Source organism: Sphingobacterium chuzhouense (assembly GCF_014692525.1).
In the GTDB taxonomy this organism is placed as follows: Bacteria; Bacteroidota; Bacteroidia; order Sphingobacteriales; family Sphingobacteriaceae; genus Sphingobacterium; species Sphingobacterium chuzhouense.
On the sequence record NZ_JACNYL010000006.1, the window covers coordinates 1 to 115,343 of the forward strand.

A 115,343-nucleotide genomic window follows, 5' to 3' on the forward strand; every position below is an offset into this window, starting at 1 on the left:
ACAGCAACTCACAACCGCTTTATGTCATTGTAGACGCAGAAGGCAACGTGCTGATACAGCCCAGCGGCGCGGACTACAACGTAAACAGCTATGCAGCCTACCTAAAAAGTGGTATTGATGCGTTTAATAGCAAGGAATAGAGATAAAAAGAATAAACAATCAATCTAACATGAGAACTATAAAAAATATTGCAGTTTTGACATCCGGAGGAGATTCTCCGGGAATGAATGCAGGTATCCGTGCAGTAGTACGTACGGGGATATACAACGACTTAAATGTATTCGGCGTACGTAGAGGCTATGATGGCCTGGTAAAAGGCGAAATTGTCCCTATGGACGCTAAATCGGTTGCCAATATCATCCAACGTGGCGGAACCATTCTCAAAACTGCTAGAAGTGAAGAATTTAAAACTTACGAGGGACGTAAACAGGCGTATGAGAATATTAAAACGTTAGGAATTGACGCTTTAATTGTGATCGGTGGGGATGGAACGTTTACAGGAGCGTCTAAATTTATAGAAGAATTTGATATTCCTATCATTGGGATGCCGGGCACTATCGACAACGATTTAGCCGGAACAGATTTCACCATCGGATATGACACCGCTATCAATACCGTAGTAGATGCTGTGGACAAGATAAGAGACACAGCTGAGTCTCATGACCGTGTATTTGTTATCGAAGTTATGGGACGTGACTCCGGCCTGATTGCATTGCGTTCCGGTATCAGCACAGGCGCTGAAGCCGTATTAATCCCTGAACTGAACGTAGACTATGATGCTATTATGAAACGTCTGGACAAATCGCGTAAAAATAAATCTTCCCGTATCATCATTGTAGCGGAAGGCGATAAAGAGGGCGGTGAAGTAGTTGCGGATAAAATCAAAGAGAATTTTCCGCATTACGATGTTCGTCTTTCTATATTAGGGCATATCCAACGTGGCGGCAGACCAAGCTGTATGGATAGAGTTTTGGCAAGTAGATTAGGCGTAGCTTCAGTCGAAGGTCTATTAGAAGGAAGAAGAGGAGAAATGGCGGGACTTATCTGCGGGCAGGTGCAATTTACTCCGTTTAACAAAGCGATTAAACATATTGATAAGATAAACGAGAACTTAACTAGAATCGTGGAAATTCTATCATTATAAAATAAGGGGGCGCAGTTGATGCGCCCCTTCTAACTTACCAGTAATTTATATCCTTTTCCGTGTACATTGACAATCTCCACGTTAGGATCTTCCTTAAGATATTTACGTAATTTGCTCAAAAACACATCCATACTACGACCAGTAAAGTAATTGTCGTCGTGCCATATTTTCACTAATGCTTCCTCGCGCGTAAGCACATCGTTTTTGTTCAGGCACAATAACCGCAACAATTCAGCTTCTTTAGTGGACAACTTTTGCTGTTGACCTTTAAAGGAGATAATCTGGCTCGTGTAATCGAAGAAATAATCCCCAATTTCAAATTTATCTGCCAATTCTTCCTCTTTATCCTTGGATACACGCTTCAACAATGCATTTATGCGAAGTAATAATTCTTCTACACGGAATGGTTTCGTAATGTAGTCATCTCCTCCCAATTCGAATGCCTGTGTTTTGTCTTCCATCATACCTTTCGCCGTAGCGTAGATAATAGGTATAGTTTTGTCCATTTTACGAACGTCTTTGCCCAAAGAAAAACCATCTTTTTTCGGCATCATTACATCAAAAATACACAGGTCATATTTGTCTTTACGAAAAGCTGTAAGCGCTTCATCGCCATCTTGGGCTAATGTAACATCAAATTTTCCTTTTAATTCTAAGTAGTCTTTTAGAAGTTCGCCTAAGTTCGGGTCGTCTTCAGCCAGTAATATTTTTTGCATACGAATGTCAGTTTTTTATGCTTCTCGATCAGGTGTAATACCTTTCAAAGGAAAAGTTAACTCAAAGATTGTGCCTTTGTCTTTTTCACTTTTCACCTGAATTTCACCGTTAAGCCGTTTTACAATATCATTAACATAACTTAGTCCTAACCCAAATCCCTTGACATTATGTACATTCCCTGTCGGAATTCGGTAGAACTGGTCAAATATCTTTTCCTTCTGATCTTTCGTCATCCCCATCCCTTTATCCGCGATCGTAACGATAACATGATGTTTCGTGGTATACGTTTTTACAGTAATCTCGGGAGCATCTTTGCTATATTTGATCGCGTTGTCCACTAAGTTAAAAAATACATTGGATAAATGGAGTTCATCTCCAATGACCAAATCGTTCGGAGCAGATATATCTGTATGGAGTACACCATTTGCACGTTGGAGTTGTAGGTTCATACTGTCCAAAACACCGGAAACAACTGCATTGATATGGACATCCACCTTCTCTATTTTTAAGTTCTCCTTTTCTAAACGAGCAATATTTAATACCCGTTCGATATGATTACCAAGCCGAACATTTTCATCATAAATAATATTGGCCAATCTATTTACACGCTTCCCATCCGCAGCGATTTCAGGATCACGGAGGGATTCACTGGCTATCATAATCGTTGCCACGGGTGTTTTAAATTCATGGGTCATGTTATTCATGAAATCCGTTTTCATCTCCGAAATCTTCTTTTGCTTAAAGATAATACTTAGTGTATAAGCGAAAGCACCGATGAGCAACGCTAACAATGCAATCATAGGCAACAGCATATAACTCATGGTGTCCCGGATAACCGAGGATTTATTTGGAAAATAAATGGACAAAAGACCCGGCGAACTGTTTAAATCATTTTCAAATAACTTTGTACTGTATTTCGCGAATTGTTTTTTTGCATTCGGATTGTTGCTTTGTAGGGTCTCATAAATAATATAACTTTGATCATCCCTCACTTCGATATTAAAAGGCACATAAATATCACGTTTATTTAATTCCGTATCCAGCTCCTTTTTTAAATATTTGATGTTCAATCGTTCACGAAAGGGTTTTTTCGCAAGTAATATACTCGACTCTATATCTTTTAAAATGTGTTCGCTTTTGCCCCCTATAATAGCTAGCGTATCAAAAAGCGTGGTTGCTTGCTGCAGTTTCTTTGCGTTCAGTACGAGTAGCTCGTTCTCCAATTCCTGCAATTGGTCCGCGATTTCCCGATTTATTCGCGGGATCAACGTAGCCGTCTGCATAGCCTCTACCCTATTATTTCTGAAATACGGAATAATAAAACGCGTACTATCGTCTTTCGCCGGAACTAAAGGCACTTCACGCTTCGCAGATAATTGTATATCGGTATCAATATACCCCTCACCCAAGTATTTATTGACGACATTAAAGTCTATATAGGTCTGGTATCGCTTCCTTCTTATATATGTTTCGAAAAACGCATTGTTAACATAGATCGCATTCGGAACAAGAGCTTTTAGATTCTCCTCCTCTTCCCGGTAGCGCTGCTGATAATCAAATTGCTGTCGTTGCAGTTTTTTTATCCTCTCTTGAATTTGCAATTGGCTTGCCAGAAGCTGCTCATTACGCTCCCGCATAGCTTGGTCGGCCTTAAACTTCTCTTGATTAATACGATCCTGCTCGCGAGCAAATTCAAAGATTTCTTGCTTTTCAATCTTACCGGCAACCGAAGCAAGTGCCGCGCTAACCGCTTCATCAAAAAGTTGGGATTTTTGTTTAAAGGACTCCCTAATAAAATAATATTGCATAGCCATTACCCCTATAAGGGCAACAGACATTAGCCATATAATCAGTGTGATACTTCGCTTCTTCATCCTTACTGTCTACAAAAATAGGCAGGGCTTTGCGTTAAAGCTCAGCCTTTAACACTATTTAACAGCAAATAGCCTATAAATCAACTTTTTTACGTAACTTTAGTCTTATAAAGAAGCATAAAAAACATGAAATTGTTGCTAACCATGTTCTTCTTAAAATAAAATCTTATACATACGCTCAGACAAGTAAAAGCAATTTTATCTACATTTGGTTATGGCATTGGTATACCTTCGGGAATTAGATAGCGATACAAAATTTGCTATATGGAAAATAGAGGAAACAGCGGAAGAACTATTAGACCGTTTGCAGCTTGATGAACAAGAGAAATCTGTATTGGAACGTTTCAGCAAAGGGAAACGAACATTACACTGGTTGGCATCACGCGTCCTCCTCCGTTACCTCCTTAAAACGGACGAGTTTATTTTCTGTCCATCTGATGAAAACGGAAAGCCCTATCTACCAAATTACCCATATGAAATATCGTTTACGCATTCCTACGACTATGCCGGGCTGATCATGAGCCAAAAGGGCCCTTGCGGCATCGATCTCGAAATTGTTAAAGACAAAGTATTGCGTATCAAAGAAAAATTCATGAAACCTAATGAATTGGCTTTTATACAAAACGATAATATCGAACAATTATACGCCTGTTGGTGCGCCAAAGAAGCGGTGTATAAACTTCAAGGCAACAAAGGCATCTCTTTTCTCGAAAACATGACTATTCTACCTTTCCAATATAAACCGCAGGGTGTCATGACAGTTATGCTCCGTAAAGGTAGATTAGTGAAGTCTTTTCAAGTCTACTACGAAAAATTTCAAGACTATATGCTCGGTTACGTGGTTGAACCCAAATTGTGAACGGCATGAAGAGAAGAATTTGATAATTTGTTAATTCTCAGCACATCTTAGGTTAACAAAAAAAGGTTTTCTTTGGAAAAACGAATATGAAGCGAAATGTTGAATTAGTCGTTATTTCCGATGTCCATCTAGGAACGTACGGTTGTCGAGCAAAAGAGTTGCTGAGATATCTGTCCTCTATAGCACCCAAAAAGCTCATTCTCAATGGAGATATCATAGACATCTGGCAATTTAGAAAAAGTTATTTCCCCGAATCCCATTTACAAGTATTAAAATACATCTTAGACTTGGCCTATACCGACTGTGAGGTCGTGTACATCACCGGCAATCACGATGAGATGTTGAGAAAGTTCGGAAAGATGCAGTTCGGGCGAATTGAACTGACCAACCGAAAACTCTTGAATATCGACAACAAAAAAGTTTGGGTTTTTCATGGAGACGTTTTCGACGCTTCCATCCAACACACAAAATGGCTTGCCAAACTCGGTGGCTGGGGATACGATCGCTTAATCCAACTAAATAATATTATCAATTTAATCCTGGTTAAACTCGGTTATGAAAAATACTCCCTTTCCAAGAAAATCAAAAACTCGGTAAAAAAAGCGGTAAAGTTCATATCTGATTTCGAAGAAACGGCCTCCCATTTAGCCATTGAAAATCATTACGACTATGTCGTCTGCGGGCACATTCATCATCCACAGATTCGGCAGGTAGAAACAAAACGCGGGAGCTGCACCTACATGAATTCCGGTGATTGGATCGAGAATCTCACCGCTTTAGAGTATAATCAAGGTAGCTGGGAACTATTTAATTACGAAAATCACAAAAATATACTTGAACAGCAACCTATGGAAACTACACCATTTAATAACAATGTAGAGGAGCTGTTAAATAGTATTGTTAACGGGCCTATCTAAAAACGTGCGATTTCATCAATCTGCTCCTGCACAAACTTCGTTGTCAACTCATCAATGAGCTGATCGTCACCTCCTAATTCATCGTGAACTTTTGACAGATGGATTTTTAGCGGCAATACATGCATCCGCATGTAGTTACACACTCCCGTGAAATGGTCAACACCACGTATATTCCCATATTTCCCAGTAGAAACACCTACAAGCGCCGCTTTTTTATGAAAAAAAGAAGCAGGAAAAGAACAGGCATCTATAAACACCTTTAATATCCCCGGAAAACTCCCGTTGTATTCGGGAATAATAAAGACAAATTTATGTGCTGCAGACACTAACGCCTGTATAGGTTTAAAAGCTTCACTACGTTTCCCATATAGATCCGTAACCGTGATATCACTTGGTAAGTCCGACAGCGAGAGCAATTCCCACGATTCCCCTTTCCGCTGTAGCTCCTGTTGATAATATTTAGCTATTTTTAAAGAGTTACTCCGTTCGCGATTTGTTCCCGATATAATTAAGTTCATATTATAAAATAGTGCTGTTATAAAAAGCCCTCATTCTATATAAAAGGGTAATGCTATTTTTTTGTATCTTAGCAACCTTAGCCGTTGGGTAAGAGCTTTTGCCAAAAATACGATTTTTAACATCATTTAAGCATTTGCTTTATCGTAGGAATGTAAATTTGGCAGTAACTTTGGGAAAGTTTTATTCGGTCGGTGTTTAGATAAAAAAGGGGTTGAATCTCATGGGAAAAATAATAGCAATAGCCAATCAGAAAGGCGGTGTAGGAAAAACAACAACTTCCATCAATTTGGCGGCAAGTTTGGCTGTTTTGGAGCATAAGACATTGTTGGTAGATGCCGATCCTCAAGCAAATTCCACTTCGGGAATTGGTTTTGACCCTCGGGTGATCAAGGCGAGTGTATATGAATGTTTAGTAAACGACCTGCCTCCACGCGAGGCTATCCAGCAAACAGATACGCCTAACCTTGACTTACTACCGGCACATATTGATCTCGTAGGTGCAGAAATCGAAATGATCAACATGCATGAACGAGAGTTCAAAATGAAGAAAATGTTAGATGAAGTGAAAGACGACTACGACTTCATCATTATAGACTGTTCACCTTCACTGGGACTAATTACTATAAATGCACTGACCGCATCCGATTCGGTTATCATCCCAGTACAATGCGAATACTTTGCATTAGAAGGCTTGGGGAAACTATTGAACACCATTAAAATCGTTCAAACGCGGTTGAATACCAGTTTAGAAATCGAAGGTATCCTCTTAACGATGTACGATGTACGTTTACGCCTGTCGAACCAAGTAGTGGAAGAGGTTCGTACGCATTTCAGCGATCTAGTTTTTGACACCATCATTCAACGAAATACACGGTTAAGCGAAGCGCCTAGCTTTGGTATTTCCGTTATTATGCACGATGCATCGTGTAAAGGTGCTATCAACTACCTAAATCTTGCGCGTGAAATATTACAAAAAAACGGTTTAGTTACAGAGAATTCGCAAACAGCAACAGTATAGTATGGCATTACAAAGAAAAACAGGATTAGGAAAGGGATTGGGTGCACTATTGCAAGGTGACGATGTGCAAGTAACAAAGAACGCGGGTAAAGCAGATTCTGTAGCGAAAGAAAATACAAATACGGCTGCCGGCAGTATCAATTTCATCAAGGTTAGCCAGGTCGCCGTTAACCCCTTCCAACCCCGTACGGATTTCGATGAACAGGCTTTGCAGGAACTTTCCGAATCTATTAAAGTACAAGGACTAATCCAGCCCATCACCGTACGCCAGGTAGGAAAAAATGAATATCAATTAATTAGTGGAGAGCGTCGCTTACGGGCAGCGAAATTAGCGGGTATTGATGACATCCCCGCATACGTGCGTACAGCCAATGATCAGCAGATGCTGGAAATGGCACTTATCGAGAATATCCAGCGTGAGAACCTCAACGCCATTGAAGTCGCATTGAGTTTCCAGCGCATGATTGAAGAGTGTAACCTTAAACAGGAAGAACTTGGCGAACGGGTAAGTAAAAACCGCTCTACCGTAACAAACTATCTTCGTTTGTTGAAATTACCTCCTGTTATTCAAGCAGGTATCCGTGACGGACAAATTTCTATGGGTCATGCACGCGCGCTAATCAATGTAGGCGAAGTAGAAAAACAGCTGTATGTCTATCAGGAAATTATCGATAAAGGACTTTCTGTACGGATGGCTGAAATTTTAGTACGTAATATACAGCAACAGAACAAACCGAAGAAAGCTCCAGTAGGAAAGCAACTGGACTTCCAATACCAAAAAATTGAAGATGATCTGGCTTCCCGATTCTCTACCCGCGTAAAGTTAAACATGAAAAACAGCAGAGGTAAAGGAGCTATTGAGATTCCTTTTGAGAGTGAAGACGACCTAAGTCGTATCTTGGAATTATTGGACTGGTAATGCGCTATATATCGATACTGTTCTTAATTATTTCTGCGACGTTAAACATATATGCGCAGGAGCGGGACACGACAATTAAAACCATAGATACTACGGTAACAGATACCGTTAAAACGAAGATTGCGCTTCAAGATACGGTAGATATGCCTCCAGATACTCTCGGAGCTGTACAGGACAGCGTGAGAAAGGAAACCCGGAAAGAGAGAAGAGAAAGAGAGAAGGCAGAGAAAGAACGGGAAAAATACTATTATAAGGACATCAAAAAAGATTCTACCCGACTAGAAATCGAATACCTATCAAGGGTAGCTTGGAAACGTTCTTTGATTTTACCCGGCTGGGGACAATACACCAATAAAGGCTTATGGTGGGTCAAAGTACCTATTATATATGGTGGTTTGGTCACAGGATATGTAGTGTTTGATTACTGGCAGTGGTATTATAAAAAATTCTTGGATGAATTGGATTATCGAATTACAACTAATGGCGATAAACAGGATCCCGACCTGATATACTGGGAAACGGAGGGTTTAGTTCGACAAAAAGACTACGGACGGCGGAATCGAGATCTAACCGTTCTGATTACAGCCGGTTTCTGGGGGCTGAACGTTGTCGAAGCCTACGTGGATTCTATGTTAAAATACAGATGGAATATCGGTTCCGACATGACGATGCGAATTCGTCCTACGCTTATGCCCAATGTGAATACAGGGTTAGCAAGTTCGCACGCTTTAGGAGGCTTTGGCGTAGCACCGGGCATAAAACTTACAATGAATTTAAAATAAATTAACCGGTTATTAGATATGAAAGTAGTGATTTTAGGTTACGGAAAAATGGGTCAGCTTATCGAGAAATTTGCGACGAAGCGTGGTCATGAAATTTTTCTCATTGTTGATAAAGACAACCGTGAATCGATCTCAGCAAGTGATATCGCTGACGCAGATGTCGCCATAGATTTCAGTGAACCGGCAGCAGCACTGGACAATATTCATTTATGCTTTGAAGCAAATTTACCTATCGTCGTCGGCACCACAGGTTGGTATGCTCATTTGGATGAAGTAAAATCGATATGTGAAGATGAAAATCAAACAATGCTCTATGGTTCTAACTTCAGCATCGGCGTAAACGTTTTTTTCCATATTAATAAACTGCTGGCAAAAGCAATGAGTCCTTACAAGCAATATGATGTACAGGTAGAAGAAATCCACCATATCCACAAGCTTGATGCTCCAAGCGGGACCGCGATTACCATTGCGGAAGGAATTTTAGAAAACACAGTAAGTAAAACAAAGTGGGTCAATGATGTTATCGGCGAGGGAGAGGAAGTGATTCCGAAACCAGACGAATTACTGATTGAAAGCCACCGTATCGAAGAAGTTCCGGGCACACACACTGTTTTATACAGCTCTGAAGTTGATCAAATCGAATTTAAACACACAGCACATAGCCGTGCTGGTTTCGCTTTGGGCGCCGTGGTTGCTGCCGAATGGGTAGAAGATAAAAAAGGGTTTTATCAGGTAACAGAGATGTTTGATTTTATTTAACGACAAATATGTATTATATCATTTTCGCTATATTAACTATCGCCACTTTATACGGCTTATGGTTGCTATTTAGAAAGGCCGGAAAACAGGGTTGGGAAGCTATTATTCCTTTTTATAGAGAATATATCATGGCACAGCTAACTGCTCGTCCTACATGGTGGGTCTTCCTTCTCCTCGTGCCTATCGTCAATATATTTATCTTTTACGCCTTGTATCTCGACTTTCTAAAAAGTTTCGGGAAGCGCCGGTTTTGGGAAACGGTTGTGGCTGTATTATTACCTTTTATATTTTTGCCTTTGTGGGGAAGAGACCCGAATGTAAAATACTTAGGGCAATCCAATACGGAGGAATTCAATAAAAAATATCCTTACAAGAAATCCGTTGCACGAGAGTGGGCAGATGCTATTATTTTTGCAACCGTAGCAGCGTCGTTGATCAGAGGTTTTCTCATTGAGGCCTACATGATTCCGACAGGATCGATGGAGCGCAGCCTATTGGTTGGAGACTTCTTATTTGTGAGTAAGCTCAATTATGGTCCTCGTATACCGATGACGCCCATCGCTTTTCCGTTTGCACACCACACGATGCCTATAACCGGTGGTAAAGCTTATTCTGAAGTGATAAAGTTACCGTATAAGCGGTTGCCTGGCTTTCAAGAAATTAAACGAAATGATGTCGTCGTGTTCAATTTTCCTGCGGGAGATACTGTAGCTTTGGAATATCAAGAAACTACGTATGCAGATCTTGTTCGCAGTATGGGCAAAGACGTAGTGCACAATCAATTTACGATCGTAACCCGTCCTATCGACAAGCGCGAAAACTATATCAAGCGCTGTGTCGGAATGCCCGGTGATGTGGTGTCCCTTGAACGAGCAAAACTGATGATTAACGGGGAACCTGCCTTTACTCCGCCGGAGATGCAAACTAACTATTTGGTTTATACGGATGGGTCTGGGCTTAATAGAGAAAGGATGCATGATTTGCGAATCGACTTCCGACAAATACCCGAAGATCCCAGCATTTTTGAGATGCACATGACTGTAAAACAAGCAGAGATGATTAAGTCGTGGGGAAATGTAAGGGACGTGGAAATGATCATTTACGAAGACGATATAGCGTATCCTCAGGATAAACATTACAATTGGAGTATTGATAACTTCGGTCCACTCACCATTCCTGCCGAAGGTTGGACCGTAACACTAGATTCTCTGACAATCCCATTATACGGGCGTGCCATACGCGATTACGAAGGTAATACATTAGAGAAAAAAGCTGACAGCTATTACATCAACGGAGAAAAAGCCACAAGCTATACGTTCAAACAAAACTATTATTGGATGATGGGAGATAACAGACATAACTCGTTAGACTCCCGCTCATGGGGTTTTGTACCAGAAGACCATATTGTCGGCAAGGCCCTGTTTACATGGATGAGCTGGGATAAAAAAGGAACGTTCCTTTCTAAAATACGATGGAACAGAATATTTAAAGGGATTAATTAATGATGAGTGACCAGTAATGATTACTGGTCACTGATTACTCTCCTACGCTTTCAAACAAGCCAAATAGCGTTTTATTGTTTCTTCTAATCCTAGATACAATGCATCGGCAATAAGTGCATGGCCAATACTTACCTCGAGGAGTCCCGGTATACGTTCATTAAAATATTTTAGGTTATGAAGATCCAGATCGTGGCCGGCATTTACCCCAAGCCCCACTTCCTGTGCCTTTCGGGCCGCCTTTATATACGGCGCTATAGCTTTTTGATCATCGTAACCAAATTCGGCTGCATATGCTTCGGTGTAAAGTTCTATTCTATCCGTACCGGTCTCTGCCGCCCCCTCAACCATCTCCTCATCGGGATCAACAAAAATAGACACCCGGATTCCACTATCTTGAAATAGTTTCACCATATCTTTTAAATAATCTCGATGTTTGACGGTATCCCACCCGTGGTTGGAGGTAATCTGATTAAGCGCATCCGGAACCAATGTCACCTGCGTCGGCTTGTTTGCTAACACCAGATCTACAAATTTTTGTTCCTGACAATTTCCCTCTATATTGAATTCTGTCGTAATCTCCGCTTTAAGATCATAGACATCCTGGTAACGGATATGTCTTTCATCCGGGCGCGGATGTACCGTTATCCCTTGTGCCCCAAAACGTTCACACGCTAATGCGGCAGCCACTACATTAGGAACATTCCCTCCTCTGGAGTTTCGCAGTGTAGCAATCTTATTAATATTTACAGATAGTTTTGTCATGGTATTTACTTTTCAGACAGATAAAATTAGGCTTGAAGATTCGGAAGGGAAGAAGCCGCTCCATTATCTAATACAAATTCAACATGTTCCGTAGTCTTCAAAAAGGTGGCAGGTATTTCTTCGGTAATTTCACTTTCCAAGGTCTTTTTAACAATTTCCGCTTTCCCTTTGCCCCAAGCCATCAGAATAATTTTTCTCGCGGCCAATATGGTATCAATTCCCATGGTAATGGCCTCTGTTGGCACATATTCTTTCCCTCCAAAGGTTGCTGCAGCATCCCTAAGCGTCAGATCATTTAGTTCAACCAAACGCGTTTTGGAATCGCGTGTCGCACCAGGCTCATTAAAGCCTATATGTCCGGTACGGCCGATACCCAGAAGCTGGATATCAATCCCTCCTAACGTCGCGATCTTATTTTCGTACGCTAAACAATAACTCTCTATATTTTCCTTCGGCAAGGTACCATCCGGGATATGGACATTCTCAGGGTCGATATCGATGTGGTCAAATAAATGTTCCTTCATGAAAGCAACATAACTCTGCCGTGAATCCGGTTGCATTGGAAAATATTCATCCAGATTAAAAGAAACAACATTCCGAAAGCTAAGCCCTTCTTCTCGATGCAAACGTACAAGTTCTTCATATACGTAAATAGGTGTCGATCCGGTGGCAAGTCCCAATACGACCTGTCCACCTTCTCGCTGCTTTGCCCTAATTAAAGACGCAATACGCTGTGCAACATCAACAGATGCTATTTTAGCATCTGGATAAACAGAAATGACCGGCTGTTCAGGATTGGATTCCTCTAAAGGAAATGTGTGTGACATAATAAATACGTTGATTAAATTCTCTTTCTAAAGATAAGAAGCAAAGTAACAGAAAACAAACTAACAACATATAAATGCACGTGTGACGTTTCTAAGAAAATCCAAAAAAAACCTTAAATTGCAAACAGATAATGAATAATCTTGACCCAAATATTCTCAGCGGCTTCCGCCTATTGGACATCATTGACATTTTACTGGTGGCCATTATCATTTATTACATCTATAGTTTGATAAAAGGTACTATTGCCGTTAATATCTTGATAGGAGTAGGCCTTTTCTATGGTATCTATCTGGTCGTGAAGCAAATGGAAATGCGCCTACTTACCGAGATTTTCGGAGGGTTCATATCCGTTGGTTCCATCGCATTAATCGTCGTTTTCCAACAGGAGATACGACGATTTTTAATCCACATTGGAAAGAATATTTCGCTACGGCGGAAAAAGTTCTTTTGGTCTTTCCTGAATAATAAAAAAACATCCCAGATTGACAATGGTGAACAGCTAAAGCCTATTATTGATGCCTGTCGTAGCATGTCTCGCTCCCGCACCGGAGCCTTACTTGTATTCTCCCGCTATTTTGACGAAGAGTACTATCAATCGAGCGGCGAATACATCGATGCCCCGGTATCCAAGCGTCTATTGGAAAGCATTTTTTTCAAAAACAGCCCGCTACATGATGGTGCTGTCGTTATTGTCGACTTTCGCGTCATGACGGCGAGCTGTGTATTACCGTTATCTGATAGTGAGGATCTGCCACCGCAGTTTGGCTTACGCCACCGAGCAGCCATTGGCGTTACCGAAGTGTCAGAAGCCGTTGCGGTTATTGTTTCAGAAGAAACAGGTGAAATATCTTTTGCCAAAGATGGAAATATCAATATGAACCTCAGTCCCGAGGAACTCGAAAAAATCTTGAGGGAGGAGCTATAGCTCTCCTACTGCCACCCTCCTCCAAGCGCCTTATATATGACGATTTCGTTTAACAATTCTTCTTTCTGTATCTCCACCTCATCCAGTTCGGCGGCTACCGCATCTTTTTGTGCCGTAATAATATCCAGATAGGAAACCCGACCGGCAATAAACAACTCATTCGCGGCGTCCACAGCGCCTTTGAGCGCTTCTACCTCCTCTTGGATATATTGCTGTCGCTGTTCGATATGATCCTGGGTTTTCACCGCGTTTGATACCTCATTATAAGCATTAAGTACCCGTTTTTCATACTCCAAAAAGCTCAACCCATACATCGCCTTATACGTCTCGTACTGGCTTTTTAGCTGACGTTGATTGAAAATCGGCGCTGTCAGCCCGCCGGCTAAACCATAAGTCAACGATTTGTCGATATTGACAAGCTTGTTAAAGCTAAATGCCTGCAAGCCCATAAAAGGAGACAATACAACGCTAGGTAGGAAAGCAGCTTTAGCAAATTTTACATCTTGCTCGGCGCCGATAAGCTGGAAAGAAGCCTCCCGAATATCAGGTCGCAGGGCCAACATTTGAAAAGGTGCTCCTATATCCAGCTTTTCGAACAGAGGATGGTCACCAAATCCGGCTTCCGCTCGTTGAACTTGGGTATCGAAACTTCCGGTCAAGTAGTTAATATGATGCTCTAACAATGTGATTTCCTGTTTGGTTCGTTCCCGTTCCGCCCTCGAGTTAGCCAAAAAAGCCTTAAATTGTTGTACACCAAGCTGTGTAGCACGACCCGCTTCTTTCTGCAATTCCGTGATTTCCAAAGCTTGCTCATTCAACACGATGTTGTTGTCAAAAACCCTAATTTTTGCGTCTAAGCTGAGCAATTCATAATATGCAGAAGCGATATTAGTCACCAGTTCCGTCTCCACCAGTCGTCTCGCCTCATTCTCTGCCAGCAAACTATTAAACGCCGCATTTTTCTGTGCGCGTAGCTTGCCCCATAAATCCAATTCCCAAGAGGCTCGGACGCCTACAAAATAGTCTGGAATGGCCGGCTCAGGTATCTTTTCATCATCTTTCAAATTTTCCGAAAAATTAGAATCGTAGTTGCCAATACCCTCTTCAGTATAGAAACCATATTTCCTTAAACCAGCTTCCGCCGCTACATCCAAACTAGGCAATAAGGCTGCTTTTCGCTGTTTAAAACTCGCCTGCGCGATTTCTATACGCTGAACAGCTTGCTGCAAATCGTAATTATAGACCAACGCGGAATCGATCAATTCTTTCAGATAAGGATCTGTAAACACCTCCTTCCAAGGTCGGTAAGCGATATTTGTCGTATCGGCATTTACCGATGCCAAACTATCTTCATCAAACTGTGTCGGTAATGCTGCATGGCTTTCTTTTTCCAGTTGCTTCGGTACACTACACGATACTATTAATCCCGTAGCGACCAGTAATGTCACGACTTTGGGTATCATTTTATTCTTCTTTTCTTTCTTTTCCTTTTTCTTACGCGAACAAATCACATATAATCCTGGAATAATAATCACGCCGAACAAAGTTCCGATAAGCATACCGCCAACGGAAGCTGTACCTATCGTCCGGTTTCCGATCGCTCCTGCACCTGTTGCCAGCATCAACGGTATTAATCCCGCGATGATCGCAAACGATGTCATTAATATTGGGCGTAACCTAACATAAGCGCCTTCGATCGCTGCCTGTAATACACTCATTCCTTGTTTTTGTTTCAACACGGCATATTCAACGATCAAAATCGCGTTCTTTCCGAGAAGACCGATCAACATGACCAATGCTACCTGTGCATAAATATCATTTTCAAGTCCCAGCAACTTCAAGAATAAGAAAGAGCCAAAAATACCCGGCGGCAATCCGAGAATAACCGGTAGCGGTAACAAGAAGCTCTCGTATTGTGCCGACAGTAATAAATACACAAACACCAGACACAAGGCAAAAATATAAATGGCTTGGTTTCCGGAAATAACTTGCTCCCGTGTCATACCTGCCCATTCTATAGCATATCCCTGTGGTAGTTGCTCCGCGAGCTGTTGAACAGTTTCAATAGCCTGTCCTGTACTGAAGCCTGGTGCTGGTTGTCCGTTTAACATGGCAGATGTAAACATATTATACCGGGTTATCTGCTCTGGCCCATATATACGTTTCATTTGGATGAACGAAGAATAGCGCACCATTTCTCCATCTGCTGTTTTTACAAACAATTCCAATACATCCTCCGGACGTTGACGGTAATGTGGGTCGGCTTGTACCATCACCTTATACATCTGTCCATAACGGATGAAGTTGGTTGCGTAAAAACTTCCCATCAATGTTTGCAAAGTCGTCATCGCATTTTCGACAGAAATTCCTCGCTTGGCTGCCATATCATAATCTACCTCCAACATATATTGTGGAAAGTTTACATCAAAACTTGAAGAGACCCCTTCAATAGCTTCCGAATTGTTGAGCGCAGTTATAAACTCCTCGACGACTTCTGCTGTTTGATTTAAGTCTTCATTTCCACTACGATCCAACAGGCGCAATTCAAAACCTGAAGCATTACCAAATCCTGGAACTGTGGGTGGCGGAAAAAACTCAATCTCTGCATCTGCGATGTGGGCGGTCTTTTCCTGCAATTCCCGCATTACGTCATCTACTGTCACATCCCGATCGTCCCAGGATTTAAGATTGATCATGCCCATACCATAGGAAGCGCCCGAAACCTCCGTTAACAAGCTGTACCCAGCAAGCGTGGATACCGTCTCCACTGATTCCAAATTCCGCGCTATTTCATCTACCTCATTCAATACCCTTTCCGTACGATCCACGGTAGCTCCCGGTGGCGTCGTCACATTGACATACACCATGCCTTGGTCTTCCGTTGGAATAAAGCCAGACGGCAATATGCTACTCGCTCCCCATGTCGCAACGAAAAAGAAAATAAGCATGCCCACCGTCACCATTCTGCGTCCGGCAATACGGGTCAACAAGCTTCGGTAACCATTCGCTGTTTTATCATACGATGAATTGAATTTCTTGAAGAATTTATTTAGCCAGCCTTTGGATTCTTTCTTTTCATGCGGTGATTTCAAAATCAGCGCACATAATGCCGGTGTTAACGTTAATGCGTTAATTCCCGAAATTACGATCGCAGCAGCCAGTGTCAGCGAAAATTGACGATAGAAAATACCTACAGGACCGGAAAGAAAGGCCACGGGTATAAATACAGCTGACATCACTAACGTGATGGCAATAACAGCAGATCCTACTTCCTTCATTGCCGCTAGCGTAGCTTCCATTGGTGGTAAATGTTCTTCCTCCATCTTGGCATACACCGCTTCGACCACGACTATCCCGTTATCCACAACAATACCGATTGCTAGGACGAGGGCAAATAACGTCAGCAAGTTGATCGAAAACCCCATCATCAGCATAAAAAACAACGCTCCGATCAAACTTACCGGAACAGCAAGAATAGGAATAATCGTTGCCCTAATATCCTGTAAAAAGATAAAGACGACTAAAAACACCAATATAAAGGCTTCCAAGAGTGTTTTTATTACGCTGGACATAGAAGCATCAAGGAATCGCGAAACATCATACCCCATACTGTACTCCATTCCCGGAGGGAAGGTCATGACTTTCAGTTCCTCCATACGCTCTTTAACGCTTTGAATAACATCCTGCGCATTCGATCCTGGAAGTTGCTTCATCATAATGGATGCCGATGGCCGACCATCCGTTTTAGAAGCCATTTCATATTCCAGTGAACCAAACTCCACCTCCGCTATATCGCGAATCCGGATAATAGAACCATCTGCCCTTGCACGAATAGGGACGTTAGCGTACTCCTCCGGTTCAGAGAATTTACCTGGATAGCGTAATACATATTGCTGCATGTTCACCGTTTTATCCGATCCAATACCCGTTTGTCCTGGAGCCGCCTCAATATTCTGGCGGCGAAGCGATTCGATAACCTCCTCCGTCGAAATTTGGTAAGCAGCCAGGCGGTCGGGCTTCAACCACACCCGCATCGCGTAATCCTTAAAGCCCATGATTTCGGCAAAACCGACCCCGTCAATCCGCTTTAACTCTTTCAGAATATTGATATCCGTAAAGTTATAGATAAACCGTTCGTCTGCCGTTTCATCCGTTGTATAGATGTTGAGGTACATCAACATACTGTTTACCTCTTTTTCGGTGGTTACCCCCGCACGGATAACTTCCTCCGGAAGCTCATCCAGTACCGTGGTCACCCTATTTTGGACGTTGACGGCGGCGATATCCGGATCCACGCCGACATTAAAAGAAACTTGTATAAGTGTTGTACCGTTATTTGTACTGACGGTATTCATCGAGGTCATACCTGCTACACCATTAATGGCGCGCTCAAGCGGAATTGCAACCGCATCGGTACTCACCTCAGCATTCGCTCCCATATAGTTAGCCGTGACGACTACTGATGGAGGAACGATATCGGGAAATTGTGTAATCGGCAATGTAAATAAGGCCAATAATCCCAATAAGGTAATAAATATGGATATTACCAACGAAAGAACAGGCCGTTTTATGTAGGTTTCAAACATGAATTTATTTGCTAAAATTTAATATCTATCGATCTCCTTATTGCTGATGTGTTATTGCATTTACTTTCATACCATTACGAAGTCCTTGCACACCTTCAAAGACAATTTTCTGATCCTCATCGAGGCCACTTTCCACGATATAATAATGCCCTACACGCTGTCCTGCCTCAAAAGGTTGCATTTTGACGGTCGAGTCGTCATTCAACACGTAGACATATGCTTTATCTTGAATTTCGACAACAGATTTCTGATGTACAAATGGTGTATTTCCAGTAGATACAGGCACAGCAATTTTCCCCGATGCGCCGTGTTTAAGCAATCCCTCCGCATTTGGAAATTTGGCCCGTAAAGAAATAGAGCCCGTATTCCGCTCGAATTCACTTTCCACAATTTGTGCCTTGCCTGTATGTGGATATTCCAGCCCATTCGCCAAGATAAGCTTAACCTCTTTATTGAACGTATTGCTGCTAAAATTAGAATCAGTCGCCAAATCTAAATACTCCGATTCCGAAATATCGAAATAGACATTTAAAGAATTCAAATCAGAGATATTCGTAATCAAGGAACCTTCTTCCAATAACGATCCTTCCTTTAAGAGTATGCGGTCAATACGACCGTTGAAAGGCGCCCTGATTAACGTTTGGCCTAATTTGGTCCGTGCCTGGCTTAACACTGCTTTAGCTTCCTCTACTTTGGAAAGTGCCGCTTTATATTGTACGGTAATCAAGTCCGCTTCTGTCGTCGAAACGATGTTCTTTTCAACAAGTTTCTTCGTTCTTTCTTTTTCCAACTCTACTTTTTTGGCTTCAGAGATCGCGATATTAAGTGCTGCCTCGGCTTTTGCATAAGCTGATTTATACTCTTCGTTATTCATTTGGAATAGAACCTGACCGGCTTTGACAACCGCTCCTTCGTCTACATAAATCTTCTCCAGAAAGCCGCTTAAGCGCGATCGCAACTCCACATTTTTGGTCGCCTGGATGTCCGCGATATACTCTTTGTAAACCGTGGTATCCATTACGGTAAGACTTACCACAGGTACCTGTTTCGTCGCCTCGACCTTATTTTCTGTACTCTTAACCGTGCAACTAGCAGCGAAAAACGCCAACCCCACTACCGGGAATACCAATGAAAGTGTCTTCATATAAAGTTTTTATTATTAAAAAAATGAATAAGTACATGACATTATTAATGCAATATATCGCAATTGTCACAACATCCTCGTTGTAAACGAGCATGAAATAGGGAATTTCGCCCACTTTTTGAATATCCTCTGCCGCGAAAATATTCAAAGAATTAGGAAACTATTGGGAAAGAAAAAAGCTAAAAGGGTTGTAACCTATATAAGTGTGTGTAGTAGCCCGGTACAATCCGCCGTTTCTTGTTGTCGTATACCGGATGTTTTATGTACGATGCCAGTTGTTTAAAAGAAAACAAAACCGCCAGCACCAATACAAAGAGTGATAATGATAGGGCTTGGTGTTCATGGGCCCTATATTCGTCGTAGAGGATTTCCACATCAGCAGCATCTTTGTCGATCGGAAGCGCCAATACGTCGTCCAAAACAATCTCCAGAAGTGACTCACCATTCAGAAGTGAATCATCATGCCGTATAGTGAAACCTGTCTCCGGCTGATAAGCCAGAATATTCAAGTAACACAACAACACTAAGGAGTGAACGATCTTAAACCACATGCTCTGCAAAATTACTAAGCTTAGGCCAAGCAATCTACATGCCATTGTAAAAAATCTGTTAATTATCTATGAACAAAACAACACGGCCCGAAGAATTCTTCGGACCGCATCTACTTTTATAATACTAATTACCGTAAATATTATTCTGCGCGTAATATTTTGGCTGCTTCCACCATAGATTCCAACGCCGCCTTCGTTTCCGGCCATGCACGCGTTTTCAAGCCACAGTCAGGGTTTACCCATAACTGTTCAGCAGGCACAACTGCTTTCGCTTTGCGAAGCAAGTGCACCATCTCCTCGGTGCTAGGCACACGTGGCGAGTGAATATCGTACACACCCGGACCAATATCATTTGGATATTTGAAATCTCCGGCAAACGCGTCAAGCAATTCCATTTGTGAGCGCGATGTTTCTATCGTGATTACATCAGCATCCATTGCCGCGATGTCTTCAATGATATCATTGAATTCAGAGTAACACATGTGTGTATGGATTTGTGTATCATCTTCCACATTGGACGAAGAAACACGAAACGCACGAACAGCCCAGTTCAAATAATCTTGCTGATCTGCCTTACGTAACGGAAGTCCTTCACGGATAGCCGGCTCATCGATCTGAATGATTTTGATACCCGCTTTTTCCAATGCCTGTACCTCATCCAAAATCGCCAAAGCAATTTGGTAAGTCGTTGTTGACCGTGGTTGGTCGTTACGTACAAATGACCATTGTAAAATTGTAACCGGACCCGTCAACATCCCTTTTACCGGGCGGTTTGTCAAGGATTGTGCATAAGCAGACCAACGAACCGTCATGTCTGCAGGACGATAAACATCACCATAGATAATTGGAGGTTTTACGCAACGGGATCCATAAGACTGTACCCATCCGTTTTTAGTGAACGCGTAACCTGCCAATTGCTCGCCGAAGTATTCCACCATGTCATTGCGCTCAAACTCGCCGTGCACCAACACATCGATATCCAACTCCTCTTGCAAACGGATAGTTCTTTCGGTTTCTTCCGCAATCTCTTTGTCGTATTGCTCCTGTGTAATCGTACCTTTTTTCAAGTCTGCTCTCCACTTACGGACATCTTTCGTTTGTGGGAAAGAACCGATCGTGGTCGTAGCAAAAGCCGGCAAATTAAATTTCGCCTGTTGTGCCTCTTTACGAGCGGAGAACGGAGAAGTACGTGTTGCATCGTCATCCGTAATATTTGCCGTACGCTCTTTTACTTCCGGTCTGTGGATCAATGGTGATGTACGACGGCTTTCCGCAGCCGCTTTGTTCGCTTCAAAACGTTCAGCCGTTTCTGCATCCACCTCACCATCAGCCAATACCGCCAAGTCCTTCACTTCTGCTAACTTTTGTTTAGCAAAAGCCAACCAGTTTTTCACCTCAGCCGGCAAAGATTCTTCATTATCTTCGTTGTCCAAATCAAACGGAACATGTAGCAACGATGAAGAAGGAGCAACCCACACACGGTCAGCACCTAGTGCATCCACTGCCTGTTTGATTTTTACCAATGATTTCTCATAGTCGTTTTTCCAAATGTTTCGACCTTCGACCACCCCTAAAGAAAGTGTCAAAGAGGCAGGAACTTTTGTTAAAACAGTATCCAGTTGATTTTCTCCACGAACAAGATCAAGATGAAGCGCGTGAACCGGCAAGTTCACCGCTGTTTCCTCATTGTCACGGAGAGCTTCGAAATAAGTTGCAACAATCAATTTGATGCCTTTTGCCGCAGCAGCCAGTTTGTCAAACACCTGGCCGTATAGCGCACGTGTAACATCATCAATATCCAACGCTAAGAACGGCTCATCAATCTGCACGTATTGTGCACCTGCATCAGCCAATTTCGCTAAGATCTCTTCATAAACAGGCAATAATCTATCGATTAAATCAATACGATTAAAGCCCTCTTCTTTTTCTTTACCTATTAAAAGATAAGTTATCGGGCCAATCAATACAGGCTTCGTTTCTATACCCAATGATTTAGCCTCGTTGTATTCGTTCAAGAATTTCTCCGACGTCAATTTAAATGCTTGATCTTTCGTAAATTCTGGAACAAGATAGTGATAGTTCGTGTCGAACCATTTAGTCATTTCCATTGCCGTGACATCCACACCCTCCTCTTGGAATCCGCGTGCCATCGCAAAATATAGGTCCAAATTATATTGGCGATCAATTTTGTTTAACAGCGAGCTGTAACGAGCTGGAATAGCTCCTACTGTTAAAGATAAATCCAATACTTGATCATAAAAAGAAAAGTCATTGGATGGAATCAAGTCGATACCTGCTTCTTTCTGTGTCTTCCAGTTGCCTTCACGGATTTTAAGTCCAGCTTGCAATAACTCTTCCGCGCTGATTTTCTTAGCCCAATACGCTTCATTGGCCTTTTTCAATTCGCGGAACGCACCCACCCTCGGGTATCCTAAATTGTTTGTTAATAACATAAATATGTACGTGTTGTGTTAAAATTTCTTTTTACCATTTGCTTTTGGAGAAAAGGACACCAGAACGAGTGTGCTCAGCTTATCTTTCTCCCGAAGGAGTAGAATGTAGCACCTTGTCAAGAGACAGGTTGCTAAGGCTTCACCGGGTCTACTCCCTCGGCCTTTCTCTATAAGCGGGGCTAAGATAAGAATAAAACGGGATTTAACAAAATTTTATTATGTTCCTTTTCTTAAGAGCGACACACAGCAGGACAGTAAGTAATAAAATAGTGTGTATATTCGCTCCGCTATAATTTAAACATTATTTCAATGAGCAAAAAGATTGTATACCGATATAACCCGAAATATCCGTCCATTGCTGATTTAAGGGCAAAAGCGAAATCCAGGATTCCCAAATTCGCATTTGACTACCTTGAAGGTGGCTGCAACGAAGAATGGAACCTGGCAAAAAATGAAAGCGACTTCGACGACATTGTGCTGAAGCCTCAATACCTTCGTGTATCTGGCGATATCGATATGTCCGTAGAGCTTTTTGGAAGACGGTACAGCGCACCTTTCGGCATTTCACCTATTGGGCTCCAAGGACTGATGTGGCCCAATGCACCGGAAATTTTAGCCAAAGCGGCGGCCAAAAATGACATTCCATATACGTTAAGCACAGTATCCACGAGTAGCATCGAACGTATAGCAGAGGTTTCCGAAGGTAAAGCATGGTTTCAACTTTATCATCCAACCGAAAACCGGCTTCGCGATGACATTTTACGCCGTTTATCAGCAGTAGAATGCCCTGTACTGGTTGTTTTGGTCGATGTTCCGTCCTTTGGTCTTCGCTATCGCGAAATCAAAGCCGGATTGTCCATGCCACCCAAAATGAATATAGCCAATATCACCCAAGCCATGATGCGTCCGCTATGGGGTATCAAAACCCTGCAACACGGCATACCTTCTTTCGCTACACTAAAACCTTATATGGAAAAGGGGCTCGACCTTGCGCAGTTAGGTAAGTTTATGGACCGTACTTTTACTGGTAAGGTCGATATCGAAAAAGTAAAAGCTATCCGCGATATTTGGAAAGGCGCACTCGTTGTAAAAGGTATTACAAGCGATGAAGATATGGAAGCTGTTATCGGTATCGGTGCTGACGGTGTAATTGTATCCAACCACGGCGGGCGCCAAATAGATGCGGGGGAGTCTTCCATCAATTCGCTGATACACCTTGCGAGCAACCCCACTTATAAGGAGAAAATAAAAATTATGCTGGACGGCGGTATACGCTCCGGTGTCGATCTCGCCCGCGCACATGCTGTAGGTTCTGAATTTAATTTTATGGGGCGACCGTTTATGTACGGTGTAGGCGCTTTAGGCGACGAAGGTGGAGAGCATACCATTAGTTTGTTCAAAGCACAACTATATCAGGTGATGCAACAGCTCACGTTAGAAAATGTGAGTCAATTCCCCGAAAGGCTATTGAAAAGATAAAAGAATAAAAACAACCCGCCATTTGCGGGTTGTTTTTATTCTTTTTTTCCTTCCAGTTGTTCCTGTTGTAACGATAGTCGTTTATTCGCTTTATATACCCGCACTGCGATTAAGAAATAAGCCAACAATAAAGGACCATATACCAGCCCGATAAGTCCAAACAGTGGAAGTCCAATAATGACACCAATAACCGTAATCAGCGGATGGATATTCCCAACTTTTTTATTAATAATAAAGCGAAGCACATTATCAATATTAATCACCAGACCAAAACCCCAGATAAGCAATCCTATTCCTTGCCATGTTTGTCCTTGAGAAAGTAATATCAGTGCGGCCGGCACAAAAATCAATGGCGGGCCCAACAGTGGAATAAAGGACAGAATTGCACAGATAACACCCCAGAATAAAGCGTCGTTAACACCGAACAACAAAAAACCAATAGACAGACATCCCCCTTGTACCACAGCAATAATCGTTTGTCCCACAATATTGGAATAGGTAATATTTTTCAATTCTGACCCAAATACAATTGCCTGCTCCTCGTCGAAAGGTAAATAAAATAATATCCCATTTTCAAACGCTCGGTAGTTGACGAATAAAAAATATAAAATAAAATACATCACCGTTATTTCCAGAAATACATTTGCCGCGCCTCCTAAAACCGCGGTCAGCAATCTTCCAAAGTATGCGGCACTCGCTTCGAGTTGTTCCTGTAACAAATCAGGATTACCTAGCTTATCCCCGGCAAATTGGTTTATGGCATCCAGCATCTGTTTTATCCAAGCCGGGTTTTCTTGTAGCTCCAACGCTTTACGAACCAGCATACTCCCTATTCCCACGAATGGAAGAACAATAATAAAAATAGAAACGATGATAATAACCACCGCAGATAATGGCTTTGGCCATCGCCATTTCTCGATCAAGAAAATATTTAATGTACGGAAGAGTGTATACATGATTAATGTGCCGAGGAAAGCACCAAAAATACCACTCGTTGCGTACAAGAGTATACCGCCCAAAGCCAGGACGATCAAGAGAATAATAATGTTTCTCTCTTTTTGGGAAAAAACAGGATTGTTCATACAGTTAATAGTGTCTATAACTGATGAACAACGATATTAAAAGTTTGGTTTTCGCTTTTCCAAGAAAGCCGCTACCCCCTCTTTAAAATCCGGCGTATCAAAAGCATCTGCAAACCCATCCATTTCTTCTTCATAGCCTTTTTCTGGCTGCATAAGCCCTATATTCACGACACGGATAGCGGCGGCGATTGCCGTTTGCGAACGTAGATACATTTTCTCCAAAAGTTTTTCACAAGTAGAAATCAATTTCTCTGGGGGCACTACGTGATTAACCAGACCCCATTGCAACGCATCTTGTGCGTCGATCATATCGCCTGTCATAATCATTTCTAACGCTTTTCCACGTCCTACAAGCTGCGGCAGCCGCTGTGTACCGCCGTATCCCGGAATAATACCCAAAGAGACTTCAGGAAGCCCCATTTTCGCCTGCTCACTCGCTACACGGATGTGGCACGCCATAGCTAGTTCCAATCCTCCTCCAAGCGCAAATCCATTAATAGCCGCAATCACTGGTTTCGGAAATGTATACAATTCATCCATTACATCTTCCTGTCCAGATTTTGATAACTGCCAAGCATCATCAGGTGAAAACTCCTGAAATTCTTTAATATCGGCACCGGCCACAAAAGCTTTATCTCCCGCACCCGTTAAGATGATACCCCGCACATCATCATTCGCTTCAAGTGTCGCCAATATTTCCGCAAGTTCTTTTAAGACAAGCGTATTCAGCGCGTTCAACTTATCCGGTCTATTTACCGTGATATATGCCGTTTTTTCTTTGATGTCCAACAGAAAATAAGTAGGTGTCTCTTGTTGCATAGCATTAGAAATTTAAATGAAGGCTTACCCGATATCTGTCCTTGTCGACGTTTGGTAGCCCCGTATAATTTAACCGACGTATATACTCAACGCGCAGTAGACGGAAAATATTATCAATACCTACTTTTCCCTCCCAATATGGAATCTTATTATCGAGAACGTGTGTCATGATATGGCCATCGGCATCTCTGTCAAAATGAACCACATCTTTACTGATATACGGGTTATTAGCATCGCTCAGCCGTCCATAAAACATTTTACCCCCCCAAATCTCCCGTAATTTAAGCTTCTTGATTAACGGAATCTTATTCAATATAAATCCTTCCAGTTGATGTTCAAATGCGAAACGGATATATTCGTCTGCTACAAACTCCATACTGCGCATCATCGAGAAGTCTATTTCATGGCGTGTGTCCTCATCCCGGAATATATTCGGCATTTCTAACAATGGATAAGGTAATGTGCCCCAGATTTTTCCTCCGCTCAACGTGGCATCGGCGAACCCCAATTGATTCAAAAAGAAGCGTTTTGACACAGAAGCACGTACAGCGTCAAATGCATAATCACCGTTCCAAAAACCTTTTAAGCCTCGGTTATATTGAAGATTAAACACCGGATATTTCTCTATAATCGTATTTCGTGTCAAATTACGGTAGTAGAATTTTTCCTTCGGAGCCCATCGTAGTACAAATTCCACTTCATTGGTATTTATATTGGAAATATTGTAGGGGTCATCACCAGACGAAATAAACTCCAAGTCACCTATTGCTCTCCTACGATGGTGGATAAAAGAACTTTGCAAGCTCACATGGTTGCCGAATTCTATTAAATGTTTAAGTTGATAGGCGTATGCATCCATCCACTTGGTCGGACGATTGCTTCGTATAGACTGAAAAAAGCTATCTCCCTTTTTAAAGCCAAGCGATCTACCCGGATCAAAAATATCATGCTGCACAGCCACTTGCAGGTAGTGGGCTGGAAAAGTAGCGACAGATTCACCATTTAACGAAAATGTCGGTCGGACAAAATATTTCATTTCGCCATCTTGCGTTCCATACGCCAAATAACCCTCAATAAACAATTTCTCCGAAAAACCAAGCGTCGTCCGTCCGCTAAGACGTATGCGATTGCCCTCTATATTATTCCGTGAATACAAATATTCCAATGGTCCAAATTCAACAGGCCCAGCCGGATAGAATCCTTGTGCCAATAGATAGCCGACAGCGAGCATTGTCCTAAATGTACGGTTGTTGTTCAGTGAATCGACATTTGCATACACCCTATTTTCAACGGGCGACAACTGCACCGGGCGTTGTTGATGGACAAGTTTTTCATTTTCTTTTGCCGACGTCAATATCTCAGTAGGCGCTCCTTTAAAAACATCATCCGAAAAAGAAGGAGAAAAATCGTAATCGTAATTGTGTGTAGTCTTACGGCCATATACCGCATCGTTTCGGTTGGTACCAAACATGATGTCGACATCGCTACGAACCAAAAACATGTATTGTTCATCGTTGGGCCGGAATTGCAAATCAATCGTTATGTCATTGACCCAGTTTAAATTTGCCTCCTTGTTTGCGCGCAAGGTAGCACCTTGTACCGCAAACCGGCCATCTGTTGTAATCCGAAGCTTTCCACTAAGTAGGAGGTCCGTCTTGTTCCTCGGCTCAAAATTCAATTCTATTAAACGGCCGTCTTCCGTATCAATAGTGTCCGCGATATAATACTTATAAAAAACTGGTGCGTTGTTGGCTATCGGACTTAGGAATAATTTATTGATCAGAAAGATGTTTTCATCATAGATCTCGATATCCTGAAAGAGATAGGATAGATACGATTGAATATTATGGTTATTTACATATCGGTCATCAAAATCCGTTTGTTTGATAGATTTTACTCTTTTTTTAAAGCTTTTGGGATCATTCTTCGAATAGACATCACTAAGCTGCTCCTGCATAAATATCGTTAGCAATTTATTTCCAGGTGATGTTAATGTGTCTACATTATCGAAGAAAAACCTCAAGCTTCCCATCCGTTTATTATACTGCTCCGATGGATTTACGAGGCCAAATTGGAGTTTGTCATACTGCTGGAAGGATAGTCTAGGTTGGTTTTCCAAGCGGTTGGAGCGCTTATTCTTGATCACCTGATGAATAAGATCTACTGCTGGATTACGATTTCGATATTTCTGTCGGCGGGAGATTTCCACCGCGTCAATAACATGTTTATCGTTTTCCAGCGCAATTTGCAAATGCTCCTGTGCAGAATCAACGTGCACAAGCATTTCTCTATAGCCAACAGCCGACACGACGAGTCGCAGCGGAAGCTGACTCGTTGTCGTTAGGAGAAATTGCCCTGAAGCATCACAGGATGTACCGTCGGATGTACCACGCACCTGTATACTCGCCTGCGGAATGCCTTTCCCTGTTGCATCATCTATAACTGTTCCACTGATTTTTTGCTGAGCCACGCCTTGCTGTACAGCAACGCTAAGGGTAAATATCAACATCAACAATTTCAGCAAGCTTATTCTACTCATATCCAAAATGGCACTGCCATAAAGATACAATTTGCTTTTATTTTTGATAAAGGTTTTCTCTTCATTTTTTTCCTTGATGAAAAAAACGAAGCAAAAAAAATCAAGGCTGAATATGGTTTTGCTATTTTTCTTTGTCTATTCCTAAACAGCATGGAACTCGCTTCGCTCAAACAACATGCTGTTTGTAACGGAATAGCCTGCATAAAAATGGTCGCAAAACAATATAAGGCCGTTGGAACTCGCATAACCGAAAGACATTATTGACCACTTTTACTTCATTGACCACTTTTACTTCCGCAATTGTACTGCCCTCTATTAACATTGAATGTCACATCCGGATATTTGAGGTCTGTAGAAACTCATATTAGCACTACCCTCTTTCTCAAATATCCGAAGTGACGATTTTTTGCATTCTTTTTTCTAAAAAAAGAATTTCAAAATACTATCCGGATAAACACCGATAATCAGCGTCAGTACGGCGGCAACAACCAATACTACCTTATAACTAGTTGGCACATGTTGCTCTGTTACTTCCTCTTCCGGTTTACGGAAATACATATTGACGACTACATGCAAATAATAGTATACCCCAATTGCAGCATTAATAACAGCTAAAATTAACAACGTGATGTTATATGTTCCCATCACATTATTGAACATCATAAATTTACCCATAAAACCGGCCGTCAACGGTATACCAGCAAGCGAAAGCATGGCTAGGGTAAGTATCAGGGCCAACATCGGTTGCTTTTTCGCTAAGCCGTTGAACGACTCAAAGTTCTCTGAGCCAGTGCTACGTTTCACCAGAATAAGCACACCAAAAGCAATCACTGAAGCCAACGAATACGCCGTTGCGTATACCAGCATACCTGACGCAGAAGTTGCGCCGACAGATACGATGGCAAACAGCATATACCCTGCATGCGAAATACTCGAATAAGCCATCATTCGCTTAAAGCTAGACTGTAGCAATGCGGTGATATTTCCTACAAAGAGGGTAATAATGATAATCGTAAGCAATACCGGTGTCCAAAAGTCATGCAACGGAATCAATACTGTGCTGAACAGCCGTAAGAACCCGACAAAAGAAGCGACTTTTACAACCGTACTCATAAAGCTGGTAATCAATATCGGTGCACCATCATACACATCCGGTGTCCAGAAGTGAAAAGGAGCCGCACCGACCTTAAAGCATAAACCACAAAGCAACAGCAATACGCCGCCGTAAAATAAGGGAGAAATCTCAGAAGATGTCTGTACGTAGGCCTGCAATTCCGTTAGGTCAAATGTACCCGAAGCGCCATACAAAAGCGTGATACCAAAAAGAAGAAAACCTGTAGAGAAGGCTCCCATCAAAAAGTACTTAAGTGCCGCTTCGTTCGAAGCAAGATCCGTTTTCCGAATCCCCACCAAGATATACAAGGCAACCGACATCACCTCAATGCCGATGAACAGCATGGCAAAATTATGATAGGAATTGACCAACAACGCGCCGGTCAACGAAAAGATAATCAAACAAAAATATTCCGAGAGATAGGTGCTGATGTTCTTAAAATATTCTTTAGAAAGCAAAATAACCAATCCCGTAATCACCACGCATAAAATAGAAAAAGACAATGCTAAGCGATCAAAAATCACCATTCCATGAAATTGCGGCAGTGCTTCGCTGTTCCATCCCGCCACTAGAAAGCCTAGTGTCACGACCAATCCCAGCAGTGTTACAGGAAGCAGTGCGTTCTTTGCTTTGAACAAGCCCAGATATAACACCACCATCCCCAAGATACACAATGTAATAATTGCCCCCATAATATTCTACAATCGCTAATTAAAATTTAATTTGATTCAATAAGTTCGTTACCGATGCCTCTGACAGCTGTAAAATTGCTTTCGGCCATACACCTAAAAATAAGGTAAAAAACACGATAACCGCCAACACCAATACTTCGTATCCTTTTATATCCAATACATTTACATAACGTTCTGGCAAAGCGCCCAACATCGATTTCTGATACAAGCGCAACATATAGACCGCCCCCAAAATCAAGGTCAACCCGCCGAACACGGCATACCATACGCCATAATCAAACACACCTTTCAATAGTAGAAACTCACCGATAAAGCCATTCGTCAACGGTAAACCCACCGCACCCATCAGAATAATAAGAAAGACCGTTGCCAAACGAGGGGTCTTGCTCGCCATTCCTCCCCATTCCGCCAATGTACGCGTTCCTGTACGCTCCTGTAAGATATCAATGATAAAAAATATCCCCACTACACTCAAGCCATGGTTCACCATCTGGATGATCGCTCCTTGCAACCCTTCGAGGTTCCACGAAAATACGCCAGCTGAAATAAGTCCGACGTGTGCAATAGAAGAATAAGCGATCAGACGTTTAGCATCCTGCTGTTTAAAAGCGATTATAGAAGCATACACGATCCCAATAACACAGAGAACCATCACCACTTGGCTATAAGCCAATGCACCAAGCGGGGCAACCGGTAATAGCCAACGAATCAATCCGTATACTCCCATTTTAAGCATAATACCTGCCAATAGCATTGTTCCCGCTGCTGGTGCATGCGTATAGGTATCAGGTTGCCAGGTATGGAACGGGAAGATTGGAATCTTGATGGCAAATGCCAGGAAGAATGCCCAGAATATCCAGCGCTGTGCAGACTCCGATAAGTCCAATGCCACGAATGCACTCCATTCAAAGCTTGGCGTTACACTTTGATTGTACAGATAAATCAGCGCCACCAACATCAACAAGCTTCCAAAGAATGTGTAAACAAAAAATTTAAGATTAATACGAATGCGGTCGCCATCGCCCCACAACGCACAGATAAAATAGATAGGAATCAAAGCCACTTCCCACCCAACATAGAATGTGAAAGCGTCTAACGCCAAAAATACAAGCAATAATCCGGCTTGCATAAAAGAGATCAAAGCGAAGAAATTACCTTTATGCGCTTTACGAAACGAAGACAATACAATGAGTGGAATTAACCCATTTGTCAACAATAACATCGGTAGGCTGATACCATCTATGCCAATATGAAATTGAATTCCCAAGGACTCCACCCACATCCAACGCTGCTCGAACTGTATACTCGCATCCGGTATGAATCCGCACAAAAAAGGGATAGAAAGCCCCAATTCAAGCAACGCAGCAATTAATGCTATCCATTTTGCCCGTATTGCATCCTTTACAAAACATAATACTATTGCTGAAATAACAGGTACTAATAGTAATATAAATAGGTTACTCATTGTTTAATTGTCAAAATTATATACTAAATACGGCATAAAGTAAGATCGCAATCACACTGATCACCATCATCATGATATAAAAGCCCACATGGCCGCTTTGCCACTGCCTTACTCCTTTTCCAGCTCCAATAAAGAAGTTGCCCACCCCATTTACAAATCCATCTATTCCCGAGCGATCTACGTATTTATAAAAGCCAACCGATAATCTGTTCAATGGCTGCACAACAAGCGCATCATAAAACTCGTCCACATATAATTTGCGAAAGGATAGCTTATGCAATCCTTTTGAAGCTTGTGTATCCGCTGTAGGGAGCGTTTCTTTTCTTACATACCGGTTGTAAGCAACAAAGGCCATAATCAAAGCACCACCGGCAGAAACTCCCATCAACAGGTACTCTGTACTATGACTTAACGACAACGTTTCTGCATGCGCACTCCCCGCTTCAAAAATCGGTGCCAAGAATGCCGCTAAGCTATGATGTCCACCCAATGCTTCCGGGATATTGATAAAACCACCAATTACAGATAGCACGGCCAAAACAACCAGCGGCACAGTCATTTGCCAAGGGGATTCATGCAAATGCTTTTTCTGTTCTTCTGTTCCTCGGAACTTACCGAAAAATGTCAGGTACAACAAACGGAACATATAAAACGCTGTACATAAGGCAGTCAAAAAGCCTATCGCCCACAAAACAGGTTGGTGCTGAAACGCATGCGCCAATATCTCGTCTTTGGAAAAGAACCCAGCAAACGGCGGAATACCACTAATTGCAATCGTTCCAATAAACATCGTGATAAACGTGATGGGCAGCGCTTTTCTTAAACCACCCATTTGGCGCATATCCTGCTCATCGTGCATGGCGTGGATGACCGATCCTGCTCCAAGAAACAGCAATGCTTTAAAAAATGCGTGCGTCAGAACATGGAAAAAAGCCCCGGTGAACGCACCTACCCCGAGGCCCAGAAACATGTATCCCAATTGGGATACCGTAGAATATGCCAATACCTTTTTAATATCAGTTTGTGTAATCGCTATAAACGCAGCTAATAATGCGGTTGCTAACCCGACAACAGCCATTATTTCCATGGTCACCGGAGAAAGCGTGAATAAGATATTCGAACGAACAACCATATAGATACCTGCTGTTACCATGGTGGCCGCGTGGATTAAGGCAGATACCGGCGTAGGACCTGCCATCGCGTCGGGTAGCCAAGTAAACAACGGAATCTGGGCAGACTTGCCCGTTGCGGCTACAAATAACAAGAGCGTGATGATAAGTAGCATAGAACTTCCCACCGGCATGCTTGCGGCAGCGGCAAATACCGTTCCGTACTCCAAACTGCCAAAAGTCTCCAAGATAAAGAACATCGCAATAAGAAAGCCCAAATCCCCAATACGGTTCATGACGAAAGCTTTCTTGGCAGCCGAGGCATAAGAAGCGTTTTTAAACCAAAATCCAATCAACAGGTAAGAGCAAAGTCCTACACCTTCCCATCCAATAAACATCACCAGGTAATTAGAACCTAACACCAGAATGGTCATGAAGAAGATGAATAGATTGAGGTAGGCGAAAAATTTTCCAAATCCCGCATCGCTAGCCATATAGCTGCACGAATATAAGTGAATCAAAAAGCCTACACCCGTAATAATCAAGAGCATAACAGCACTCAGCGGATCCGCTAAGAAAGAAAGTGCTACATGCAGTTTACCGACCGTAAACCAGTCGAAGAGATGTACATATATTTCTCCGGAAGCACCGGCTTCGCGTGCTGCGGCGATTTCGAAGTAAACGAACAAGCTTAATACAAAAGAAGCGAGTACCACCCCACAGCCGACTATAGCCGTAAGCGCTTTCGGCACACGATTACCCATTAATCCATTTATTACAAAACCTATAAAAGGTATCAATGGGATCAGCCAAATTAATTCAGACATACAATTTCTTACTAAAAATTCTCCTATTCAATTACCAACGCAATTTACTCAACGATTCAATATCCACCGATTTGGTATTTCGGTATACCATGATGATAATCGCCAGGCCGACAGCCACCTCTGCTGCCGCCAACGCCATGATGAAAAATACGAATACCTGTCCTGTCGGATCGCCCCGATAGGCGGAAAAAGCCGCCAACAACAAATTGACAGCATTCAGCATCAATTCGATGGACATCATAATGATGATCACATTCCGACGGATAAGTACGCCCGTAACACCGATAGCGAAAATGATACTACAAAAAATAATGTAGTGGTTGAGTGGAACACCCTGAATCTGCGTTACAATATTCTCCATTATGCTTTTTTAATCTCTTTAACTTCCTTTTTTGCCAATAATACCGCTCCAATCATCGCTATCAGCAATAAAATTGCCGAAATCTCAAAAGGCAACAAGAACTCATTAAACAACACGTTCCCCAAATGCTTCACGAGTCCAATATCGGTATTGCCGGTCACGATCTCATTGGATGGCTCGATTACGCGCAAAGCTCCCAGAAGTGTCGCAAACAGGCACATTCCTGCGATAACGCCCATAACCTTCACCAAGTTAGACTTCATGGGTTCCGTATCCTCGTTGAGATTTAGGAGCATGAGGACAAATAAAAAGAGCACCATAATTGCGCCCATATATACAATAAAATTGACTACTGCCAGAAACTGCGCGTTCAGTAAAATATAATGAACCGTCAGCGTAAAAAACGTAACCACCAAATACAGCACGCTGTGTACTGGATTTTTGGTGAAGATCGTCATCAACGCGAAAAAAATAGCAACAAAGGCAACAAAATAAAATAGGGACATGCTAGTTTGTTTTTTCCGGGTTTAGTTTCGTAATATCAAATACAGGCTCGACTAATTTGTCTTTCCCGTAAATAAAATCCTTTCTCACATAATCTGCCGTCACATGTGGGCCATCCAGATAAATTGCTTCTTTCGGACATGCCTCTTCACATAGACCACAAAAAATACAACGCAGCATATTGATTTCATAAACCGCCGCGTATTTTTCCTCACGGTATAGGTGCTCTTCTTCTTTTGTGCGCTCTGCAGCTATCATCGTAATCGCCTCTGCCGGGCAAGAAAGTGCACAAAGTCCACAAGCTGTACAGCGCTCACGTCCCTCCTCATCACGCTTCAACGAATGCAGCCCACGGAAATTTTTCGAATAAGGTCGCTGCTCCTCCGGATATTTCACCGTTGGAATTTTCTTAAAAAAATGTCGTATCGTAATACCTAATCCCTTTGCAATAGCAGGCAGATACATGCGTTCCCAAAAATTCATGGGTTTCTGCTCGATAACTTTCTTTCTATTTGATAAAGATTGCATAGTCTTAAAAATAAGTATCCTTCACCACGATCACCACTGCAGTCAAGACAATATTTGCTATCGCCAGCGGAATCAATATCTTCCACCCCAGTCCCATCAACTGATCATAGCGGAAGCGGGGCAGTGTCCAACGTACCCACATGAAGAAAAAGATAAAACCAAAGATTTTAAGGAAGAATACCAACACGCCAATAATGGTGATCCAGTTCTCCGACAGCCCTAGTTCGTACATGAAAGGAAAGTTATACCCTCCAAAATACAAGGCCGCCATTAGCGCAGAAGAGACAAACATATTGATATACTCGGAAAACATATAAAGACCAAGTTTCATCGATGAATATTCGGTATGGTATCCTCCGATAAGCTCTGTTTCACACTCTGGTAAGTCAAACGGCACACGATTACATTCCGCGAATGCACACACCATGAATATTAAGAAACCCAATGGTTGTGCCCAAATGTTCCAATTGACAAATCCCGACTGTTGGGCAACAATTTCCCCCATAGATAACGTTCCGGTCACCATCAACAGGGCGATAATAGAAAGCCCCATCGGAATCTCATAGCTAATACTCTGTGACGCCGCACGAATAGCTCCCATGAGCGAAAACTTATTATTTGACGCCCAGCCTCCCAACATAATACCATATACACCCAATGCGACAACACCAAAGATATAAAGTACACCGACGTTGATGTCTGCAACCTGCAAAACCACCTCACGTCCACCTATTGTTAGCGTCTGCCCCCAAGGAATAACGGCCGAACTGATACAGGCCGTGATAATCGCCAAAGTAGGCCCTAATATAAACAACGGTTTATGTGCCCCTGCCGGAATAATCTCTTCTTTAAAAAAGAACTTACCTCCATCACAGAGTGGCTGCAAAATTCCTCCAAATCCCGCCCGGTTGGGTCCGTGGCGATCCTGCATAAAGCCGGCTATTTTACGCTCCGCTAACGTCGAGTACATCGCTATTACCAAGGAGATCGTGAAAACAATCACCACTAAAATCAATTTTTCTAAAATAAAAGCTCCTTCCATGTCTTTCCTTTGCTTACTTTAAACGTTCCGTCCTTGCCAGCTGCTCTTCATTGGCTTCCTGTAATTGCAGGTTCTTTTTGATCACCGGTGGCGGATTGAATACGTCATAGTGATTGGCATCGATGACCGATTGCTTGCTGATTGGGGCAGGTTCTTCCAATACCCAGTCAGCTGTTTTCTTTTTCTCAAAACGACAGGTATCACAGATAAACTCTTCCACCTCGTTATATTCATCTTTACGGGCTGTTACACGCAAAACCTCCTCGCCTTTATACCATAACGTAACCTTGCCCGAACACGTCGGACAGTCGCGGTGTGCATCTACCGGTTTAGAGAACCAAACACGATTTTTAAAGCGGAATGTTTTATCGGTCAATGCTCCGACAGGACATACGTCAATGACATTTCCGATAAAATCATTGTCCAGTGCATTCTCGATATAAGTCGATATTTCTGCATGGTCACCCCGGTTGATAATACCATGTTCACGTTGTTCCGTGAGCTGGTTAGCCACATAAACACACCTGTAACACAGAATACAGCGATTCATATGTAACTTTATCTTATCGCCTATATCGATAGGCTCAAATGTGCGTCGTTTAAACTCATATCGTGTTTGAGAGACGCCATGCTCGTAACTCAAATCCTGCAGCTTACATTCTCCTGCTTGGTCACAAATTGGGCAATCCAGTGGATGATTGATCAATAACATCTCCACTACACCTTTGCGCGCTTCCAACACATCCGGCGACGTGATATTCTGCACTTCCATTCCGTCCATCACAGTCGTCCTACAGGAAGCGACCAATTTTGGCATCGGGCGCGGGTCTTTCTCCGACCCTTTGGAAACCTTCACCAAACACGTACGGCATTTTCCACCGCTACCCTCCAGTTTCGAGTAGTAGCACATAGCAGGAGGCACAATGTCCCCGCCGATTTGACGCGCCGCGTTCAATATCGTCGTTCCTGGCGCTACTTCCACCGGAATCCCATCTATCGTTACCTTAAATTTTTCGTCTGCCATTTGTTTATTTCTTTAACTCTCCACCCCGTCACTCTTCACTCATTACTCCCTCGGTCACCAATCCATAATTTCTTGTCTGCGCTTCCTGCGGGTTCAAAATATGCCATTCAAATTCATCCCGGAAATGCCGTATGGCACTTGCTACCGGCCAAGCCGAGGCATCTCCTAACGGACAGATGGTATGTCCGTCAATTTTTTGCTGGATATCCCATAAAAGATCAATGTCGGAAATATCGCCATATCCATACTCGATTTTGTGCAATACCTTTTCCATCCAGCCTGTTCCTTCCCTACATGGAGAACATTGTCCACAACTTTCGTGATGATAAAAGCGCGTAAAGTTCAGCGTGTTACGCACGATACATTGATCCTCATCAAACGCAATAAAACCACCAGAGCCCATCGCCGTACCCGTTACAAAACCGCCGTCCGCCAACGACTCATACGTCATCAGTCGAGGTTCGCCTTTTGCTGTCTTTAGCGCGAGATGAGTCGGTAAAATTGGCACCGATGAACCACCCGCAACCACGGCTTTCAAACGCTTTCCATTTGCTATACCGCCACAATATTCATCAGAATAAATAAATTCTTCCATGGGCAAGCCCATTTCAATTTCGTATACTCCCGGGCGTACCAAGTTACCCGAAGCCGATATTAATTTCGTGCCCGTACTGCGCTCGATACCGATTTTCGCATATTCTTCTCCACCATCATTTATAATCGGCACAGTTGCGGCGATCGACTCTACATTGTTTACTACGGTTGGGCAACCGTATAATCCTGCTACCGCCGGAAAAGGAGGCTTAATCCGCGGATTGCCTCGTTCGCCTTCAAGCGATTCCAATAATGCCGTCTCTTCCCCACAAATATATGCTCCCCCTCCCGGTTGAACATGTATTTCCAAATCGTAGCCTGTACCCAATATATTTTTACCTAGAAAACCGGCTGCTTTCGCCTCTGCGATTGCCTTTTCCACAATGCGAATCTGTGGCATCATCTCCCCTCGGATATAGATATACGAGGTATTTGCGCCCAGTGCATAACTGGAAACGATCATGCCCTCAATCAGTAAATGAGGAATATAGGTCATTAGATACCGATCCTTAAAGGTACCAGGCTCTGATTCATCCCCATTACAGACTAAATAACGTGGAACACCTTCCGGCTTCGCCAGAAAGCCCCATTTCATCCCTGTGGGGAATCCTGCGCCACCACGTCCACGAAGTCCAGACTTCTTAACCTCTTCCACTACATCGTCTGGCGACATCGTCTTGAGAGCCTTTTCCACTGCACGATAGCCTCCCTTTTGACGATAAACCTCAAAAGTATGGATATCCGGAACATCAATATGTGCCAACAATAACTTACGTGCCATACTTATATCGTTTGTGCTTTTTGCTTCAATTCATCAATCAATTGATCCACTTTCTCTTCCGTCAGGTTTTCATAAAATGTATACTCCGGGCCAATCTGCAATACCGGAGCAAAGCCACAAGCCGCAACACACTCCACACCTCTCCAAGAAAATAGACCATCCGTCGTTACTTCTCCCTCTTTAACACCCAGCTTATCTTCTATATGTTGCATGATGCGTTCAGCTCCTACTAAACAACAAGGGCCTGTACGACAAATTTCCAACACATATTTACCTTTAGGTTGCAGAAAAAACATGGTATAAAATGTGGCGACCTCATATACTTCGATGGGCCTAATATCCAGATAAGCAGCAACCTTATCCATCGCATCTACACTGAGCCAGCCGTATTCGGCCTGCACCAAATGTAAGATGGGTAAAAGTGCTGATTTCTGTCTGCCTTCCGGATAGCGCGCCACCACTTCCGCAAATTTCTCCAACAGCGGCGCACTAAATTCCACAATCATATTTTCTTTAACACTAAGCATCTAATTCTCCTGCTATAACGTTTAAACTACTCATATTGATAATCGCATCAGAGATAAGCATCCCACTGCTCATGGGTGCAAACATCTGGTAATTGACGAAAGATGGCCTTCTAAAATGTAAACGATAGGGTGTGCGCCCTCCGTCGTGGATAAGATAGAATCCTAATTCGCCATTTGCTCCCTCAACCGCGTGATAAACCTCGGATTTCGGTGTTTCCCATTCGCCCATAACAATCTTAAAATGGTAAATGAGCGCCTCCATATTGGTATATACCTGTTCTTTTGGTGGCAAATAAAATTCCGGCACATCGGCATGAAATACCCCCGCAGGTTCTTTTTTTATCTTTTCCAACGCCTGCTCGATGATGCGCAGCGATTGCCACATCTCATCGTTGCGTACCATGAAACGATCGTATACATCCCCATTTGTCCCTACGGGAACATCAAAATCAAACTCTTCATACGACGAATACGGCGCAGTAGCACGTACATCATAATCTACACCCGTTGCACGAAGAATCGGGCCTGACCAGCTGTAGCTCAATGCGTCTTCCGGAGTAACCGCTGCCACACCCGAAGTACGTTCAATAAATATCCGGTTACGGACAAACAGGTTTTCAAATTCTTTCAACACCGGCGGGAAACGTTTGAGGAACTCTTCTGTCTTGCGGAACGCAATCTCGTTAAAATCACGTTCGAACCCGCCGACACGCCCGATATTGGTAGTTAAACGCGATCCACATATTTCCTCATAAATTTCGTATATAAACTCCCGTTCCTGCATCACATAGAGGAATCCTGAGAAAGCCCCCGTATCCACACCTAATATACCATTACAGATTATATGGTCCGCGATACGTGCCAATTCCATCACAATGACGCGCATGTATTGCACCCGCTTCGGCAGCTCGATGTCCAATAACTTCTCCACCGTCATGTGCCATCCCATATTATTTATCGGAGACGAACAATAGTTCAGCCTATCCGTCAATGGTGTTATCTGGTAAAAAGGGCGGTGTTCCGCAATTTTCTCAAAAGCACGGTGTATATAACCTATCGTAGAAACACCGCTCACAATGCGTTCGCCATCAATCTGCACCACGTTCTGGAAGACTCCGTGCGTAGCCGGGTGTGTAGGCCCAATATTGAGGGTAATCAATTCATCCTGTGGGTCGTTATCAAAGAATACGGACGCATTTGGTGTTATCTTGGTTATCGGTTTACTCATCTTTACTCTCCTCTAGGGTTTAACGTCCAAAATAAAAATCTTTTTTATCCACCCGGTTTGGATCCTCGAGCGGATATTCCTTGCGCATGGGGAATACTTCCAATTCATCCATATTTAGAATCCGTCGCAAATCAGGATGTCCTTCGAACACTACACCAAAAAAATCATAGGTTTCGCGTTCCATCCAGTTGGCGCCATTCCATAGCGGAGTAGCCGAAGGAATTGTTGGCGTAGGCCCACTGATAAACACCTTTATCCGCAGACGCAAATTCTGCAATAGATTATGTACATGGTATACGACACAGAAATCGCGCTCCTCATTCGGATAATGCACCGCCGTAATATCTGTCAAATAGTTAAAACGTAAAACTGCGTCATCCTTGACAAAAGCAAGCACATCCAAGATAGACGCTGCTTCCGTTGCTACCGTCAACAAGCCATGCGGTTCAGCCACGACACGCACCTGTTCCCCAAACTGCTCCTGCAGACGATCTATAACGATTTGATTATTCAGCTTATCCATTATCTGTCACTATTCCGTATTTTTCCAACAATGCCTTGTACTCTGGCGTATTCCGGCGGTTCAACGATTCATTCTTCACGATTTCCTGCAATTTTAATACACCGTCCAATATCGCTTCGGGGCGTGGAGGGCATCCCGGAACATATACATCCACCGGAATAATCTCATCTATACCCTGCAATACCGAATAGGTATCAAAAATCCCCCCGCTGGAGGCACATGCACCGACCGCTATCACCCAACGTGGCTCTGCCATCTGCGTATAGACCTGCTTTAATACGGGTGCCATTTTTTTAGCTATGGTCCCCATCACTAACAGCATATCCGCCTGTCTTGGTGAGAAGCTCGGACGCTCAGCCCCAAAACGGGCCAAATCGTACGTAGACCCCATGGTTGCCATAAATTCAATCCCACAACACGAAGTCGCAAACGGCAGTGGCCATAGGGAGTTCGCCCTAGCCAAACCGATCACTTTATCTAAAGACGTCGCAAAAAATCCCGCTCCTTCCACACCCGGAGGAGCTTCTGCCAATGTCACTTTACTCATGATTCCTTTCTTATTTTCACAAACACTAATCCCACTCCAACGCACCGCGTTTCACCTCGTAGATCAAGCCAAGGACGACGATACCTAGGAAAATCCCCATTTTCCATAGGCCATCCATACCCATCTCCCTAAAATTAACCGCCCAAGGATACATAAATATAACCTCCACATCGAAAACGACGAACAAGATGGCGGCCATAAAATACTTAACGGAAAAAGGTTGTCTTGCGTTACCGATTACCTCAACCCCCGACTCAAAAGCCCCCAGTTTATTCTCTGTACGAACTTTTGGTCCAATCAAATGTGTACCGATAATAGTTAAAACACCAAATGCCACGGCAACACCCAGTTGTATCAAGATGGGTATATAATCTATTGGAGTGCTTTCTAAGTTTACACTTTCCATAATATCAGTTTCCTATTTTAGTTCTCTTCCTAACAAATATATCACTTTTTCACCACAAAAAAAGGGGCTCTGAACAGCCCCTTTCTTATTTGTTATGATTCTAAATTACAGTTGATCAACGAATTGTCCGGCGAACTCGTCATCCGGGCTAACCTTAATAGTTTCCTGGAAATGTGCCTTCGCTTTTTCAGTTTCTCCTTTCAAATAAAAGTAGTAACCTAGGTAGTTATTTGCATCGACAATGTACGAGTTCAATGTAGTTTCAGGTATCTCTGAATTCTTTACCTCTTGTAACAATCTGGTGAAAGAGTCTACAAATAGTCCTTTTGCATTTTCAGGGTCATACATTACGCCATCCAATGCCAGTTCAGACAAACCTTTATAGTATAAAGAATTCACTAAATATTTCTTTTTTACATCCTCTTTATCCGTTGAAATAACGATACCGAACGATTTAACAGCTTCATCAAGCGTCGGCTTTGCTGCTGCGATCTTCTGTGCACCCAACTCCGGTGTTACCTCTTCACCTTCTGCCGGAGATACTAATCTAGAACCTTTGGTGTACTGACCAAGCCCTATAAAGTAATTAGCGTCATAGTAATAATCAGATGAATCCTGCGCAGCCGGTATACGGAAAATCTTAACCGCTTCCTCTACCTCACCATCCTGGTATTTAGCAAATGCAGTCTCTGCAATCTCTGTTTCCAAGTTGTCTTCTTCTGTTTGTTTCTCCACCGCTTGTCTCAGCAACTCTTCGCCCCTTGTTGTATCACCTGCACTCAAGTTTGCCAATCCGGCATACAAATAGTCACGTGGGATCAAACGCTCCGGCTGTACTTTTTCGAATAAGATATTCATATTCTCTGCAGCTTTTGCATAATCCTTATCTTGATTATAGGCGATATATCCCAAATAACGGTAAACTTTAGCGTCTACACCCGGCATATTAGCCAATTCCTCTGCAACTGTTTTCAATTCTTCGTAATTACCTGAATACACCAAGAAGTCAGCATAACGTGTTTTTGCCTCTACTGTAGCATCACCTGTTAAGCTTAGGTATTTTTGATAAAATTCCAATGCTTTTTGGTTAATCTCACGGTAGTCGTCTTCTGGCGCTTTCAGCGAAGATAGATAGTACGTTTCTGCAAGTTCGCGATAAAGCGGTGCATAATTCGGGTTCTCGCTCGACAACTTCGTCAACGACTCTATAACCACATCATATGCTTGTGCTCTTCTCGAAATCAAAGCCTGTCCAATTTTCGGAGCCAATAAACTTTCATCAAGATATTCGGCATCACGGTAATTTACAAACGCTTGGCTACTTTCGCCCATACCGGCATATGCATCACCCAATGCGATCAAAATATCCGGATCTTTCTGGTTTTTCTCTTTTGCCTGCGTTAGGTATTCAATCGCTTTTGTATAATCGGGCTCTGGTGCTTTTATATAGGCCTGACCAACATAAAGCAATGGTAAGTATTCTTTTCTACCTAAACTAGAAACAGCTGTCGAAAACTTTGTTTCAGCCGCTGCTTTGTCGCCTTTCATCAAGTCGACAATACCCAACCCTACGTTATTCAATTTTTCTTTAGGTGCATTCGTCACCCCTTGGTTAAATACGTACTCGGCAGAATCAATTTTATCGTTGATCAAGTGAATTTGCCCAAGATAAAACCAGTTCTCTCCATCTTTCGCCTTCTTCTCTACCAAGTTCTGAAGCATACCTTTTGCTTCATCATATCTCTCTTCAGCTATAGCGGCCTTGGCATCCTTTAAACTCTGTGCGCTTACAGACCCAATCGTACCCGCCAGTAATAGACTTAAAAATAATTTGCTTTTTGTCATAATCTATTTGTGTTCTATTTTTTCCTTTTTTTAACTAACTACCCACGAATTTAACATGAATTATCGCAAATCTAAACGAATTATACGATTTTTTGTTTTTTATCCGTGTCTTTTTATTTGACTACCTTTTTATACAAATGTTTAAATATCACAAAGAAATCTCGTCCCTTATAATAATATCCCGTCCTGGCATCGTCGCGGGCACCAAACCGGATTTCAATACGATACGTTGCCCTCTATCACCAGTCAGAAACGCAGAAAAACCTATCCCCAACCCTAAATTAGGCTGATAGTTGAGCACGTAAAATGTACGGCGCAGCGGATACTGCTCTGCTGCAATAGTGGACTGGTTGGGCTTATAATAATTATTATCCGCCCCCTCTCCAATCGTATTCTGCACGCTCAAGATACGAATATTATTTTTATTTGGAAATGAGGAAATCAAATCTAAATAGACATTATACCCCAAAATCCCGATTTTTTCCGGGTCACTTGCTACTGCCTCAAGCACCTTTTCGCTGCCACCTTGTGCTTCCACAAAATTAGATGCAACTTTTTCCAATTTACCTAAATCCTTTAAGTGTCTAAACGCACTGGAATTAAGATTATCAAAAACAATCTTTTTACGGTCGGCACTTTCTCCCTTCATCGCATTCACCAAATATTCAATAGTAACGGTCGTATCTGCAAGTTTAGTATTGTTGATCACCACAATTGCATCTGTCCATACCGGAAATATCCGCGGTTTAATCGAACGTTTCTTAAAATAATCATTTTCCGTTTCATTCAATTCCCGCGCTAATACGGCCACGCCCGCCTCCTTGGACAACATTTCCTGAATAGCCAACAGTTCCGGTTTCACAATAAGGTTCAACCTGGCATTGGGATAAGCCGACAAAAACACCTCCTCCTGTTCTTTCACAAGCGGGTAGACCGTTTCATCTACAGCCACGTTAAGTACCCCCACCAAAACATCCTCTTTGGGTGTAGTTTTTTCTACCACCGAGCTATCGCCCGTTGCAGATTCATTTTCCGTCCGAGAGCAACGCGAGCAGCCTGCCATGCTTAGTAGTACTACTGCTAAAATGCCTATGTTAATTAGTTTTTTCATCAAAAATTATTCTGCCACAACCGAGCAAAGCGTAAAAATGAATAAACAATGAGCAGGATGCCGAACATATTCTTATACGTCGGGTCGATATTAAGCGGAAAATTATCCCAAAAAATAACTAAGATGCCTAGAATAAAATAGAAGCCAAACATCGCTAGCCCTAAAATAGACAGAAATCGCTTTGTTGGCGATTTCTGACTAAATTTTCTTGTGTTGTTACGCAGACTCATGCTTATTGTTGAAGATTCAATGTAATAGGCAAGGTGTAAGCTACACGCACTGGACGACCATTCTGAATACCCGGTTTCCAAGGCTTTGCTTTTTTCAACACATTCACTGCAGCTGTTCCTGTACCATACGACAAGTCTTTTACAACTTTAATGTCCGTTAAGCTACCATCACGCTCTACAACGAAGGAAACGACAACTTGACCTTTTACCCCAGCATCAATAGCCCCTTGCGGATAACTATAGTTACGTCCTACCCACTCGCGGAAAGCGTTCAGGCCGCCGTGTGGTTCGGGGTTCACCTCTACCGCGGTAAAGATTTTGTCTGCGCCGCCATCTGGATCACCAGTAGCGCTACCCGTAATTTGCCCTTCGACCTTCTTCGGACCAAATTCTCCTGTAGGCACACCCGAAGCTCCTTTTGTACCTTTTAAGGTAATACGTGCCGGTGTTTTATTTTCTTTCTTAATTTCCTCTTGCGATACCACTTCCTCTTTTACCTGACTTTCAGGCACCACCTTCGGCTCCGGGAAACGCACCAAATCTTCTGCTGGCGGTTCCTGTGCGATACGTTGAGGTGGTTCTTCCTCCTGTGGAAGTGGTTCTTCTTCCTCTTCTTCAGGCTCCGGTATGTCCAAATCTTCCAGTGTCACTTCCGTTATTACGGGAGCTTCTTCCACTGGTTTATCCGGAAACACCTTAATGTTAAACATTTTTGGAGCACTCAAAACAAGAACAATCGAGACAATCGAGAATAGAGCTACATTGGTTGCCTTTGGAGCAAACTTCCGTAAGTCATAGGCACCATACTCTTTATTTCTATTCGCAAAAACGACGTCAAGCCATTCTTTTTTGAATATATCTAATTTAGAACCAAACATATTTTACTTAATTATGCGATTAATCGTTAAAAAGACCTTCGCTTTTCAACACTTCTATTTCGTCACTATTGATTTTTGAAATCATGTAGCGTTTTACATCCACAATCCGCATCTCGTCCAAAATATCTACGAGATTACGTTGTACAGATTTTTCGCTCGGTCTGATCACAACAATCAAATCTTTACCTCCTGCACGCTGAGGAACCTCTTTCTGCATTCTGAGCAATACTTGACGAACGCCCTCCTTACCATAATCTATCGTAGTAGGTGGATAGATGGGTTTCGCCAATTGACCATAATACCAAGAGATTTTATTATCCGATCCCAGCAAGAGTGTGATGGAACGATTATCTGCAATTTCCAGGTTATCGTTTTGATCCATTTTGTTCTTATCCGGCATCGCCACATCCATTGCCTGCGGGGTATTTAGTGACGTTGTCAGCATGAAGAAGGTAATCAATAAGAAGGCTAAGTCTACCATGGCGGTCAAATCGACCTTACCACCGGCTTTCTTGGCTCTTACTTTACCACCTTTTTCGCCTTTACCACTATCTTGATTTAATTCTGCCATTTTCTTCTCGTTTATGCGTTTAATTATCCTGTCTCAAACCGGTCACAAAACTAAATTTGTTTTGTTTCTGGTTACGTAGCGTCTCAATAATCAAGTTGATCGCCGGATATTTCTCTTCGGCATCCGCTTTTATCGCTACTTTCATCGGTCCTGGATCCACATACCCTTTTTCGCCTTCACGTGAGCGGTTGAACTCGATTGTTGCCCGACGCGCCTCCTGTACCCAAGAATACAGTTCGTTTGAGGCTGTCTCTGTACTATCTACAGGAATGCCCGGCTGTATACTTTCTGTCCGTTGATCATTTGGCAACGAAAGCAACTGACGTAAATTCCGCACAGGAACGCCAAACTCGTCCAACTGCTTAAATTTCTCGTATTCCTCTGCAGAAAAATTAATACTATATTTCTGCGATATATTCTTTAACGTGAGTTCCCGCACATTTGGGTTCTTCATACCGAAGAATATTTTGCCATTTGCCACCGAAATAATTCCCAAACCATCATCTGGCAATTTTTCCGGGCTTGTCGAAGCTGGCGTATCTACCACCAATACTTCGGGCTGGCGTGCTGTTGCTGTCAATACGAAGAATGTAAGAAGCAAGAACGATACGTCACACATCGCTGTCATGTCGATGGAGGTACTGGCTCTTTTTACTTTTGCTTTACCCATTTTCTTTACTTCCTTTAATTAATCCTTATTCGTTTTACATCTATGATGCATGCTCTTCACAAATTCCATAAAAGAATTTGAAAAAACATCTTTTTCTTATTTGTGGTTTGCCGCGTACGTTTGTACGATAGAGAAACCAGCCTCATCGATAGAATAAGTCAATTTATCTATTCTCGCTGTTAAGATATTATAAAACACGATAGCGAAAGTAGAGGTTGCGATACCTGTTGCCGTATTGATTAAGGCCTCGGAGATACCGTTTGCTAACTGAGCTGAATCTGGAGCACCACCTGTTGCCAAGGCCGCGAATGCTCTAATCATACCTGTTACCGTACCCAATAGACCAACCAACGTACCGATAGATACTAATGTCGCAAGAACGTTCATGTTTTTCTCTAACATCGGCATTTCCAACGCAGTTGTCTCTTCGATTTCTTTCTGGATAGCTACGACAGATTTTTCTGAATCCATTCCAACGTTAGCTGAAACATCTTTATATTTCAACAAGCCGGCTTTTACTACGTTTGCCACAGAACCTTTTTGTTTGTCACACTCGGAGATAGCGGAATCAATGTTACCACCGTTGATCAAAGACTGGATTTTTCTTACGAAGTTACCTACGTTACCTGTACCGGAAGCTCTACCAATAACGATAAAACGCTCTACAGCGAATACCCATACCATTAAAAATAGACCTAAAAGGACAGGTACTACGGCGCCTGCATGATAAACCATTCCGAAATAGTTACCAGGAAGGGGTTGATTTTCTGGATTGTTGTCGATAAAGTTTGAAGGATCTCCCATTACAAATTTATAAACGACGAAACCAATCACAAAACAAATGATGATTGCTAAACTCGCAAATAAATTACCTGAATTTCCGCTTTCTTGTTTTTTAGCAGGAGCAGTAGTTTTTGGTGCGTTTGCCATTTTACTAATTTTTAGATTTTTACTGTTGTTTAATATTTAATTGTTTAATTCAATTTGTGCAATTCAAAAGCACTTATTCTGCCATAAAAGCAAAACAAATATACTATTTTGTGTTAAAAATAAAATTTTCTTGACATTAATTTATACATCTTTCAATGCGTCACATATTAGTAAACCATCAGCGGTTCCGTGTCCTTCCTAATATGATATTTGCTATACGGATTAACGTTAATACCGCGCTAATATTTTACAATGAAAACCATTTTTTTTGGTTTATGCAAATTAAAACCCCATTAATAAAAAAAAATAAGTAAGTATTTACTCACAAAAACCCCGGCTACTTTCGGCAGAAACCTGCATCAAACAATTGTCATAATTTCTACGCCGACAATCAGCTCTTCGTCATATTCCGACTGGCTTTCGCGTTGTAAATATCTATCCACCAACCGATTTCACTGAATACCCCTCGCCTTTGAGCAAATCAAAGATCTTTTGTTTGAAATCGCCCTGAATCAAAATTTCGCCGTCTTTTGCAGCTCCGCCAACGCCACATTTCTGTTTTAACTTTTTTGCCAGTTCGTTCAAATCATTCTCCGTTCCTATGAATCCTTGCACAATTGTAACAACTTTTCCCTTCCTTGCCTTGCGGTCCAATAAAACCTTTAGCTTTTGCTGCGAGACCGGTAAAGTCTCTTCGTCTTCCGTACTTTCAGCGTCTACATATTCAAAATTATCCGCTGTAGAATAAACGATACCTTCAAAACGTTGCTTTTTCTTTTTCATTTTTTTACTCTTCACTCTTTAACAAATAACCTTCAACGATCTCGGTTTGATCGTGATCTCCAGCTTCTCTCCCATTTCCACAGGCTCTCCATCTACATGTACCGGACCTTTTTCGTCCCGTAGAATCGTAATTTCCTTTCCGGGGATTATTTCCACATATTCGGATTGGTCGGCACTCTTGGTGAACAAATGGAACACCATTTTTGGAAAGAGATAGAGCGGAAATTTTTTTACAATACAAACGTCAAGCAGACCATCATTGATCGATGCTTGCGGTGCGATATAAGCATTGTTACCATATTGGGGAGAATTTGCTACACTGACCATAAAGGCTTCTTTCTTGTATTCCTTCCCATCAATCAGCAATGTATAGGTGCTGGGCTGGAAATCACTCAGTACATTGATCGCCGAACGCAGATAGCCAATCGGCCCTCTAATATTATCTGCAGCAAAGCGGTCACTTACAGAAGCGTCAAAACCCAATCCAGCGATATTAAAGAAATGGCGCCCATTGACTACGCCTGTGTCAACTTCTGCCGTCTCAAATCTATTGATTCGTCTGATGGCCGCGGATTCATTGAGCGGAATCCCTAGGTAAAGTGCCAATCCGTTTCCTGATCCCTCCGGAATGATTCCCAACGGCATGTCGGTTCCCAAAATCGCAGAGCCCAGCTCATTGATCGTGCCATCGCCTCCCACGGCTATTACCGCGTCATATCCTTCCTCAATCGCCGATCTCCCTAGTTCAAAAGCATGATTAGCATGATCGGTGATCTTAAATGTCGGATCAAACTTCTCCAAGTCGAGCACTTCCAAGACTTGCTTATTGAACGCCGTCTTCTTTTTTCCCCCGGAAATCGGGTTGATAACAAACAATATTCGCTTACGTTGACGCATATCTTCATCCGAAATAGTTTAGTAAAGATAACGGATTCTTTGTTCTTTTTACGGGAAAAAGAACCAAAACCTCGCCGCTTCGGATATTTGATAGGAAGGGGTAGTACTAAAAATAAATTTCTACAGTTATCAAATCTCCGGATGCGGCGTTAAAGGTTAATCGGGGTCTGTGCAATACCGTGTATGCTCCGGTAAAAAGAAAATAGAGACACTATGTTGGTGTCTCTATAAATACGTTTACTCTTTCTACGGAATAAGCACCTCTTTGACGTCGGTATAGTTATATCTATTTGTGGCATCAAAAGATATTTGTGAGCGTGCTCCAAATCTAAAAAAATATTTTCTGCTGTAATCCGGGAAAGCCTTTTGGGCTTGAGCAGTCGTAATGGTTAATACAACGCCATCGTCATCTAATATGGTCGATGCTGTTAATCCCATTTGGGCCGGATTTAATATAATGGTATAATTCGGGCTGAAGCTAAAGTCGCCAACATATTGGTTCTCACTAACAAATAGCCGCGATTCCACCAATGGCGTACGGTACTGGGGATCTTCACTTCCATATGTAATTTTAACTTTAAAGGTTACTGTTCTATCGGCATTTAAAACAGGTTCTCCTATCCACTCTACATTGAGGATAGGCTCTACCTCATATACCCGCTCAACAACCCCTTTTATCTCCAGACGTTCTTCTTCAAGCGGCACAAACGCTCCGGACGGCTTGACGCCATAGGAACCCGAGAAAATCTTATCATTATAAAATGAGCCGTCCATTTTACAATTGAAATCATAGGGCTGGGGATTATCGTCCCAACTGTATTCCATCATTCGAATACGTATCCCTGTATTCCCAATTGCTGTCTGAAATGGCTTTCCACTGTTTTTGTCGACGAACCTCCCTTTAAAGGTCTCTTGAGGTGCCGGAAAATTGTCCTGTTCACAACCCGTGGTCATGAAGAGCAACAGACATATATTTGTAAGAAGTTTTAATGCTTTCATATCGTTAAAAGTCTTTTTTTAAAATAAATACACCGCTCATTAATACCCTGGGTTTTGTTTGCAATTCGGATTTTTTGTTATTTCCGCAGGCGGAATCATTTGATAATAATTACGACTATCAAAATTGAAGGTATAATTTGCCGCACCACCTTTAGACTCCATGTAGCGGGCATCCAGAAAATATTTGTCGGCATCTGTAGAATAAAACGGATATAATACTCTATAGCGCTTATTGCTCTGTTCGGCCTCCATAATTCTCCATCGTTTAAGATCCCAATATGTTTTGTGTTCGAATGCCAGTTCTTTTCTACGTTCTGTACGGATGGTCTCTATACTATTTATTGCACTGGGCGAAACCAAAAGTGTTGCGCCGGCTCTTTCTCTTATCTGATTGATGCAGTCAAAGGCATCTTGCCTATAATCTCCTCCACCAGGCGAAGTCGCTCCAGCTGTAAGGAGTTCATAGGCTGCCTCTGCCCGGTTCAACAATACCTCAGCATAGCGTATCTCTATCCAGCTCTGCGTCGATTTATTTCCGTTATTATCTGTCTGTTCAGGGTTAAGGTATTTTCGCAGATAGAATCCGCTGATATTACCAAAATCCCAACCAGATACGACACCACTTTCACCAGATCTCTTTTTTCTGCTGCCATCTTTCAGCGTAATCTGATTGCCCGGGTCGTTGTTGAAAGCAAAATTGCTCGAAAGCTTAAGCGGACTCGATTCATTATAGACATTTGTATAATTCACCACACTACCAGCAGGCATTAAAGGCGAAATACCATTTTGACTCGATCCCGTCCATATCCCCCTTCGTATATCAATTGTCTGCCCCATAAATTCGGACATCGGCAGAATAACCGTACCTTTCAATCGAGGTTCTGCATTGACAAATGCATCTAACGGAGATTCATACAATTTGTATTTATCGTTTGCATCCAAAAACACAAAATGACCGTTTGCATCCTTTTCGATTCCATCAAACATTTCGATAAAGTCCAAGGTAGGGCAGAGTTCCGAGTTATTTCCACCGGAAGAAGTTTGCATAGGCTGTGCCGAGTCATCAAAATTGTGCAGACTTTCGGGATCTTTGTAGTAGCGTACAAATATATTCTCGTAAGTATCTTTGAGGAAAATATTGGTGAAATTTTGCGCTTGCGCCTCGGCATCGCCAGCTACCCATTCGTCTTTATACAAGCGGTGCTTCGTTGTCTCATCCAGAATCCTACTGGCTTCATATGCAGCTTTAAAGTAATCCGTTGCCCTTTGAGACGGTATTCCGCAGATTCTGTTTCCTCTGTCAATTTCTTCAATTGTGTTATACTTGGCTATCGAACCGGCGTGTAGCATAACACGGGATTTGAATGCTGCTGCCGCATATTTTGTCGCCCTACCCTTTTGATTGTTTTCTGGAAGGTTGTTCATTGCAAAATCGAGATCCTCTCCTATAAAATCCCATATTTCTTCCTCAGCAGCACGGGGCAACAAGGTCTCTTCGAGACTTACCGAAGCCGGATAATCGATGACCATATCCACCTTAGGAACTCCTCCATAACGCTTTACCAGAGAATAATAAATAAAGCCTCGGATAAACCGGGCCTCCGCTAAATAAGTTTTAACCTCATCTTCCGAATGAAACTCCTGGTATTGCGGAAGAGTCTCCAAAAGCATATTTGCTGTCCGGATGGCTGCATACGCGGCGTCCCAATAACTTGCGTTTTCCGCATCGGCTCCCTGCGTGTCTCTTCCGAGCGCTTCGCCAGTCAATGCAGATTGTTGTTTGTATTTTGTTCCTCCATTATTAAATAGCCCGTTTGTTTCATAGTTATATCGGAAATCCTCCATAGGCAGTGTACTATACATCCTTGCCATATAACTTAAAACGCCTTCACTTGTCCCAAAAATCTCGGGATCACTGATGATATTCTTAGGTGGTATATCCAGTTTCGTACAACCGGCTACTATCAACAAGAAGAATGCATATATAAATTGATGTACTTTCATGGTCATTGAAGTTAAAAATTCACGTTTAAACCGACTGATATTGTTTTGTTTAACGGATAGCTATATCCATAATCGCCTAGGCCGCCTCTAGATACATCTGGATTAGAATAGAATTCCGGGTCCATATACCTTAGTTTAGTGAATGTTAACAGGTTATAAGCGTTCACATAGAGCCTCACCTTTTTAAGGTTGACTTTGGTCAGCCAGTCCGAAGGAAGGGAATATCCTAATTCTATCGATTTCAATCGGATATAAGCCGCATTTTGAATATTAAATTCAGAATTATAATTCGGATTCGTGCCCGTAAAAGCATAATCTCCCTCTATCCATTCTGTAGCCGGATCGTAAGGACTGGCTTCTGGGTTTGTGGGGCGCCACCGGTTTAGAAATTCGGTCAATGCATTGGTATCCGACCACAAGGGTTGGTATAAAAACTCCCGCGCCGCAAAATACCGTTTTCCCGCCCCTTGCCACAACATATTGAGGTCAATTCCTTTCCAGCTGGCAGACAATGTGATACCATAGTTTATCAAAGGTACCATACCGTTAACAGCTAGCGGATGTACGTCCAGGTCACTAATTTGTCCGTCACCATTCCAATCGAGGTATTGATAGTCACCCAATGTCGAACCTCGACTGATATAGGTTGTATTGTAATATAGGTCGTCCCAATCCGTAATGATACCATTGCCCGCATACCCCCACCAAATGTTATTGTAACGTTGGTTATTATTCTGACGCCAGTTTAGGTAAGAGTTGCCCGCTCTAGCTCGTTCAAAATGCAGTGTTTTTACGCGTGTGTAAGAAATGTTTCCTGCAATCCTGTAAGAAAGGTCCTTCCATTTATCTGCATGATATAATTCAAGTTCGATACCTTTTGTCAAGTCGCTGTTGAGATTTTCCTGAGGTTGGGCGGCACCAACAATACCGGGAAGCGACTGGCTACGGGTAGCTAAGAGGCCGTGTCGTTTGCGTTGGAAAAGCTCTAATGTACCGCCGAATTTACCCGTCCAGGCATCAAAGTCAAGCCCCAAGTTGAACATATCTGATTTATACCAGGTGATCGCTCTATTCGCAATACCCTTATCGCTGGAGCTGTTGATGAAATTTCCGTCGAATACATATCCGGAAGGTAAGCTGACACTGCTTCCGCCGGTGGCAGGATAGTAATATCCTGTTAAGAAGTTGTAATCATTTGTCGCGGCATCATCCAACATTCTCCCATAGGATGCCCTTACCTTGAATAGATTGATGAAATTTAAAGAAGAATTTTTTATAAAATCTTCTTCCGATATCACCCAGCCCGCCATGATGGCAGGCGTGCCTGCCCAGCCCGACTGTCCCGAAAACCGTGAAGACGATTCATACCGATAAGTAAACTCCGAGAGATATTTGCTCTTATAGTTATAAGCTAAACGACCAACGTACGCATGATAAGCATAATCGTATAACGAACCGCTGCTTACACTTTGATTTATTTGCATTTTATCCGTTATTCCCGCAAATATCTGGTCCAGTGGTAACGCCAACTGCCTACTGCCGTAGAAGTTGTCGCCTTCACGATGGGTATTTTCAAAGAGCGCCATGGACGAGATGAAATGATCTTCAAATTGTTTTTCATAGCCTATTTGCACATTCCATAGGTTAGCATCTTTTCCATAAAAATACCTTGCCACCCGGTTAGGTGCATCACTTTGGGCGTTCCATGTCCTTGGGTTTCCTCCAGAGTCATAGAGCTGGTAAGCTTTACTGAATTCCTTATTTTCATTTAAGGTATAGTCGTAGCTATATAATCCTTTTACATATAACCCATCTAGGAATGGAGCATCGTACCGTAAAGAGAAATTGGATTGGAACCATTTGCTTCGGTATTCGTTTTTACCTACCAGATCACCATCCATCATAGCCGCCGGATTTTGTAATCCCCCATTTGACGGTTGCCAATATTTTGTCTGTTCGTCATCATAGAATACCCGGTCCATAGGTTGCATGAGCCACATGCCGCGGATAATATCCGACGAACTATAAGGTGTTGATTGGCGATCATCCAACGTGCCGGCAAGATTCATGTCAAACACCAGATTGTCCGTTATTTTAGCCGAAATATTCGATCGCAAATTGAATATTTCGTAATTAATAGCGTTGGTGCGTAAAAAGCTTTCCTGTTTTTGCAGCCCTAAGCTGGAATAAAACGATATTCTATCGCTTCCCCCCGATGCATTAAGGGTATGCATCTGCTGTGGGGCGCTATTTCTGAATATAGCGGACACCCAATCCGTACTTTTCAATTCGCCACTTCTATATTGTTCTATTTGTTCATCCGTATACGGGCGGGTAGGGTTATCCACATTATGGGAGCTTCGTTCGTTATAGAGTGTCATCCAATCTACGGCATCTACCAGTTTTGGAAAATTTGATGGCCGTTGCCAGAGCATGCTGCCGGAATAACTAAGATCGATTTCCCCTTGCGCTCCTTTTTTGGTCGTAATGAGTATAACACCATTTGCCGAGTTTACACCATATATCGCAGCTGAGGCGTCTTTCAATACCGAAATGCTCTCTATGTCTTCCGGATTGAGACGTGCCATGTTATTACGGGGTACACCGTCAATAACAATCAGTGGGGAGCCCAGCCCGCGTATGTCCATCGAATTATTGAACTGGCCCGGCTCAGCCGAATTCTGTACGACACGCAAACCAGGAATTTTACCTGTCAACATATTGGGAAGACTCTCATTTTTGGTCGTGACGATCTCTTCGCCTTTAATAGCAGATACCGCTCCTGTCATCGTTTTCTGGGCTTGCTGGCCATATCCCACCACCACAACCTCTTCGACCATCTGGTTATCATTCTCCATGCTAATCCGGATATCGTCCGTAGTCGTAATAAGGTGTTCTACGGGTTTGTAACCTATATATTGAAAGGTAAGCGTGCTCCCTAGGGCAACGGTAATGGTGAACCTTCCCTTGTCATCACTCGTCGTCGTATTTTTAGTGTTCTTTTCACTAACGGTGACTCCTTTGAGCGGCCCGAGTTTGTCTTGTACTACACCGCTTATGGCGACTGGATTTTGGCCCTGTCCAAATGATGCTGTAACTATCAGAAACAGCGTCCATGTTAAAACTGTTATTCTGTACATTTATTTATAGGTTTTATTGGAAATGAATAATAAAGATCCGTTGATGGGAGTATTCGTTTTGCTCATATCTTTTCATGGTTTATAGTATGGTATTTTTAAATTCTCTATCCGCCATCGCAAAATATGGGGATAAGTTCACATATCGATATCATTTTATCTATATGTTCATACAAATATAATTTGTACATATTTAATATCAAAATAAAAAACTCGTTATTTTTTATTTTTTTTGATAACGGATGAACAGCTTTTTACAATAGAAGTAATTAATAATCAGCGTTTATATTCGTTTCCATATGAAAAACACGTTAGCATGTAATATTTTTGCTCTTCATATAAAACGAATCTCTAACCCATTATATTCTTCTTATGTACCAACAAATTAGTTATATGATTTATTGATCATGGTCAAGTTGATGGAGAGCAAAATTATAGGCACCAATGGCAATGGCTTGATTCGTGCCGAGGGAAGAAACGGTTATGGCAGTCTGTTTTCTTTCGTTATATCTGATATTCATTTCTACCGATTCGGCGTTCTTGAAAGAGATAAATCTATTTTCGGACGCGCTAGCGTAGAATTTCTGCTGGTCGCTAGCATCTGTTAAATCAAAGACCTGCGTCTCCAGGCGATTGAAGGAGTCTCCGGAAAAAGTATGCAAGGATGTCCGCAGCTCCTCCATGAGCGCGGGCATAATGAATTTTTGAGCCCCCATCAGTCCACCTCCCAATACCACTAACCCATCCACAATGGCTATCATATGGGCTATACTGTCAGCCGCCACCTCACCGAGCAGTTCAAAGCTTCGGATAGCCGCTTGTTGATACCCCTCCTTTTTGCCTTCTGCAATTTCAAAAATATCCTGAGGGGTAAGGTCAGCAGCATGTACACCAGCGAGGTTGCCATACTCCCGTATAATCCCTCTTATACTTACGTTTTCTTCGGCCAGCATTGTTGGATATCGCTTGTTCCGGAAAGTCCAGATATCACCACCACAGCCATTATCTCCGTCGAGTAAGATGTTGTTGATCACCACGCCTGACCCAAAGCCCGTTCCAAAGGTCAATCCAATTAAGTTTCGGTATTTTCGGCCACTATTTTTGTTTTCCAAAAGTTGATTGATCGCCGGCAGCGCACCAGCCAACGCTTCTCCATAGGCAAATAAATTGCCGTCGTTATTTATAAATACCGGCAATTTAAAATATTGTTGTAAGTAGGAGCCTAATGGTACACCGCCACGAAAAGCAGGAAAATTGGGTAAATCACCTATAATTCCGTTTTTGTAGTCGGCAGGACCGGGAAAGGCGAAACTTATCGCCACTGGAGGTTGCGAGCCGCTCGTTTGGAGCAGAGCAATCGAACGGCTGAAACCTTCGATTAATATTTTTAGACATTTACCCAGATCATTTGGAGAGGCCGGCAGGGTAAATGAGGGAATAATTTCTTTATTGCCTTGTATAGCCGAAAACGCAAAATTAGAACCTCCGGCATCTAGTGTGAGTACAGTTCTGTTGTCAAATTGGTACATTATTGGATGTTTTTAGGTGCAAACTTAAAGGAAATCGCCAGAAGATAAAGCACAAGTATCAATAATAAGCTGAAGCCGAATGTAATGTCCGTTTTTTGGGTGACGAAGCCTATGATAGGCGGAATGATAGCACCTCCAGCTACACCCATGATCATTAAAGACGATATCTCATTTTGTTTATCCTGTTTCAGTTGCAACGCAAAGGTAAACAGAATCGAAAAGACGTTGGCACAACAAAATCCAATAATGACAATACCCAAGTAAATCATTGAATTTGTTTGGGTGAACAGGAGTAGCAACACACCCAATATAGCTACCAGCATATTGATTTTCAGAAATCTAGCCGGAGCAATGCGTAACAACAGAAAAGAGCCCAGAAAAGAGCCCGCTATGCGTGATCCGAAATACAGGCTGGAGCTTAACCCCGCTTTATCTGTTTCCATGCCTAATTTTTCGATAAGCAATTGGGGCGTAAATGTGTTCATGGACACATCGATACCTACCAGGACAAGGATACCCAAAAAAAGCAGCAGGGTATTCCTGTCGTTCAACAGCCTGATAATGTCTCCGAAACCGGATGTTTCCCGGTGACGTATTTTTTCTTCAATAGGTGTAAAATAGAGGTAGATTCCTGTGCCGGCTGATATGAAAGCATACGTTAGCAAGGCCAACTTCCAATCACCGTAATACGAAGCGGCAAAACTGGCGAGGATGGGGCCTAAAAAAGAAGCGATGGCTTTTGTGAATTGGCCGAAGGTCAACATGCCCGCCAGCTTGTCGTCACTTACGATGTTGCTTGCCAGTGGATTAATAGCCACCTGCAATATGGTATTGCTGATGCCCAGTAAAATAAAAGCAAAGAGCATGCTGGGGAATGTATAATAAATCGACGGTATGGTTAATGCGACGATACTTATACCTATGGAAAGGACGACCGTGTTTTTCTGTCCGTATCTATTCATCAGCAGGCCTGCCGGGATAGAAAATACAGCAAACCATAAAAACACCATCATAGGTAGTGCCGACGCGGCAAATGTACCTAGGTTAAAATCGTCCCGGACAAAATTTGTAGATACGCCTACGATATCGACCATGCCCATTACAAAAAAGCTGAGTAGAATAGGGATAAATACGTTGATACGATTTGTTTTGGTGCTCATGTTATCCAGATTTTATGCTTTGAAACGAACGTACGCTTTTATGGTCATGCATTCCTTTCCTTCGGACGCTCCATATGGCCGTATGCTATACTGTCCCAAATGAGCCGGAATGATAAAGGTCTCGGCGTAATGTACAATAAAGGGCTCGAAACTTGCATCTATACTTTCTACGATAGCTTCCTCCCCTTCGACCAAGTTAAGTACATTTACACTGTCGCCAGTATAATGGACAACCTTTTTGTTAAATCGGTGCCTTCTGGTTTCTATAAACTCATGATCATGTAGGCCTGTCCGCTCTTCCGACCAGCCGTCGCCACTGTCTACCGCTTCTATGGTATTCACCAGATATTTCATGGTATAGTCGTAATCCCTTTCCCAGTCTATTACTTCCAGACCACGTTCCACATTGATAGGACGAGGTTTGCCATTGAGCCCTAGTCTTCCCCAGTCCCACATTTTGAAGGTAAAGTGGTTGGGTGTGGAGCTTATTTCCAGCACCAGGGTCTCCGGTCCGGAGCAATGCACCGTTCCGGCGGGGATCAAAAAATGATCATGTTTTCTCACCGGTATTTTATTGGCATATTTTTCCGCGTCAAACGGCATGATACTTTTCTGCGCATCGCGTAAGTCTTGTGCCATCTGTGTTTTGTCCACTTCGTTCTTCAAGCCCAGATATACCATCGCGTCTTCTTTGGCATCCAGCACATAATAGCTTTCATCTTGGGTATATTTCATTCCAAAATGCTGGCGTATGTAGTGGGTAGTAGGGTGTACCTGAAAACTGAGGTACCCACCGCCTACCGTATCTAAGAAATCAAACCGGATAGGAAAATCTTTTCCAAAGCGGGATTCTACAGGCCCTCCTAACAATGCCTTCGCACGGAGCAGCACCACATTTATCGATGGGAGTTCAAATGTGGTTCCTTCAATAGAAAACAAAAGGCTGTTTTCCTCTGGTACACAGTCGAAGCACCAGCCATAATTGGCGACCTCTCTGTCCAGGTCACAAACCTCTTTCATCCATTGTCCACCCCATGGCGCTGGCGCAAAAAATGGCACTACGCGAAAAGGGCGGTTTACCGTTTCATCAATCCCCCGCATAAATGTTGCCTTATCGATGAGTTTAGGTGTATCTTCTATATGGGTGTCTATCCAGAATGCGATACGGTCAAATAGAGATTCTTTATGTGTGTCGCAGATCAACCAGTCGTTGAAATAACATCTTTTGTGCTGGCTCTCAAAAGTATCTTTGCTGTTATCTATACCGATGCTATGTACGCTTCCTTTTCGCATGCGGAGTTGATGTTCCCAGCGGGCCAGATCGGCATAGACCAACGTCGCAGAAGCAGGCGCTATCAGCGAGGCACCTATACCTAACACGATAGCATTGCCGTCGTGCTGTTCCAACCGTTCTTTAGCAGCAGTCAACGCTTCCGGATCAAAATAGTCAACCAGCTTAAGAGGCGTAACATAGCCAAACAAAATGTCTTCCGTAACGTACCGGGCTGTCATATTTCGGATTTCCTCTTCTGATTTTAATAAATCTCGGGTGAGGATAACTTTATCGGGATGAAGGACTTCTAAAGCTTCCGCTATTTCGGACTCGTATACGCCTACATACATGTCAATAGCGAGTATACCATTACTTTCTATAAGTGGACGGAAAATAGAGCGAATATTATCCCATCCAATGTGTATCTGACCGGATATAATGGTAGCGGGATACTTGTCATAATTTGAGCGTTTTTTTTGAGCAGTCATTTGTCTTATTTAATGTATGAACAAATTAAGTATGTGCAAATATATAATTTATTTCTATTTGTCAAACTGTTTTTGAATAAATATTGTTTTATTTCATATTTTTACCTAAAATTTGGCTATTTTGATATATTAGGCATACATGAAAAGCAATTCATTAGACAAAAAAGAACTAGATCCGCTTCATATTCAAGCAGAAACATATATAAGGCAACTGATCGAAAAAGAAGAGTACAAAGCCGGTAAACTACTTCCCACTGAAGTTGAGCTCGCTAAAATGTTGAACATTTCAAGGAATACATTGAGACAAGCTATCAATAAGTTGGTATATGAAGGATTACTGTTGCGTAAAAGAGGGCATGGAACGAGAGTCGTACGCAAGGGAATTGTAGGTGGTATAAAAAATTGGTTGAGCTTCTCCCAAGAAATGAAGATGTTGGGTATAGAGGTTAAAAATTTTGAATTGCATATTCGTTATACCGATGCCCCAACAGAAATTTCCAATTTCTTTATGCTGGAGGAGAAAGAAAACACCAAATGCTTGCTGATGGAGCGCGTACGTGGCAATACCAGTTATCCTTTTGTCTACTTCATTTCTTATTTCAATCCGGATATACCCTTGTCGTCTGACGAAAACTTCCGACGTCCTTTGTATGAGATTCTCGAGAAAGATTTCGGCGTCATCGTAAAGACATCCAAAGAAGAAGTGTATGCGCGGTTAGCGGGAGACTTGGTTGCTCAAAAACTCGAAATCAAGGCAACCGATCCGATATTGGTCAGAAAGAGATTTGTTTATGACGATAAAGGTAGGCCTATTGAATACAATATAGGTTATTACCGTGCAGATAGTTTTACGTATACTATAGAAGCTGAAAGATAGCTTCTATAGTATACGCAGGCATTACTTATTCGTTGCAAAAGGTTCCAGTTTTTTCCTTAGCGTTTGCCGAATCTGGTGATAGGTGGTTTTATCATATACATTATTAATCTCCAAAGGATCTTTTTTAAGATCATATAATTCCCAGTGGTCAAATTCTGTTTGCTTCGTCTTTGGGTCTACATTTTTCCAATGGATTAGTTTATAGCGATCGGTCCGTATGCCATAATGCGGACGCACGCCACCCACAGCTGGATAGTCATAGTATGCATAATATAACGCATCCCTCCATTTGAGGTTGCTATCTTTTCTGAGGATGGGCATCAGTGATCGGCCGTCCATGTCATCTGGGATTTTTATCCCGGCGGCATCTAATATAGTAGGAGCAAAATCGATATTTTGCACAAGTTTGTCCGTACGCTGTCCACCTTCAATATGACCGGGATAAGCTATAATTAAGGGCGTTCTGAAGCTTTCTTCATACATGAATCTTTTATCGTAGAGGCCATGTTCTCCCATGAAAAACCCTTGATCCGATGTGTAGACAATAATCGTGTTGTCTTCAAGGTCATTTTCTTTCAGATAATCCAGCACACGACCTACCTCTTCATCTACGGATTTAACCGTCTTGCAATAATCCCGGATATAGCGTTGGTACTTCCAGCTGATTAACGCCTTACCCTCCGGTCTGTTCTGTAGGAAATCGTGGTGGATGGAGCGGTAGGCTTCGTCCCATACTCTACGTTGTTCAGGATCCAGTCTATCCATGGCAAGCGCCCAGCTATCTCTGATATAGTCTAGCGTAGGTTCATTTTTTAACGCTTCGACCTTTAGATCGAAAGCATAACCCAGGTGTTGTGCAATACTAAGTTCGTGTACGTCCATCTGCCCTCCGCGGGTCGCGTAATCATCAAATAGCGTTGGGGGCTCCGGGAAAGTCACATCCTCATAAGCATATAAATTTTTAAGATCAGGCATCCAGTTTCTATGTGGAGCCTTATGTAAAATGACCAGGCAAAACGGTTCTTCCTCGTCTTTTTCTTTTTCCAGCCAAGTAAGGGCATGGTCGGTAACCAGTGTGGTGGCGTACCCTTTTTCCTGTATGTATTTTCCCTCTGTAGTCGGGTTTCGGAAGGCCGGATTATAATAATCTCCCTGGTCGTCGAAAAGATCATAATAAGTAAAACCTTTCGGTTCTGCGGCTAAGTGCCATTTTCCAAATACCGCTGTGGTATAGCCCGCATTTTGCAGATATTCGGAATAGAACGTTTTGCCCGTATCCAAACCATATCCAAAAAGCATCTGACCATGATTTTTGCTATACATACCCGTCAGCAAGGTAGCCCTGCTGGGCGTACAAATTGAGTTCTCTACAAAAGCTTGGTCGAATACGACGCCGTTTTCCGCTATTCGGTCTATATTCGGTGTTGGCGCCAATTTAGAAATAGGGTGTCCATACGCACTGATCGTTTGAAAGGAATGATCATCAGACATGATCCAGACGATATTGGGCTTTTTATTCCCCTCTTTTTTTACCTGCGCATTCGTATGGTTCAAACATGCCAGCATGGTGCATAGCATAAGAGGTAAGCTATATTTTCTCATGTTGTTTTATCGTTTAGGATTGTTTTTGCTATTAAATTTTAATTCACCGCCCTTAACGAGATCGTGGAATTTGATTTCGAATCCGTTGACTTTCTTCCCGTTAAAGTGCGTATCATGTATGTATCTTGCGTCCTCGCTTTCTCTTTTTGTGAGGATATACAATCTTTCACCAGGATAATATGCCGGATTTAGCTGTATGCGGATCTTCTCAAAAAGCGGCGTGCTGAATTGAAAAGTGGGCGTTTCCGCCGTTAATCCTTTGACATCAAAGAGTCCCATAGCAGCCATCACATACCAAGCCCCTAATTGTCCCTGATCCTCATCCTGTCCAAAACCATAACCATGTATATCCGATACACCATAGAATTTATCACATATGGCCCTTACCCATTTTTGGGTCAGATCAGGTCTTCCTGCAAAATTGAAAAGCCAGGAAACATGGAGGTTGGGTTGATTCCCATGGTTATAAACAGCCTGCAAACCAGAAAAAGCATCCAGGGTTTTACCGCCACCGAAGTAATCCGCTTCCGATAAGAGCATAATACTGTCCAGCCGGTTAACAAAGTCTTTTCTACCCATTTTACGGACTAAATCTTCGATATGATGAGGTACATAGAACGTATATTGTATGGCATTTCCTTCCTGAAATCCGCGCCAGGGCTCCTGTGGATTGAAATGCTCGATAAAATTACCCAGACTGTCTTTCGGGCGGATCAAGTCTAACTTATCGTCATACAGCAGACGCCAGCCATGCGACAGTTTTTGTAATTTTTTATAATCCTCCCGCTTTCCCAACGCCTTTGCAAAATTAGCTACCGCATAGGCGCTGAATGCGTATTCCAAGGTATGCGAAGCGGCGAAACCTGAACCTGCCGCTGTGGTCTGCATGTGCAGTTCATCCGCATAAGGCGAGTATCCTCTGTTCACAAATTGCGATACATCGAGCTTCCCCGCTCCGGCAATCCGGTTGTGACCGTCCAATTCATTTTTACGTGCGGCATCGTAAGCGAGTTGTACATCGAAATTCCGGATACCTACATTATAGGCTGCAGCGATTGCCAGACTGGTGAAATTCGTCCCTACACCGGAGACGTACCGGCTAGCCGCTATACCATCGCCTAGCCATCCAGCATCTTTATACACCAAGAGCTGGCTTTTTATCCAATCGTCATAATATTCGGGATAGACTAAGGACCATAACTGTGTGAGATTCCAGAATGCCCCCCAAATGGCATCGGTATTATAATGTTGATGAACAGGGACGTTGTGGATATCGGTAGGTATATACCCTATACTGCCATCATTTTTAGGGTATGCTCCATTGCAATCACTAGCCAGACCCCGGCCCAACAACGCGTGGTACAAACCGGTGTAAAATTTTATTTTATCGTCCTGTTTGCCTCCTTCCACTTGTATCCTGCCCAGCATATTATTCCACTCCTGCGAAGCGCGTATTTTGGCTTGTTCGAAAGAGAGCTCGTCCGCTTCCTGCTTTAGATTTTGGCGTGCATTCTCTATCGATGTATAGGATAACCCCACTTTTATAAGTATCTTTTCTTGATCTTCTGTATCAAAACTTAGATAAATTCCGGCACCTACCCCCTTTTCTTTTCGTTTACCTTCGGTTTTTGTCTTTCCCTTAAACGTTCCCCACGACGTTGGTTTTTTGTCAACCACCGCCGAGAAATACATTTTGACATCAGCTCCCTTTTGATAAATATCCACATATACTGGATTCGTAATCACATAACCCTCGATGCGGTATCCGCCGTCATATTCGACGTAGGCATCCAATACGGGACCACTTTCTCCCTGTCTATTTCCGATATCAAAGAGCACATGCGATTGATTGGAGCGGGGGAAAGTATAGCGATGGAAAGCCACCCGTTTCGTTGCCGTGAGTTCTGCGGTTACCTGATGCTTTTTTAGATAAACGGCGTAATAGCCCGGTGCAGAAAACTCATCCTTTTTATCAAAGGTAGAGCGATATCCGTCTTCCGGGGTCTCCAGTTTCCCAGGGTAAGTCAGCAGTCTGCCCGTTGCGGGTGCGAAAACAACCCCGCCGATTTGAAATTCATGGAAATTTGGGAAACCCTCGATGGATGTATGATGTGGATCATATCCCACCGCTTGCCAGCCACCGGTATTTCCATAATGCCCGTTTGTCGAAGGGCCTGCCTTGGCCATACCAAAAGGTACCGAAGCGGGAGCATAATGAAACCATCTGGAATGCGCCGTTCCTATATCCGTTTTTACATAGGTGGTTAAGCTATCTGCAGTTTGATGCTGGAAAGCTGCACTCGGTAAGCAAATCGATAAAAACAGTATGTAGAGTAATATCTTTTTCATTTCGTGACATTATTTAGGGTGACCAATATATTCTGAACAGCATATGGTTTTAACCATAGATCTTCCTCATCGAGTTTGCTGATGATCTGTCCTTTGTTATCGCAATTATATTTATGGTAGTGTTTAAAGTTTTTCCAATCTATCTGGAAACGGGATGTCGCATCATCTTGGTTAAACAGCCGCAGGAAGAGATTTCCATCGATCATCTTCATGGTCGAAAGTGCCACTTGTTTTGTCCCTACAATTTCAAAAGGAGTAGCAATCGGCATTTTATTGGATGTGCATATCGTCGTCAGTTTTTGAACGGCCTCTGTTCCTTTTCGCTTATGGGCTGCCAAGTTATCCGGGCTAGATGGAGAAATGCTATAATGAAAGGAAGTTATGCCCGGCTGTGAGGCTTTATAGTTGGTTGTCCATGAATTATTCATTACCCAAGAATATATATGGCTGTTACCGAGTGAAGCGCTAAGCTGCCAATCGGTACGCGAACGGCTTTGCGTACGCCAACCCTCCGCACTCATGTTACCGAGCTCTATAAAAGGAGCTTCCGTCGTGGTCAGCACGATCGCTCTATCGCTATTCATTACCGAAAGTTGATTTTGTACAGCATAATAATTTTTGTTTACACCACGTAGTTGCTGCCGCTCGGGGAATATAGAACACCAGGCTTGATCCAGATTGATTTCGGGATTGGTCACATTAAAATCAAAATGGAACCGCAGGTTCTCAAAACCATCGGTTTCACTCTTATCGATCGTATTCGCTATATCTAGTCGGTCTATACCCCGTATCAAGGTTAATTCCTTATATAACTTTTCGCATCCCGGAGCGTCCGATTCTATACGAATCACCGCGAATACAGGTCCATTTTCAATGATGCGGACCATGGTATTCGTAACCTCATCTGAAAGTTCCTCCAATCCTCTTTTGGAATGTACAAATCCATTTAAACCCTCCGCTCCAGCATAATTATGCGGATCCTTGTCAAATGTCAGTAATGTAATCACACCTTGCTCGTCCAGCCCAATCTTTACCCGGTCGCTTGCCATCTCATCATCCTGAGTCTGCAAGGTCAACGGGTAATTCCGTTTATGGTTGACCAAACGGTATACCCGGGAAGCCAAAGGCGGGATATCTTTCGCGAGAAAACACCAATTCCCGTTCTGCTGTTGCTGTAGTGGGAAAATATTGCCCTGTTCGTCCTGAATGGACAAGCTGTGCAGATCCCGATGGGAAACAAAAGATACCAAATCCGTTCGAACCCAGGAGTTGCTATTGAGTACTTGTATATAGTCGCCCTCTTCTTGGCGGATTTTGTCCATCAGTTCCGCTTCCAACGTTCGGGAGATGCTGTCTGCTGCCAGCGCATAACCTTTTTTCTCTTCCCATAAATCTTTGGTAAACGCGCTATTTTTATCGTGGAAGCTGTTGGACGCTCCCCACGTATGTTCCGAAAATAAGTTAACATACTTCCACCCTGCTTTAAATCGTTCCATTGGAAAATCTGTTGGGGATAAGATAGTCCACTGTACTTCAAGTTGGTTGAGTTTTTCAGCCGTTCTCCTATTGATACCCAGTTCCCGGGCACTTGACGCCGCACCATCTTCCCAAACCGGAGAGAGGTCGCCAGTATAGGAAGGCAGTACATTTCCATAGCGTCCTTCCAATGCTTCGAATGCTTCCTGGGTAGTAGAGATGGAAAATTTAGGGTAAGCGTAGGTCTCGTTCCATTTCTTAATCACGTCCGCCATTTCGCGATCCGGTGGCCCGTTATCACCGTGTATGGTATAGCGCATATACGAAATAGAATAGGGATACGCTTCATTTTCCATATTCTGGAGGATTTCCCATATCGGATCGAGGCCACATACCGATAGCCGGTCGTATATCCAGCTGTGAAAGAGCGAATATCCGGTACCTGTCGCCCAGTACAGGACTTTATCTTCTCCAGAGGCCGAAGTCCAATAAAACGGTTTATTTCCCCATATCCTATGGAAATGTGCCAGTCGGCTGCCGCCTCCGGGATAACTTGGCGTATAGTTGGGTGCCGACGAAAAATAGTTGATTTTATTCTGTGCCAACGCGGATGTCATACCCCATACAGCGCCAGGCACATCACTGAACAGCACACTTTGGAATTCCATGCCCAATTCTTTCTCCAACGTCTGGGCATCATCAAAATAATGCATAAGCTCCTCTTGCCGGCTTATTCCACTCAACATACTGCCCAAAGATGCGTCCACGCCAATACGGCCATTCCGAATAGCCTGTTTCAATCTGGCCGCTTTAGGTGTGTCTTCATACTGCTGCAAGTAAGCGTGTAGATACCAGGTCGCTTCCGTGTTCCACTTGAATTGGGCATGTGGCGGATAGTGTTCCGTCCGATCAATCAAATCAAGTGCTAACTCCAGGTTGTCCCACTGGCGCCGTAAAACCTCGGCCTGTCGGTGCGTATAGCCGATGTCTTGGTGTGAATGCGCTAAGAAATGTATTTCCCATTTACGTGCCCCGGGTATATTCAATTGCTTTTCTATCTTTCCTTGGAGGCTTTCAAAGACCAACTGTAGCTGCTCTTCATTTTCCATGAGCCCCGCTGTTAGCGTTCCACGGAATTCGTAAAGACCTCTTTCGCTTGTAGGAATGTGCAGGATCTTCTGTTGTCCTCTGCACTGAAGACGCAGTTTTCCACCTGTGTATAGCGGCTGGTCGAAGGTTAGACGAAATTCACGGGCGGGACCATCCTGTGTTTTTCGGTACCCCTGGGCAGCTATGAACTGCAGGCCGTCCAGTTTCGGCAGCTGGCCGATCGGCAGCTTTTTTCGTGTATAGAACCTGACTTTGCCTAATCCATAATAATTGATGTTCTGTGCTCTTCGCTTGGCATCCTGTAGAATGCCGGCATTATGAGGAACGTGATAATGATTCCCCGAGTCGGCGTCGATTGTTATCCATAAACCTTTTATTTCCAATCCGCGTAAAGCAATGGAAAGATCCATGTCCTGTTCGAAAGAACCTCCCGATTCCGGAAAATAGAAATGGTCTTTCTCGCCATTACGGAGAGGTTTCCAGTGTTTGTCATCTTGCGTATAGTGAATATATACTTTATTCAGTCCTCTTTTGGTATGGTCATTTTGATTATAGTTCCATATCCCCATTTGTTCCAAGGTATACGGTTTATCAAATTCGAATAGAATCCAGCCTTTACCCTTCGGCACCTGTTGGTTGCCTTGTACATTGTGTTCCGCTACCTTAGAGAGCCACATGTCTCTGCCCTGCGCATTCTTGACCAGTCTTCCTTGTACAAAGCTTTTGTCTGTAAGTAGGTTCTCTGCGGCGAAATGTTCAAACTCGCTGCTGGCAGAAACTTGTACGTGCGACGCCGGAAGCTCTTGCCATATCGAGGTTTCCTGGGCAGACAACAAGGTCCATTGGAGGCCGATCTGTAATATAATGAATAAGAAAAATCGGATCATACAGATTGCTTTACTGTTCTACTCCCCAGTTTTTATTGGGCGTCGGACCCATTTCCAGCACTAGACTGCCTCCGTTAAGCAATTCCTTCGCGGAGAACTTAAAGCTTTGAAGCGGTTTACCATTTAAGGTCGCCTGTTGCACATAAACATTTTTGCGCGAAGCATTTTTTGCGCTGATGATGAATTTATCCCCGCGGTCATATCTGTTGCCTAAGTTGATTTCTATTTCTTCAAACATCGGGCTACCTATTTCATAGACCGGCTCGACGCTACAGCCTCCATCCGTTTGGAACAGTCCTAAAGCAGCCATAATAAACCAGGCGCTCATCTGTCCTTGATCTTCATCACCAAGGTAGGCGTTGGCCTGGCCACTGCCGTAATAGCGGTCTATAATAGAGCGGGACCATTTTTGGGTGAGCCACGGTTTGTCTACCCAGTTGAAGAGAAACGCAAAATGCATGGATTGCTGATTGCCCTGTACGACGGGAAAATCCCAGTACTGGTCGTTTGGTGCATTGTATCGCCAATGCTCACTGGCATTGAAGCCCCACTCCAAGCGCTCTAAAAATCGGTCCTTACCGATATAGTCCGCTAATCCTTTTACATCCTGCGGAACAAAATACGTCAGCTGCCACGCGTTTCCTTCCACATAATGGTGGTTTTTACCGGAATGAAATGGGTCAAAAGGCGATTCAAACTTCCCTTCGCTATCTCTTAACCGAGCATAACCCGTTTCCTTATCAATCGCATTTTTCCACCAGCTGCCTCGATTATTATAGATCTGATATTCCTTCTCCTTGCCAAGCGATTTTGCAAATTGGCCCACGGTCCAGTCATCATAAGCATATTCCAGGGTATTCGAAAACCGTCCTTTATCGGAAGGGACATACGAATATTGCAGATAAGGTAACAGGTCCCGGTTTCCGGCAAACCCTCCAGCCACCGGCTGTGCGGGGGTCGTTTGCATTTTGTTGACCGCTTCGAAGGCCTTTTCGGTATCAAAATCGCGGATGCCCATCTGGTAAGCACCTACGATCAATGGTATTTCATGCTCGGCGACCATGACCGGTATGTATTTCATCCCTGCCGGACCTTTTGCCAGCCAACCGTTGGCATCATACATCGCTAATTGTGAATTGACCCATCGGGAAGACCATTCGGGTACGACGAGGTTCCAGAACTGATTTAGGTTCCAGAATGTATTCCAGAACGCATCACAACCCAAGACACGATGTTCGGGATTTTTTAGTCTTTGCTTAACGCCATCAGCGCTCATCCATTCTCCATTGACATCGTTCCAGGTATTTCTACTACAGATAGACCGATACATATTGTTATAGAACCTTATTTTCTCGTTTCTATCGTTCGTCTGAATTTTTATACGATCGAAATAGCTATTCCATACGGCTATCTGGTTATTTTCTACCGCTTCGAAACTCCACCCAAAAGGATCTGTGATTTCTGTTTTTAGATTTTCTGAAGCATTGGCTATGCTCACCAAGGAAATACCCGTGCGTACTTGTACGACAGGTTGATCTGATGTCTCAAATTCCACGAACATACCGGCATCTTTTAGGTTTTTTCCCTTAATGTTAGCGGCTCCAGATTTCACTTCTTCATTGATCCATCCGCCTACATTTTTTATCGGGCGGTCAAACTCGATGACGAAGTTAACAACATAATCCTGATCGGCATCATTACTCCACACATGCGGACGGGGAGATATCTGATGGCTTCGACCTTCAATGCGGTAGTCGCTTACTTTGTTTATTTCTACATCTACTAACTGATAATCGTATTCCGCATGGATATGCATGTCGATCATCACCCTACCATCTTTATCCTGCGGGAATGTATAACGAGAGAAACTTGCCCTGGTTGTCGCTGTCATCTCTGCCTTAATATCATAATCGGTCAATAATACCTCATATCGGCCTATCGGCGCACGTTCGGTAGACTTATCCACCGCCGACCGGTAGCCTGAATTATTATCTCTTTCATCGCCTATTTTTGTTTTTAGCGTTCCATTGACCGGCATAAGACCGAGACCTCCCATGGTCCATTCGTGGATATGGCTAAATGTTCCGACAGATTCAAAGGTGGGTTGGTAGCCTGCCTGCCAGCCCATGTTTTGGTTGTCAGGGCTTATTTTCACCATGCTGAAAGGCATCCATGGACCAGGAGCAATCATCCATCGCGAATGGGCAGTGCCGATCTTTGTATCAACATATCCGGCTAACGTTTGCTGTTTTTGTTTATTCCGCAAAACGACACCTTCCTGTTCGACTTTACCATCGACCACTACCTTATATTTACTTTTTTTACCTTTGGATACAGCCGGCATTAACGCTTCATAAATATAGCGTCCCGTGTCTAGCTGTGCGGCAAATATTTGCTTTCCATCCAATAGCACCTTTAGCTCAGGTCTTTCTTTTAAATGTTCAACATCTACTAATAACGGTTGATATTGCTGACCTTGGTTCGTTGTTTGATAATCGGCGGCTGATACCTGCCGAATAAAAACTTTGTCGTGGCTAAGCAATTGTGTTCTTTGCGGACCTTCCAGTTTTATATGGTCGAATATAATCCATGAACCTTCCAGCACACTGACCGTTACCATATTGCCTCCTTCATTTAAATCATCGCTCATTAACCCCAGTTCGAGAATAGATTCATTTGCTTGGGATGTATTCCCAAGTAGTGATTCTGCCGAGCCATTCTTACCTAATCTGAATGTCTTGCTTTTATGATTGACGGTTACTTTTACTAATGTCTGGGCTTGATGGTTATCAACAAGATCCAAAACCAGTGTCCATTTTTCGTTTTGTGGCACTTTTCCCAACCCAAAAAGGATATTGACATCATGTGTCCGCCAGCCAGATGTAGGTCCGGTACCACCCCAAGAATCTGCCGGCCCAGGTAAGATATAAGGGAAATCTTGATTCAGCAGAGAACGTCCAATAAGAAAATAACGATCTTCATATCCAAAATCTTTTTCCAGAAAACGTTTATATTCATTGGGCGCAAGCGCAAATTCTTTTGCACTGTTGTTGTTTTCACCAAGCTGCCAAATAATGTTTTCCGCTTGACTGCCAGAAATAAAAGCCCAGTTGATTAAGAAAAAAAAGAAAAGGGGTTTATAATACATAGCTGTTACTGATTTTAATGTATGAACATTTAAAGTATGTTCAAATGTATATGGAATATTTTAATAATGCAAATATCTAAAGGAGAAAATCGATTAAAATATGCATCATAAAAATTTGGTTCCATTCGTATTATTCAAATAAAGAATCGTACTTTTGTCCACGAAAAATGTGGACTGATTTGCGTGCTGCATATTGACTAATATGCCAGAAGGAGATTGCAACCACAGTAAAAAAAAGTGCTAAAACCAGAATTTGGGTCGTTTTTCCACTTCTACTTAGACAACTCCTTTCGTACGTGCAATCACAAAAGAATATGTAGTAATGGCTTATTTATTTACATCCGAATCGGTGTCGGAGGGACACCCTGACAAAGTAGCGGATCAGATTTCCGATGCGTTGATTGACAATTTTTTGGCGTGGGATGAAGATGCCCGAGTGGCTATTGAGACCTTAGTAACGACCGGACAGGTTGTTTTGGCCGGCGAAGTGAAATCCAACATCTATTTAGATGTACAGAAAATCACCCGTTCGGTTATTGAGAAAATAGGGTACACCAAGTCCGAATATATGTTTGAGGCAAACTCTTGTGGTGTGCTGTCGGCTATTCACGAACAGTCTGCGGAGATCAATCAAGGCGTCGATCGCCAAACAAAACAGGAACAGGGCGCCGGCGACCAAGGTATCATGTTTGGCTACGCGAGCAACGAAACCGAAAACTATATGCCGCTGGCTTTAGACCTCGCCCATCGGTTATTATACGAGCTAGCCGCCTTACGTCGGGAAAACGACGAGATCACCTATTTACGTCCGGACGCGAAGTCGCAGGTCACTTTGGAATACAGCGACGACCATAAACCGCAACGCATCGACACGATCGTCATTTCGACACAGCATGACGAGTTCGCTACCGAAGCAGCAATGCGGGAGAAAATTACCGACGATGTTAAAAACATCCTGATCCCCCGTGTAAAGGCACAACTGACACCAGCGTTGCAGGCCCTATTTACCGACAACATCAAGTTTCACATTAATCCTACGGGAAAATTTGTGATCGGCGGGCCGCATGGCGACACCGGCTTGACCGGACGTAAGATTATCGTGGATACGTACGGAGGAAAAGGAGCACATGGTGGTGGTGCATTCTCCGGAAAAGATCCCTCTAAAGTAGACCGCTCTGCAGCATACGCTACCCGTCATATTGCTAAAAACCTCGTAGCAGCAGGTGTTGCGGACGAGATACTGGTGCAGATATCCTATGCTATCGGTGTAAAAGACCCTATGGGAATCTATGTAAATACGTACGGCACAAGCAACGTCGACTTTAACGATAGCAAAATTGCTCAAAAAATTGGTGAAATATTCGACATGACACCTTACGGCATCGAAACCCGCTTAGGACTTCGCAAACCGATATATTCAGAAACAGCGGCTTACGGACATATGGGAAGAACGCCACAAACCATAACCAAAACATTCGAAAGCTCCAACGGTGAGAAGAAAACCATGGAAGTGGAATTGTTTACCTGGGAGAAATTGGACTATGTGGATGCTATTAAGGAGGCGTTTGGGATTAAGTCCTAAAATCTGAGTACAAGAAGATATATTAAGGTTACTTTACAACATCGTAGAGTAACCTTTTTTATTTCGATCATATTTCTAGTACCGACTAGCGCCTCCTAGGCGCAATAAATCGCTTTCTGTACAAAATTGAACCATTTCTGAACAAATAACTACCCTTGCGCACTGGTTCATTCTCTAATTTTGTGCTATGCTAATCGTTTCAGCATGACCATAACTAAGCTATAAATCGCACTTATTTAAATACCGAAATATATAAAAATGTAAACACATAAACCAACATACTCTTAATACGCCTCCACAACAATAGGGGCATGAAATGTAAACGTTTAACCAAAAATAAATATATGATAAAAGTAATTCACACCAAGCTTTCGGGCTTATGGATTGTTGCTATCCTTTTGCTTTCGATAACGCATGGCTATGCGCAACAACAACCTATTATATCGGGAAACGTAAAGGATCAAGACGGCATGTCCTTGACAGGTGTCACCGTACGCGTAAAGGGACAAAATACGCAGGTAATGACCGATGAAGAGGGAAACTATAGCCTCCAAGCCCCGATGTCGTCTATTTTAGTATTCTCTTACGTGGGCTATAGTGATCAAGAAGCCACGGTAAGCTCCTCCGCCGCGATCAATATCACGATGATCGCCGACGACGTCCTAGAGGAGGTTGTCGTTGTAGGTTATGGTACCCAGCGGAAAAAAGATTTGACCGGGGGGCTTTCTGTCGTTGGCAAAGAACAGCTAGAAATGGTTTCTACTCCCAATTTGATGGACCGTCTTATAGGACAAGTAGCTGGATTCACCATTACGACTTCAAACGCAGCCCCGGGGCAGGATCAGGCACTTCTTATCCGCGGTGAAAATTCATTATCTGCCAACAATAGCCCTTTAATTGTATTGGATGGAATCCCCTATAGTGGTTCATTAAATGATCTTGACCCCAATATAATCGACAATATGTCCGTGCTAAAAGATGCTTCCGCAGTGGCTATCTATGGATCACGAGGTTCGAATGGCGTCATACTTATCCAGACCAAAAGAGGACAAGTGGGCAGGCCTCAGGTTAGTTACAAAGGCCAACTTGGCATGGCGGAACCCATGCAATACATCGAAGTGATGGGGCCAAATGAATATATCCGCCTGCAACAAGACATCGGGCGTTTGAAAGAAGGCCTTTCCGGAGATCAACTTGACCCTATTGCCGGCAGCATCATCAGCGTTACCGAACGCGAAAATTATGCCAATGGCATTACACATAACTGGCAAGATTACATCTTCCGAAGAGCATTGACCACGGATCATCAAGCAAGTATCTCTGGAGGAACGGAGAGTACTAAATATCTGGCCGCTATTTCGTCGTTGGGGCAAGAAGGTGTGGTTTATAACTCTAAGTTATCCCGTACGGTGATCTCCGCAAATATCGACCAAGTATTCAATAACTGGCTGACCACCGGCATAGGGACACAATTTTCCCAGCGAGAAGACGGCGGTATAACACCTAACATCGAACACGCGATAAAACAGAGCCCCTATGGAAAATACAAAGACGAATCAGGATACTATGTTAATGAACCGATGGAATATTCGCTCATAACAAATCCAATGCGCAATGTCAATGCTGAACAAGACAGGACAAACCGAAATTTCTTTCTCAATGCCTATGCAAATGTATTGTTGCCGGTAACCGGATTATCCTTCCGTTCGAATTACGGATATAATTACCGCAGCAATTTTACAGGTACTTATTATGGCCGAGATACCTTCGACGGAAGAGAACAAAATGGGCTTGTCGGCGGAAAAGCAAGCATCAGCAATGGACATTACACGGAGTACACCTGGGAAAACATTCTCCGTTATGAACGCGAGATCGGCAGGCATCGTCTTGATGCGACCGGACTGTTTAGTATGCAGGAAACTAAAAGCATCAGTTCCTCGCAAAGTGCAGAAGGCTTTGTAACCGATGATACCGGATATTATATGATGGATGCTGCTGAACGGAAACAGACGATAAATTCTGGGCTGACCGAAACCGCTATGTTATCCTACATGTTCCGTTTTAATTATGCTTATAACGATAAATATCTGGCGACCATAACTGGTCGATCGGATGGGGCATCCGTCTTTGGGGAAAACAATAAATACGCTTTTTTTCCATCGGTTGCACTCGCTTGGCAAATAGGGGAGGAAAACTTTGTGAAGGACCGTATCGAATGGATTAATATGCTAAAACTACGGGCATCCTACGGAGCAAACGGCAATCAAGCCATTACGGCTTATAGGACATTAGATAGGCTCTATTCGAGCGTAAAGTATATATGGGGAGATGACGGGGTGGCCGTCAATACGGCATACCTACCGGGCGATGGCGTGGGTAATCCCAACCTAAAATGGGAAACAACATATACGGCTAACGCGGCTTTGGATTTTTCCCTATTTAATAACCGATTTAGTGGAAGTATTGATATGTATCTTTCGAATACCCATGATCTGTTGATGATGCGCACAGTACCTATCATGAACGGTTATAACCGGATTTGGGACAATATTGGACAGGTACGTAACAAGGGCGTGGAGGTCGCCCTGAACGCCGTAAATATCGATAAAAGAAATTTTCGTTGGACCTCCAATCTCAACTTTTCCTTAAACCGTGATAAAATAATTGACCTTCGCGGTGACAAGATCGATGACATTGACAACAAATGGTTTATCGGCGAACCCTTGCGGGTTTTCTATGACTACAATATGGTCGGTATATGGAAAGATGGAGATGTGTTTACCTATACAGATGCGGATGGCAATGAACAGGATATTCAGCGAGGCGCCATCCCTGGATCCGCTAAACTGGAGGATATAGATGGCAATGGGTACATCGACGAGGATGACCGAAAAATTATCGGATCCAAACGACCGAGTTTCACCGCGTCCATAGGCAATAAATTGACCTATAAAAACTTTTACTTCTCGTGTTTAGTGAACGGTGTATTTGGCGTTTGGAGTGATGACCATTTGGCCAATATGGCTTCCTGGACATTTGGAATCACGAATTATGTACACGGTGCAAATTATTGGACGCCGGAAAACCAGGATGCAGACATCGTTTCTCCCGGTTATGTAAACAACTACCAACATGGCTACTACAAAAAGGTATCGTACGTACAAGTTAAAAATATTACGCTTGGCCATCGATTTGGATACGAAACCGCCAAGAAAGTAGGACTCAGCGCAATTGATGTAAACGTGAGTGTCAATAATTTACATACATTTTCCAATACACGACAGGTTCTCAATTATGACAACGGTTGGATGGCCTCCTATCCCATGGCTCGTTCTTACATGCTAGGATTAAATTTAACTTTCTAAATCAAAGACCATATGAATATGAACAATATTATAAGATCAGGATTTGCGGTCATCATGATGATGACCATTAGCGGGTGTGAAAAGTTTTTGGAGGAGGATTTAAAATCAGAATTGTCTCCTACCAATACACTAACAAGCACATATGGGTTTGAGGTAGGCGTTGCCGGGCTGTATGCACTAACTCGTGCAGAATACAATACCTATGGCGAAGGCGGTGCATTTATCCACAATGGTGCTTGTCCTTATGAAGCTTTGCAAGCGGCTACAGACATTGTAGATGCGATGAACAGCGATGGTTCTCTCCTTCCCTTTGCCAACTTAACATTGACTTCTGCGGAACAGTTTGTTAAAACGTATTGGAACTGGGCATATAGCCTTATCTCGTCTGCCAATGAAATCTTGGTGTTTTCCGAAAAAAACACGAACTGGGATAATCCAACAGACAAGGAACGCTTTCAGGCAGAGGCTCGATTTTTCCGTGCCTATGCCTACCGTACGTTAATCTACCTGTATGGCGATGTACCTTATGTGGAGACGATATTATATGATTTTCAGCTTAACTTTACGCGGACTCCAAAAGCCGAGGTGTTGGCGCATATTGTAGACGACCTTAAATTTGCTACCGAATATCTTCCTGCTAATCCAGATCAAGTTTTAGAAGGAAAACTGACCAAATGGGCTGCCTTTCATTTATTGAGCGAAATGTACCTGTTGCAGAAAGAATATACATTGGCGGAAAGCGCTGCATTGGAAGTAATCAATAGCGGACATTACGATTTGATGAAAACGCGTTTCGGAGTAAATAAAGACAAGGCAGGCGACGTATTCAGTGATATGTTCCTGGAAAATAATCAAAACAGAAAAAGCGGCAATAGAGAAAGTATCTTTGTTTTACAGTTTCAATTTAACACTATTGGTGGCGGTACAAATTCCGACGACTGGACCCGCAGGGCATGGAACCCAAAATATCAAGATATTTCAGGCTTTGTCTTGGCTGACACATTAGGTGGACGCGGTTTGGCGCAGATCGTGCCAATGAAATGGTGGATAGGCACAGGGGGCACCAACGCTACTGGAAATTTTCCTGGTATTTTTGGTACGACGGATATCCGCAACTCGAACTACAACATCAAGCGCAACTGGTATTACAACAACCCGGGTGACGCCGCCCTATTGGGTAAAAAAGCGAACATTACAGATCAAACGTGGGCATCTACAAAATCCCTATTTCCCGCATTGACCAAATTTTTCTACGGACGCTCGGAAAACCTGAGTCTAACAGGTAGCTATAAGGATCGCATGAAATTCCGTTTAGCCGAAACCTATTTGCTGTTAGCAGAAGCATATATCGGACAAGGCGATGCTTTTAAAGCAAAAGCCGCCGAGGCTATAAACGAAGTTCGCCAGCGAGCAGGTGCATCCATCATTACGGCAAGTGATATAACTATGGATTTTCTGCTCGACGAGCGTATCCGGGAATTGGTTGGTGAAGAAAGTCGACGTTTCACGTTAATCCGTACCGACAAATATGTGGATCGCGTCAAAACTTATAACGACGCTATCAAGAATAAAGTACAGGCTTATCATGCCTTGTGGCCTATTCCACAGGGTATAATAGATGCCAATCGCGATGCCGAGTTTCCGCAAAACGATGGATATGGCAAATAATATGTTCCATGATAACTGCCAACAATAAATTTTCAACAAAAAGAACAGCGCATGAAAAGAATAAATAACCTATATAAAATAGGATTACTGTCTTTCTTAACATTATGGCTACATGCATGTAGCTATGAAATTCAAGATATTGACAAGGTGGAAGAGCATCTGGAATTGCAAGCCTCCTCCATGGACATTACATTGGATGCAGACCATTTAACAGACGACATTATTACGTTCACATGGAAACCCGCAAGACCGGTATTGAACGATCATATTATCTTGTATACCTCAAAGCTGGATGTCGTTGGCAACAACTTTGGTTCGTCCACCGCGGTTATGAATTATGAAGACGACGGTATATTTAGTAGGAGTTTTACTTCCGAACAGATACAGAATTGGGCCAATCAAAAATGGAAGTTACCTGTTAATACACCTTTCACATTAGAATTTCGGATTGTAGCACAATGGGAAGGCGGCGCCACCTTCGAATCACCGGAGGTACGTACCGTACGCGTTAATGTGCAACCGATCAAAACTATTGTGTTCGATGCGGATAAAGTCTTTCTTGACGGAACGGCTGTCCCCGGCATCAGTAAGCTGGAGATGGGTACAACTGTGGAGAATGACGGCATATATGCACATCTCTTACAGTTAGAAGAAGGAGAACTGCAAATTCCTATAGAGTTTAATGGTGAGACAAACTATATCAGTCCTGCAGATGGCGACGGGACATTAAAAGATGGCGAGTCAATTGATGTTGTCGTCCGTGAAAATCCAGTTTCCTGGAAGATAGAAAATCCCGGAGAATACCGTATCGTAGTCAATATGCAAAAAGCAACGGCCACCATCTACTCTCCATCGAAAGCTCTGCAACCAGCGGTTGTGGAATGGATGCTCGACGGAAACCTACAGACAACCGTTGTTAATGATCTTTGGGAATATGGAGAACCTACGGGATGGTCTTGGCGAGGCGGTAATTGGACGCAGAGTACAGCAGATCCACAAGTATTTGTGTACGCCGGCCCAGCGATCAACGGCAGAACAAAGTTCGGCGTTGCGCCACACAACCAGTCTTACGTGTATACCGGCAACAACACCAGCACCGATACACCGGTGACCCACGGGACGACATATAATGTATTCAGCGGTTATAGCGCCAATGAACGGAATGCGTATTTCCGCCTTCCTTCCGGTACCAATTTTATTATTCTTGATATCCGGAACAAGACTATGGTCGCTAGTCAAAGATGAAAAATAGAATAGATAAAACACTTTCTTCAGAAATTTTTAATCACGAAATATGAGAACATCAAATTATAGGACGATAATAAAATTGTCGTTGATAGCCCTTACATGTCTACAATCATTTGCTTGCACTTCAAATGATCTGGCAGAAGGCGATAGCATTAACGGAACGTTGGTTAGCACGAAGTACAATCGGAGCGCCGTATTACGCAATCCATTAAATGGGTGGGTCATGTATGCCGCGCGGACAGCAGAACCCACCTTCTGGGATCAGGAATACTATGTTCCGGATTTGGGGAAACGGGTAAAAGCTATAGATTATGCATCCGCCTGCTACTTGCGGACGAGCTGGTCGTCACTCAATCCGGCCGATGGGGTTTATGCTTGGCGAGATCCGAGCACACAGATTGCCCGATTGATCAATGGCGCTAAAGAACGAGGTGTGCCAATTGCTTTTCGCATCGTGGTCGATGGCCGCGATCAAGGAATGAATACACCCCAGTTTGTCTTTGATGCCGGCGCTGCATCTTATCTGGAGAACCCTGCCTTTCCTACCCGTATCACACCATTGCCCCAAGATCCTATTTTCAGGCAATACTATACCAAATTTATCGAAGCCCTTGCTGAAGATTTCAACGATCCAAATCTCGTATCGTTCATCGACGCCTATGGTTTTGGAAAGTGGGGTGAAGCGCACAATGTGATCTACGAGGATCCCAACACCTCCACGGGGGCTAATACGGAGACGCTTAAGGAAGAATTGATCGACTGGGTTTCCGATTTATACACCAGAACCTTCACTAAAATACCTTTAGTTATCAACTACCACCGGTTGATTGGCCATCCACAAAGCTGGGGTTCTCCAAATCCGAACAGTGATAGGCTATTGACCAAAATGATCAACAAAGGATATAGCCTTCGGCAAGATGCATTTGGTATGACAGAATATTACCAAAGTTGGGAAAAGCAGTTTGCCAAATCGTGGAACTTTAAACGACCGATCTTAATGGAAGGGGGATGGATTACTTCCGGAACGCATCGTTATTGGACAGATCCGAGTGGCCGATACCGTGAAGGCCATCCCGAAGATGTGCGGCAAGGAGAATTTGAAGCGTCGGCAGAGGCCTGTGTCAATATGATGGACTTCCGCTCTGGAGATACCGATTCATGGTTTGAAAAGTCTTTCAACCTCGTGCAGCGCTTTGTATCAGAAGGAGGATATCGTCTGTTTCCTGATCAGGTTTATCTGCCGGAAACGGTGAGAAGCGGCACCGAGGCAGAGATTACGCACCGTTGGCGAAACATGGGATGGGGATACTTTCCGAACAATATCCCACAATGGAATTATAAATATAAAGTTGCTTTTGCACTTCTTGATGCGGACGATCATGTAAAGAAGATATTATTGGATACCGCCAGCGAGCCCTCGGATTGGCTAAAGGATAAGCCGGTAACCTACAATTTCAAAACTATTGTCGATCTTCCACAGGGAACATATACCTGGGCCATCGCTATTGTTGATACAACAAAGGACAACCAGCCCGGTATAAAGCTTGCCGTTAACGATGAGATAACCGAAGAAGGGTGGGTGAAACTTCTGAACGTCCAAATACAATAAGTATGTACAACAAACTCTTTAGTTACTTTATCATCCTGTCCGGACTGTTCGCTTGTACCGAACGTCCGGAAGCGGATGACGACCAGGTCTTAAAAGCGGTAATCGACAGCGCATTTGTTTTTGCCGAAAAACAATCCTTGTTGATGGCGGAAAAATACAAAGATCAGCAAGGAAGACTCCCCCGGACATACGAAAACGGCAAAGATGTTTCTTCCGACTCACGCTGGTGGTGCAGCGGCTTTTTTCCAGGCTCGCTTTGGTATATCTATGAAAACAGCCAAAATCCCGCTGTATTAAAATATGCGGAATTGTATACGGATCGTGTCGAGCGGGAGAAATATACGACAGACAATCATGATGTCGGCTTTATGATCTATTGTAGTTTTGGCAACGGCTATCGGCTCACAAACAATAAAAAATATGAAGAAGTGATGCTTACCGCTGCTAAATCGCTAGGTACCCGCTATCGTCCGCAGGTAGGATTGATCCGGTCTTGGGATCACAATACCGAACAATGGCAGTACCCCGTTATCATCGATAATATTATGAATTTAGAGTTATTGTTGTGGGCGGCGACCTATTCGGGCGACGCCCGTTTCAAGGAGATTGCGTTATCCCACGCCGACAAAACGATGGAGCATCACTTTAGACCCGATTACAGTTCCTACCATGTCGTCTCATATGACACAATTAGCGGCACACCGCACTTGAAACAAACACATCAAGGTTTCTCGGACGAATCGTCCTGGAGCAGAGGGCAAGCTTGGGGACTTTACGGCTATACCTATCTATACAGGGAGACGAAAGATGAGCGTTATTTAAAACAAGCCCAGCATATCGCAGACTATTTGATTAATCACCCCAATATGCCTGATGACTATATTCCCTATTGGGATTATAACAGTTCCGATATTCCGGACACTTATCGCGATGTATCCGCAGCGGCTATCACCGCGTCGGCGTTGATTGAGTTAAGTAATTATGTTGATAAAGATCGCGCATCGCTATATGAGCACGTTGCCAAAGTCCAGGTTAAGACAATGGCGTCTCCGGCCTATACGGCTACTCTCGGCGAAAATGGTTATTTTATCTTAAAGCATAGTGTAGGTGCATATCCTCTCCAATCAGAAGTAGATGTGCCGCTCACTTATGCAGACTACTATTATTTAGAAGCTTTGACCAGGCTAAGGGAAAAAATTTAAGATAAGAAGTAACGGGCTAAACAATTTTTATAGTACATTGGCATGTAATCCGGAGGAATGTTCATTATAAAATGAAAAAATACAGTCTATTATTCTGCTTTTTTATTTTCTTTTTACAGTGCGCTTTTGCGATTGATACGTCACGCTACCGGTTTCACGTGATGCCTGAAACCTCCTATTACGGTGGAATACAGAGCATAGCAAAAGATAGTCTAGGGCGAATTTGGTATACTGGTACTGACGCTATCTTTATGTATGACGGGAATAGCTTCCATCAATTAGACGAACTCGTTTCCGCCCTCAATCCTACCGTCAAATGGGGGTATGGTTCTCTAATCGCCAGCCAGCGAGGAGAACTATTTCTCTTCACGAATCATGCCTTGCTACGCTTCGATTATGAGCAATTTAAATTTCATATCGCCGTACAACGCAGCATACGATCTGCATGTCAACATGATGACGGCAAACTATATATATTATCCAGAGATAGTCTTTTGTGGTATGATTCACAAAACAATACATTAAACGGTTTTCAGCTGCCCAAAGACAAATTCTACAGTAAAATTCTAAGTTTGAATGGTGACCTGTATGTGTCGCATGAAAGCACACTTTATAAACTGCACCAAAGCGAGAAGCAATTGGTACCGTTTATCCATTTAGACAAACCTTCCCATACCCTTGTTGACGTACTGGAATATGAAGGGCTCTATTACCACCTCACCCAACGAGGTGGTATCTTTGTCACCGATACATTGGGAACAATAAGACGCCATATCCCTGTATCCTTTGCGAACAACCAGCCGGCATTAGCGAAAGGCCTATTTCTTGATCAAACTGGTGTAATATGGGTGGCCACCCAGGTTGGATTGTTCTTATATAATCCAATCAAAGAAGAGCGCGGTTTTCTTCGATTGAACTTGAATGATCCTTTTTCACTACCGAATAATTCGATCTGGACCATCTATGCAGATCCTAATCAAGGCGCGTGGATCGGAACCTATGGCGGTAAGATTGCCTACTGCTCGCTATACGATGCGCACGTACGTTATTTTAATCCCAGTCCAGGAGGACTTAACCATCCAATTGTCAGTAGTTTCCAAGAAGATCAATTGGGCAACATGTGGATCGGAACTGAAGGTGGCGGGCTCAATTACTGGGACCGGAAAAACGACTCCTTCCACCATTTTATAAAATCATCCACAGATTCACCAAACTCCAACATGATCAAGCGTTTACGTTTTGACTCGGAGAACCAACGTCTTTTGATTTCTGCGTTTAGCGGCGGCCTTACGGCGTATGACCCCGCTGGTCGTACTTTCAACGATCTCCATTTCTTCTTCCCGGGAAGCCGGCAGCCACTCACCATATACGATTTCGTACAGGATGAAGAAGGAACTTGGTGGATGACCGATCCCAACCAACCTTTTTTATATAAAAGAAAGAAAAACGCGGATACAGAAATTGTTAAAATTATCGGTGCAAATGATGAAAAGCTAAACCTCGATATAGCCACATTGTATTTAGATAACCAATATAACCTCCGGTTGATTACACAACAAGGATTATATGTTGTTGATCGAAATACGCTTAAAGTCCTGAAACATTATCTGATTCAAGACGCCCCTTATTCCGCCAACAATCTATCCTGCCACCACGAATCTTCAAACGGTGATTTATGGTTAGGCACATTAGGAAGAGGCGTAAACGTACTGAAGAAAGATGGCACTTACCTCAATTTCAACAGCAACAATGGGTTTCCGCCAAAGATGGTGTTCGGTATCTTGGAAGACGACAGTTCGAAGAGAATCTGGCTGAGTACCAGCGATGGCATTTATAGTTATAATCCCAAATCCGCCAAGTTTGAGAAGGCACGTTTTTATAAAGAAAACAAATGTGGATCTTTTTATATACGCGCGGCCTACAAGACAGCAAAAGGGGAGTTATTTTTTGGCGGAACCAACGGTTTTTTGCTATTTGACCCTGCACACACCGGTAAGAACCCACAGAAACCTCGCGTGTTCTTTACCGGTTTTCTGGTGAACAATACCGAGGTAACAGCTAGTTCTGCTTCCTCCCCGCTGTCAAAAGACATCTCCAGCCTATCGAACAGACGGGACGAACGAATACGGCTTTCCAGCAGCGAATCCAACATAGAAATTCGATTTTCAGCCAACAGTTACCTGGCTGCGGATAAGAACCAGTTTGCGTATCGCATGCGGGGAATCAGCGATAACTGGACGGTGGTCAATACACCACATAAGTCTGTACAGTTTTTCAACCTTTCTAGCGGCAGCTATACGTTTGAAATAAAAGCGTCTAATAATGATGGGCTATGGGGAGACGATATATCACGGCTCTATCTGCATATAGATCCCCCTTTCTTTCTTTCGTGGTGGGCCTATTGTTTTTATAGCCTTATTGTCATTTCATTATTGTTTTTCATCATCCGTTACTACACCGATAAAAAGATGTTCCAGGAGCGTCTGGCACTCGAAGCGTTAAAAGAGCAAAATATACTGAAACTGAATCAAGCCCGCACCGATTTTTTTACGAATATTTCGCATGATCTGAAAACCCCGCTCACTTTGGTACTGCAACCACTTAAACAACTCAAGGAAACGCTGGACGCCAATAATCACGCTACCGTTTACATGCAGCTCATCGAGAAAAACGTGTCGCGGATTCAACGTATGATAAGCCAGCTACTCCGCTTTAGAGAAATAGAAAGTCAAAAAATCACGTTACATCCTCAGGTGGGGGATATTATCAACTTTGTACGTGATGTCTTTAGTTTGTTTGAATTATATGCAAATAAGAAGGAGATAGAAACGAATATTTCAGCATATAAGGATCAAGTATATGTCGCTTTCGACTATGATATCGTTGAGAAAATCTTGACCAATTTATTTTCCAATGCTTTAAAATATACGCCAAATAAGGGTTATGTTGGCGTGCGCATATATAGTTCTACTGAAGAAGAGAAGGCGAGGCTACCTCAAAAACGGGCGGAAGCCGAATTAGAATATATTTCCATCGAAGTACTCAACAGCGGTGACGGCTTCTCCGAACAACAAATTGCTACCCTTTTCACTTCTTTTAACCGTCTGTCTTCCCATCGGCCCACCTTCGAGGAGAGTTCAGGATTGGGGCTCGCTATTGTCAAGGAATTGGTTGATGTACTCAAGGGAAACATCTGGATGGTCAACAAAACCAACAAAATTTCTTTTACAATTATTCTACCATTGAAAAAGGAAGCGAGCACCGGTAGTATGCGCGGGAACGTTTATGATTATACCATTTCGGAGATTGACGACGTCATGTTGGATGATACAGAGCCCGACAGCCCTACCAAGAATGCACGAAAAGCCAACAGTTTACTGCTGATAGAAGATGATCCTGCTATGCGTACCTACCTTGAACAGCGTCTTTCACAAAAATACAATATGTATACGGCAAGCGACGGTATGGAAGGGATTATCAAAGCTGAAAAAATATATCCGCAGCTGATCATTACAGATCTCATCATGCCTAATGGCAACGGATTTGAAGTATGCCGTCGCTTAAGGCAAAATTTTAAGACCAGCCATATCCCTATCGTCATGATATCGGGCGTTGGGGAAGAAAATCAAAATAAAATTAAGGCCCTTGAATACGGAGCAACCGTTTTTATCGATAAGCCCTTCGATATCGAATATCTGTTGCAACAGACCGAAGCAATCTTGAAAAACCAGCAAGAACTACGGGAAATGTATAGCAAACGCTTGGTGGTCGATCCAGCCAAAGTAACGATCACGTCTATGGATGAAGAGCTATTGGTAAGGGCGATGAAATTTATCGAACTGAACATCTCCAATCCACTTTATTCAGTAGATGATTTTGTTTCGGATATGAATGTGGGTAGAACTATCCTATACCAAAAAATACACGACATTGTAGGCATGTCTATAAAAGAATTTATTTTGAATATTAGATTGAAAAGAAGCGCCTATTTATTAGAGCAGTCTGATCTGACCATAGCAGAGATTGCCTATCAGACAGGTTTCAACAACGCAAAATATTTTAGTGTATGCTTCAAAAAACAGTTTGAGATGAGCCCTTCAGAATTTAAAAAGAAATCAGCCAGCGTACGTGACTGATCACGAAATATACACCACCTGACTACACCGTTCGGTTAGCACCGGATCATGGGTTACGAAAACCAATATTTTGTCTTTTCCGGCTTCTATTAAACGATCGGCTAGTTCGACCGCTGTTGATGGATCGAGGGCAGAAGTCACCTCATCAAACAGCCAAACGGCACAGTCCTGCAAGAGTGCCCTCGCCACGGCTACCCGTTGCGCCTGCCCTTCAGAAAGCCCATAACCGGATTCACCCACCAAGGTATCCAAACCCTCGGGCAGATCATACACAAATGTGGCGCAAGCTGTTACCAACACTTCCCGAATACGCTCTTCCAAAACCGGCTGGCTATTCACCTGTAAATTTTCGCGTATCGTTCCACTAAACAGCTTATCGCCCTGCGGCACATAGGCAAAATTTGTGCGATGTGCACTGCTCAACTGTATTTCACGTCCATCTGCATGGAGTTGCAAAGAGCCGCTATTGGGCTTGAGCAGGCAGAGCAGCAAACGAATAAGGGTTGTCTTTCCCTTTCCACTTGCGCCGACTACGGCTGTAGGTTTGCCGCGGACAAAATCTGCATCAAACTGATGGAATACCCCCTTATCTTCATAACGGAAGCCCACACCCCGTAAGCGTAGCTGCTGTATGTTAGGCAGGTATTCTGCTTCCACCTCTTCTTCTTTCTCCGACTGGAGCATTTCATCTACGCGTTCCAATGCCGTGCGGAACCGGATAAACGTAGGGACAAATCCCATTAATGTCAAAACAGGTCCTTGGATACGCCCCACCAATTGTAAAAAGGCCGACATCGTACCAAACGTTATCTCTCCGGCATGCAACCGAAAAATCCCCCAGATAAACGTGAGCAAAAAACCCGCATTGACGGTAAAGCGCAAAATACCTTTTGAAACCGTAGAGAAATTCAAGACGCGCATTTTCATGGCATAAATAGCTTCCTGACTTCCCGTTACCTTGTCCCAACGGATCCGTTGCAATCCTAGGGCTCGAATGACCAAGCGAAACCGCATGTTTTCCTGGACGACATTTCCCAGGTTACTTTCTGCGCGTTTCAATTCCTGGTTCATCTTTTTGAGCCGTTTGAAGTACAACTTCGAAAATACGACCAACGGGGAAATACAAAGTATCACTACAGCCAGCATCGGATCCATGATCCACAAGAAACCAAAAGCCGAGAGCAACCGGAAAATGGTGATAATAGCGTCTAGCGCTGTTGTACCGATCATCTGTACCACCTCTTGGCAATCTGTATTGACACGCACCATGATATCTCCTGTATGCCAATTTTTCACCAACGCCCATGTTGCCCGCATTTGTGCATCTACCACTTCTTGCTGCAGGCGTACCAACATCCGGGAACGCATACGGTCGTTTACCCATGAAGCGTACAAACTCGCTCCTTGACCGCCCACGACACTCCATATCGCCAACCACAACGATTGTTTCATGTTGGCTGTATCGCCTGCAATCGCGTAGTCAATAGCATGTTTCGAGTAGTAAATAAATAGCAAGGATAGCCCCAAGGCAACCAGCTCCGCTAAAAAATAAAGGAGCAACGCACTCCGATAAGGCTTCGAAAAAGCCCATGCCCATTTTATTTGATACGCTAGTTTATGCTCCAATTTTCTACTCCCAAATCCTACGTTTAATCGCGGCGACTACACGTCGAGGTAAGCGCAGGTAATACCATACTATACCCAAGTTTTTGTTAAGGGTATTGCAAACGGACAATGGCTTTCCCGCACGATGCGCTTCGACTACCGCCGCAATCAAATCTGCGGCAGGAATCTTTTCTACCTGCACGAGGTTGTTGTCGCCCACGAGCCACAATTCGTTTGTTTCTTTTCGTACCACTCGGTGTAGCACGTGCCGCTGCCGCCATTTTGCCAACACGATATCCCCTACAGCGATATCCGCTACCCCTACCGTTTGTAAACACGCTGTATCTCTTTCCCGTAGGAAAGGCTCCATGCTTTTACCCACTACCGGAATCCAGACTTGATTACCTTCATCCAGATGTTGTTCTACCATTTTGAAGAACTCGGCATTTTTTATCAAGGTAACCTCTGCATCATTCTTATCCATTTGTTCTTTGTTAACGAGAAACCAGATTCACCAAATAACGTAAGGTGACATCGAGTGGTGCATCCTTCAGTAACACGACGTTCGCTCCATCCATTAAAAAGATGGTTGGATAGGCCCGTATATTGTATAGACCATCATTAATAATCCTTCCCTTTTCATCCCAGCCGTTGATCCAGTTATCGGGTATCCGTTTTTGATAGCCGGTCCAACTATCCTTATCAGGATGCAAACTTACCGATACGATCTCTAAAAAACCATTCTCTATACAATTGTGTACAGCGGGCGTTTGTGCAAGATCCTGCATCATAGCTGCACAGTGTGTACAAGTTGGATCATAAAACACCAGCATTTTATATGGTTTTGTTCCCTCGTGCATGCTTCGGTATTTTCCGTCTTTCGCCAAATACTCAAAATCGGTTGCCACCGTTCCGACTTGATTCTTTCGTACGAGCTCCAACAGTACGGCATACTTACTTCTTTCTTCCTGCGGCAATGTTTCATCCGCTGTAAGGTATGTTAAGACCTGCTCGTAATATCCTTCATTTCGCATTGGCGAATTTGGATCGTACAGGTAGTGGCTATATTTATCCAGAAAATAAGCGAAGTTTTGCGGTTCTACGGATGCTTTTTTTAGCATATCATGCACAGCAACTTGCACAACGGTGTCCGGCACGGTGGGGAACAGTGCGATAAAATCTACTAACTTCTGTTCGACTACATCTGGATTAACGGTCTGTACTTTTGCTTTAAAATTAAACCCATTCCAATAGCTGAGCAAACGCTTAGCCGGTATCGATCCCAACATTTCCCTCTCCGCATTTACATTGCCATTTTGCACAGATTGCCCTTCCCGTGGGCTGCCACAAGAGATACAAATCAGTAAGATGGCTATTGCCCGATATAGCCTACCCTTATGTAGAAATACTAAATTCATAATTTGGTGATTTTGCGGTTAAGTTAGCTTTTTCCGCGTAATTACGCAAACAAAAAAGGCCACCCGCCAGTTGGCGGATGGCTCTTTATATCGTTAAATGTTTAAAACTATGGTGTAGGCTGAGGCGCGCGTACACAACGAACGTTTTTAAGGGAAGTACTAACTACGTCAACACCTAACGCGCTAACGCCATTCAATAACTCACCGGTATTTCGTGCTAGAACATACCTATCGCCTAATGCCAAGGGTGGAATACCAATACGAAGCTCCATACTCCTACTTGCTGTAGCCATATAACCCCAAGTACCTGCGTCAACCAAACCAAGAATATCCGTTCCTTGCTCATTTGTCCATAGACCGGCATGGCGTCCGTAACTAGGAAGAATAGGAACATCTACATCTATAACCCCTTGATTCTCGTCTGATAAGTCTGTCAGACCGACACTAGCTAGTCCGCCCCCATTATTGATTGCCTGAAGAACAGTAGCATCAGTAACTTGTCCATTGTAATAGAAACGCAAGTTGTTAGAAGGATGACCTGCGTTACCAAACGCATTAGTCCCTGTAGTAGGAACTCCAGGCTGTGCTGGCAAACTATATTGAGCATAATTATAAGGGGTAGGTGCAAGTGTTGAATTTGGTGCAGCTGTATTAAACCCAGCTGTGCCTAATACCCCTCCCAACAAATTAGTAACAATATTCAATAATCCCGTGATACCGCTCGCATCAACTACCTGACCTAAGGGACCCAATGCTGATGTCAATTCATTAAGTTCGACATCACCCGAAACTAGCCCACTAAAATCAGCCTTACTCGGTGATTTCCAAAGACCGGCTGGATAAACTAATGCACAAGGATCACCGATTGTCTCCGTGGTAGCAAATGTACCAGGAAGGACCCCGCCGAAAGGGAAGTATCCATCGGCTCTTGCGGTTAGACCATTGTTCGCATAAAAAGCGTAATCACGTAGCCCGCCGTTATCGCCTCTATAGTACAAGTTCGAACGTCCCCATCTTACAGTCTGACCACCATAACTAGTTGTCAACGGAGATTCTAACACATTCAATAACAAATGATGGCTTTGACCTGCCTGAGGTGTTACATTCAATGAAAAATCAGTTGCTGTCGTGAAGAATGTACGCGACACATCACCAATATCGGCATGCGAAATCGAGAGATTTTGTACATTCAAAGTGGCGGTTTGCGCTGCAACAGGAGCAGTATATACATATGCAATCATTTGATCACCGTAAGCAGGATCTACGCGGTCAAAATCCGTCCAACCCAAACTTGCTTCAGTTGTTGTGGTACTCGGCGTAAGCACGCCTGTTAACAAATTCAAGCTACCTGCAGCTAAATTCAAGCCCGATACCGATACTGTCGGCGTTCCGGTTATCTCACCAAAGACACCAATGGTATTCAGCTCAATACCAACACGAGAATAAACGTGATTAAACAAAATTTCTATAGTTGATTGCTGCGCCAAGTTCACTGTGCCTTTCGCATATAAAACGTCCTGATTTAACGGCAATGCTACGTCAGTATCTGGTTCTAGATCGGGTGCGTCTTCTTCACTACTATAAGAAAGCGCTACCCAAGTGTATTCGCCTTCAGGATTCAACCCGTCGATCGTACCAGCAGTTCCAGCAGCTAATTCGATCGATTTTACGAAATTAGACCCTTCATAGAGATATACAACATACTTCAAGCCATCTTCCATCAACTCTGCATTCTCAGGCACATTAGCTTTAAGGCCATTTGCTCCGCTTTTCCTCGACGCTAAGTTTACAGATTTAACCGGTAAGTTGTTACCTACAGAAACGGCCATATCCACATCAGAAAACTCATATATTGTCTGTGCTACCGCCGCAGCGCTCGCTTTTCCTTTAGACGAAAGTCCTTGTCTTAAGGAAGCATCCGATTGCTGGTTATTAATCCCTTTTACCGAGATAACCAATTGATCACTTTTTGGCTCTACATTTTCGGTCGGCGTGGCTTCTTTTGAACAGCTTGTTACCAACGCTCCCGGAAGAGCCAATAGTGCCATGGCAACCATCCAATTGACACTTTTTAATCGTATAAATTTCATATCTGTCTTTTCTTTTTTTTAATAATTTAAGTAACTGCCTAATTAGAACGCTTCCCCATCATTCGTATCCCCGGTTCCCTGCGTCCAACCGCTCGTTGACGGACTAGCGCCTGCATCTACTCCCGAGGTCTGGGCAATGCCTTCCTCTAATTCGACAAGTATCACATCTATTTGAGGCGATACGTACTCTTTCTTTTGTTTTGTTTTCATATTTATACTATTTAATTAAACTATATGGTGATTATTAATCGTTTTCTTAGTGGTTAACCAAACAGATATAAAGCGCAGAAACCATAGTTGGAGGGACTCCATAATTTTAGTAGCATAAGCAAATGTTTGAACGAAAAACATCGCTTTCTTAGCCGGCAGTTTAGCATAACTTTTCATACATCTGGTAGTTAATTAATAACAACATTATAGCTTTTCAGCTACAAAAACTTCATAAAACTACATAATAACAATAAGACAAACAAAGAATTAAATTGTTTCCTTGTCATAACAAATTATGTTTATGCATCCATAAAGCGCCAAAAACAGCCTTAGGACAACAGAAACACAACAAACAAAGTATTTGCTTTGTTTGCAAAAATTTGACTTTTTTGTAGCTGTAGAACTACGACAAAGAAACGATTAAGATAAAAAGTAAAGGATAATCTGGGTATATAGAGAGAAAGGTCTTTATCTTCAACAGATAAAATTATCTAGGCAACCTTTAAATGTATAAATTAAAAATAGATCTAGCGTATAGCTTACAGGAGATCTGGCAGGGGAAGGACTTGTTAATTGGTTATAAGTCTTGAGTAGAAATTGCGACTACCGACCGGAAAAAAGAGCAGTCAACCGGGCAGTTGCACGTCGTATCGGGAAAAAGATAACCTCTTGGGGAGCATACTTAAAATATAAGCGCATACTTCGCAATATTCGACGAGCGCCATCTGGCTGAACTGACACAAAAGACACCTTACCATCTAGGTAACGTTTATCATGGAAACCAAAATTGCCCGAATGCCACACTTCCTCCATCATCCAATCCACTTCTTGTTTGGCCGGATAAGGAAAGGGTAAATCTTCTTTGGGCAAACCCAAATATTTAACGAGTATACCATGCAACACATGCACCCATTTCAAAATACCGACATTTTTATACATAAGCCGAAGCTGCGCTGAATCGATTTTAGCGCTATAAGCATGATATAATATGGCAGCATCACAAATTTGGCGCAAACCAATACCAAAAGAGAGCAAATGTTTTAAAATATGGACATTCACTTGCAATATCTGCAATTCGGGAGCCAATAACGTAATAGCCTGACCTTCTATTGAAACCGACTGTTGTTTGTTACGATACGTATTCTCTAGTTTTTTCAGGTAAGACGCCTTAAAAAGACTGCGGATATCAAACAGACGTCGATGGTGCTCAATATGTATACGTTGCCAATCGTAACCCAAACTAAAACCCAAAGCTGAATCAACTAGAATACCTTTTTTTTGCAAGTGTTTACCGACTTCATCATATCCATCATCCTCAAAATACCAGTCAATATCTCCCGATATGCGATGCAACGGATTTGGATAACAGCTCGCTACGCCCTGTCCTTTCAATAGAATTGGTTTTGTCCCTAGTTGAACAAAATCTTTAAACTGCTCCGCAGTAACTTGTCCCATTCGTAAGTTATAGCGTTCGATCTGATCGACCCGTACTGTCCATTTCATGCGCAGCGCCCGAGGCGGTAATTGCTCTTCCGTCAACAACGAAAAACTGTCGAATAGGATACCTTCCACCGTATGGTTCAATGCATATTGATAAACCACCGCCCAGTCCTCATCGGACAAAGGTTCGACAACAGAAAGCGTTCCTTTCCCCCAAAGCCCCATACGTAGTAGTTCAAAAAATGTATTCCTTAGGTTATCCTCCATGTATCCGTTTTTTCAAAACTAGCTATATTTTTCTAAACATTGACGTCGATTTGACAAAGAAGGACAAAAAATTTTGCTTTCCTAAAAAAAGTCTACTAGATTTGTAGTGTATTCAGAATTGCCTATGGCAATGCCAACCGAGTGTAGTCACCACGGTGGAAAGAAAATACGGGCACCGTCCAAAAAAAACGTAGACTTCCCTATTGTTCTGGATACAATTTATGGTTAAACGCTTTAATTTTTAAATTGTATGAAAACAGCAAACAATCTTTACAATCACCTTCTCCAGCAGTTCATCCATTATAGTATTCCCGAACTGATTGACCTTAACAACGAGCTCGTAACAGGCAACGGGTGGGGATCAAACCGTGCCACTTTTCGCACGGCCGTCCTCACTACCCTTGCCAGAAAAGGTGTCAACTTATCCCCGATCATCAGCCGCGACGATGGCTTCACCTCGATCCGGATCGTGCCCATAAAACTGACGGAAGATAATACAGTCGTTGCCGTGGGATAATGCAGTTAACGTTTTACAGGCTTCTTCTTTCCCCACCGGCGCTGATACCAAATTAGGAAACCGGTAATAGGCAACGAAGCGCATATGAGGGAAACCACAAACATCAGCCATTGTGTAAATCGGCCGCCAATCCGTCCCAGATGTATATTGTAATGGTAGAGCATGGATCTATATGCGATATCGTGATGAAGTATTTCACCTGTTTCCTTATTGCGCTTAAACAATTCCTGTCCCGAATACCTGTCGTAAAACCTTAGATCAACGGTATGGGAGCTTATTTTATGCTCGTTAAGCGCTACTATCCAAGGTGCAGCAGCGCCGGAAGGGATGTTGATAAAGATTTGTTTGAGGGATGACGGATCGGATGGCACATAATGCCGGTTCCAAATATGCAGCAACATTTCTTCAGTCGTTTTATTCATCACAGATGTCGTATCAGAAGACGGGAACTGTACCTGGACCGGTTCTTTCCCTCCAGAGGCCATCCAGTAGGTCATCTTACCGATAATCGGAAAACTGAAGTACAGCCCGGTAATAGCCAATATAAGTGCTATCAGCATGGTATAAAAGCCAGGTACATTATGCAGGTCTATAGTAAATCTTTTGATACTTGCATCCCATTTGATCAAAAACGATTTCCGTATAGTTCCTTTCGTCCATTTTTTAGGATACCACCATATGATACCGGTTAACAGGATAACGACGAAAATAACCGTACCATAACCCACTATAGGTCTACCTATCTCTTCCGGCAACCATAAATGAATATGCCCCTCCTCCATAAAATGGAAAAAACCAGCGTGGTGATCTTCCTCATCCGTCACCTCTTTCCCTATATATGCAGCGTTGTACGGATTAACGAATATTTCCGTTTTTTCATGGCTTTGGCTGTCTGAAAAGGTGACACGGGCACTGCGGTAGGGCGCGCCGTACCAAACACTAACCGCAGATGTTTCCGTGGGCAATTGCGCTTTCGCGCTGTCCAGTATAATATCCGGAGAGATGAATGTGTTTTTTTGGGGTTCTACAAATGCATATGGCTTGCCCCATAACAGGATATCTTCCTCGAACACCAAACAAGCACCGGTAACCCCCAGTATAAAAACCACCAGCCCGGATAAAAGTCCGAGCCAGCGATGGATAAATTTTACGTATCCCAACATATTTTACTAAAACTTATAGGTCAATATGGCCGAGAAGTTGCGCGGATCCGTCTGATTGATGTAAAGCGTGCGGTAGGCGTTGAAGCCAATCTCATTAAATACATTGTTGAAGAACAGACGAAGATCCCAATGCCTTGAAAATCCATAACCAGCCTGTACATTAACGGTTGTATAAGCAGCGATATCAAAAGGTTTAAGACCCGGTTGGATACCATGTGTTTCATCAACGACCCTCGACCAATCACTGACGGGGCGTTTACCGATATAATAGGCTCCTGCACCAACGGACAGACCTTTCAAAGCTCCCCTATCCAGCAAATAATTGGCATATACATTATAGGTTTGCTTTGGCGTATTCAACGGAGCAGAATTGAAATAGTACGACGTATGGTCTTTGTATCGGGCGTCGATATAGGCGTAACCGGCTATGACGTCCAATTGCGGCAGTGGCCTACCTGTCAATTCAACTTCTACACCTTTGCGCTCATCATTTCCCCCTTTTTCATAAAAAGGTGTAGGGACATTACCTTCATAAATCTGCATAGGCAGGTTGTGGTTGTTGATTTTGTACAAGGTAAGGTTAAAACGCAGGCGATCGTTGAGCCATTGCGTTTTTGCCCCCACTTCGAACTGGTCGTAGCGTGACCGACCCAGCGGTTTACCTTCCCGGTCTATAATGCCCGTTGCATTTATATTGGTGTTGCTCGTATAAGACCCGAAAACATTCAAGCCCTTCCACGGTGAAACAATGACGCCAATCTGCGGATTCCATGCGTCTCCACGGGTTGTTCCATAGACCGCATTGCTTTGCGTCTCCGATGCACTGTAGCGCAAACCTAAAACTGTCTTCACATATTTACCCACGGTTACCACATCCTGCGCCATGATCCCATACGAATTGATCAATACATCTGTAACCGCTATTCCATTCCACTGTAAGCGGCTGGTTGTAGGAAGTACATTCGTAGGGTGTTCAAAGATATCCACCGTATCGATCCGCAATAAATTGTTGGAAGGCAAATAGCTTTTGATCATACTCGCTTTGTAATCCATTCCAACCTGCAATGTATGGGACAATCCACCGGTATAGATATCTGTCCCCACCAAATCTACCTGAAGTGTAGAATTGTTGTTTTCTACTGTCGATCCTATGATGCTGCGGGCTCGGATATTGGCTTCCCTATCCCGCACGTTAGCGAGGTATACACTTTGATTGGTTGTCTTTAAAGTTGATCCGAAATACGCAACGCGCAAGCTGAGCTGATCTGTCATTCTACGGTTAAGCCGTAACGTATACGTCATGTTTTTTGTCGTATAACGATCGTTTTCAAAACCTAGGTAACTGTCATAAGGCAAACTATAGATAGCATTTGTACCCATATCGGCCAGATTTACGGTTCCGGCGTCGGGCGTCCGGCTATCATTCAGGTAATCCAATTCCAGAAAAACGTCTGTTTTGGCATCGGGCTTCCATGCCAATGACGGATTAACGTATATTTTTTGCCCCTCTATCACCGAGCGGTAGCTTCCACGGTTTTCGTACGCGCCGTTGATCCGGAAGGCTAAGGTTTTCTCTTCATTTATAACTCCCTGTACATCGAAAGCCGGACGAAGCAGCCCCCAGCTACCGGCGCGCATCGACACATAACCCGTATTTTCAAACTTCGGTACCTTCGTAACGATGTTGACCACACCTCCCGAATTGCCGATGTCAGCAGAAAGCCCTTGTGTAATCGCATTAGACCCTTTGAGTACCTGTATGCTTTCTACACCTTCCATATCGGTAATAAATCCCTGTCCCAATCCATCTTCATAGACACGTACACCGTTCTTCAAGGTTGGAATACCACGGAAGCCGCGAGAGGCAATACTTTCCTTGGTATTGTTGTAGGTGGAGAAGGTATATACGCCTGGTACATTCTGCACACCGTCACGGATCGTCAGCACACCCTGTTGGCGAATAAGTTTTTCGGAAATGATCGAGATGCTCTGTATCTGTTCCGATGGCTGCAGGGGAAGCCTTGTAATGGCATCCAATTTTTCCGGCTTTTGGTTCCGCTCGCCGAAAACCTCCACCTCATCTATTTCCAATGCGTTTACGTTAAAACCTATTGTATTAGTATCTATTGGACGCCCAAGCGTAATCTGGTTGCCACGGACTTTCGTCCCATTACTTAGATTACCAAATACCTGTTTCAGCACATCGCTAAGCGGGATATTTTGGGCACGGACGGTCACGATACGATCTGTATCTACAAAGGTCTCGCTATAAGCTATACTGCAGTTGGCGGCTGTTTCAATGGCTTTGATCGCCTCGGAAAGTTTAACGTTTTGAAGCTCGATACTGATTTTTTTCTGAAGTAGGTTTCCCTGTGCAGCGACGTTGAAAATAAAGACAAGTGAAAGAATAAACGTAGTACAACCCTTATATTTTATATTGTTCCACGTATTCAATGATAAATAATACATATTTTTGATAAATGTTTTTTGATTGTTAATTAAGCACTAATGGTCGAATAAACAACTTCCCGGATCTATGTTTGGCGACTGCGGTCCGGGATATATTTGTTTATGAATTTGTTTTATGTAGGATGCATAGTTGATAAGTTTATGGATAAATGCGTATCGATTTTTCTTTTATACGAAAGCTAATTCCGGTAGCATACGCCAAATCATCGAGTATCTGTTTCACGGAAGCATCGTGATAGCGCCCCCGCATGCGATATGTCGCCAATTTACTGTCTGTAAGCGTAATCGTGACACCATACCAACGTTCCAGCACAGGAACGATATCTTGAAGTGTGTGGTTATCAAATATCAGGTAGCCGTCTTTCCAACTACCCTGTTTGTCTGCTCCGCTATAGTCCGTTATGGACTGCCCCTCATGCATCGCTGCCTCATTGGCGGCTAATAATAGGGTGTCCTGGCTACCTGAAGCGGTAAACCTCACTTTCCCCTCCTCGACAGCAAGATAAGTGCGTTGCTCATCCTTAAAACTACATAGGTTGAATTTCGTTCCAAGCACTTCGGTACAGGTATGAGCCGTATTAACCAAAAATGGCTTTCCATTTTGTTTCGCAACTTCAAAAAAACCTTCCCCTTCTAAAAACACCCGACGGGAAGATGAGGCAAATTCCTTTGGATACACCAATCTACTTCCTGCATTTAAATACACTGTACTGCCATCAGATAGTACGATTTTAGCTTTCCGTCCAAAATCGGTACGTAGCGTATCATAAGTTTCTGGCTGCTGGACATATGGTATAGGGAAATATTGTTCGACGTTATCTTTAAGAAAAAACAGGTAGCCAAATAATGCCAGCAACATCGCTGCTGCTACACGTACAACATACATCCGTACCGGTGTGTGCATTTTCGACCCTGCGATGTCGTCATCTGCTGCGGTCTTTTCCGTATGCTCACGATTAATCGCTTCTTGAAGCTGTCTCTGCATCCGAACGCCAATCTCGTCCTCGTTCGGGATTTCCGAAAAGCTTGGTAAGTCGTCCGCTCCCGACTCCTCCTCTCCGAATTCGAGCCAATGTTCCATGGCACGTTGCTCTTCCGGCGAACATGCTCCTTGCTGGTATTTCCGGATCAAAGAAGGTGTAATTTTCATCCCCATCATATAACATATCGTCCGAGATTGGTTTTTTTCCATATAAAAATGGAAAAAAAGTCATAACGCGCTCATTTTAAGCCTAGAAAAGTTATTTGGAAAGATGCAGCCGCAAATACATAAGGGCATTATACAGGTAATGGTCAACAGTCTTTTCGGATAAAGACAAGGCATCGGCAATTTCTTTTTTATCCATGCCCTGCTTTCTGTTCAGTTTATACACCTGATGACATTTGACAGGTAGTTGATCCAGTAGCCGGTCTATTTGTTCGTTTAAGTCGTCGAATAGGATGGCCTCTTCTGTCTGATTGGAAATCGTTGTATCTGGATTCAGCTGTTGTTCACATTCGTATTTCTTTTCATTGGTCTTCGCGCGTTGCGTATCTATAATCTTATAACGAATTGCTCGTCTGAGATAACGATCAAACCGCATATCCACGCTACCAATGGTCTCCCGTCGTTGCCAAACGGATAAAAATACATCCTGAACCAGTTCTTCGGCAACCGCTAAATCACCACAGAAATGATAGGTATAACGAAGCAGATCCCTCCAATGTGCATTATATAGCTCATTGAATGTCTTTTCATCAATTACATAACCGCTATCATTTATGGCTTCCATTCGGGCGATAAATATAGATATTTATTTAGAATAATTACAAATAGAGATCCATAAAAATAAATTCCCAAATAAAATAAAATCGTATCTTCGTATGAATGAAAGCGTTTTCTACCTATTTATCCTACTTTCGATCAAAGCAACTATTATGGGAACATTCCGGCAATTCGATATCGATCAGGCTCTTCTAGGGGCTCTGCAGGCCGGAGATCCGTCCGCTCTGGACACGCTATTTAAGAAACACGGACGAAAAATGCGCTATTTCGCAAAATCCATCGTGAAAACAAACGAGGTCGCAGAAGAGATTATGGTGGATAGCATCGTTAAGCTATGGCAGAACCGTGCACGCTTCGAGAGTTCCGAAAGCATCAATGCTTTTTTATACGTTGTCATCAAAAATCTCAGCATCAATTATGTCAAATCCGCCTATGCATCCCAGCAATTTGAATATGAATTCGATGAAAATCTGGAAAATATCGATCCCGATACCTACATCAAGATAATCCGGGCGGAATTTCTACAATCCATCCACGATGAAGTGACGAAGTTGCCCGAAAAACAGCAGGCCGTTTTTCGGATGACCTATTTTGAAGACCTAACGACGGAAGAAATTTGCGAACGGTTAAAAATGAGCCCTGCCGCTGTATTTACGAATCGTTCCCGCGCCCTTGAACAGTTAAGGCTCGTATTCAGGGACAGGGACATGTGGGTGAGCATTTTAACACTCCACATGTTTTTGGCCACCTATCGGGAGCAGCTTTGTATTGTTGATTCGCTCTTCCACAGCTCCTAAGAAAAAAATTAAAAAAAATACGTTTTATCTGTAAGATTTGACACGGTCTCTTGTCATTATATAGTAGAAGCACCGTTGTGAAGATGAAAAACACAAAACGAATTATATATCTACTGCGTAAAAACATCGAGGGTCAGCTCACGGCGGAAGAACGTCAGGAGCTGGATCTGTGGATGAATGACGACCCCGTCCGACATCAGTTTGTAAATGAACTTTCGGATCCTAAACGTTTACTTGCCGAGTTGGCGACGTTTGACGAGGCCTACGACGAAGATATACTTTTACAGCGCATCTATACAAAGGCAGGTGTCGTCGTGCCGGAAGACGAAATTTCCGAACGAAATCCACGACGATGGCGGAAATTGCTCCCGTATGCTGCTGCCGTTCTCTTTTTCTTAACCTTAGGCGTACTCTATTGGCACAAGGATTCTTCCCCGGAGAAACCCGTTACAGATATGGTAGTGGCGAACGACATCGCGCCAGGTGGGCAAAAAGCCGTCTTAACACTTGCTGACGGGCGTAAAATCGCGCTTAGCGGAGACCAAGGCACTATCATTCTACGTAATGACAGTGCGTATTACCCTGATGGAAGTCCTGTCCTAACCGATGATGACGCTTACGGTAACAATCACCTATCGCTGTCCATTTCAGTCCCTAAAGGAGGTATATACAAAGTCGTCCTGTCAGATGGTACGGCCGTATGGCTCAATTCATCCTCTACTTTGCGTTATCCAAGACGCTTTGCCGGTAAACAACGACGTGTGGAACTGGAGGGGGAAGCTTATTTTGAGGTAAGTTCCTTGCAGGAAAATGGCCAACATATCCCTTTTTTCGTGCGAACACGATCGCAAGAAATCGAAGTTCTGGGTACACAGTTCAATGTATCGGCCTATCATGATATGCCGGAAACCACGACCACCTTGGTAGAAGGACGCGTTTCCGTCGCCATTGGCCCAAACAGCTCTGATCGCTTTTTGCTGGAACCGGGCTATCAATCGGTAGTTACCAAAAACGATCGGTCGGTACAAAAAGTCGATATTGCGCAATTTGTAGCTTGGAAAGACGGATTATTCTTGTTCAAAAACACATCATTTGAACAGATGATGTCGCAGATATCCAGATGGTATGATGTAGATGTCATGTATAAAGGCAACATACCGCACGAATCATTTACCGGCAAAATGAGCCGGCAACTATCTTTACTGACGGTACTCGAACTTTTGAATGTTTCCAATGTTAACGTACAGATTCAGGATAAAAAGCTCATTGTAAACTAAACGGAATAACGAACGAATCTTTAACTAAAGCAAAAAAACCATGCATGACCTTCCAGATATATAATGCCCTACCGTAAAAGTCTGTAAGAAAATAGGGGAAGCGCTGCGAACACTTCCCCGATTGTTACAGATAGCCTAACGATAAACCAGTGTTACTAATTGATTTTTTAAACTATCCAAACACACAAACGTAATGATAAATTATCGCTTTTGTTCATTGGAAAATGAAAAAAGTAATATGTATAACCATATAAAGCGAATTATGAAATTAATTCCCTTGTTATTACTTTCTACCTGCCTGCACCTCAGTGCCACGTCCGTGTCGCAAACGATCACCTTGCGTGCAAAAAACAAACCTATAACGGCCATTTTCGAGCAGATCGAAAAACAGTCGGGACACAACATCATCTACAACGATCGATTTGTGGACGCCAAGACGGTGGTCAGTATCCACGTTCAGGACAAGCCGTTAGCAGAAGTGCTGTCCATGCTGCTCAGTCCACGGTCGTTGTCATTTATCATAAAAGACAAGACTATTGCCATCCGTCAAGCGGAAAAAGCACGGTCTGATAGACGCATTATATCCACGTCTGCAGCCCGGCAGCAGCGAACGGTGCAGGGAACCGTCACGGGCGCATCCGGTAATCCGCTTGAGGGCGCCACCGTACAAGTCAAGCAAACCGGCAGGGCCACGATGAGCAATGCAGCAGGCGCCTATGAGATCCAAGTTCCGGAAGGAGCGGTTACATTAGCATTCTCACTTATCGGATATCAACCGCAGGAACAGGTAGTCGGTGACAGGACAACCGTACACGCTACGCTGACAGAAGCCATCGGTGATCTGGATGAGGTCGTTGTTATCGGTTATGGCACACAGCGAAAATCTAGCCTGACCGCTGCGGTTTCTACCGTCAAAATGGAAGATATCAGAAATATACCGCGACCTAACATACTGCAATCGCTTGCCGGAAGGGTGCCTGGCGTTACCGTGGCGGAAAGCAATGGTGAACCCGGCAGTTCCCCGGAAATACTCGTACGCGGAATAGGTACGATAGAAGGAAACAATAACGGTCCCCTCGTACTGGTAGACGGTAGCCCGGCCACGAATCTATCTTCAATTGCCCCGGCTGATATAGAAAGTATATCTGTATTAAAAGATGCTGCTGCCGCAGCCATATATGGATCCCGGGCGGCTAACGGAGTCTTGCTAGTCACGACCAAACGAGGAGGCGAAATGGACAGGGCCGTCATCGAATTTAACAGCTACGCGGGTATCCAAACCCCCACCCGCTTTCCGAAGACCGTCACTTCCTATGAGTTTGCGACGCTGGTCAATGAAGCCATGTTCAATGAAAACAAAGCGCCTATATATAACGAGAATGACCTGAGGCTATTCCGGGAAGGTACCGACCCGGTTATGCACGCCAATACGAACTGGCTGGAAGAAGTAACCGACAAGCACGTGCCCATCGTCAACAACTATCTAAGTGCGAGTGGAAACAGTGCCATAGGACAGTACTTTCTTTCGGGAGAATATATGCACCAAAAAGGTTCGATAAAGCACATCGACCATTATAACCGCGTTAACCTGCGGGGCAATATTACGAGCAAGATCAGCGATAAATTACAGCTCCAGATGCTCACGTCCTACCAACATACGACAAGAGATGCTGCCGGTGTCATGAATATTTTCAGCAATGCATTACGAAACTCGCCAACGGCCGCGGTGCGTTATCCCAATGGCTATTATGGCGGTGCGATGTTCGCCAATGGCAATTACCTTTGGCGTGTGGGCAACCAAGTCCAGGTCATCGAGAACTATGGGCCTATCGACGACATCCGATCAAACTATACCGTCAACGGAAACTTGGAATACAAACCCGTTGCCGGACTTACCTTGAAGGGTATGGCCGTTTATCACGCGGGCCACGATACGTACAGCGCCTATCAGCCCAAAATGGAGACCTATGACTTCTTTGAGCGCACCGTGGAGGTGGGGCGTAACTCCCTAACCGAGAACTGGTCTAAGCGCAATAAATATGATTTACAAGCTACAGCTACCTATGAAAAGCGGTTCGGGGCGCATTATTTGAATCTACTTGGCGGCTATTCGCAAGAATCGTTCCGAGAAGATCGAATAACCGCCTACCGGGCCGACTTCATCAATGATGAACTGCACGAACTTAGTGCGGGTGATGCGGCGACGCAAACCAACGGCGGCGGTGCAGACCACTGGGCGTTTATGTCCGGGTTTGGTCGGCTGAGCTATAATTTCGATGAACGTTATCTCTTTGAACTGACGGGCAGGTATGATGGATCCTCCCGATTAGCGGCGGGCAACCGCTGGGATTTCTTCCCTTCTGTTTCGGCCGGGTGGAATATCCGCAACGAAAGCTTCATGCAACATGTCGGTTGGTTGGATCTGCTCAAGTTAAGAGCTTCCGTAGGGCAGTTGGGCAACGCCGAGAAACTTGGTTTTTACGAACCGTATCCCCGATTGTCTGTAGGCCCCTACTATAGCTTTAATGACACGCAGGTCTTGGGGGTATTGTATGGTAATCCTGCCAATCCGAACCTAAGCTGGGAAACGTCGACCACCTACAACCTCGGGCTCGATGCGAGTATTAAAAATGGCCTCTTCGGTTTCGAATTTGATCTTTGGGAGAAAAGGACCGATGATATCCTACTAACGGTACCCGTTTCCAACATCATTGGCTTACCCCAAGCACATATGACGACCAATGCCGGCAAGGTGGGTAGTCATGGATTTGATCTTGTCCTTACCCACAACCACTTTATCAATGACGATTTCAGCTATAATGCCGCTTTTACCATTTCAGGTTGGCGGAGCTGGGTTATCGATCTACAGGACCGCGCCACCCCGTTCAGCTCCACGTATCGTCCTAACGGCGATCTGGGTGATTATTATGGATATCAAACCATGGGTATCATCAACACGGAGGAGCAACTGGCAAACTATCGCAACTTAGATGGTGTCCCACCACAGATCGGTTTGGGAGATTTGATGTATAAAGACCAAAATGGCGACGGGAAGCTCGATTATATGGATCAGGTACGGATTGGTAACCGCTATGTGAAAACCCAATTCGGTTTGAACCTGGGATTTCGGTACAAAACATTCGACTTGGCCGTCTTGCTGCAAGGCGCCGGCAATACTGACCGGGTATGGGACGGCTATGTGCGGAACGCCTTAATGAATTTTAACTCTCCCTTAGCGCTCCATCTCGATCGGTGGTCACCGGAAAACCCCAATGCGAACGCCCTTGTCCCCCGGTTGTTGCAAAATTTTGCCCATAATAGGGAAAACTCCGACTGGTGGATCAAATCCGGATCATACTTGCGTCTCAAAAATGTGCAGGTAGGTTATAGCCTACCCACCAATGCGTTAAGTAAAATTAAAATACAGGGACTTCGGGCATATTTAGCGGCAACGAACCTCTTTACCTATGCCCCGAATTATGTGGATGGCTTTGATCCCGAACGGGATATTTTTGATCAGTGGTACCCCAATTATACCGTAGTTTCCTTGGGGTTAAACTTAAGACTCTAAATTATAAGACATGAAAAACCTAGCAAAATCACTATTATTCCTATTCGTTATCAGCTTTATTTCGTGTGAAAGTTTTTTGGAAAGACCACCGTTATCCGAATTATCGGAAAGCTCTTTCTATAAATCGCCTGGCGATGCTGCATATGCCGTCAATGCCATGTACGATGCCTTTTACGAGTTGGAAGGAGGCAACGGTGTCCCCTACTTAGACATCCTGACGGATTTAATCTTTCTCAAAAATTCTTGGGAGGCAGGCTTCTTTCCCGCGACCAACGGCTCCTTGACGACGGACAACTGGTGGGTGAATGACCGGATGTGGAGTAATAAATATACCTATATCCGCAACATCAATATTTTTTTCCAAAACATTGACCAATTTCAAGGACAAATCCCGGATGCCGAATTAAATAACTATAAGGGCCAGGCCAGAACTATCCGGGCGTTTCTATATACCCGGCTTATGCAGATATTTGGTGATGCGCCACTTATTAAGGAACCGCTTCCCGTTGACACTTGGCCATCAAAAAACACCGCAGAAGAAATTATTGCCTTTATCATGCCCGAGTTTGATCAGGCCATTTCGGAACTTCCTACTGACCCCACAGACGCAAAACACGGCCGGCTGACGCGCTATGCCGCGCAGGTATATAAAGCACGCGCAGCACTCTATGTAGCTGGTTTCTATAACAAACCGGAATATTATGAAGTAGCCGCTGAAGCGTTAAGTGATGTCGTCAATTCCGGCCGTTTCGATTTGTTCAAGAAATATAACGATCCCTATCGTGATTTTGGAGCTCTTTTTCTGGAAGAAAACGAAGGAGCAGACAACCCCGAAATATTATTGTCCTTGCAGTTTATCCGGGATTTAGACAAAAACAACATCAGCGGTGCATTTGCAGGTAACGGTTGGAAAGGGCTTCAGGCACAGCAGAACTATATCGATATGTTTGAATGTATAGACGGTTGGCAAAAATACGGTATTAGCTTTGCAGAGATGAACAGGTATAGAGACACAAGGGCTAACCCTAGTCCGCTTGCTGGTAAATCGCCCAATTATAATCCGCAAAACGAGTTTGCCAATCGAGACCCGCGTCTTTCACAAACTTTTTTTAATCCGAATATCAGCGGCTCTGGTGGCGCGATCCGCAAAAGTGGTGAGTATTGGCCGGAAGCCGATATGACTTTCTTTCCGGATGCCGATAATGACGCTTACTTTTTCAAGAAAATGGTCGAGCCCTCGTTATTCACCCCCCTATACCAACCGGGGAACGGTGGCAACAACTATATCCTTGTTCGCTATGCGGACGTACTGCTGTTATATGCAGAAGCGTTAAATGAAATCAACAGGACGGCCGAAGCCGTACCTTATGTAAACGCCGTCAGAAACCGGGCAGGGATGCCCAATATCGTCGCGGGCGACAAAGATGAGTTACGTGAAATTATCAAACATGAACGTAAAATCGAACTCATCCAGGAGCAACAGCTTTATTATGATTATAAGCGTTGGCGAGATTTTGAAAAGACCATGCCTAACGGCGCTGTATTCTATGGATTCCGGAGAGAGCCTTTTGGTCAGACATCCCAACCGATGCAAACCAAATATCTGACTTATCCCAAATATTATAACTGGTCTATACCAGCAGGTGAACTGCGTAATAATCCAAACCTTACCCCGAGTGAGAATTGGTAAAGCATCAAAAAAACTATCAAAAATGAAGAAATTAATCTTATTATCGATAATCTTAATCCATTTCAGCTGCCAAAAGGAACGGGAAATCTATCCCGCTACCGATAGCGCGCTCACGCTTATACAAAGCTTCAGGCTGGTTACGGAAACCGGCACCAATGCAATCAGCAACGTCCAAATCAACGCTGAAAATGCGACCGTGACGATCCAGGCAAATCCCGATGTTTCCATCACGCACCTGTTTCCGTCGGCCACGATATCCGAAGGTGCTATCGTGGAGCCCGCATTAGGTGTTTATACAGACTTTTCCACTCCGGTCACGTATACCGTCATTGCCGGAAATCGGGTGGATCAACAACGATGGACGGTTACGGTAACCAACTAATTAAATAGAAAACATTGATAACGAATAACGATGAAAAAATTATCTTTTTTTACCTTTATATGGAGTATATGTATCCTCTATTCTTGTGGAAAAAGCAGCGAATCCAATCCATTTGAAAAGAATTTTCCTACGGAATCTATAACTCCGTCTGGAATTGAGTGGGAGCTGGATGCTAGTAAAAGCGACGAATTCGATCGTTTTGACAGCGATAAGTGGACTGCCGAACCACTGTGGTACTGGGGTGGCGTATCGGCGCACTTCGCCTATCGCCGGGAAAACACCGAAGTACGCGATGGCATCGCGCGCTTATTTGCCAAAAAAGAAGACTACGCCAATCATCCGGACGCGGCAAAACACTATACAGCGGGCTGTCTCAAGTCAAAATTCGAGGTCGGCGGCGACACCTACATTGAGGTTCGCGCCAAAATGATCCATGCGCCAGCCAATGTTTGCGCTGCAATCTGGTTAGGCGATGATCCGGTGGAATCCAAGAATCCCAATATCGAAATCGATATGCAAGAAACCAAAAGCGCCCGAAATAAACCCCACCTGCTGAATACCAGCCTACTTACGTGGCCTAAACCGGGCAACGGCAATACCGTTCCGGGCTACACAAATTATTATTTTCCTTGGGGGCTGGATGAGGATTTCCATCTTTACGGACTTGAACGCCGGGACGGAAAGTTAAAATTTTACCTGGATGGCATGCAATATTGGGAATGGGATACGGCTGAGACCCCGGCGTTTGTCACCCAGCTCAGGCCCATTATCCTGAGCATCGAGGGACACGCCGGCGCGCCGGGCGATGCCGATCTACCGGCGGATTTTCAGATCGATTGGGTCCGCGTATTTAACGTAAAAAAGTAACCTCAGAAAACCATGAACAGGAGAACATTCGTTAAAGACAGCTTATTGACCACGGCAGGGCTTACCATCCTTCCATCCGGCTTGTTATTCGGACGACAAAACACCAAGGTCAGCATGGGCTTTATCGGCGTCGGTGGACGCGGACGGAACCACGTACGGGAAGGACTTTTACACGATGACGTGGATATCGTCGCCATCTGTGATATCCAAGAGCAATCGCTGGCCGCCTGTCGTGCACAATTTCAGAAAGCGGGCAAGAAATTACCCAAAGAATATACCGGCGGAATGGATGCCTATAAACGGATGATCGATGCGGAGAAACTGGATGCTGTTATCATCTCCACGCCCTGGCAGTTCCACCGCGACCAATCTATTGATGCGATGCGCGCCGGCATGTATGTCGGTTGCGAGGTCATAGCCGGTCTTACGGTACAAGACCACTGGGATATTGTAGATGTCAGCGAAGAAACCAACATGCCGTATATGACCCTTGAAAATGTATCGTACCGACGAGATGTACTAGCGGTATTGAATATGGTCAGGCAGGGTGTTTTCGGCGAACTTGTCCATCTAGAGGGCGGGTATATGCACGACTTACGCGGAGGTTTATTCAACGCCGGAAAAGGAAAGTCGGGAAAAGGCGCTGTATACGGCGAGGACGCCGCCGTGGGCGAAGCACAATGGCGAACGCAGTTCAACATCGACCTTCAAGGCGACATTTACCCCACCCATGGTTTGGGCCCGTTAATGAATTACATCGATATCAATAGAGGGAACCGCTTTACCAACATGGTATCTTTTGCCTCTAAATCTAGGGGGTTGAATGCCTACCTCGATGAGGTTGCACCCGGACATCCCCATGCACGCATTAATTTCAAAAACGGCGATATCGTCACCACCCTAATCAACTGCGCCAACGAGGAAACCATCAGCCTGGTTCACGATACACACCTCCCTAGACCCTATTCCATTGGTTTTAAAGTTCAGGGAACAGCAGGCCTATGGTCTGATGTTGCAAATGGCATCTATGTCGAAGGGCAATCGCAGCAGCACGACGTATGGGATCCGGCACAGACCTGGTTGGATAAATACGACCATCCTTTATGGAAAAAATATGCAGCTAAAGCCGAGGGTGCAGGACATGGGGGCATGGATTATTTTGTATTCAACGCCTTTAAGGAAGCGGTAAAACAGCGAAAACCCGTTCCCATCGATGTGTACGACTCGGTTGCCATGAGCGTGATCCTGCCGCTTTCGGCAAAATCCATCGAAGAGGGCAATGCCCCACAAGAGATTCCGGACTTTACGCGAGGCCAATGGAAAAACCGTAAAAACACGTTCGCATTGGACGATTCCGGACTGTAGTTATCAAATTCTAATAAAGCAAAGCCCCGATGGTTTGTTCATCGGGGCTTTGCTTTATTCTATTTTAACCTATCGGCCGTTTATTCTTCTTTTTGCCTTTAATGATATTCAGCAGGCGTTTGCGGAACGATACTTCCTGTCCCTCGCCGTAGCCATAACCATAGCCGTAACCATAACCATAGCCCCGTTTAAAGTCCACATCGTTGATGACCACCGCCATATTCTTCAATTTGCCTTCTTCGTATAGCTCTTTCGGAATATTCAACAAACGTTTATCTAGGTAGTTGGCACGCGTTACAAAGATCGTCATATCCGCATGTTCCGCAATCAATAACGTATCGGTTACCAAGCTGACAGGCGCTGTATCCACAATGACATAATCATATTGCATACGGCCGTACGCGATCAAGTCGGCAAAATGCCCGTTCATCAACAGTTCTGCGGGATTTGGCGCGATATAGCCCGAATAGATAATATCAAAATTATACGGGGCCGGCTTCTCAATGACAATATTCGAAACCGACATTTCCGGGTTAATCAAATATTGCGTAATGCCGATATTCGTGTGCTGTAGGTGCGATAGCCCTAAATAGTCCAACACTTTTGGCGAACGGATATCCGCTCCGATTAACAATACTTTTTTACCCGACATGGAGAGAATCTTTGCCAAGTTGGTCGCGATAAAAGATTTTCCCTCGCCAGCCGTCGTCGATGTAACATACAATACCGAAGATTCGTCTTTTTTATTACCCAATATAAAGGCAATATTCGTCCGCAGAATACGAATAGCCTCTGCAAGCGATGAACGGTCGTTATCCTCGATAATCGGGTGATCTGAACTTGGCACTTCACCCAAAATAGGCGCAAGAAATGCGTCTTCGATATCTTTGCGAGAATGAATTTTGTTATCCAACAGGAATTTAAGGTACAGGATAGCAAAAGGAATCAAGAAACCCGCAATCAATGCTCCGAGCATCACAATCATTTTACGGGGTGCGACAGGCAATTTGAAACCATAAGCTTCATCGACGATCTTCAAATTGGCTGGTGTAGCCGCTGCTTTAATCTCGGTTTCTTCCCTTTTTTGCAACAAAAACAAATACAGCGTTTCCACAATTTGCTGTTGCCGGGAGATATCCTTGAAGCCCCGTTCCTGGTTTGGCAATTGATTGAGCTTGCCCTCGAACTTGCTTTTTTGGTTTTGCAGCGCATCGACATTTCCCTGCAATACCTTGCGATAATTATCCAGTGACATCTGCAGTGTCCTGTTTATTTGGGCTATATTATTATTCAATTGCTGTACGACCGGGTTATCTGGTGTAGCAGATTTTAATAAATCATCCCGTTCCAACACCAATTGATTATAGTTTTGTATATTCGCTTGGATCGACGGATCGGTTAACCCAATATTAGACGGCAATAAGTTATATTCGTTACCGGAGGTTGCCTCCCGCATCATATCGGCTAAGCTCAATTGCGTCTGATATTCTACCAATTTCTGCTCATTGACAGTTGCATTCTGCATATACAGACGCGCTTCTTCCTGCATATCCATCAGGCTGTTCCGATCTTTGAAATCCGCCACTTTCGAATCGGCGTCTGCTAAATCGTTCGAAATTAATTCCAAACGTGAATTGATAAACTTCGATGTTGCCCGTGTTACCTGCGCTTTATCATACGTCACGTCTTGATTATACTGATCGATAAGCGAATTCAGAATCAACTCAGCCTTAGCGATTAACGGATAATCCATCGAAAAATTTACCAAAAAAGACTGTGCTTCTCTATTCGGTGTAATCTGTACCTTATTCCGCAAAACATCGACGGTGATATCTGCCGGCATATAGCTGATCTGCAAATCGCCTTCCCAAAGTTTATTACTTTCCTGCGGCACTAAACTGATCGGGCCAAGCGGTGTCTCAAGCCTGCTACCTAACGTATAGTCCTTTGTCCCCTCCCGCTCATCCTTTATTTTATACGTATTGCCTTGTTTACTTACTGTAAAGACATAAGCTACCGAATCCAAACGCGCATGATTAGGCTCTAGCAGCATCACTTTTAGTGGTGACAGGCTTTCCAATACTTCAGAAGATTTTATCTTTCCTTTTACAAAATAAGAAAGATACAATCGATTTGTATCGACTACCTTACGCATGAGTCGGCGGGAGCGCAGCACCTCCATCTGGTCGTTGACAAAAGCCGCCGAGGAACTTCCCATACCCGAAAGTGTAGCCAATTCGGCTAGGCCTGCCATCTCTCCGGAAGCTTGCTTTTCGTCCTGCAAGAGGATTTTTGCATTTACATTATAAATGCGCTCTGCATAACGCAAGTAGACAAAGGCTATTAACAGACAGACAAAGATGGAAATGACGAACCATTTCCAATAAAACGCATATTGTTCAAAAATCTGTTTGAGGTTTATCTCCTGTTCGTCTGTTTCTTTTACTTGAGGGTAAGCGTTATTCTTCATAAATGCTTTGCTTCTTTTCTCTTCTTAAGTTTTTAACGGGTTACGACCGATATCACGGTAACAATCAAGCCTACGACAGACACGAAGATCGAAGTCGTTGCTGTGTATTTTGAATTTTGGATACGTGCGCCGTTCGGTTCTACATACACCACATCGTTCTGTGTTAAATAGTATGCAGGAGAATTCATCGTTTCCCGTTTTCTTAAATCCAACCGAAATTCTTCCTTTTTCCCATCCTGCTCGCGGATAACCAATACATTATTACGTTCGCCATATATCGTCATGTCACCCGCTAAACCCAATGCCTCCAAAATCGTTAATCGATCATTCTCAATCGTAAACGTACCGGGGCGCAAAACTTCGCCCAATACCGTCACTCGGAAATTACGTACCACCATCGAGATACCCGGATCCACGATATACCTTCCTACTTCCCCGCGCAATAGATCCATGGCCTGCGTACGGGTTTTGCCTGCCAATTTAATTTTCCCAACTTTCGGAAAATCAATCTCGCCGTTAGCGTCAATGGCATACGTTGGGATAAAGGGGTTGGTGGCCTGGATCGTCCCCGTGTTTCCCTGATAAGGCGACACCTGATTAAACGGCAGCGTTGCACGTACATCATCGGCTGTCACCGAAATGGCTAAGATATCGCCAGGCTGCAATTTAGGAGCGTTCAATTCATACAGCGTATTCAACTCGACCGAATCCGGTTGGAAGTATACCATATTCTTCTTACTCGCACAGGAAGTACAAAACAAGATACTTGCTATCAAGAGCGAAAGCCCTACACCTAGAATAGATTTCGACATAGATATATTTTTTTCTGGCTTGCCTAAAGCAAAAACCTCTCCAAAGTATTACGTCCCGCAAAAATAGTTTTTTCTTTCGAATATACGCGAATTAATGCAAAAAGGCATCATTTTATTAGAAACAGAGTCCGTTTTTTCCATTGATATTCATGAATGCTACGCATTTTTATCTAAGTTTGTATTATTAAATAAAGTAACATATTTTCCAAAGATGGAACCAAATAAGGAAGAACTATCGGTATTTATAGCACGATTTAATCAAGCATTGAAACGGGTGTTTCATGAACAACAAGACATCAATGAATTGAGCCATGACCGGGGTCTACCTCCCCACGTCTGGCGCGATATCATGGATACCCATCCCCTTGCTGTAGCTATACCGGCCGAATACGGCGGACGTGGCAGCATCGTCAAAGAGTGCTTAAGCATTTTATCTGCAGCTTCGTATGAATCGCTCCCTTTATCCTTGACCTTCGGTATCAATATCGCTTTGTTTTTGGAGCCTCTTGCTAAATATGGCGACGATAAAATAAAAGAAAAAATCTTTCCGGAATTTTTAACCGGCCAGCGCATGGGCGGACTGATGATCACCGAACCGGATTATGGAAGCGATGCTCTAAATATGCGGACTTCTTACCAAACTATGGGCGAGAATTATACGATTACCGGCCGTAAACATTGGCAGGGCTTGACAGGCCAGGCCGACTACTGGTTGGTGGCTGCCCGAAAAGATTTAGGAAACGGCGAGCTCGCGCGTGACGTTGATTTTTTTGTGACGAACAACGCCGACGCCAAACAACGTATCGAGGTCGAAGCGCTCTATAGCAACTTGGGTTTATACATGATACCCTATGGTATGAATGTGATCAATGTAGAGGTTCCCTCCTACCAACGTCTACAACCGGAAAGTACCGGTATCAAAATGATGTTGGATATATTGCACCGCAGCCGATTGCAGTTCCCGGGTATGGGCATGGGTTTTATCAAACGCATGTTGGATGAAGCGCTCCAACATTGTACGACGAGGATGGTCGGTACAGGCAATCTCCTCGCCTTGGATTCCGTACAATTTCAACTTTCCAGAATACAGACCGCCTTCACGCTATGTTCCGGCATGTGTGCCAGAAGCAGTGATATCAGCGGCATCGAACATAATCTGGCCACGGAAGGCCTTGAAGCCAACAGTATGAAAGCGTTGGTTACCGACCTGATGCAAGAATCAGCACAGCTATGTTTGCAGGTATCCGGTGCGAACGGCTACAAAATTAGCCACGTCGCAGGCAGGGGGATAGTGGACAGCCGACCGTTCCAGATTTTCGAAGGATCGAACGAGATGCTCTACACCCAGATTGCCGAAATCGTCCTGAAACGGATGAAACGACAAAAAGAAACCTCCCTCTATCAATCGCTTGCCAGCTTCGCACCAACCGAAAAGGCGATCCCTCATTTCCGCGAGCACCTTCAATTTACGTTAAGCGACAATCTTGTCCAACGAAAATTAGTAGACCTCGGAAAGATAGTTGCCCGCGTAGTCAATACACAATATGTAATCAACATGCAGGAGAAAGGTTTCCGCGCCGACTTGGTGGAAAACTGTATTTATAATATGCAGCTTGATGTGGCACAGTTAGCCTCCAATCTGTCGCTCCGCCATCACGCTGAACTCGTTGTAGAATATCAAGATGAGAGTGATTGGATGAGTTTTTTGTAAATAATAATAACACATAAAATGCCAATTGCCCATATCCACCATGGGTTCTTATACCACGTTCGGGTCTGGTTTTCCCGTACAGTAGATGATTGCGCATGTCGTATCTTTTCCAGTGAGTCAACCTCGACCTGCAATTGCTGCAGGCCGATTCGACTTTCACTGATATGGAGACGCCCTCCATTGCTGAATAATCCATATTCCGGATGGAAAGACAGTATACTGTCCGTAACAAAATACCACACTCGGTTCTGACTATCTTTTTCGATAACCTTGAAGCCGTAATGGATGCCTTTACGGGTTTCGAATAAACTGTTTCCACTATTTTCCGACTGTGTTTTCTCACGGTAGGAACGACAGGAGATTGAGCTTATTATGATGAATGACATGAGTATGTATTTCATTGTCAATGATTTTTATTCCCTTTTTTAATCCAATCTGCCAATGCGTAGACCATGGATAGATGTCTCCTTTTTGACAAGACCCTATTTCCCACATTACCTTCTATCGTGAGCAGATATTTTCCCTCGACACTTCGCACTAGCCCTACGTGGTTGATCCGTTTTGCGCTATGGCTATAGATACCAAAGATGTCGGCTGGTTTTATTCTAGCGCTTGTTTTTAAATCACGGCAAGCACCATTCCCACAATATGTCCGGGCATTGGGGAACAGCGCCGGACTCCACGGGTTGCGCGGTTCGATTAAACCTGCTTGTCCGTAGCACCAAGAGATGAACGCCGCACACCAAGCATGCCCTTTTCCTAAGACGGTATAGGCGAGATACGCTTCCACACGTACTCCATCATTATTGCCCGTTTCTTCTCGAACACCGATCTCCGCCGCAGCGATTTCGATGATCCGAGCACGCACAGGATTGTCGTCATTTTCATGGCCTAACGATGTTTGCGTGCTTACAATATGATGGATAGCATCCAGATTGCCGCATACAGCAGTAAAAAGAATACAGAGAAATAAAGGATACATTGTTGCCATGATGTTAATTGTTGAATGTGAAAAAATAGGTTCCTACGGAAAAACTTGAAAGGCTGCCAAAGGATTTCCTGTAGCCACAAGCTGCAAAATACCGCAGCGATCCCGCCAAGTAAACCGAGCAACAGCACCGATAGGATACCAATGTCCAGCACAGCTGCGGTCGGGTCAATGAGTTGCAAAATAGTGCCGGTAAATATAAATATGCCCAACAGGCCGAGCAGTGCCATTCCGATTTTATGTTTTCCTGAAAGT

The 115,343-nt window shown here is 43.5% G+C and carries 86 protein-coding genes and 2 riboswitches (1 of these 88 running past the window's edge); of the genes, 27 read left to right on the forward strand and 59 right to left on the reverse strand.

What is annotated here, in order from left to right; translation table 11 throughout:
- Positions 1 to 169 precede the first annotated feature (169 nt).
- Positions 170 to 1,144, forward strand: a complete 975-nt coding sequence (gene pfkA / locus H8B21_RS19015; protein ID WP_190315440.1) for a 6-phosphofructokinase — start codon at positions 170 to 172, stop codon at positions 1,142 to 1,144.
- Positions 1,145 to 1,173: 29 nt separating this feature from the next.
- Here pfkA and H8B21_RS19020 read toward each other — a convergent pair whose 3' ends face one another.
- Positions 1,174 to 1,860 carry a response regulator transcription factor gene (locus H8B21_RS19020; protein WP_190315441.1) on the reverse strand — a complete coding sequence of 229 codons (687 nt, stop codon included), beginning with the start codon at positions 1,858 to 1,860 and terminating at the stop codon, positions 1,174 to 1,176.
- Positions 1,861 to 1,875: 15 nt separating this feature from the next.
- Positions 1,876 to 3,735, reverse strand: coding sequence for a sensor histidine kinase (locus H8B21_RS19025; protein WP_190315442.1), 1,860 nt, complete (start codon positions 3,733 to 3,735; stop codon positions 1,876 to 1,878).
- A gap of 214 nt (positions 3,736 to 3,949) precedes the next feature.
- Here H8B21_RS19025 and H8B21_RS19030 point away from each other — a divergent pair, with 214 nt between their 5' ends.
- Entirely contained in the window at positions 3,950 to 4,594 is a 645-nt protein-coding gene (locus tag H8B21_RS19030) for a 4'-phosphopantetheinyl transferase family protein (protein ID WP_190315443.1), read from the forward strand.
- Positions 4,595 to 4,680: 86 nt separating this feature from the next.
- Positions 4,681 to 5,511 carry a UDP-2,3-diacylglucosamine diphosphatase gene (locus H8B21_RS19035; protein ID WP_190315444.1) on the forward strand — a complete coding sequence of 277 codons (831 nt, stop codon included), beginning with the start codon at positions 4,681 to 4,683 and terminating at the stop codon, positions 5,509 to 5,511.
- Here the strand turns inward: H8B21_RS19035 and H8B21_RS19040 are convergent.
- Positions 5,508 to 6,029 carry an NADPH-dependent FMN reductase gene (locus H8B21_RS19040; protein WP_190315445.1) on the reverse strand — a complete coding sequence of 174 codons (522 nt, stop codon included), beginning with the start codon at positions 6,027 to 6,029 and terminating at the stop codon, positions 5,508 to 5,510. The two genes, H8B21_RS19035 and H8B21_RS19040, sit on opposite strands and share 4 nt — an antisense overlap.
- Before the next feature lie 221 nt (positions 6,030 to 6,250).
- On the opposite strand from H8B21_RS19040, the gene H8B21_RS19045 reads away from it, so the two are divergent.
- From H8B21_RS19045 to lepB, 5 genes are read left to right on the forward strand one after another with little or no spacing between them, the layout of a single operon-like run.
- Positions 6,251 to 7,048 (forward strand): ParA family protein, encoded by a 798-nt coding sequence (locus tag H8B21_RS19045; RefSeq protein WP_130142573.1) that lies wholly within the window; start codon positions 6,251 to 6,253, stop codon positions 7,046 to 7,048.
- 1 nt (position 7,049) lies between these two features.
- The gene (locus tag H8B21_RS19050; RefSeq protein WP_190315446.1) at positions 7,050 to 7,967 is read left to right on the forward strand and encodes a ParB/RepB/Spo0J family partition protein; all 918 of its coding nucleotides are present in this window, start codon (positions 7,050 to 7,052) and stop codon (positions 7,965 to 7,967) included.
- The gene (locus H8B21_RS19055; RefSeq protein ID WP_190315447.1) at positions 7,967 to 8,749 is read left to right on the forward strand and encodes a DUF5683 domain-containing protein; all 783 of its coding nucleotides are present in this window, start codon (positions 7,967 to 7,969) and stop codon (positions 8,747 to 8,749) included. The genes H8B21_RS19050 and H8B21_RS19055 overlap by 1 nt, the downstream gene beginning before the upstream one ends.
- A gap of 18 nt (positions 8,750 to 8,767) precedes the next feature.
- Entirely contained in the window at positions 8,768 to 9,508 is a 741-nt protein-coding gene (dapB, locus tag H8B21_RS19060) for a 4-hydroxy-tetrahydrodipicolinate reductase (RefSeq protein WP_190315448.1), read from the forward strand.
- Between the two features lie 8 nt (positions 9,509 to 9,516).
- Positions 9,517 to 11,010 (forward strand): signal peptidase I, encoded by a 1,494-nt coding sequence (gene lepB, locus H8B21_RS19065; RefSeq protein ID WP_190315449.1) that lies wholly within the window; start codon positions 9,517 to 9,519, stop codon positions 11,008 to 11,010.
- A gap of 42 nt (positions 11,011 to 11,052) precedes the next feature.
- Here lepB and H8B21_RS19070 read toward each other — a convergent pair whose 3' ends face one another.
- Both H8B21_RS19070 and nagB read right to left on the reverse strand, forming a co-directional pair.
- Complete coding sequence (locus H8B21_RS19070) at positions 11,053 to 11,772, reverse strand: pyridoxine 5'-phosphate synthase (protein WP_190315450.1); 720 nt, start codon at positions 11,770 to 11,772, stop codon at positions 11,053 to 11,055.
- A gap of 26 nt (positions 11,773 to 11,798) precedes the next feature.
- The gene (gene nagB / locus H8B21_RS19075; RefSeq protein WP_190315451.1) at positions 11,799 to 12,599 is read right to left on the reverse strand and encodes a glucosamine-6-phosphate deaminase; all 801 of its coding nucleotides are present in this window, start codon (positions 12,597 to 12,599) and stop codon (positions 11,799 to 11,801) included.
- A 131-nt stretch (positions 12,600 to 12,730) separates the two neighbouring features.
- On the opposite strand from nagB, the gene cdaA reads away from it, so the two are divergent.
- Positions 12,731 to 13,525, forward strand: coding sequence for a diadenylate cyclase CdaA (gene cdaA / locus H8B21_RS19080; protein ID WP_190315452.1), 795 nt, complete (start codon positions 12,731 to 12,733; stop codon positions 13,523 to 13,525).
- Between the two features lie 5 nt (positions 13,526 to 13,530).
- On the opposite strand, the gene H8B21_RS19085 is transcribed toward cdaA, so the two are convergent.
- The 4 genes from H8B21_RS19085 to metE form a co-directional block, all read right to left on the reverse strand.
- A complete protein-coding gene (locus H8B21_RS19085; RefSeq protein ID WP_190315453.1) occupies positions 13,531 to 18,111 on the reverse strand; it encodes an efflux RND transporter permease subunit in 4,581 nt (1,526 codons plus the stop codon).
- Positions 18,112 to 18,148: 37 nt separating this feature from the next.
- Complete coding sequence (locus tag H8B21_RS19090; protein WP_190315454.1) at positions 18,149 to 19,255, reverse strand: efflux RND transporter periplasmic adaptor subunit; 1,107 nt, start codon at positions 19,253 to 19,255, stop codon at positions 18,149 to 18,151.
- A 179-nt stretch (positions 19,256 to 19,434) separates the two neighbouring features.
- Positions 19,435 to 19,851 carry a hypothetical protein gene (locus H8B21_RS19095; protein ID WP_190315455.1) on the reverse strand — a complete coding sequence of 139 codons (417 nt, stop codon included), beginning with the start codon at positions 19,849 to 19,851 and terminating at the stop codon, positions 19,435 to 19,437.
- A gap of 95 nt (positions 19,852 to 19,946) precedes the next feature.
- A complete protein-coding gene (gene metE, locus H8B21_RS19100; RefSeq protein ID WP_190315456.1) occupies positions 19,947 to 22,259 on the reverse strand; it encodes a 5-methyltetrahydropteroyltriglutamate--homocysteine S-methyltransferase in 2,313 nt (770 codons plus the stop codon).
- Positions 22,260 to 22,335: 76 nt separating this feature from the next.
- Positions 22,336 to 22,435: riboswitch (SAM riboswitch) on the reverse strand.
- Positions 22,436 to 22,568: 133 nt separating this feature from the next.
- Between metE and H8B21_RS19105 the strand changes: the two genes are divergently transcribed.
- A complete protein-coding gene (locus tag H8B21_RS19105; protein WP_190315457.1) occupies positions 22,569 to 23,738 on the forward strand; it encodes an alpha-hydroxy acid oxidase in 1,170 nt (389 codons plus the stop codon).
- 35 nt (positions 23,739 to 23,773) lie between these two features.
- Here the strand turns inward: H8B21_RS19105 and H8B21_RS19110 are convergent, their stop codons facing one another.
- From H8B21_RS19110 to H8B21_RS19260, 31 genes are all read right to left on the reverse strand, one after another.
- The gene (locus tag H8B21_RS19110; RefSeq protein WP_190315458.1) at positions 23,774 to 24,820 is read right to left on the reverse strand and encodes an AI-2E family transporter; all 1,047 of its coding nucleotides are present in this window, start codon (positions 24,818 to 24,820) and stop codon (positions 23,774 to 23,776) included.
- Positions 24,821 to 24,856: 36 nt separating this feature from the next.
- Positions 24,857 to 25,639 (reverse strand): enoyl-CoA hydratase/isomerase family protein, encoded by a 783-nt coding sequence (locus tag H8B21_RS19115; protein ID WP_190315459.1) that lies wholly within the window; start codon positions 25,637 to 25,639, stop codon positions 24,857 to 24,859.
- A 4-nt stretch (positions 25,640 to 25,643) separates the two neighbouring features.
- The gene (locus H8B21_RS19120; protein WP_190315460.1) at positions 25,644 to 28,178 is read right to left on the reverse strand and encodes a DUF5686 and carboxypeptidase-like regulatory domain-containing protein; all 2,535 of its coding nucleotides are present in this window, start codon (positions 28,176 to 28,178) and stop codon (positions 25,644 to 25,646) included.
- Between the two features lie 420 nt (positions 28,179 to 28,598).
- Entirely contained in the window at positions 28,599 to 29,984 is a 1,386-nt protein-coding gene (locus H8B21_RS19125; RefSeq protein WP_190315461.1) for an NADH-quinone oxidoreductase subunit N, read from the reverse strand.
- Positions 29,985 to 30,003: 19 nt separating this feature from the next.
- Positions 30,004 to 31,449, reverse strand: a complete 1,446-nt coding sequence (locus H8B21_RS19130; RefSeq protein ID WP_190315462.1) for a complex I subunit 4 family protein — start codon at positions 31,447 to 31,449, stop codon at positions 30,004 to 30,006.
- Between the two features lie 16 nt (positions 31,450 to 31,465).
- Positions 31,466 to 33,385, reverse strand: coding sequence for an NADH-quinone oxidoreductase subunit L (nuoL, locus tag H8B21_RS19135; protein WP_190315463.1), 1,920 nt, complete (start codon positions 33,383 to 33,385; stop codon positions 31,466 to 31,468).
- Positions 33,386 to 33,416: 31 nt separating this feature from the next.
- The gene (gene nuoK / locus H8B21_RS19140) at positions 33,417 to 33,746 is read right to left on the reverse strand and encodes an NADH-quinone oxidoreductase subunit NuoK (RefSeq protein ID WP_130142591.1); all 330 of its coding nucleotides are present in this window, start codon (positions 33,744 to 33,746) and stop codon (positions 33,417 to 33,419) included.
- A complete protein-coding gene (locus H8B21_RS19145) occupies positions 33,746 to 34,252 on the reverse strand; it encodes an NADH-quinone oxidoreductase subunit J family protein (RefSeq protein WP_190315464.1) in 507 nt (168 codons plus the stop codon). Before H8B21_RS19145 ends, nuoK begins: the two co-directional genes overlap by 1 nt.
- 1 nt (position 34,253) lies before the next feature.
- Entirely contained in the window at positions 34,254 to 34,778 is a 525-nt protein-coding gene (locus H8B21_RS19150; RefSeq protein ID WP_165294876.1) for a NuoI/complex I 23 kDa subunit family protein, read from the reverse strand.
- A 4-nt stretch (positions 34,779 to 34,782) separates the two neighbouring features.
- A complete protein-coding gene (nuoH, locus tag H8B21_RS19155) occupies positions 34,783 to 35,820 on the reverse strand; it encodes an NADH-quinone oxidoreductase subunit NuoH (RefSeq protein ID WP_190315465.1) in 1,038 nt (345 codons plus the stop codon).
- 13 nt (positions 35,821 to 35,833) lie between these two features.
- Positions 35,834 to 36,844, reverse strand: a complete 1,011-nt coding sequence (locus H8B21_RS19160; RefSeq protein ID WP_190315466.1) for a 2Fe-2S iron-sulfur cluster-binding protein — start codon at positions 36,842 to 36,844, stop codon at positions 35,834 to 35,836.
- Between the two features lie 28 nt (positions 36,845 to 36,872).
- Positions 36,873 to 38,219, reverse strand: coding sequence for an NADH-quinone oxidoreductase subunit NuoF (gene nuoF, locus H8B21_RS19165; protein WP_190315467.1), 1,347 nt, complete (start codon positions 38,217 to 38,219; stop codon positions 36,873 to 36,875).
- Between the two features lie 2 nt (positions 38,220 to 38,221).
- Positions 38,222 to 38,746 carry an NADH-quinone oxidoreductase subunit NuoE family protein gene (locus H8B21_RS19170; protein WP_190315468.1) on the reverse strand — a complete coding sequence of 175 codons (525 nt, stop codon included), beginning with the start codon at positions 38,744 to 38,746 and terminating at the stop codon, positions 38,222 to 38,224.
- Positions 38,739 to 39,974 (reverse strand): NADH-quinone oxidoreductase subunit D, encoded by a 1,236-nt coding sequence (locus H8B21_RS19175; RefSeq protein ID WP_190315469.1) that lies wholly within the window; start codon positions 39,972 to 39,974, stop codon positions 38,739 to 38,741. The genes H8B21_RS19170 and H8B21_RS19175 overlap by 8 nt, the downstream gene beginning before the upstream one ends.
- Before the next feature lie 19 nt (positions 39,975 to 39,993).
- Entirely contained in the window at positions 39,994 to 40,497 is a 504-nt protein-coding gene (locus H8B21_RS19180; RefSeq protein WP_190315470.1) for an NADH-quinone oxidoreductase subunit C, read from the reverse strand.
- Positions 40,490 to 41,044 carry an NADH-quinone oxidoreductase subunit B gene (locus H8B21_RS19185; RefSeq protein ID WP_190315471.1) on the reverse strand — a complete coding sequence of 185 codons (555 nt, stop codon included), beginning with the start codon at positions 41,042 to 41,044 and terminating at the stop codon, positions 40,490 to 40,492. Before H8B21_RS19185 ends, H8B21_RS19180 begins: the two co-directional genes overlap by 8 nt.
- 25 nt (positions 41,045 to 41,069) lie before the next feature.
- Positions 41,070 to 41,450, reverse strand: a complete 381-nt coding sequence (locus H8B21_RS19190; RefSeq protein WP_190315472.1) for an NADH-quinone oxidoreductase subunit A — start codon at positions 41,448 to 41,450, stop codon at positions 41,070 to 41,072.
- Positions 41,451 to 41,555: 105 nt separating this feature from the next.
- Positions 41,556 to 43,295: a tetratricopeptide repeat protein gene (locus H8B21_RS19195; RefSeq protein ID WP_190315473.1), complete on the reverse strand. Its 1,740-nt coding sequence runs from the start codon at positions 43,293 to 43,295 to the stop codon at positions 41,556 to 41,558.
- 148 nt (positions 43,296 to 43,443) lie between these two features.
- On the reverse strand, positions 43,444 to 44,406 hold the full coding sequence (locus tag H8B21_RS19200) for a PstS family phosphate ABC transporter substrate-binding protein (RefSeq protein ID WP_190315474.1): 963 nt from the start codon (positions 44,404 to 44,406) through the stop codon (positions 43,444 to 43,446).
- 232 nt (positions 44,407 to 44,638) lie between these two features.
- A complete protein-coding gene (locus H8B21_RS19205; protein WP_148918578.1) occupies positions 44,639 to 45,514 on the reverse strand; it encodes an energy transducer TonB in 876 nt (291 codons plus the stop codon).
- A gap of 19 nt (positions 45,515 to 45,533) precedes the next feature.
- On the reverse strand, positions 45,534 to 46,085 hold the full coding sequence (locus tag H8B21_RS19210) for an ExbD/TolR family protein (protein ID WP_190315475.1): 552 nt from the start codon (positions 46,083 to 46,085) through the stop codon (positions 45,534 to 45,536).
- A 19-nt stretch (positions 46,086 to 46,104) separates the two neighbouring features.
- A complete protein-coding gene (locus tag H8B21_RS19215) occupies positions 46,105 to 46,755 on the reverse strand; it encodes an ExbD/TolR family protein (RefSeq protein ID WP_190315476.1) in 651 nt (216 codons plus the stop codon).
- A 96-nt stretch (positions 46,756 to 46,851) separates the two neighbouring features.
- Positions 46,852 to 47,685: a MotA/TolQ/ExbB proton channel family protein gene (locus tag H8B21_RS19220; RefSeq protein ID WP_190315477.1), complete on the reverse strand. Its 834-nt coding sequence runs from the start codon at positions 47,683 to 47,685 to the stop codon at positions 46,852 to 46,854.
- A gap of 435 nt (positions 47,686 to 48,120) precedes the next feature.
- Positions 48,121 to 48,468 (reverse strand): translation initiation factor, encoded by a 348-nt coding sequence (locus H8B21_RS19225; protein WP_190315478.1) that lies wholly within the window; start codon positions 48,466 to 48,468, stop codon positions 48,121 to 48,123.
- An 18-nt stretch (positions 48,469 to 48,486) separates the two neighbouring features.
- A complete protein-coding gene (locus H8B21_RS19230) occupies positions 48,487 to 49,365 on the reverse strand; it encodes a diacylglycerol/lipid kinase family protein (RefSeq protein WP_190315479.1) in 879 nt (292 codons plus the stop codon).
- A gap of 246 nt (positions 49,366 to 49,611) precedes the next feature.
- Positions 49,612 to 50,364 (reverse strand): DUF3823 domain-containing protein, encoded by a 753-nt coding sequence (locus H8B21_RS19235; RefSeq protein WP_190315480.1) that lies wholly within the window; start codon positions 50,362 to 50,364, stop codon positions 49,612 to 49,614.
- Positions 50,365 to 50,403: 39 nt separating this feature from the next.
- Complete coding sequence (locus tag H8B21_RS19240) at positions 50,404 to 52,368, reverse strand: RagB/SusD family nutrient uptake outer membrane protein (protein ID WP_190315481.1); 1,965 nt, start codon at positions 52,366 to 52,368, stop codon at positions 50,404 to 50,406.
- Between the two features lie 11 nt (positions 52,369 to 52,379).
- Positions 52,380 to 55,508, reverse strand: coding sequence for a SusC/RagA family TonB-linked outer membrane protein (locus H8B21_RS19245; RefSeq protein ID WP_190315482.1), 3,129 nt, complete (start codon positions 55,506 to 55,508; stop codon positions 52,380 to 52,382).
- Between the two features lie 395 nt (positions 55,509 to 55,903).
- The gene (locus H8B21_RS19250; RefSeq protein WP_190315483.1) at positions 55,904 to 57,034 is read right to left on the reverse strand and encodes an ROK family protein; all 1,131 of its coding nucleotides are present in this window, start codon (positions 57,032 to 57,034) and stop codon (positions 55,904 to 55,906) included.
- Complete coding sequence (locus H8B21_RS19255; RefSeq protein WP_190315484.1) at positions 57,034 to 58,194, reverse strand: MFS transporter; 1,161 nt, start codon at positions 58,192 to 58,194, stop codon at positions 57,034 to 57,036. Before H8B21_RS19255 ends, H8B21_RS19250 begins: the two co-directional genes overlap by 1 nt.
- Before the next feature lie 12 nt (positions 58,195 to 58,206).
- Positions 58,207 to 59,955: a class I mannose-6-phosphate isomerase gene (locus H8B21_RS19260; RefSeq protein ID WP_190315485.1), complete on the reverse strand. Its 1,749-nt coding sequence runs from the start codon at positions 59,953 to 59,955 to the stop codon at positions 58,207 to 58,209.
- A 139-nt stretch (positions 59,956 to 60,094) separates the two neighbouring features.
- On the opposite strand from H8B21_RS19260, the gene H8B21_RS19265 reads away from it, so the two are divergent.
- Positions 60,095 to 60,832, forward strand: a complete 738-nt coding sequence (locus H8B21_RS19265) for a GntR family transcriptional regulator (RefSeq protein ID WP_190315486.1) — start codon at positions 60,095 to 60,097, stop codon at positions 60,830 to 60,832.
- 21 nt (positions 60,833 to 60,853) lie between these two features.
- Here the strand turns inward: H8B21_RS19265 and H8B21_RS19270 are convergent, their stop codons facing one another.
- From H8B21_RS19270 to H8B21_RS19285, 4 genes are read right to left on the reverse strand one after another with little or no spacing between them, the layout of a single operon-like run.
- Positions 60,854 to 62,434: a sulfatase family protein gene (locus H8B21_RS19270; RefSeq protein ID WP_190315487.1), complete on the reverse strand. Its 1,581-nt coding sequence runs from the start codon at positions 62,432 to 62,434 to the stop codon at positions 60,854 to 60,856.
- Between the two features lie 6 nt (positions 62,435 to 62,440).
- A complete protein-coding gene (locus H8B21_RS19275) occupies positions 62,441 to 64,783 on the reverse strand; it encodes a GH92 family glycosyl hydrolase (RefSeq protein ID WP_190315488.1) in 2,343 nt (780 codons plus the stop codon).
- Complete coding sequence (locus H8B21_RS19280; protein ID WP_190315489.1) at positions 64,780 to 68,256, reverse strand: glycoside hydrolase family 38 N-terminal domain-containing protein; 3,477 nt, start codon at positions 68,254 to 68,256, stop codon at positions 64,780 to 64,782. The genes H8B21_RS19275 and H8B21_RS19280 overlap by 4 nt, the downstream gene beginning before the upstream one ends.
- Before the next feature lie 10 nt (positions 68,257 to 68,266).
- The gene (locus H8B21_RS19285) at positions 68,267 to 71,404 is read right to left on the reverse strand and encodes a GH92 family glycosyl hydrolase (protein ID WP_190315490.1); all 3,138 of its coding nucleotides are present in this window, start codon (positions 71,402 to 71,404) and stop codon (positions 68,267 to 68,269) included.
- A 322-nt stretch (positions 71,405 to 71,726) separates the two neighbouring features.
- On the opposite strand from H8B21_RS19285, the gene metK reads away from it, so the two are divergent.
- The 7 genes from metK (at position 71,727) to H8B21_RS19320 (ending at position 86,214) form a co-directional block, all read left to right on the forward strand.
- The gene (gene metK / locus H8B21_RS19290) at positions 71,727 to 72,986 is read left to right on the forward strand and encodes a methionine adenosyltransferase (RefSeq protein ID WP_190315491.1); all 1,260 of its coding nucleotides are present in this window, start codon (positions 71,727 to 71,729) and stop codon (positions 72,984 to 72,986) included.
- 344 nt (positions 72,987 to 73,330) lie between these two features.
- Positions 73,331 to 76,351: a SusC/RagA family TonB-linked outer membrane protein gene (locus H8B21_RS19295; protein WP_190315492.1), complete on the forward strand. Its 3,021-nt coding sequence runs from the start codon at positions 73,331 to 73,333 to the stop codon at positions 76,349 to 76,351.
- A gap of 18 nt (positions 76,352 to 76,369) precedes the next feature.
- On the forward strand, positions 76,370 to 78,019 hold the full coding sequence (locus H8B21_RS19300; RefSeq protein WP_190315493.1) for a RagB/SusD family nutrient uptake outer membrane protein: 1,650 nt from the start codon (positions 76,370 to 76,372) through the stop codon (positions 78,017 to 78,019).
- A gap of 51 nt (positions 78,020 to 78,070) precedes the next feature.
- The gene (locus H8B21_RS19305; protein ID WP_190315494.1) at positions 78,071 to 79,264 is read left to right on the forward strand and encodes a SusE domain-containing protein; all 1,194 of its coding nucleotides are present in this window, start codon (positions 78,071 to 78,073) and stop codon (positions 79,262 to 79,264) included.
- 49 nt (positions 79,265 to 79,313) lie between these two features.
- Positions 79,314 to 80,876 carry a DUF4832 domain-containing protein gene (locus H8B21_RS19310; protein WP_190315495.1) on the forward strand — a complete coding sequence of 521 codons (1,563 nt, stop codon included), beginning with the start codon at positions 79,314 to 79,316 and terminating at the stop codon, positions 80,874 to 80,876.
- A gap of 2 nt (positions 80,877 to 80,878) precedes the next feature.
- Entirely contained in the window at positions 80,879 to 82,078 is a 1,200-nt protein-coding gene (locus H8B21_RS19315; RefSeq protein WP_190315496.1) for a glycoside hydrolase family 88 protein, read from the forward strand.
- 71 nt (positions 82,079 to 82,149) lie between these two features.
- Positions 82,150 to 86,214 carry a hybrid sensor histidine kinase/response regulator transcription factor gene (locus tag H8B21_RS19320; RefSeq protein ID WP_223815149.1) on the forward strand — a complete coding sequence of 1,355 codons (4,065 nt, stop codon included), beginning with the start codon at positions 82,150 to 82,152 and terminating at the stop codon, positions 86,212 to 86,214.
- On the opposite strand, the gene H8B21_RS19325 is transcribed toward H8B21_RS19320, so the two are convergent.
- The 6 genes from H8B21_RS19325 to H8B21_RS19350 form a co-directional block, all read right to left on the reverse strand.
- Entirely contained in the window at positions 86,215 to 87,840 is a 1,626-nt protein-coding gene (locus H8B21_RS19325) for an ABC transporter ATP-binding protein (protein ID WP_190315497.1), read from the reverse strand.
- A gap of 4 nt (positions 87,841 to 87,844) precedes the next feature.
- Positions 87,845 to 88,303, reverse strand: a complete 459-nt coding sequence (locus H8B21_RS19330) for a S24/S26 family peptidase (protein ID WP_190315498.1) — start codon at positions 88,301 to 88,303, stop codon at positions 87,845 to 87,847.
- A 10-nt stretch (positions 88,304 to 88,313) separates the two neighbouring features.
- Positions 88,314 to 89,237, reverse strand: coding sequence for a DUF5106 domain-containing protein (locus tag H8B21_RS19335; protein WP_190315499.1), 924 nt, complete (start codon positions 89,235 to 89,237; stop codon positions 88,314 to 88,316).
- 107 nt (positions 89,238 to 89,344) lie between these two features.
- Positions 89,345 to 91,327 (reverse strand): fimbrillin family protein, encoded by a 1,983-nt coding sequence (locus tag H8B21_RS19340; protein ID WP_190315500.1) that lies wholly within the window; start codon positions 91,325 to 91,327, stop codon positions 89,345 to 89,347.
- Between the two features lie 42 nt (positions 91,328 to 91,369).
- Complete coding sequence (locus H8B21_RS19345; RefSeq protein ID WP_190315501.1) at positions 91,370 to 91,537, reverse strand: hypothetical protein; 168 nt, start codon at positions 91,535 to 91,537, stop codon at positions 91,370 to 91,372.
- 603 nt (positions 91,538 to 92,140) lie between these two features.
- Positions 92,141 to 93,244, reverse strand: a complete 1,104-nt coding sequence (locus tag H8B21_RS19350) for a nucleotidyltransferase family protein (RefSeq protein WP_190315502.1) — start codon at positions 93,242 to 93,244, stop codon at positions 92,141 to 92,143.
- A gap of 103 nt (positions 93,245 to 93,347) precedes the next feature.
- Positions 93,348 to 93,441: riboswitch (SAM-I-IV-variant riboswitch) on the forward strand.
- A gap of 53 nt (positions 93,442 to 93,494) precedes the next feature.
- Here H8B21_RS19350 and H8B21_RS19355 point away from each other — a divergent pair.
- Positions 93,495 to 93,761, forward strand: coding sequence for a 5-oxoprolinase (locus H8B21_RS19355; RefSeq protein ID WP_190315503.1), 267 nt, complete (start codon positions 93,495 to 93,497; stop codon positions 93,759 to 93,761).
- Positions 93,762 to 93,766: 5 nt separating this feature from the next.
- Here the strand turns inward: H8B21_RS19355 and H8B21_RS19360 are convergent, their stop codons facing one another.
- The 4 genes from H8B21_RS19360 to H8B21_RS19375 form a co-directional block, all read right to left on the reverse strand.
- Positions 93,767 to 94,924: a PepSY-associated TM helix domain-containing protein gene (locus H8B21_RS19360; protein ID WP_190315504.1), complete on the reverse strand. Its 1,158-nt coding sequence runs from the start codon at positions 94,922 to 94,924 to the stop codon at positions 93,767 to 93,769.
- Positions 94,925 to 94,930: 6 nt separating this feature from the next.
- Positions 94,931 to 97,393, reverse strand: a complete 2,463-nt coding sequence (locus tag H8B21_RS19365; protein WP_190315505.1) for a TonB-dependent siderophore receptor — start codon at positions 97,391 to 97,393, stop codon at positions 94,931 to 94,933.
- 139 nt (positions 97,394 to 97,532) lie between these two features.
- Positions 97,533 to 98,585: a FecR family protein gene (locus H8B21_RS19370; protein ID WP_190315506.1), complete on the reverse strand. Its 1,053-nt coding sequence runs from the start codon at positions 98,583 to 98,585 to the stop codon at positions 97,533 to 97,535.
- Between the two features lie 49 nt (positions 98,586 to 98,634).
- A complete protein-coding gene (locus H8B21_RS19375) occupies positions 98,635 to 99,165 on the reverse strand; it encodes an RNA polymerase sigma-70 factor (protein WP_190315507.1) in 531 nt (176 codons plus the stop codon).
- Between the two features lie 91 nt (positions 99,166 to 99,256).
- Here H8B21_RS19375 and H8B21_RS19380 point away from each other — a divergent pair, with 91 nt between their 5' ends.
- From H8B21_RS19380 to H8B21_RS19410, 7 genes are all read left to right on the forward strand, one after another.
- A complete protein-coding gene (locus H8B21_RS19380) occupies positions 99,257 to 99,955 on the forward strand; it encodes an RNA polymerase sigma factor (protein ID WP_190315508.1) in 699 nt (232 codons plus the stop codon).
- A gap of 83 nt (positions 99,956 to 100,038) precedes the next feature.
- Positions 100,039 to 101,232, forward strand: coding sequence for a FecR domain-containing protein (locus H8B21_RS19385; protein ID WP_190315509.1), 1,194 nt, complete (start codon positions 100,039 to 100,041; stop codon positions 101,230 to 101,232).
- Positions 101,233 to 101,494: 262 nt separating this feature from the next.
- Entirely contained in the window at positions 101,495 to 104,803 is a 3,309-nt protein-coding gene (locus H8B21_RS19390; RefSeq protein ID WP_190315510.1) for a TonB-dependent receptor, read from the forward strand.
- Between the two features lie 10 nt (positions 104,804 to 104,813).
- A complete protein-coding gene (locus H8B21_RS19395) occupies positions 104,814 to 106,493 on the forward strand; it encodes a RagB/SusD family nutrient uptake outer membrane protein (protein WP_190315511.1) in 1,680 nt (559 codons plus the stop codon).
- A 22-nt stretch (positions 106,494 to 106,515) separates the two neighbouring features.
- On the forward strand, positions 106,516 to 106,875 hold the full coding sequence (locus H8B21_RS19400; protein ID WP_190315512.1) for a DUF5018-related domain-containing protein: 360 nt from the start codon (positions 106,516 to 106,518) through the stop codon (positions 106,873 to 106,875).
- Positions 106,876 to 106,905: 30 nt separating this feature from the next.
- Positions 106,906 to 107,742 carry a glycoside hydrolase family 16 protein gene (locus H8B21_RS19405; RefSeq protein WP_190315513.1) on the forward strand — a complete coding sequence of 279 codons (837 nt, stop codon included), beginning with the start codon at positions 106,906 to 106,908 and terminating at the stop codon, positions 107,740 to 107,742.
- 12 nt (positions 107,743 to 107,754) lie between these two features.
- Positions 107,755 to 109,107, forward strand: a complete 1,353-nt coding sequence (locus H8B21_RS19410; protein WP_190315514.1) for a Gfo/Idh/MocA family protein — start codon at positions 107,755 to 107,757, stop codon at positions 109,105 to 109,107.
- Positions 109,108 to 109,171: 64 nt separating this feature from the next.
- Here the strand turns inward: H8B21_RS19410 and H8B21_RS19415 are convergent, their stop codons facing one another.
- Together H8B21_RS19415 and H8B21_RS19420 are read right to left on the reverse strand one after the other, a co-directional pair.
- Positions 109,172 to 111,577 carry a GumC family protein gene (locus H8B21_RS19415; RefSeq protein ID WP_190315515.1) on the reverse strand — a complete coding sequence of 802 codons (2,406 nt, stop codon included), beginning with the start codon at positions 111,575 to 111,577 and terminating at the stop codon, positions 109,172 to 109,174.
- 32 nt (positions 111,578 to 111,609) lie between these two features.
- Complete coding sequence (locus tag H8B21_RS19420) at positions 111,610 to 112,389, reverse strand: polysaccharide biosynthesis/export family protein (protein ID WP_190315516.1); 780 nt, start codon at positions 112,387 to 112,389, stop codon at positions 111,610 to 111,612.
- Positions 112,390 to 112,483: 94 nt separating this feature from the next.
- On the opposite strand from H8B21_RS19420, the gene H8B21_RS19425 reads away from it, so the two are divergent.
- Complete coding sequence (locus H8B21_RS19425; protein ID WP_317170421.1) at positions 112,484 to 114,100, forward strand: acyl-CoA dehydrogenase; 1,617 nt, start codon at positions 112,484 to 112,486, stop codon at positions 114,098 to 114,100.
- Here the strand turns inward: H8B21_RS19425 and H8B21_RS19430 are convergent.
- The 3 genes in view from H8B21_RS19430 to H8B21_RS19440 are tightly spaced (at most 2 nt apart) and all read right to left on the reverse strand, a layout consistent with a single transcriptional unit that may run on beyond the window.
- Positions 114,067 to 114,501 (reverse strand): hypothetical protein, encoded by a 435-nt coding sequence (locus tag H8B21_RS19430; RefSeq protein ID WP_190315517.1) that lies wholly within the window; start codon positions 114,499 to 114,501, stop codon positions 114,067 to 114,069. The genes H8B21_RS19425 and H8B21_RS19430 overlap by 34 nt on opposite strands.
- Before the next feature lie 2 nt (positions 114,502 to 114,503).
- A complete protein-coding gene (locus H8B21_RS19435) occupies positions 114,504 to 115,091 on the reverse strand; it encodes a CHAP domain-containing protein (RefSeq protein ID WP_223815150.1) in 588 nt (195 codons plus the stop codon).
- On the reverse strand, positions 115,010 to 115,343 hold the 3' portion of the coding sequence (locus tag H8B21_RS19440) for a hypothetical protein (RefSeq protein ID WP_190315518.1). It continues 53 nt past the right edge of the window; only the last 334 of its 387 coding nucleotides appear in the window; its start codon lies beyond the right edge, outside the window; it ends in the stop codon at positions 115,010 to 115,012. Before H8B21_RS19440 ends, H8B21_RS19435 begins: the two co-directional genes overlap by 82 nt.

Bases quoted from the DNA above. Each gene is read 5' to 3' on its own strand.
- H8B21_RS19185 (WP_190315471.1), bottom strand. From the start codon at position 41,044: ATGAGTAAAGTGACATTGGCAGAAGCTCCTCCGGGTGTGGAAGGAGCG.
- H8B21_RS19285 (WP_190315490.1), bottom strand. From the start codon at position 71,404: ATGTATTATAAACCCCTTTTCTTTTTTTTCTTAATCAACTGGGCTTTT.
- H8B21_RS19265 (WP_190315486.1), top strand. From the start codon at position 60,095: ATGAAAAGCAATTCATTAGACAAAAAAGAACTAGATCCGCTTCATATT.
- lepB (WP_190315449.1), top strand. From the start codon at position 9,517: ATGTATTATATCATTTTCGCTATATTAACTATCGCCACTTTATACGGC.
- H8B21_RS19220 (WP_190315477.1), bottom strand. From the start codon at position 47,685: ATGGCAAACGCACCAAAAACTACTGCTCCTGCTAAAAAACAAGAAAGC.
- H8B21_RS19175 (WP_190315469.1), bottom strand. From the start codon at position 39,974: ATGAGTAAACCGATAACCAAGATAACACCAAATGCGTCCGTATTCTTT.
- H8B21_RS19250 (WP_190315483.1), bottom strand. From the start codon at position 57,034: ATGTACCAATTTGACAACAGAACTGTACTCACACTAGATGCCGGAGGT.
- nuoF (WP_190315467.1), bottom strand. From the start codon at position 38,219: ATGGCACGTAAGTTATTGTTGGCACATATTGATGTTCCGGATATCCAT.
- H8B21_RS19145 (WP_190315464.1), bottom strand. From the start codon at position 34,252: ATGTCCCTATTTTATTTTGTTGCCTTTGTTGCTATTTTTTTCGCGTTG.
- H8B21_RS19115 (WP_190315459.1), bottom strand. From the start codon at position 25,639: ATGCAACAAGAGACACCTACTTATTTTCTGTTGGACATCAAAGAAAAA.
- H8B21_RS19070 (WP_190315450.1), bottom strand. From the start codon at position 11,772: ATGACAAAACTATCTGTAAATATTAATAAGATTGCTACACTGCGAAAC.
- H8B21_RS19385 (WP_190315509.1), top strand. From the start codon at position 100,039: ATGAAAAACACAAAACGAATTATATATCTACTGCGTAAAAACATCGAG.
- H8B21_RS19315 (WP_190315496.1), top strand. From the start codon at position 80,879: ATGTACAACAAACTCTTTAGTTACTTTATCATCCTGTCCGGACTGTTC.
- H8B21_RS19420 (WP_190315516.1), bottom strand. From the start codon at position 112,389: ATGTCGAAATCTATTCTAGGTGTAGGGCTTTCGCTCTTGATAGCAAGT.
- H8B21_RS19215 (WP_190315476.1), bottom strand. From the start codon at position 46,755: ATGGGTAAAGCAAAAGTAAAAAGAGCCAGTACCTCCATCGACATGACA.
- H8B21_RS19225 (WP_190315478.1), bottom strand. From the start codon at position 48,468: ATGAAAAAGAAAAAGCAACGTTTTGAAGGTATCGTTTATTCTACAGCG.
- H8B21_RS19415 (WP_190315515.1), bottom strand. From the start codon at position 111,577: ATGAAGAATAACGCTTACCCTCAAGTAAAAGAAACAGACGAACAGGAG.
- H8B21_RS19380 (WP_190315508.1), top strand. From the start codon at position 99,257: ATGAATGAAAGCGTTTTCTACCTATTTATCCTACTTTCGATCAAAGCA.
- H8B21_RS19270 (WP_190315487.1), bottom strand. From the start codon at position 62,434: ATGAGAAAATATAGCTTACCTCTTATGCTATGCACCATGCTGGCATGT.
- H8B21_RS19320 (WP_223815149.1), top strand. From the start codon at position 82,150: ATGAAAAAATACAGTCTATTATTCTGCTTTTTTATTTTCTTTTTACAG.
- H8B21_RS19240 (WP_190315481.1), bottom strand. From the start codon at position 52,368: ATGAAAGTACATCAATTTATATATGCATTCTTCTTGTTGATAGTAGCC.
- H8B21_RS19040 (WP_190315445.1), bottom strand. From the start codon at position 6,029: ATGAACTTAATTATATCGGGAACAAATCGCGAACGGAGTAACTCTTTA.
- H8B21_RS19345 (WP_190315501.1), bottom strand. From the start codon at position 91,537: ATGAAAACAAAACAAAAGAAAGAGTACGTATCGCCTCAAATAGATGTG.
- H8B21_RS19350 (WP_190315502.1), bottom strand. From the start codon at position 93,244: ATGGAGGATAACCTAAGGAATACATTTTTTGAACTACTACGTATGGGG.
- H8B21_RS19370 (WP_190315506.1), bottom strand. From the start codon at position 98,585: ATGGAAAAAAACCAATCTCGGACGATATGTTATATGATGGGGATGAAA.
- H8B21_RS19305 (WP_190315494.1), top strand. From the start codon at position 78,071: ATGAAAAGAATAAATAACCTATATAAAATAGGATTACTGTCTTTCTTA.
- metE (WP_190315456.1), bottom strand. From the start codon at position 22,259: ATGTTATTAACAAACAATTTAGGATACCCGAGGGTGGGTGCGTTCCGC.
- H8B21_RS19395 (WP_190315511.1), top strand. From the start codon at position 104,814: ATGAAAAACCTAGCAAAATCACTATTATTCCTATTCGTTATCAGCTTT.
- H8B21_RS19045 (WP_130142573.1), top strand. From the start codon at position 6,251: ATGGGAAAAATAATAGCAATAGCCAATCAGAAAGGCGGTGTAGGAAAA.
- H8B21_RS19195 (WP_190315473.1), bottom strand. From the start codon at position 43,295: ATGACAAAAAGCAAATTATTTTTAAGTCTATTACTGGCGGGTACGATT.
- H8B21_RS19085 (WP_190315453.1), bottom strand. From the start codon at position 18,111: ATGTTTGAAACCTACATAAAACGGCCTGTTCTTTCGTTGGTAATATCC.
- H8B21_RS19090 (WP_190315454.1), bottom strand. From the start codon at position 19,255: ATGAAGACACTTTCATTGGTATTCCCGGTAGTGGGGTTGGCGTTTTTC.
- H8B21_RS19255 (WP_190315484.1), bottom strand. From the start codon at position 58,194: ATGAGCACCAAAACAAATCGTATCAACGTATTTATCCCTATTCTACTC.
- H8B21_RS19400 (WP_190315512.1), top strand. From the start codon at position 106,516: ATGAAGAAATTAATCTTATTATCGATAATCTTAATCCATTTCAGCTGC.
- pfkA (WP_190315440.1), top strand. From the start codon at position 170: ATGAGAACTATAAAAAATATTGCAGTTTTGACATCCGGAGGAGATTCT.
- H8B21_RS19095 (WP_190315455.1), bottom strand. From the start codon at position 19,851: ATGGCATGTAGATTGCTTGGCCTAAGCTTAGTAATTTTGCAGAGCATG.
- H8B21_RS19375 (WP_190315507.1), bottom strand. From the start codon at position 99,165: ATGGAAGCCATAAATGATAGCGGTTATGTAATTGATGAAAAGACATTC.
- H8B21_RS19340 (WP_190315500.1), bottom strand. From the start codon at position 91,327: ATGAAATTTATACGATTAAAAAGTGTCAATTGGATGGTTGCCATGGCA.
- H8B21_RS19025 (WP_190315442.1), bottom strand. From the start codon at position 3,735: ATGAAGAAGCGAAGTATCACACTGATTATATGGCTAATGTCTGTTGCC.
- H8B21_RS19200 (WP_190315474.1), bottom strand. From the start codon at position 44,406: ATGAAAAAACTAATTAACATAGGCATTTTAGCAGTAGTACTACTAAGC.
- H8B21_RS19260 (WP_190315485.1), bottom strand. From the start codon at position 59,955: ATGACTGCTCAAAAAAAACGCTCAAATTATGACAAGTATCCCGCTACC.
- H8B21_RS19105 (WP_190315457.1), top strand. From the start codon at position 22,569: ATGAGCAAAAAGATTGTATACCGATATAACCCGAAATATCCGTCCATT.
- H8B21_RS19205 (WP_148918578.1), bottom strand. From the start codon at position 45,514: ATGTTTGGTTCTAAATTAGATATATTCAAAAAAGAATGGCTTGACGTC.
- H8B21_RS19125 (WP_190315461.1), bottom strand. From the start codon at position 29,984: ATGGGGGCAATTATTACATTGTGTATCTTGGGGATGGTGGTGTTATAT.
- H8B21_RS19275 (WP_190315488.1), bottom strand. From the start codon at position 64,783: ATGAAAAAGATATTACTCTACATACTGTTTTTATCGATTTGCTTACCG.
- H8B21_RS19295 (WP_190315492.1), top strand. From the start codon at position 73,331: ATGATAAAAGTAATTCACACCAAGCTTTCGGGCTTATGGATTGTTGCT.
- H8B21_RS19055 (WP_190315447.1), top strand. From the start codon at position 7,967: ATGCGCTATATATCGATACTGTTCTTAATTATTTCTGCGACGTTAAAC.
- H8B21_RS19430 (WP_190315517.1), bottom strand. From the start codon at position 114,501: ATGAAATACATACTCATGTCATTCATCATAATAAGCTCAATCTCCTGT.
- H8B21_RS19245 (WP_190315482.1), bottom strand. From the start codon at position 55,508: ATGTACAGAATAACAGTTTTAACATGGACGCTGTTTCTGATAGTTACA.
- H8B21_RS19300 (WP_190315493.1), top strand. From the start codon at position 76,370: ATGAACAATATTATAAGATCAGGATTTGCGGTCATCATGATGATGACC.
- nuoL (WP_190315463.1), bottom strand. From the start codon at position 33,385: ATGTCTGAATTAATTTGGCTGATCCCATTGATACCTTTTATAGGTTTT.
- nagB (WP_190315451.1), bottom strand. From the start codon at position 12,599: ATGTCACACACATTTCCTTTAGAGGAATCCAATCCTGAACAGCCGGTC.
- H8B21_RS19230 (WP_190315479.1), bottom strand. From the start codon at position 49,365: ATGCGTCAACGTAAGCGAATATTGTTTGTTATCAACCCGATTTCCGGG.
- H8B21_RS19180 (WP_190315470.1), bottom strand. From the start codon at position 40,497: ATGGATAAGCTGAATAATCAAATCGTTATAGATCGTCTGCAGGAGCAG.
- H8B21_RS19410 (WP_190315514.1), top strand. From the start codon at position 107,755: ATGAACAGGAGAACATTCGTTAAAGACAGCTTATTGACCACGGCAGGG.
- H8B21_RS19170 (WP_190315468.1), bottom strand. From the start codon at position 38,746: ATGCTTAGTGTTAAAGAAAATATGATTGTGGAATTTAGTGCGCCGCTG.
- H8B21_RS19425 (WP_317170421.1), top strand. From the start codon at position 112,484: ATGCAAAAAGGCATCATTTTATTAGAAACAGAGTCCGTTTTTTCCATT.
- H8B21_RS19035 (WP_190315444.1), top strand. From the start codon at position 4,681: ATGAAGCGAAATGTTGAATTAGTCGTTATTTCCGATGTCCATCTAGGA.
- H8B21_RS19330 (WP_190315498.1), bottom strand. From the start codon at position 88,303: ATGGATAAGAATGATGCAGAGGTTACCTTGATAAAAAATGCCGAGTTC.
- H8B21_RS19355 (WP_190315503.1), top strand. From the start codon at position 93,495: ATGAAAACAGCAAACAATCTTTACAATCACCTTCTCCAGCAGTTCATC.
- metK (WP_190315491.1), top strand. From the start codon at position 71,727: ATGGCTTATTTATTTACATCCGAATCGGTGTCGGAGGGACACCCTGAC.
- H8B21_RS19150 (WP_165294876.1), bottom strand. From the start codon at position 34,778: ATGCAATCTTTATCAAATAGAAAGAAAGTTATCGAGCAGAAACCCATG.
- H8B21_RS19020 (WP_190315441.1), bottom strand. From the start codon at position 1,860: ATGCAAAAAATATTACTGGCTGAAGACGACCCGAACTTAGGCGAACTT.
- H8B21_RS19280 (WP_190315489.1), bottom strand. From the start codon at position 68,256: ATGATCCGATTTTTCTTATTCATTATATTACAGATCGGCCTCCAATGG.
- nuoK (WP_130142591.1), bottom strand. From the start codon at position 33,746: ATGGAGAATATTGTAACGCAGATTCAGGGTGTTCCACTCAACCACTAC.
- H8B21_RS19310 (WP_190315495.1), top strand. From the start codon at position 79,314: ATGAGAACATCAAATTATAGGACGATAATAAAATTGTCGTTGATAGCC.
- cdaA (WP_190315452.1), top strand. From the start codon at position 12,731: ATGAATAATCTTGACCCAAATATTCTCAGCGGCTTCCGCCTATTGGAC.
- nuoH (WP_190315465.1), bottom strand. From the start codon at position 35,820: ATGGAAGGAGCTTTTATTTTAGAAAAATTGATTTTAGTGGTGATTGTT.
- H8B21_RS19160 (WP_190315466.1), bottom strand. From the start codon at position 36,844: ATGGCAGACGAAAAATTTAAGGTAACGATAGATGGGATTCCGGTGGAA.
- H8B21_RS19405 (WP_190315513.1), top strand. From the start codon at position 106,906: ATGAAAAAATTATCTTTTTTTACCTTTATATGGAGTATATGTATCCTC.
- H8B21_RS19190 (WP_190315472.1), bottom strand. From the start codon at position 41,450: ATGGAAAGTGTAAACTTAGAAAGCACTCCAATAGATTATATACCCATC.
- H8B21_RS19365 (WP_190315505.1), bottom strand. From the start codon at position 97,393: ATGTATTATTTATCATTGAATACGTGGAACAATATAAAATATAAGGGT.
- H8B21_RS19360 (WP_190315504.1), bottom strand. From the start codon at position 94,924: ATGTTGGGATACGTAAAATTTATCCATCGCTGGCTCGGACTTTTATCC.
- H8B21_RS19120 (WP_190315460.1), bottom strand. From the start codon at position 28,178: ATGAGTAGAATAAGCTTGCTGAAATTGTTGATGTTGATATTTACCCTT.
- H8B21_RS19110 (WP_190315458.1), bottom strand. From the start codon at position 24,820: ATGAACAATCCTGTTTTTTCCCAAAAAGAGAGAAACATTATTATTCTC.
- H8B21_RS19235 (WP_190315480.1), bottom strand. From the start codon at position 50,364: ATGAAAGCATTAAAACTTCTTACAAATATATGTCTGTTGCTCTTCATG.
- H8B21_RS19335 (WP_190315499.1), bottom strand. From the start codon at position 89,237: ATGAATTTAGTATTTCTACATAAGGGTAGGCTATATCGGGCAATAGCC.
- H8B21_RS19210 (WP_190315475.1), bottom strand. From the start codon at position 46,085: ATGGCAGAATTAAATCAAGATAGTGGTAAAGGCGAAAAAGGTGGTAAA.
- H8B21_RS19130 (WP_190315462.1), bottom strand. From the start codon at position 31,449: ATGAGTAACCTATTTATATTACTATTAGTACCTGTTATTTCAGCAATA.
- dapB (WP_190315448.1), top strand. From the start codon at position 8,768: ATGAAAGTAGTGATTTTAGGTTACGGAAAAATGGGTCAGCTTATCGAG.
- H8B21_RS19435 (WP_223815150.1), bottom strand. From the start codon at position 115,091: ATGGCAACAATGTATCCTTTATTTCTCTGTATTCTTTTTACTGCTGTA.
- H8B21_RS19050 (WP_190315446.1), top strand. From the start codon at position 7,050: ATGGCATTACAAAGAAAAACAGGATTAGGAAAGGGATTGGGTGCACTA.
- H8B21_RS19390 (WP_190315510.1), top strand. From the start codon at position 101,495: ATGAAATTAATTCCCTTGTTATTACTTTCTACCTGCCTGCACCTCAGT.
- H8B21_RS19030 (WP_190315443.1), top strand. From the start codon at position 3,950: ATGGCATTGGTATACCTTCGGGAATTAGATAGCGATACAAAATTTGCT.